Origin of the sequence: Sphingobium sp. B2 (assembly GCF_007693735.1) — a bacterium.
GTDB classification, from domain to species: Bacteria; Pseudomonadota; Alphaproteobacteria; order Sphingomonadales; family Sphingomonadaceae; genus Sphingobium; species Sphingobium xenophagum.
Window position 1 is genome coordinate 1 of sequence record NZ_VDBZ01000002.1, and the last position, 115343, is coordinate 115343.

The window sequence follows — 115343 nt, forward strand, 5'->3', positions numbered from 1 at the left end:
CATCGGAAGGATCGCGCGAAACAAGGCCGATCCGCGACGGTTGTTCCACCATCTTGAAGCCTAGCGCGCTGCCTTCGCGTTCAACGTCTATGCCAAGCGGGAAATCGAAAACGGCAATAGATTGATCGCTCAATCCCAGGTCGTGCTGGATGCGCGGGCCGGGGAGGTCGATCGGTACCTTGCGTGTTATCCGGCCGTCGTCAGATGCGACGCCAACGGTGAGATAGGGTGCACGGGTTCCCCACGCGATAAAGAACAACTCGCCGGTCTTGGGATCGACCTTGCAGTGCGATGTCATCCCGATATCAAGTGTGGCACCATAGTCGTATGTTCCCACGGTATCGAGCGTGGGCAGAAGTAGTTCATAGGGCTCGCCGCCTTCCCACCAGAGCGCGAGCAGCCTGCCGGCATGCCATACCAGATCGGTATTGGCGGTATTCTTGTGCCGCTTGCCAGCTTTCATCTTGGCAAGGCTGCCGACATAAGTGGCCCGGCCCGCTTCGCGGTCTTCCATCAAGCCCTTGGTCTGTACCCAACGATTCCGATAATGGGCCTTGCCGTCGATAATCTCGACGCTCTGCACCATGCCGTCGCCATCGAACCAGCTGTGGCCCGGACCGGGGACATAAGCGGGATTGGGCGTTGCCTGAACAAAGATTCCATTCAAGTCTTTTGGAACGCTGCCCGCACCCGCTGCGACCGGAACGGACAGTTCGCGGTCCACTGGAGCGTAGACATTCTTGCCATAGGCGCTGTCCACATATCCTGATCCTTCACGCTCCAGCAATTCGGCCATCTTTCGAATTCCTTATCGATCATCAGTGTCGATCCTGCCTGCCATGAATTGAAGGATCGTTCAATTAAATTTTGTTTGCCTGTTCAGCGAGCTTTACGGGAAGAGTCGATCGAACAGGCGATGCCGCTCCCGCGGGTGAGGAGCGGCAGAAAGACTGGGCGTGGATCAGTACCCCACCTTGAAGGTCACACCGTAGGTCACGGGCTTGGCAGCAATCCTCGTAAACGTGTCGGTGCCGCGGTTGGTCGTGGTCCAATAATAGGTGTTGGTCACGTTGTTCCCCCAAACGATCAGGCTCCAGCCCTTGTCCGATTCAACGCCTGCCCGCAGGTCGAGGGTCGAATAGGCCTTGATGTCCATGGGAAGATCACGACCGAGGAAGCCTGATGTTCTGCTACGGTAGCCATAGTCGGCACCCAGAACACCGTTCAAAGCGCCCGATAAGGCCCACTTGTATTCGCCACCCGCATTCACGGACCAGGGCGGCGCGAAATTCAGGGTTTGCCCCTTGAAGTCTTCACTCTGCGAAAAGAGATTGATGCCGACGAACTCTTTGACCTCGGTATGGAGATAGGACGCCGCTGCATATAGATTGAGGCCGTCCATTGGCGTCAGGGTCATATCGCCTTCAATGCCCCAGATTTCACTTTTGGGGATGTTGACCAGCTTCGAGAGGCTGCCGGCAACCGGATCGACGATGCGCCCGCGCAGCTGCTTGTCGAAATAGTCGTAATGAAATGCCGCGCCGTTAATGCGAAGCCGACGATCCAGCAGCGCAGTCTTGAAGCCGACTTCAATCGCGTCAAGTCTTTCCTGCTTTGCAGGTCCGTATCCGATCGCAAATGCTGCGCCCAACGTCGGGAAGGAGCCCGCCTTATAGCCGCGCGAGTAAGTGGCGTAGAGCAACGAGCCAGGGCTGGGCTTAAAATTGATACCGGTACGGAAAGCAACATTGTCCTCCGTCTGGCTATCGTTCACAATCCCGGGGATGAAGGTATCGCGAGAAAGCGTCACGCACTGGCCCGGCGCGGGTGGGGCAACCTGCGGAAGCCCGGCCCGCCCACGGAACAGGTTGGTGAGGAAGGTGTAGAGTGCTGATGTGTCGCCCACGCCATTATCGGCCGTACATCCCGCGAAGTCACGCTTGTCTTTCGTATAGCGAATGCCCCCAATGACCGAAAACTGGTCGTTCAGTGAAAATTCGCCATCGCCGAAGATGGCGAAAGTTTCGACCTTCTGCCGGGAAAATACATCGGGTGTATCGAAGTGGAAACCGGCGGAGAAACTGTTCGTTCCTTCAGGCAGTGACGTGAGTTGTTGATCGTAGATCTTGTCACGCCGATAATTGCCGCCGAGGCTCCATGTCAGGGCTGACATGGTGCCTATTAACCGGACTTCCTGATAAAGGCTGGTGATAGAACCGTTGCTGCGAACGTTGAAGTTCCGCGGCACCATGCCATCGCGATCGGTCGAGGCATGGGTCTCATAGTCGGAATAGGCGCTGATCGACGACAGTTGGATATTATCTGTCAGTTCATAGCCGATCTTAGCGCCAAGCTGGTAGAAACTGTCATCTCGCCCATAATCGCCGGGCGTCCAGTCGGCGGCGCGCGCGTCTCGAGGCGCTAGTGGATAGCTGAAGACCTGCGGCAGTCGTACGGCGTTGGAAGGAACCTGCGCCCGGAATCCAACGAGTTGCTGAGCCACCGTGTCGGAACGGTCCAGCCAGCCATTGCCGATCAATTCGACTTTCAGACGTTCCGTAGGCGTCCAAGCCAGTTGCAGCCGGGCCGCAAACTTCTTGGTCTGCCCCAGTTCATCATTGCGCGTGTAGCTACGCTGCCAGTCGCCACCCAGTGTACCAGTCACCGCGATACGGGCTTTGAGGGTGTCGCTGATAGGTCCACTGACATAGCCTTCAGCAATTGCGGTGGCGAAACGCCCGAAAGTGACCTGGCCACCTGCTCTGAAATCATCTGTCGGCTTGTTGGCGATATAATTGATCGCGCCGCCTGTGGCGTTGAGGCCGTAGAGCGTACCCTGCGGCCCTTTCAGCACTTCCAACCGCTGCAGGTCGAGCGTCGCGCCTTGCGTCATCACTGAGTAGGGAAGCGGAATTTCGTCTACGGCGACCGCCACTGTGGAGTTCGAGGCCAGACTGGGATCGTTGAAGCCGACGCCGCGCAGGCTGTATACGGGCGTATTGAAGCCTGTGTCCGCAGCCGTGAAACCGGTCACAATCTTCGCAAGGTCCGACGCATTTGACACGCCGCGTGCAGCAAGGACATCACCATTCAGCGACTGGATCGTCATGCCCACGCTCGATGTGGACTGCGCCCGACGGTTTGCGGTGACGATGATCTCGTTCGAATCGTTGAAAGCTGACTGCTCGGCTTCCGCTGCCTCAGGAGCGACTTGGGCCAATGCCGGTTCGGCGGCAAGCACCAAAGGCGAAACGCCGCACAATAATGCTGCGAGACCGACCGGTGCTGTTACTCGTGAAAACATATGCTCTCCTCCCCATCACTTTTTTGCGACTGATAGCCGCGAATCATAGGGAGCGCTTCCAAAATGATCCCCCACTAAGGTTGGGGGTCGCGAAAATATTAAATCAACAAACAATATTCCAACATTCCGATTGCCTGTTGGTTAAGCCCGCTCCATGCGGAGGGACGGAGAGGATCGAAGACGGTTGGGACTTTCCCTCCCCGGCGCGATAAGCATCGCCTCAGGACTGTTATTCCAAAATGGAGGGATCACCGCGTTCGCGGTCCAACAAACCTGCTGTTCGAACAGCAGGCAACGTCGGCCGTCTTAGCAGATCGGACTCTCGTTGCCCTTCCCCCAGCAATGCGGCCGCCGACGTCTTGAAATAAACGAAGGGTCAATTTCAGCCTCCAGCATAGTTTGGAGACGTGCCATCTAGACGAAAATCGTCTGATTTGAAGGCCGATCCGACTTGGACGGGTGGGTTTGAAAGCGGCAAGTTGCAGCGAATGGCGGTTTTTGAGGGCGTGGATGAGCGAAAGTGGGAACCGAACCCTGCTTCAGGGCATCAAAGTGGTGGATCTTACATCCATCATTTTCGGCCCCTATTGCACGCAAATCCTAGCTGATCTCGGGGCAGAGGTCATCAAGGTCGAGCCGCCGGAGGGCGATCTGATGCGCCGTTCGGGAGCGCATGCGCGTACGTTTGGCATGGGCGCGTCGCACATGACGATTAATCGTGGCAAAAGATCTATCGTGCTGAACCTCAAGTCCGAAGAGGGTGCCGAGGCGATGCGTCGGTTGGTCGCATCTAGCGACATCTTCATCCACAATGTCCGGGACAAGGCGATAAGTCGCCTGGGCTTTGGTTATGAGGCGATGCGCTCCATCAACGAAAAGCTGATCTATGTGCATTGCGTGGGGTACGGCAGCGACGGCCCCTATGCCGATCTCCCGGCCTATGATGACGTCATCCAGGCGGCTTCTGGCCTCGCCAGCCTGCCCTGCAAGGTGGATGGCAATCCTGCGCCACGCTACACGCCCAGCACGGTGGTGGACAAGGTTGCGGGGCTCTATGCTGCCTACGCCGTCATGGCCGCTTACATCCACCGCCTGCGCACCGGTGAGGGGCAGTCGGTCGAGGTTCCCATGTTCGAGGCGTTCACCCAGTTCCTGCTGGAGGAGCATCTGGCAGGGGCGACGTTCGATCCGCCACAGGGGTCGGCAGGCTATCGTCGCCAGATCGAGCCATTTCGCCAGCCCTTCCGCACCAGCGACGGTTATATCAGCATCGTACCCTACGGCGATGCAAACTGGATCAAGGTGCTGGAATTGCTGGACGACGCGGCGTTCCTGTCGGACGAACGCCTGGCCACCCCGGCTCTGCGCGTAGCCAACGCGGACCTGCTTTATGAGCGGTTGGGCCAACTGACGCAGAAATGGACAACGGCGCAACTGGACGAACTTTGCCGTTTGGCCTCCATTCCAGTCATGCCGGTGCGGGACATAGCGGAGATTCAGGACGATCCGCACTTGCGCGCTACAGGCTTCTTCAAGCGTCGGGAACATCCCAGCGAAGGCGGATATTTCGAGGTTCAGCCGCCAGTGCGTTTCAGCGCCGGAGCGCCGGAGATCGGCCATGCGCCCCGGTTGGGTGAACATACAGATGAGATCCTCGCCGAAATTGGCATGAGCCAGACCTTCTCCAGCGGAGGTGGGGCACAATGATTGACGCAGAGCACATCCCCGTCATCATCGCCTGTGGCGAATGTGCTGACCGGACGGATCGGCTCGAATCCGCTCTGGAGCCCCTGGCGCTGATGGAACAGGCGCTGCGCCAGGCGGAGGCAACGGCGGGCGGCAATATCCTCTCGGAGCTGGATTGGCTGGATGTGGTAAACCTCATCAGCTGGCCATACGCCGCGCCCGCCGATGAGCTGTGCCAGCGCATGGGGCTGACTCCGGCTCGCCGCAACTATGGCCCGGTGGGCGGAGAGACTCCGATCCGCTTTGTGCATGAAGCGGCCACCCGAATAGCCCGGGGAGAGTCCACGGTGGCTGCGGTTTGCGGGGGTGAGGCGCATCTCTCGGCGGCGCGGGCGCAAAACCAGGGTATCGATCTGCCATGGACGCCTCGCCCTGCCAAGGCCGCGCCATCGGTGCGCGGGCAGGACAGCGCGCATCCGTTGGCCAAGGCGCTGAGTGTCCACCTGCCGGTAACGGTCTATCCGTTCTACGAAAATGCCGGTGCGCACGCACAAGGGCAGCCACCGGCGCAAGCTCTCCGCGAAAGTGCGGAGCTGTGGTGCGCCATGTCACACGTGGCAGCGGCCAATCCCAATGCCTGGTACGACCAAGCGTTCGGCACGGAAGAGATCATGGCGGTTTCGCCCGCGAACCGGATGATCGCACATCCCTACAGAAAGTTGATGGTTGCCAACATCGGCGTGAATCAGGGTGCGGCGGTCATCCTCACCTCGCTGGCAAAGGCGAGAAGCCTGGGGCTTGATGATGGACGGCTTATCTTCGTCCATGGCGGCTACACGGCGGAGGAGCCGAGCGATTATCTGCAGCGCGAGGGGTTCGATCGCTGTACGGCACGGGACATCGTTCTGGAAAGCGCACTAGCGGCATGTCCGGGCGGATTCGACCATGTCGAACTTTACTCCTGTTTTCCCTGCGTTCCGAAGGCCGCACGGCGCACACTGGGGATGAGGCAGGATGAATCGTGCACGATGGCAGGGGGCCTCACTTTTTTCGGAGCGCCCCTCAACAATTACATGAGCCATGCGGTCGCCGCCATGGCTCGGGGATTGCGGGACAAGCCGGGGATCGGCCTGCTATACGGGCAGGGCGGGTTCATGACCAAGCATCATGCCCTGATCGTCGGCACCGCACCGGCAGAAAAGGCCTGGGTCATGCAGCCTCCCGCGCTGAGCGTCGAACTGCAGCAGCGCTACGGCGATTGCCCGACCCTCGTTACCGATGCCGAGGGCGAAGCGGTGGTCGAGACCCATACCGTTGCATATGACCGTGACGGAGGGCGGCGTGGCGTGGTCATGCTTCGCCTGGACGCGGGCGCAAAGCGCACTTTGGCAGCCGTTGCTGACGAGGAACTCGACGTTCTGGAGAACGATGCTGCCTTTGCCATAGGTCGGCGAGGCCACGTGTCGACTCCGCCGGGCGGTGTCCCAATCTGGAGGTTCGGCGCATGAGCGAGGAAAGCGTCGTCCTTGTCGAGCGCGTCGGCGCGCATGTTGCGGTTGTCACGCTCAACCGGCCGGCGCAGGCGAACGCAGTCTCACCGGAACTGACGGCCGCATTGCAGCAGGCCGTGGCGGATGTCGAAAAAGATCCTCAGGTTCGCTGTGCCATCCTAGCGGCGGCGGGGGAGCGGGCCTTTTGCGCAGGCGCGGATCTCGGTGCCATTGCGGCGGGAAAGCGCGACCAGCTCTATACGGAAGACGGGGGCTTTGCCGGGTTCGCGATGGCCGACCGGCGCAAGTTCTGGATCGCTTGCGTCGAGGCTCCTGCCCTGGCTGGCGGACTGGAACTGGCGCTGGCCTGCGATACGATCGTGGCATCGCGCCGCGCCCGGTTCGGCCTGCCCGAAGTGTCCCGCGCGCTTGTCGCAGCTGCGGGCGGCGTGGTGCGACTGCCGCGCGTCATGCCGCGCAACATCGCTTTGGAGATGATCGCGACCGGCGCACCGATTTCGGCCGATCGCGCGCTGGCGACAGGGCTGGTCAACCATTTGACCGAGCCAAGCGGGGCGCTTTCCAAAGCGGTGGAGTTAGCCGAGTTGGTCGCCGCAAACGCACCGATCGCGGTCCGCGAAAGCCTTGCGGTCGCGCGGGCTGTGTTTGACCGTACCGAGAGCGAGCTGATGCAACTGAGCACCGCCGCAGCCCAACGCAATTATCAAACAGAGGATTTCAGGGAGGGCCCCCGCGCTTTTCTTGAAAAGCGCGCGCCCATCTGGGTCGGCGCCTAAAAGGCGAGGAATGCGGAAATGACGGTCGGACACAATTACAGCATGACGATCAACGGCGAGGCGGTTTCCTCCACTTCGTCAATCGACGTGATCAATCCCGCCACCGAGGAGGTCTTCGCGCAAGCTCCCGAATGCTCGCGCGAGCAGCTGGATGCGGCGGTCCGTGCCGCACACAGAGCCTTTGCGGGATGGTCGGCGACGCCCTATGAACAGCGTCAGGCGCTGGTCCATGCCCTCGGGCAGGCGATCCTCGACGATCTCGACACTCTTTCTACACTGCTGACGCGTGAACAGGGCAAGCCCCTGTTCGAGGCGAAGATCGAAATCACCAGCCTTGGCCGGTTGCTGCAGGCGCAAAGCACTATAACGCTGCCGGTCGACGTCGCCGAGGACGGGCCAGATCGCATCGTGGAAACCCATCATGTGCCGATCGGGGTCGTCGCGGCGATCGTGCCGTGGAACTTTCCGATGCTCCTGTCGGGCTTCAAGATCGGGCCGGCGCTGCTGACCGGCAACACGATGGTGTTGAAGCCTTCTCCCTTCACGCCGCTGACCGCATTGAAACTGGGCGAACTGACCCGCTCTATCCTGCCGCCGGGCGTGCTCAACGTCATTTCCGGCGCGGACGAACTGGGACCGTGGCTCACCAATCATCCCCTGATCGACAAGATCAGCTTTACCGGCTCGACCGGCACTGGCCAGAAAGTGATGGAAAGCGCCGCAGCCTCGCTCAAACGGCTGACGCTGGAGCTTGGCGGCAATGACGCGGCGATCGTCCTGCCGGACGTCGACGTGGAAAAGGTCGCGGACAAGCTGTTCTGGTCAGCATTCGGCAACAATGGCCAGATCTGCATCGCGACCAAGCGTATGTACATCCACAAGGATATCTACGAGCCGTTAAAACAGGCGCTCACGGCCTATGCCGCGCGGATCAAAGTGGGCGATGGCGCGCAAAAGGGCACGCGCATCGGCCCGATCAACAACCGCCCACAATATGACCGGGTGCGCGGCCTGATCGAGGATTCGCGGAAGAATGGCTATGCCTTCCTTACCGGGGGCGAAGAACACCAAGGTCCGGGATATTTCATCCCGGTCACTCTGATAGACAATCCGCCCGAGGATTCGCGGATCGTTGCCGAGGAGCAGTTCGGTCCCGTCCTGCCTCTTCTGCGCTACGATACCGTTGATGAGGTGATCAAGCGTGCAAATGATTGCGAATATGGCCTGGCGGGTTCGGTCTGGTCATCGGACGAGGACAAGGCGCTGGCGGTGGCGCGACGGCTCAAGACAGGCACGGTTTTCATCAATCATGATCAGTATCTCTCGCCCTTCGCAGCTTTTGGCGGGCAGAGAAAGTCCGGTCTTGGCGTCGAAGGCGGCCTGCCGGGCTTGCTGGAATATACCTACACCCAGACACTCGTGCGCCGGAAACGCCGCGCTGGAACGGTCGAATAGCCGAACGGTCCTTTTTCGTCCTTTCAACCTTGGCACCGGTCGACAGGCAGAACTAATTGAATAGGTACTCAATCCAATGCCTCGGTGTTCCGCACCCCGGCATCGGGCTTGGAAGGAGAAGATTTGTGGAGCTCAATTCTTCAGTTGCTGCGGTGGTTACAGGTGGAGCGTCTGGCCTGGGCCGTGCAACCGCGACGGCGCTGGCGCAACGCGGGGTCAAGGTGGCGATCTTCGACCTCAACGAAACCGTCGGTGCTGCGGTGGCGGAGGAATTGGGCGGTATTTACTGTAATGTCGACGTCACATCCCACGAGAGCGTGGACGCAGGGTTTGCTCGCGCACGCGACGCTCATGGCCAGGAGCGGATTATCGTGAATTGCGCCGGGACGGGCAATGCCATCAAGACGGTCAGCCGCGACAGGAAAACGGGAGAGATTAGCCACTTCCCAATCGAACAGTTTAATCGCATCATCCAGATCAATCTGATCGGCACCTTCCGGTGCGCCGCCAAGTCGGCCGCCGGGATGCTCACGCTAGATCCGCTGGGCAGCGAGGGTGAGCGGGGTGTCGTAATCAACACGGCATCGGTCGCGGCCGAGGACGGCCAGATCGGACAGACGGCCTATGCGGCTTCGAAGGCGGGCGTTGTTGGCGTTACGTTGCCGATGGCGCGCGACCTGATGGGAGAGGGGATCCGGGTAAATACCATCCTGCCCGGCATATTCCATACCCCGCTAATGGCCAACGCTCCGCAGACGGTGCTGGATGCATTGAGCGCTTCGGTGCCCTTTCCCAAGCGGCTCGGCAACCCCGCCGAATTTGCCATTCTCGCGCTGACGATGATCGAGTGCAGCTACTTGAACGGCGAGGATGTCCGGTTGGACGGTGCCATTCGCATGGCGCCGCGCTGAAGCCGAAAAAGCAGGTTGAGAGGATTCGTTGATGTCACATCCATTCATCTTCGCGAGGACGACGCCAGACAAACCAGCCGTCATTCTGACGCCATCCATGCGTCAAATAAGCTATCGGGAGCTGGAGGAATCGGCTAATCGCACCGCTCATCTATTCCGGTCGCTCGGTCTGCAGCGGGGCGACAATGTCGCCGTCGTGCTGGAAAACTGCCTGGAAATCTTCAGCATTGCTTCGGCAGCGGACCGGGCAGGGCTGTATATCACAACCATCTCAACGCATCTGACGGCGGAAGAGACGGAATATATCATCCGCGATTCCGAGACGAAATTGGTCTTTACTTCGCCGCAAGCCGGTACCGTGGTGGAGCAGATCGCGGCTCGGCTCCAGGATCTGCCACTCTACATGACGCGGGATGCGAAGGTGCCGTTTCGTGACTGGTCCGCCGAAGCCGCGCAATTCCCCGCCACGCCGATCGCGGATGAAGCGGCCGGCGGTTACATGCTCTATTCCTCCGGCACGACGGGACGGCCAAAAGGGATCAAGCGTCCGCTGCCGGATACGGGGATAATGACGCAGCCGATGATCGCGCCCCTGTTAACACAGGTTTATGGCGCAGATCAGGACACTGTCTATCTCAACCCCGCGCCGCTCTATCACGCCTCGCCGCTCGGCTGGACCATGATGGTGCACCGCGTCGGCGGCACTGTTATCGTCATGGAAAAGTTCGACGCCGCGGAAGCGCTGAAGGCGATCGAACAATTCAAAGTCACCATCGCCCAGTTCGTGCCCACGCACTTCAACCGGCTGTTGCGTTTGCCCGATGATGTCCGGGCCCGCTATGACGTTTCGTCATTGAAATGCGTGTTCCACGCGGCCAGCCCCTGTCCTGTTCCGGTCAAGGAAGCGATGCTTGACTGGTGGGGGCCGATCATCCACGAATTCTACGCCGGGACCGAGGGCAACGGCATCACCGCTATCACGCCGCACGAATGGCGCGAGAAAAAGGGGTCGGTCGGCCGGGCGCTGGGTTGCCAGATATTCGCCTGCGGCGAGGATGGCGAACCGGTCGCCAGCGGCGAGGAAGGACTGATCTACTTCGCAGGCGGCTCAACCTTCGAATATCACAACGATCCCGCCAAGACGATGGAAAGCCGCAACCATCATGGCTGGTCGACACTGGGCGATGTTGGGCGGATCGACGAGGATGGCTTCCTCTTCCTGACCGATCGCAAAAGCTTCATGATCATTTCGGGCGGTGTGAACATCTACCCGCAGGAGATCGAGAGCCTTCTGGTCACTCACCCCAGGGTCAAGGACGTCGCCGTCATTGGCGCCCCGGACCAGGACATGGGCGAAAAAGTCGTCGCGGTCGTGGAACCGGCCGATCCTGACGACGCCGGCGAAGAACTGGCCGAGGAACTGCGTTTGTTCTGCCGCCAGCATTTGAGCGGTGTCAAAGTCCCCCGGAAATTCGACTTCATCGATGTGCTGCCCCGCCTTCCAACCGGTAAGCTCTCCAAGCGCGACCTTCGCGAGCGTTATTGGACAAAGTAGCGCGATTATTTCCTGTCGTCTCTCCCCTCCGCGCGAAATCGATCAGATAACCCATGAGGAAAAATAATGCCCGACGCCTATATATTCGATGCGGTGCGCACGCCACGTGGACGCGGGCGACCCGACGGCGCATTGCATGCGATCACCCCGATTTCTTTGGCGACGCAAGTGCTGGCGGCATTGCGGGACCGCAATCAGTTGCACACGGAATTGGTCGATGACGTCATCCTGGGTTGCGTGGCGCCGGTAGGCGATCAGGGGGCGGACATCGCACGCACCGCCGTACTGATGGCGGACTATGCACAGACGACATCGGGCATGCAGATTAACCGTTTCTGCGCATCCGGACTCGATGCGTGTAACGTCGCCGCCGCGAAAGTCATGTCGGGTGAGGCGCAGTTTGCAATCGGCGGAGGCGTTGAAAGCATGTCGCGCGTGCCCTTGAATGCAGACGGTGGTGCGTGGCCGCTTGATCCAGACGTGGCGATGAAAACCAGCTTTACGCCCCAAGGCATCGGTGCCGATCTGATTGCCACGCTCGACGGCTTCAGTCGGGAAGATGTCGACGGCTATGCGCTGGAAAGCCAACGCCGGGCGGCAACAGCCTGGCGGGAGAGACGGTTTGACAAGTCGATCATCGTGGTGCGCGATCAGATTGGCGACGTCGCTCTGGAGCGGGACGAACATATGCGTCCCGATGCGACGGCGGAGGGTCTGCGTGCGCTGAAGCCCGCATTCGCCGACATGGGCGCTGCCGCCTTCGACGCCGTGGTGATCCAGCGCTACCCGCAGGTTGAAGCAATCAACCATGTGCATCATGCAGGCAATTCTTCGGGCATCGTAGATGGAGCGGCGGGTGTGCTGATCGGCACGCGGGAGGCCGGGGAGGCTGCGGGCCTGAAACCTCGTGCCCGGATATTGGGCTCCGCCTCCATAGGTTCGGAACCCGCAATCATGCTGACCGCACCGGCCGATGTTTCGCGCAAGCTGCTTGACCGGCTGGGAATGACAGCGGGCGACATTGATATTTATGAACTCAACGAAGCCTTCGCCGCCGTGGTACTGCGCATGATGCGCGTGCTGGATATACCCCATGACCGTATGAATGTGAATGGCGGGGCGATCGCCATGGGCCACCCTTTGGGCGCAACCGGCGCGATGATCCTGGGCATGGCGCTGGACGAACTGGAGCGCAGCAACCGGTCGACAGCGCTGATCACGCTGTGTGCCGGCGCGGGTCAGGGCGCCGCGACGATCATTGAGCGGGTTTGAGGGAGGACAGCTGAAAATGGAAAACTTCCAGATTGAAGTCGACGCCGATGGGGTAGCGGTTGTCACGTTTGATGTTCCCAACCGCACGATGAACACGCTGACAAACGGTGTGGTCGCCGAATTCCCGCAGTTGGTCGATCGGCTGAAGCAGGATGAAACGATCAAGGGGGTCGTTCTGCGATCGGGGAAGAAGAGCAGCTTCTGTGCCGGTGCGGATTTGGGTGACCTTCTCGAGAAAGCAGGTACGCGGACGGAGCTCCCGGACATTTCTGCAAAGTTTCGTGAACTTGAGCTGCTGGGTAAGCCGTTGGCCGCGGCGCTGGAAGGGCTGGCGCTGGGGGGCGGGCTAGAGCTGGCGCTTGCTTGCCATTACCGGGTCGCAGTAGATTCGCCCAAAGCGATGTTTGGCCTGCCGGAGGTTACGGTTGGCCTTTTGCCCGGTGCAGGTGGTACGCAGCGTCTGCCTAGACTGATCGGCGTGGCCAGGGCGCTGCCGATGCTGCTGGACGGCAAGCCAGTGCCCGCGCGCAAGGCGTTGGAGCTTGGCTTCCTGAACGAGTTGGCACCGGAAGGCGACGTGCTGGACGCCGCGAAGCGCTGGGTGCTGGAACGTGGCAATCCGGTGGCGCTCTGGGACGTCAAGGGTTATGCCGTGCCCGGAGGATCGCCCTACACATCCAAAAATATGCCAAGCTTCATGATGGCGACCGCGACGCTGCGGAAGAATGGTTACGGCAACTACCCGGCGGCTGAAAACATTCTGAAATGCGTATTCGAAGGCATGCAGTTACCCATGGACAAGGCACTTGCAGTCGAGACGCGCTATTTCGCCAAGACTTTTGCGACGCCGCAGGCACGTGGGATGATCGGCTCTAACTTCGTTTCGCGCCAGGCGCTGGCGAAGGGTGGGGAATGGGCCGGAAAGGCCGCTGCCCCGGCGAAGGTCGCGGTGATTGGAGCCGGCATGATGGGCGCGGGCATCGCCTATGCACAAGCGGCGCGGAAGATCTCGACCGTCCTGATCGACGTCGACCCCGCCGCTGCCGAAAGAGGCAAGGATTATTCGCGAAAGGTCGTGGAAAAGGCGGTCGGCAAAGGACGGATGAGCGAAGCCGCCGCGCAGGAGTTGCTCGATAGAATCGAGACCGCGACCGGCCATGAAGGAATTGGCAACGTCGATCTCGTCGTAGAGGCGGTGTTCGAGGATGTTGCGCTGAAGCACGACGTGATCCGGCTGGTCGAGCGGACGTTGGGCGCGGATACTATATTCGGCTCCAACACTTCGACCCTTCCGATCAGCACGTTGGCCGAGGCATCGCACCGGCCCGAAAATTTCATCGGCATCCACTTCTTCTCTCCCGTCGATCGCATGGAGCTGGTAGAAATCATTCGCGGCAGGCAGACCAGCGATGAGGCCGTTGCTCGTGCCGTTGCCTATGCCGTTGCGCTTGGCAAGACGCCTATTGTGGTGAACGACAGTCGTGGTTTCTACACCACGCGGTGCTTCGGCACCTATATCTACGAAGGCCTGGAGATGCTGGTGGAGGGAATCTCGCCAGCATTGATCGAAAATGCCGGGCGCATGACGGGGATGCCACGCGCGCCGATGGAGATTTCGGACGACGTCGCCATCGATCTTTCGCTGCGGGCCATTCAGCAGACGCGTGCGGCGCTGGGCGATGCCTATGAGGTTCGCCCCTTCGTTCCAGTGATCGAGGCATTGGTAGCGGCTGGTCGGCTTGGCCGGAAGACGGGGGCGGGTTTCTACGACTATGCCGCAGACGGAAGTAAGCAATTGTGGTCGGGTCTGGCGGAACTCGCGCCACCCGCCCCAGGTGCGGCCGCGACGCCCGCTGTTGAAATCTTGAAGCGCCGACTGCTCCATCGTCAGGCACTGGAGGCGGCGCGCTGCTTCAATGAAGGCGTCATTACCGATCCTCGTTCTGCGGATGTCGGTGCAATAATGGGCTGGGGCTTCGCGCCTTGGACGGGCGGTCCGCTCAGCTACATCGACGGGATTGGAGCCGCGCGCTTCGTTACCGAATGCGACGAACTCGCCGCCCAGCTGGGCGATCGATTCGCGGTTCCACCGCAACTCCGCGCGATGGCGCTGCGCGGAGAGGCATATATGTCACTCAGCAAGTAGCGATGGACCATTGTTTCTTCAGCGATGCGTTTTAATATTACAGCCTTCGGTCCGATACGTGACCGCACTGTGCACTCGGGCATCAAATCAGACGATCGGCACAATTCCGCCGTCGATCACATACTCGGTGCCAGTGATTGAGCCGGCGCGGTCAGAGGCGAGGAAGGCGATCAGGGTGGCAATCTCCTCAGGCTTTGGCGGACGGCCGATCGGCACGCCGCCAAGCGATTGCATGATCATCTTCTTGCCCTGCTCGACACTGACACCGTGTTCCGCAGCGAGTCTGCGCGCCAGATCGACGGAGGATTCGGTCTCGATCCGTGCCTAGTCATAGAGGGCACAAGCGCCCGGTTGAGCCGGACGGCGGGCATCAGGTTGAGGTCAAGCTCGCTTCGCCAATGCGCCCACCCAAGCGCCAATTAGCCGCCTGCCGATGCCGATCATACGCAATGATATCAACTCCCCCGAGTTGTTGCAGCACCGCTATATTTTCCTTACCGACGATAGTGGTATCGGCAACGGACATGCCGAGCCGAATATCGACTGCTATGTCGTGACCCGGCTCGACCAACTGATTGTGCGGGTGCTCGCGGGAATCGTGGGAGGCCATCGCGTCGAACCGAAGCAGGGCGAGATTATCCGGACAGTCGGCAGCTATGATCGGGGTCGATGTAAGACAACGCAATTACAGCGCGCTGATGCACAGGGCGAGCATGAGGGCTAATATTCTGTCGCTTGGGCGCTAGCAGACCGTCTGATCCCGATGAAAGGAATTTGCCGCTAAACGCCTCCAGAGGGTCGGGTCCGCCCGCCCGCAGCCGCTGCTGACCCAACGCCGCTTTCACCGATCCGGGCCAGATGCCAGGCAGGGCACATTGTCACCAGTCCAATCGATCTCGGTGGTTGTAGGCACTCTACTGCGTGCCTGAGCATCCGTGTTTTTGCCGCTCGGATTGTAGGTTATCCATGCCATGCTGTTATCAAACGCAGCGATGCGGCCATTGTCACGCTGCGCTTTGGAAGCATCGACTTCCGTTTGTTCGGTTCTCGATCCACGGATCATGCGCAACGAGCCGTCATATATGTCGAATGCACGGTAATATGCGCGGCCAAACATCCGGTTATTAATATCATCCTTGTGCGACCACTGTTCCGCCCTTGTCGTGGATGGCAGGCGGACTGTGGTGACGTGACAGCTAAAATCCGGCTTGTTGTAGAATGGCAGCGCCTGATCCTGCTCTTTCGCGCGTATTCGCTTTTCTGGCGGGTTGAAGCCACCACCCGGCAGCGCCAGCGATTTTACTCCATCGCCGTCATCGTCCCAGTCGACGGCGCCTGTGCCGACGACGGTCAATATGCTGGCCTGCGCCTTCGCATCATAGCGCCACTGAACATCCTCGATGGTCTGCCATGTATTTCCGATCGCATTCTGACGAAACGCGCTGAGCAGTTGCGTGGGCGTCGCTACAGAAAATTGCACCTCCTGCTGCAAGCCTTCGATTCCGCGCTTGATGGTTGTATTGGTAATGCGTGCGGGCTTGTCGAAGCCAGCACGCGCGTCGATTTCGAATAGCGTGATCTCATTCGGTCGCGAAGCAGGTGCCCAGCCAAGCCGCTCAAGACCACCTCCCTGCCTGGTCAAAGGCAGAACCCATTGATAGGAAATGACCGGTTCTTGCGTAGGTGGGACAACGGCAGGCATCGTGCCATCAAGCCAATAGCTCTTTCCATCGATGCGCGCCCGTACCAGCACGTGATCGAACATGCGTGGGCTGGGCAGCCGCTGATCCATGCCATCATCAGTACCACTATTATTGACGAGGACCGGCTCGGCTTCGACGCCTAGCTCACGCAGCAATGCCAACAGCAGAGCGGTCTTGGCCTTGCAATCGCCGTAACGGCGTTGCCATGTCTCATCGGCTCCTGCCGGTGTCAGATTGCCGCCATTCAGCCCGACATAAATATAGCGGACATCCTGCTGCACCATTTTCAGGGCGGCCGCAGCGCGGTCGAGCGGCTTCGCATGGGCCGCGGCGATGCGGGCGGCCTCCTGCTTGAGTGAGGAGTTGGCGTTCAGACTCGACGCATTGGCAAATAGCGGCGCAAAAAGGCGCGATATGCCCTGCCAGTCGCTGAAACTGCTATACTCGACGACCCGCTGCCATTGATAACGAGGGGGCGCATCCTTGGGCGGCGCCAGGACGCCAGGATTGTCGAACCGATAATCGATGGCATTCGGACCCTGTTCAGCCACCGTCATCATATCGTTGGTCATCTTGATGGCGGGCTTGTTTTTTTCCTCCCAACTTAGACGAAGATGGTATCGGCCCGGCGCCGGATCGGCGGCAAGGAGAAGCAGGCCGGCATCGTCCTTCCCCAACGTGGGATCACTCGCAGGGAGCGTTGCGCCGAATTCGATTTCATCCCCGACCCTGAGATCGGGCACACGCAAAACGGCGGTCAGATTGCCATCCAGCCTTGCCGCTTCAAGCTGGTCTTCTCGACGCAGAATCTCGAACGAAGCCGTCTTCAATAAGTCGATGACCTGACCTTCGCGATGGATCTTTATTGCGTGGACGACAGGCGAACCAGCCGCTGGATTCCATGCCAGCGACAGATTGCCGAGCTGAAGCGCGTTGGGATGCAGGATCTTTATGCGATAGCCGTTGTAGAGCAGTTGCCCTTTGTCATCGAGATGAACCTCAGTGTCCTGACGGCGGATGAAAACCGCGCCTGCAGCGTCGGCAGGAACAGGCATAGGCTCCGACTGGACAGCCCATTTGGGCGCAGGCCCAGTTTGAATCTTACTGTTCGCTGCATAAGCGGTGGATCCGGCAAGCAGGCTCGCCAAGCAAACAGAAATCGTGAACCGCACAACATCCCCCTGAGATTTGCGCCATAATGTCTGCGGCTGCGGTTTAAGCAAGTGTTTGATGGCCCTTACAATCGCGGCTGAATATCCAAGGCTCTTCGGCAACGTGGGCATCGACCTCTCGTCCGCCGTTGAGAGCAGGACGTAAGGCGTCAAACGGCGCCAAAGGGGTTGCAAGCCGAACCGGATCGCGACCTCGGACAAGATCAGAAAAGGGTCATAAGTCTCGCATGCCGCAATTTCGCTTGTCCCGTGGGCCTGCTATTCTAAGCTGGCGACCAGCGTAGGGGAGCGACATGGGTATATTGGATTTTCTGTCGAAACAGTTTGTGGATGTCATCGACTGGGTGGAAGAGCCGGGACAGCTCGGCTGGCGCGTTCCGCTCGCCGACCGGGAAATCCAGAATGGCGCGCAACTGACGGTGCGGGAGGGGCAGATCGCCGCCTTCTTCAACGAAGGGCGGATCGCGGATATGTTCGGTCCCGGCCTTTACACGCTCGACACATCTACCCTGCCACTGATGACGGCCATCATGAACTGGGACAAGGGTTTCAAGTCGCCCTTCAAGTCGGACGTCTATTTCTTCTCCGAAAAGGAGCAGATCGGCCTGAAATGGGGCACGGCGCAGCCGGTGACGCTACGCGATCCCGAACTGGGGCCGCTGCGCGTCCGCGCCTTTGGCAGTTACAGCTTCCGTATCAAAGAGGTAGCACCCTTTGCCTCGCGCATCATGGGCACGCTGGGCGAGGTGAAGGTGGCGGATATCGAGCCGCAACTGCGTGCCGCGATCCAGACTGCGCTTGCGACGGGGGTGGCCGGCGGCGGCACTGCTTTCCTGGATCTGGCAGCCAGCCAGACCGCTTTGTCCGAAGCGCTCAAGGCCGCGGTCACGCCGGCCTTCGCCCAATGGGGGCTGTCGGTCGAAAGCTTCTTTGTAGAGAGCCTGTCCCTTCCCGAAGAGGTACAGAAACATCTCGACAAGGCCAGTTCGATGCGCGTGCTGGGCGATCTTGACCGCTACGCCAAATTCCAGGCAGCCGAAGCAATCGAGACGGCCGCCGCTCAGTCTGGTGGCGTGGCCGGGGTCGGTGCCGGCGCTGCGGCCGGGCTGGCCATCGGCCAGGCGATGACCGGCGCCTTGGGCGGCACAGCGAGCGCGCCCTCGGCGCCGGCCGAAGACCCGTTCGCGCTGATCGAAAAGCTGCACAAGCTGCTGGATATGGGCGCGCTGACCCAAGCCGAATTCGATACGAAGAAGGCGGAACTGCTGGGCCGTATTCGATAGCACCCGATGCAGTTGATCACCTGTCCCACTTGCGGCGCGGAGGTTGCCTTCCGCTCGCCGGCGCTGCCCGTTCGGGTGTGCGACTATTGTCGCACGCTCGTGGTGCGTTACAATCAGGGCGCGCAGGGGATGGGGGAGGCTGGCGTCCTGCCGTTCGATATCAGCCCGATCCAGATCGGGACGGAAGGGCGCTGTTTCGATCAGAATTTCCAGATCATCGGTCGGGTGCGCTGGGCCTGGGACGATGGTGCCTGGAACGAATGGCTGATGCTGCTGGCTGACGGCAGTCACGCCTGGCTTGGGGAGGCTATGGGCCAATTCATGGCGCTGCGCGAGGTAGAACTGACGGGATCGTTGGCGCAGGTCATCCGCCGCCTGATGAACGATACCCCTGTCAAACCGGGCGAAAGCGGCAATATCGCCGGACATTCCTATGAGGTCGCCGATATCCGCACCGTACGCTGCATCGGCTGCGAAGGCGAACTGCCCTTCACCGCGCCCATCGGCTGGGAAGCGCTGAGCGTCGATTTTCGCAATCGCGATGGGCGCTGCGCCTCCTTCCAGAAGGATCGGCATGGACCCTCCCTCTATGTCGGCCATCATGTGAACCTGGCCTCGCTGCAACCGCGTAACCTGCGTCCGCTTCCCGGCTGGAGCCTGCCCGCTTATGGCTGAGGAGGACAGCGTCCGCGCCCTGTCATGCCCGGCCTGCGGCGGGAGGATCGCCCTTCGCGCGGCCGGCTATACGGTCACGCTGGCCTGCGAATATTGCGGCTCGCTGATCGACGCGACTGATCCGTCGGCGCGGATCATCACCCGCTACAATGAAATGCAGGCTTCGCTTGCGATCCCGCTCGGCACGCGCGGCACGTTGCGCGGCGTGGAATGGGAAGCGATCGGCTGGCTGCAACGGTCGGACGGCTGGGCGATCTGGGACGAATATCTGCTGTTCAATCCCTACGCTGGCTATCGTTGGCTGATCGCGCAGAATGGCCAGTGGAGCCTGGGCGCGATGCTGACCGCCGCGCCGCAGCGCGACGGGCCGGACCGGGTCGTCGCTGGTCGACGCTTCACCCCCTTTTACAGCGTCACAACTGCGCGCGTGACGCGGGTGGCGGGCGAATTCTACTGGCGGGTGAAGCCGGGCGAGGAAGTGCGCGCAAGCGACTATGTACGCCCCGGCTTCATGCTCAGCCTGGAACAGGATGATCGGGAGAATAGCTGGACGATCAGCGAACTGTTGACCGGGCGGGAGATACGGGCGGCATTCGATGTCGATCCGCCGCCCGTCTGGATACCGGGTATGACGCCGCTGGCGCACCAGCCTTCGCCCTACGCCCGGCGGATCAAGGGCTGGTGGCTGATCGCTGCCCTGTCTTTCGTGGCGCTGCTGGTTTTGCTGACCTTGTTCGGCAGGACCATGCAACCGCAAATGTTCAGCCTGTCGGTGACGCCCGACGGCCCCACAGTGTCGCAGACATTCGGCCCAATCGTGCTGCCGCTCGGCAAACAGGCGATGACGGTCGAGGCGATGACACCCGGTGTGGAGCAAGGCTGGGTCGATATCGACGTCGCCTTCGTCAATCGTAAGGCGCAGGACAGCTATGACGCCTATGCTCTGAACGAGCATTATTCGGGCCGGGATTCGGACGGCTATTGGTCCGAAGGGGCGCGGTCGCAGACCTTGAAGGTTGCGAGTCTGCCTGCTGGAACTTACGATCTCGTCGTCGATGCGCAGGCGCATCATTGGGGCAGTTCGGGCAATTGGACCTTTGACGCGTCGAGCAGTACCTACAAGACCGAAGGCCAGCCCCCGATCGAGGTCAATCTGACGGTGGCGCGCGGCGCTCGCTTCGCGTCCAATTTCTGGCTGGCTGTGCTGATGATCCTGTTACCGCCATTGTTCATGCTGGTCCTTCACATCTTGTTCGAAAATGCCCGGCTGGCGCAGAAGGACGGTTCACCCGCCGATGCCGACGACTGGTTGCGGGGGATGGAAGCGCCATGAGCCGCAGCAGCTTCCTCTACGCCCTTTGGTGCCTGGGCGTATTGGGTCTTTATCTGACTGCCGCGTCGCAGGGCTATTCGCCCTTCGCCGACGGCGGACGCACTGCCGGCGCCGCCCGCGCCTACGGCCCCACCCATAAATAGGAGACGTCGATGATCATCGCTCTGCCGACCTTGCTCAATTCGTTGGTTTATGCCGGGATCGGTATGCTCGTTTTCGTCGCCGGCTTCGTCCTTCTGGACCTGCTGACGCCGGGCAAGCTGTGGGAGGAGATAAGGGACAAGCAGAATGTCGCCGTTGCCCAGTTCGCTGGCGCCATCGCCATTGCCCTGGGTATCATCGTAGCTGCCGCTATTCATGGCTGACGCATCGGCACCGACCGAGCGCAGGCGCACCGCGCTGGTCGGGTTGCTGCTGGCCAGCGTGTTCGCTGTCGCGACCTGCGGCCTCATCTACGAACTGCTTGCCGGGACGATCGCCAGCTATCTGCTGGGCGACAGCGTCACGCAATTTTCGATCATCATAGGCACCTATCTGTTCGCCATGGGAGTGGGCAGTTGGTGCTCACGCTATGTCAAGCGCGACGAGCTGCGCCTGTTCATCCGGGTCGAGATATTGGTGGCGCTGGTGGGTGGCTGGTCGGCAGCGGGGTTGTTCCTGCTTTTCCCGCTGGTGGAGCAGTTTCGCCCGATCCTCTATGGCCTTGTCTTTGTCATCGGCTTTCTGGTGGGTCTGGAGATTCCGCTGCTGATGCGCATCCTGCGCGACCGGTTCGATTTCAGCGAGACGGTGTCGAACGTGCTGACCTTCGACTATGTCGGCGCACTGGCTGCTTCATTGCTGTTTCCGCTCCTGCTGGTGCCACATCTGGGACTGATCCGAACCGGGCTCATGTTCGGCCTGCTCAATGTCGGTGTCGCGCTGCTCCTGTTGCTTCTAGTACCATCACGCGCCAGCCTGATGCGGGAACGCATTCTGGCGTTGGTCGTGATGATGAGCCTGATCGCAGGCTTGCTGACGGCCGAGCGAATCCAGCGCTGGTCGGAAATCGCCGCTTATGGGGAGCGCGTGATTTACGCGACGTCCAGCCCCTATCAGCGGCTGGTGCTGACCCGACACGACGATGACATCCGCCTATACCTCAACGGCAACCTCCAATTTTCCTCACGCGACGAATATCGCTATCATGAAGCGCTGGTTCATCCGGCAATGGGCCGTGTAGCACGCCCGGCCAATGTACTGATCCTGGGCGGGGGCGACGGGCTGGCCGCGCGCGAGGTGTTCCGCCATCCCGGCGTGCGGCATGTCACATTGGTCGACCTTGATCCCGCCATGACCCGCCTGTTCAGCCAAACCGGCCTGCTGCGCGCGCTGAACGGCGATGCGCTGACCGACAAGCGTATGCATGTCGTCAACGCTGATGCTTTCCGGTGGGTACGCGAGACGAAGGCACGCTTCGATGTCATCATCGTCGACTTCCCCGATCCGGTCGATTTCTCGGTGGGCAAGCTCTATACCGAAACCTTCTACCGTATGTTGCGCCCGCATCTGGCGCCCGGCGGCATGGCAGTGGTCCAGAGCACGTCGCCGCTGGTCGCGCCCGCCGCTTTCTGGACGGTGGCGCAGACGCTGGAGGCCGCCAGTTTCCAGACCAGACCCTATCATGTCTATGTGCCCAGCTTCGGCGAATGGGGCTTCATCCTGGCCGGGGTGGTCGATCCTGGCACGACGACGCGCCTGCTGCCTGGCAATCGATTTTTGTCGGATGCGACAGCCCGGCAGGCATTGGTTTTTCCGCCCGACATGACGCGCCGCCCGGTGCCGGTGAACCGTCTGGACAATCAGGCATTGGTGCGCAGCTTTGCCGAGGAATGGGCGCGCTATGAAGGCTGACGCGGGCGGCCCAAGCAGGCGCGCCATCCTCAAGGGCGGGATGGCGGCTGCCACTGTGCTTGCGCTGCCAGCCTGTGAAACGCCGACTTCGGGCAGCAGCGGGGGAGCGGACATGGCGCTTGGCCACCGCCTGCGCGATGGCGCCTTCCCCGAACCGGTGCGCGAAGAGCGCGTGCCGCTCCTGATCGCTGGCGGTGGCGTAGCGGGGCTGTCGGCGGGCTGGCGATTGCGTGAGGCCGGCTTCGACGATTTCCGCCTGATCGAACTCGAAGACCAGCCTGGCGGCAATGCCCGTGGCGGTCGCAATGCCGTGTCAGCTTATCCCTTGGGCGCGCATTACCTACCCATTCCCAACGAGGAAGCGCGCGGGCTGCGCCATATGCTGCGACAAATGGGGGTGATCGTGGGCGAGCGGGATGGCAAGCCGGTCTATGACCCGCTGCAACTCTGCGCCGATTTGCAGGAGCGGCTGCTCTGGCAGGGGAAATGGCAGGAGGGGCTGGTACCCCGAACCGGCCTGTCTTCCAAGGACGAAGCCGACCTTGCCGCCTTCAACCGCACCATGGCCGACTTTTCCCGTCGCCGCGATACGGAAGGGCGGCCTGCCTTCGCCATTCCCATCGCCTATAGCGCAAGGGATGCCGATCTGCTTGCGCTCGATCGGATGAGCTTCGCGCAGTGGCTCGACCAGCAGGGCTGGACCTCCTCTGTGCTGCGCGCGCATGTTCGTTACGCCTGCCGTGACGATTACGGCACTGAACCAGCCGACGTCTCCGCCTGGGCCGGCATTCATTATTTTGCGAGCCGGCGTGGCTTCACTGCGGATGGTTCGGGCGACAATGAACTGACCTGGCCTGAAGGCAATAGCCGCCTGACGAGCTTGATCGCTGATCGATTGGGGGATCGCATCACGACGGGGCAGGTCGCCTTTCGTGCCCGGCGTGACGAGAAGGGAGCGATGGTTGATGTGTTCGATGCGCAGCAGGGCAGCAGCATCCGTTATCGTGCTGACGCCGTGATCCTTGCCATGCCGCATTTCATCGCCACCCGCCTGCTGGGCGAGAAGCCCGATGCAGCCTACAGCTATGCCCCCTGGCTGATTGCCAACGTCACCGTCGATCGCGCGCCGGAGGGGAAGGGCAGCGCGCTTGCCTGGGATAATGTATCGGCCAGCAGCGCTTCGCTCGGCTATGTCGTCGCCACCCACCAGAGCGACTCGCACACGGGGCCTACGGTGCTGACTTGGTATATGGCCCTGTCCGACATGCCGCCCGCGTCCGCCCGCCGCTTGCTGGTCGACCGGTCCGATGTGGATTGGCGGCGGCTGGTGCGTGACGATTTGCTTGGGATGAATCCGGACCTGAACGGCGCGATCCGGTCGATCGACCTCTGGAAGTGGGGTCACGCCATGGTCCGGCCGACGCCAGGTTTCCTGTGGGATGTCGCGCCGCGGCAACGCGCGGCTATCCTGCCGCCCTTCTTCCGTGCCCATTCGGACCTGAGCGGGCTGTCGCTGTTCGAGGAAGCCCATTATCGTGGCATGGCCGCGGCGGAAGCGGCGCTATCCTCGATCGGCCATCCGCATGAGACGCTACTATGATTCCGCCCATGACCTATGATGGCCGACACCTGTTGGCGGACCTTTATGGATGTCCCGTGCTGGACGATGTCGCTCTGATCGACGCCGCCCTGCGCGGCGCGGCGGACAGCGCCGGGGCGACAGTGATCGGCCTTCACCTCCATCATTTCGGTGAAGGACAGGGCGTCACCGGCGTCGCCCTGCTCGCAGAATCCCACATGTCGATCCACACCTGGCCGGAACATGGCTATGCCGCCGTCGACATTTTCCTGTGCGGCGCGCGCCATGATCCGGCAGCGGCACTTCATGTGCTATGTCGATATTTGTCGCCTACCCGCATAAGTCAAAATCTAGTACGCCGGGGTGATATTTCCGAGCTGGCGCGAGAAACGGACGGTCAGAAACTGGAACGCTGAAATTGATTTTTGAGCGGCCACTATATCTGGTTCATGCTTGTTCAGCGCGGTTGCGATTTGGCTGCGATCCAGGGCCAGCGGCGTGAGCCCGGTCGTGCCGCATCACGAAGGCGGCATTGGCGGAGCATAGCACGCACATGGCGTCGAAGACGATGATCGGGCCGTGCTCGCTGGCGGGATTTGTACTCACGCGACCACCGATTCTGGCGCAGGCATATGGAGCGCACTTTCCAGCCCCAGCGGCCCAAGCGGATCGGCGACCAGTCCACTCACCATCGCGGCCTGTATGCTGGTAGCGGGCCAAAATTTGGACAGCGGGCCGACAAAACGATCGCGGATCAAGGGCAGCAAACGACTGTCCGATTGATAGACGGGCGTGAACAAGGCGGTGAGCCACTGGTAGGTCAGGACATGGCGTCGCCGCAGCTTGATGCCGAGACGAACCCCCTCATCCACCCCGTTCGCGTCCGCCAGACCTTTGGCTAGCGCCCAGGCATCGAGCAGGGCCATGTTGGCGCCCTGGCCCAGTTGGGGACTGGCGGAATGCCAGGCGTCGCCGATATGGACCAATGCCCGCTCAGCCGGTGACCGCAGGGTACGGTGCGCGTAGCGGGCGAAGGTCAACTGGTCGGGATCATCAATCTGGTCGAGCAACGGCGCACATGCGGGCCAGAGCGCGGTAACGCGAGCCTTCCACGGTGCCAGTCCGGCCTGCTGCCAGTCGCCCAGCCGATCGGCGCGCAACGACCAGAAGAAGGCGGCCTTTGGCGCCGCCGCGCCCGGCGGGATGCCGATCGGCAAGACGCCCGCCATGATGCTGGCGCGGTCATAGCGCTGTGCAAGGGCATGAGGATCGAAGCGCGCGTCCTGCGGCAGGTCGAGGCTGGCCCAGAGTGCGCCATAGGCCAGTTCCCGGCCGGTCGGCGGCGCCAGTGGCGTGCGCGTGCCCAGCGCATCGACCACAAGATCATAGGGGATGCTGGTTTCGCCATCGGCAAAGCGCAACGCACGTTGCGCACCGACCGGTTCGCTGTCCACGAGCGTGCGCCCGGTATGGACGGTGATCCCCGCTCGCTGGACCGCCTCATGCAATATCGCAAACAGGCTGGCGCGATGGATGCCGATGCCAAACATAGCGCGGTGGCGCAGCGCGGCATAATGGACGTCAAGGACGACCCGGTCCCCCGCCTTGCCGAACAGCCGGTCGATGCGTGATCCGCGCCGCAACACGTCGTCCAGCAACCCCAACTGGTCAAGAACCGCCATGCCTGTGGGCTGGATCATCAGGCCCGACCCGATCGGGCGAGGCGTGTCGAAACGCTCGAAAAGGGTGACCTGATGGCCCGCCCGATGCAGCAGCAGCGCCGCCGCCAGTCCACACGGCCCGCAGCCTGCGATCGCGATGTTCAGACCCCGCATGACCACCGTCTAGACGAGCAGGCAGGCCGTTCCAAGAGGATGGCCGGGAATCTATATTGGGGAACGGGGGAGCGCGCTCAGAATATTCGGCGAAACTGAACCGGCATCCAGTGATACATGCCGAATTTCACCACCTGCCAACGAGCAAGATGACGCGCGTCATGCCGCTGCCAATCCCCCCATCGTTACATAATCCAGCTTGCCTGTGCCGAGCACCGGGAGCGCGTCCACTTCGCGAATGTCACGGGGAATGGCCAGTTCGGTGATACCATTTGAGCGCCCCCATGACTGAAGATCGCTCGCCTTCGCGCCCTTGCGCGTCGTGAACAACACCAGTTGTTCGCCTTTGAATCACGCCCGCTCGTTAGCGCGTTCGACTTTGCTCCAACGCACCATCGCCATTTATGGTAGAATAGCGGGCGGTTTACCGTAAGGAATAGGGGATATGGATGGTCCAACAAGCATGTCTGCGCCGTTTGGCGAACCGCAACGATTGATTGCCGGAGGCGAGAGTGCGCAACTGCTCGACCTTGGAAATGGCCATGTACTCAAATTGTTTCGTGAAGGCGTATCGGATGAGATGATTGCGCGGGAATCCGGTGCATCCTCCTATGCAGAGGGTTGCGGCGTGCCTACTGCGGCAGCGATCGGGCAGTGGGTTTGGGACGGGCGGCGCGGCATCGTTTATCCACGGCTTGAAGGCGGGACATTGATGGACTGGATTCGCCGCAAGCCATTTCGGGCAGGGTGGGCACTGGATCGGATGGGGGCCATGCATGCCGCCATGCATCAGAAGAGTGGAGGGGCGTTGCGCCCACTCAAACAAGTATTGGCTACAGACATCTCGCATGGCCCTGCGCCCGTCGCGCTGCAACGGGCTGCCATTGCCTATCTGAATACTCTACCTGAAGGACACGCGCTAATCCATGGCGACTTTCACCTTAGTAATGTCATGATGACGCCACAGGGCATGAGGGTGATTGACTGGTCGAAGGCAGCGTCGGGCCATCCGGCGGCCGATGCGGTGCGATCCGAGATGCTGATGCGGTTCGGCATCGGGCCTACCGATTGGGTGACTAATCTGTGGCGGGACTGGGCAGCGAGGCGATTGCGCAAAAGTTACATGGCAATGGGGGCTGTTTCACCCCCTGACTTGGCGCTTTGGCGACCCGTCGTGGCGCTGGCGTGGTTGCGGTCCCGCGACGCGGGAAGAACGCCAGCATTTCATCACTATCTGGATGTCGCGCTGCGAAATAATGGAATTGGCCGTCTGCACCAATTGTGACTATGAAATCAAACGCCGTTCTTTGGGCTCAATCCGAACGGGACGGTCAGAAATATCCTGTGCAGCGAGGCATAATGGGCAACAAGGGGAGGCCGGTATGTCACGACGCAAAGTGCCTTGGATACCGAGCGACATTCTCGATCACGAGGCCCTTACCGTCACTGGCGGTCTATCCTACGATATGCCGCTATCGGGAGGCTTGAAGATCGAAGCGCCCGGCGATCCGTCTATGGCAGACAGATCAGCGACGCGCGTAGGCGGCAATCTGAGCCAGCACATTGTTGGCCTGCTTGAGATGGGGGATGTCGAGCATCTTGCCATCCAGGCCGACCGTCCCCGCGCCATCGGCCGCCTCAAAGGCCGCGACGACCCGGCGGGCATGCTCAACCTCCGCATCCGTTGGCATGAAGCTTTCGTTGATCGGCGCGACCTGTGCGGGATGAATGGCGATACGGCCGCTCCATCCTTCTGCCCGTGCTGCGCGGCAGGACGCGCGCAAGCCGTTCTCGTCGCGGAAATCGACGAACAAGGTATCGATCGCCGCCACGCCTGCTGCATGTGCGCCGAGCAATGTCAGCGAACGGACCAGCTTATATGTCAGTGCCCATTCGCCGCTGACGTCCAGATTGGTGCTTGCACCCACCGCGGCGCTCAGATCTTCAGCCCCCCAGGTGAGACCGGCCAGCCGCGCCAGATTGGCTGCAGCATAGTCGCCAAGACGGAACGGTGCGATCGCGGTCTCGGTGGCGACCGGCAAAATCCTGATGCTGGTCGCGTCAACGCCCGCCTGGACTTCCAGCGCATCAAGGAAAAGCGAAACCGTGCGCACATCGTCCGGCCCATTAGCCTTTGGCAGCATGATCCCGTCCGGCGCGCCAGCGACGACTGCCGCCAGATCACCCAGCAGCAGGTCGGTGTCGAGCGGGTTGACCCGGACCCACAATTGCGACGTTCGCTGCTCGCGCGGGCGTGCCATGAGAAAGGCAGTCACCATCTCTCTCGCGCGCGCTTTGTTGGGCGGTGCAACAGAATCCTCCAGATCAAGGATCAGCGCATCGGCGCCTGTGCCATCGGCCTTTCCCAGCTTCTTCTCGCTGTCGCCGGGAATGAACAGAAAGGAACGGATCGGTGCGGTCATCCCTGTGGCCTCTTCAACTGGAGGCCGGAGCGCTTGCAACTCGCGACCAACTCACCATGCTGATTGAAGGCCTGATGCCGGAAGGTGACGATGCCGGCATTGGGCCGCGACTTGCTTTCGCGCAGTTCGATGACTTCGCTGACGACATGGATGGTGTCGCCGTGAAACAGCGGTTTGGGAAAGCGGACCTCGTCCCAGCCCAGATTGGCAACCGCCGTGCCCAGCGTCGTATCGCCGACCGAAATGCCGACCATCAGGCCCAATGTGAAGGCGCTGTTGACGATGCGCTGACCAAAATCGGTGTCGCGCATATATTCCTCGTCCAGATGCAGCTGGCAGGATTGTGTGTCATCGCGGTGAACAGCACATTGTCCGTTTCCGTCACGGTACGGCGGATGGGGTGCTCGAATATTTGCCCAACCGTCATTTCGTCAAACCACACGCCAGCCATCAGCTACACTCTTTGCTATCTCTGTCTGAACTACCAGTCCAACGCCTTGCTGTCATGCCCCGATAACCGGAGCTGGCGACATTTTGCCCCCCCGCCCGGCGTCGATTGGCCCCAAGGGGGCGCATTGGTGACTACAAGAGAGCGGGTCAAGTCGGCTGCGGTCGGCAGCGACCTTTGGCTCGGTGGACATTCGCGATCGTCAGCTTCGGAAATACAAATCGAACCTAGTTGACGCTGAAGCGCACAAATCCGCGTCCCCTCGTTGTCATGTCGCGAGGAATAGACCGGCGCGGCAACATGATCCGCGCTACGCCTGCGGCACATGTTTCTGTCCCTTTCTGTCAGGGCGAAACGGGCTGCAACATTCGCGCATGCTCAATTTCGATGGCGCTTGGTTGACGAAGCACATGAATCCCGTGCCCGGACCGTAAGATCAAACCGGCTGTCTCGAAGGCGTCGAGCCATCCTTCCATCGGCCAAATATTCCAGCGCTTCCAAAAGAGGTTGGCGTTGCGGACAATGTCGTTCAGATGCTGAAGCGGGGGTTCGAAAACGTCGTGATATTGGTGAAAGGCACCAGTACCGCCCATGAACAGCAGCGGTAAGCCTGCCTCCCGCGCGCGGAAGCCGAAGTCGGTATCCTCGCCGCCGTAGCCGGTAAACGCTTCGTCAAACCCGCCCAGATCAAAAAATCTCTGGCGATGCAGGCCGAATGCCAACGACCAGAAAAGACCAGCATTATCCTCCTGACGGAGACCGTTTGCAGGAAAGTGTCGAACAGGATGTCCATGCGCCCGCGGAAGAAGATCCGCTTCCTCCCATTCGCCACGGGCATCGTCAGGGCCAAGATAGCGTATGTCGGCGCAGATCAGCGCGTCATGGTCGTTCAGGCATTGCGTGATGGCCGCTGTTAGTGCGCGCATCGGGATGCAGTCGACGTCCAGAAACAACAGCTTGTCCCCTTTGGCCGCCCGCGCGGCGGCGTTCCGCGCTGCCGCGAGCGGCAGTCCCGGGCCATCAAGACGTAGGACATGAATTGGAAATCGCGCCTGTTCGGCATGGATCGGCGGATTGCTGGCCATGTCGACGATGATGAGTTCGTCGGGGCAATGCGTGCTGCGGCGCAGACCTTCGATCAGTTGCGCCAGATGCGCCGACCGGTTCTTGACGATCGTGAGTACGCTCAAGGTCATGCGCAGACGCGCCATAGATCAAGACGATACTTGGCAGTCCGCTGCGCCGTGATCTCGGTGATGGCTGGGGCAAGCGCAGCCTGAATTTTATGCACCGCATCATCCCCGCTCTGGGGATAGTCGGTGTCTCCAGTCCAGTGGACCAGCAATATGTCGCCGCCGGGCGCCACATGGCCGGTGATCCACCGCGCGGCACGGCCGATGTCGTCATCATCCCAATAATAGGCGACTTCGGACAGGATGATGAGGTCGAAGACCCCGCCCACCGGCGCCTGTCCGGGAAAAGCCATTTGGCCAAAGGAGACGTGATCAAACGCGGCACAGCGCTCGCGCGCGGCCTTGAGCGCGGTTTCACTGATGTCGATCGCTAACAATGCATTGCAATGGGGCGCCAATGACTGCGTCAGTACGCCCTTTGCGCAGCCAATCTCAAAACCCAGTCCATAGGTGCGCCCGCCCAGCGAACGGATGCTGTGGGCATATTTATCCCGCTCATAAGCGCTGCTTTCCAGATCCCAGGGATCGTCGGTCGAACGAAACATCGTCTCGAAATAATCCTGATCCAGGCTGGCCTTGCGCCGTGTCATGAGGCTCTCCGCAGGTAAAGGATGTCCCTGGCGGGCATGGCACGACGCGTAGCAGGCAGCCGAAAGCCGGGACCGTGGGACGCGGTAAGCTGGCTGCGGTGCGCGGCCAGGGCATGGCGGCGCTCTCCGCGCAGCATGGGCGCGGTGCGCAATTCGCGATAGCTGGAGGAGGTCGGCGGCAGAGCCCAGACGACATATTCGGCAATTACCAGCCTGCCCTTGCTCCGCTTTCCCACTGCATGGGCCAGTTGTGCAGCGGCTTCATGGTCGCAATGGGGTTCGTGACGGGCAGTGACGGCCAGAGCATCGACCTGCCAGCGTCGGCACAGTGCGGTCAGCCGTCGCGCGGCGCGGTCGAAAGCAGGATCTCCTGGCGGGACGGGGGAGGCGTCCTGCCAGTCGAGATGCACCGGCGGTTGATTGCGGTTGCCCGTCAGGCGGTGAAAGGCGGTGGCGGCTTCGCGCTTTCGGCTGCTTACCAATTTCCCCGACCTGCCCGGCATTGTCTCATGCGAACCAGACCCGTCGGTGAGATAGACAAGGCCCGCCAGCCGCCCCGACTTCGCCGTCTGAGCAATAAGCGCGCCAGCCCCCAGCGTCTCATCATCGGGATGGGGCGCAAGAACCAGCCAACGCAGCGTTCGCCACGGCTTCGCAGATAGCGAGAGACCTACCACAAGGCGTCCTCCGCGCCCCATGCGTCATGGTCCAGCCAGGCGAGCGCGGCCTGATCGCGGGCATAGTCAGGTCCGCCCTGTCGCAGATAGAGGCTGAGGTCGCGGATGATTTTATCGATCCTTTCGCCGTCCATCGCGCTGCGCGTGCCGATGATGCGCGTCGCCAACTCCATCACGTCCAGACCTGCACGCTCAACAATGCCGCGCGTCATGCGGGCGAAAGCGGGACCATCGGGATCGTCGTGCGCAGCCCGGAGTGCGCATTCGCGGACCCAAAGATAGGCGGTGCGGGCCGCAGCAACAGCGTCGGCGAATTTGGCGCGTTGCAGCGGATCGGCGCGCGCTGCATCAGACATGGCGAGCCGCGTTTGCGTCAGCAGCGCCTCGATCCCACCCAGTTGCACGGCAGTAAAGCGCCAGGCGCCCGTGGTGAAGCGCGGTTCGCGGTCATAGTCGCCGGACCGGCCCAGCAGGTGAGATGGATCGATCGCCATGCCCGTCAGGTCATAGAGGCCGCTGCCAGTAGCCCGCATACCCCTGACCCGCCATTGCGACAGGTCTGTCCGGGCGGGTTCGTCGGCACGAACGACGACCAGTTGCCGCTCGCCCTGTTCGGGCTGCGCGGTGATGATGGCATAGGCAAGACCGCCTGCGCCTGTCGCGAAAGACTTGCCGCCCCGCAGTATGGATTGGCATAGCTGCACGCCCGGCGGCGGCTCGGTGGCCCACACACCGTAAAAGGCGCCCTGATCAAGTTTTCGGCCCAATTCGGCCTTTTGAGCAGCAGAACCAAACCAGTCGAACAATGCGAGTGCGTTGACATGGCCTTCATAGAGCCGTCCGACGCTAAGGTCTGCGCGACCGACGATCCGCAGGATGCGCATCAGACACTGGTTGCGGGCGGCGGCGTCCTCAAAGGCTTCGCCGCCGCTTTCGATGGGAGCGAACGTGCGATGGATATCAGCTGCGACCAGAGCCTTCAGGCTCTCGACCGGAAAGACTGGTGCGGCATCATAGCGGCTGCCAAGCGCGACAAGGGTGGGGGTGATCGCTTCCGCGCGCGCGATCGGGCTGTCGATACTGGAACGGGTATGGTGGGATAGGGTCATGCGACAGGGTCCAGTTCTTGAACAGCAGCCGCGGCCATTCCCGCAAGCCAGCGAGCCGCCATATCTACGCCATCGCGATCATGCAGACGCTTGCGGCATTGCAACGGGAGCATTTTTGCCTGGCGGATTAAGCCGGGCCACTGGTCGGGAGACGGCCATGTTTCCAGTACGACTGCGGCGTTCAGCCGACACAGCCCGAGCGCTGTAGCCAACTGCTCGTTAAATGGGCGGTCCTCGGGGATACAGAGGAAAGGACGGTTGGCAGCAAGAACCGCACTCACCAAACCGTCTCCTGCAGCGCCAATTATCAGCCCCGCGCGGGCGATTTCCTGCGTCGGATCGTTGACCCATCCAGCCAGATCGAGATTTGTGGGTGGATCGGCCGTTGCAGTTACCGGCCCGATCACCCGCCATTGCATATTTGGGCAGGCACGGGCCGCTTGCGCGATCGCTGGGCCATCGCCCGGCGGGCCGCCCCGACCGATCACCACGAGTATCCTGTCATCCTCGGGAAGATGATCCGGTGTGGCTGGCGTAATGCCGGGAAGATAACGGCTCTTGTTCCTGATCCACAGGGGCGTCGATGGCATTTCCAATTCGCGATGAAACGGCGCAAGCAGCGCTGTCGCGCCCCTGAAAGCGTCAAGATGGGCTACGTCACTGCGATCGCCGTTAAGTCGCACATAGATGGTGGTGACCGATGCGAGGCGGGCCAGCATCGCCACTTCAACCGAAACATCGACCACCAGCAATGCAGGGCGCGCGGTTGCGATCCATTGGGCGATCTGGGCCACGCGCGACCGCACGCCTTCATGGTCCAGAGGCGCGTAGTGCAAGGCAGCGGGGCGTGAAGCCGTCTCATCCACACCGTCGAAGCTGCCAGAAAGGGGGCGGTCATCGCACAGGTCAATCCCTGCCGTGCCCAGCCCCGTACCTATTAGGACGACAGGCCAGTCGATGGCGGCGGCGATCGCCTCCGCCCGCGCGCGATGGCCGGCGCCATGATGATGAACATAGTAGCCGATAGGGCGATGGGTCATGGCTGGAGTTCCAGCACCATGTCATGCGGCATCGGGGGCAGCAGGGGTTCTTGCAACGCGATCAAAGCAGCGCCATCGGGCTGCATACGCAATTGCCTGCGCCAGTGCGCGCGTTCGTGCCAATGGGTGAAGGCTGGCGCCATGGGTGAGATGTTTTTTTGGGCGCTCGCGAACAATGTCTGCATCCCGGCCGCCATGCCGCCGTCCGCGCGTCCATCCAGCCGTGGCGAGACCCGTGTGGAGACCGTGACGGGATGGACAAGCCGCCCGCCCTGGGCGAGCGCTGCCATTACGAGCGCGCGGTCCTCTCCGCTCGCGATTGCGGGAACACCGCCGCAGGCGAGATAAAGCGCAGCGCGAATGGCGAGCGAAGCGCCGGTATGATCACCATGGCGGGGCGCGGGGTCCCAGGGCAGAGGATCGATCATATCCTCGATGGTACGGACGTTGGCCCAATACCGGTCCCATGCCATGCGCAAGCGCTGCACTTGAGGTGGCAGGGGTTCTGCGCCATCTATGTCGATCCGGCCGCCCACCATATCGGCGCCACGCGAAAAGGCAGCGGCGATATTGCGCAGCCAGTCGGTCGGAGGGCGGCTGTCAGCGTCCGTACTGACGAGAGCCGTATTGTCCAGTGCAGGCAGAAGGTCGAGGCCTTTGTCCATTGCCAGCCGCCGGGCTGATCCGGCGTGGGCAAGGTCCGGCGCGAAGATATGTTCGGTTATGCATATATTGAGCCGCCCGGCGTGACGCTGGCGGGCGGCCTCGACAACAGCGCGGCTATTGTCGCTACTGTTGTTGATGGCTATCGAAACCGGGATCGGATCGGGCCAGTCCTGCATCGCAAGCGCATCGAGCAATATCGGCAGGCGTGCCGACTCATTCCGCGCAGCGACGCAGACGCACAGCGTCATGGCGCTCTCGTCAGCCAAGGAAGGCCGAACTAGCGCTTGATGCCGAATGGGGCAGGCGCGTCGAGGGCATCAGATGGATGGACGCAGTTTTTTCGCTGCAGACAGTTGGAGCCGCCCTCGCAATTTGACGCAGATATAGCGCCTCATAATTATCGACCATGCGGTCGGCATCGCACATCTGTTCCGCTCTGGTTCGACACGCGCTGCGGTCCAGCGCCAATGCCTCCAGCGCGGCGTTGGCGAGCGAAACCACATCATCCGGGATTGCAAGGACCCCGCATTTGGGATCCAATATTTCAGGGATCGCACCGCGCGCAAAGGCCGCGACCGGCACGCCGCAGGCGAGCGCTTCGGCAACGACCAAGCCATAAGGTTCATCCCACATGGGTGTGCAGAGGAAGGTGCGCGCGCCGCCAACGAGGTGGGCGAGTTGCTCGTGAGTCAGATGTCCGACATGAGCGACATCCTGACTCAGCGCCGGTGCAATCTGTGTCCGGTAATAATCATCGTCGAGGATTGGCCCTGCAATCTTCAGCGGAAGGCCAATGCGCCGGGCAGCTTCGATCGCCAGATGCAATCCCTTCTCCGGGACGATGCGGCCATACCAGACCAGATAGGGATCGGCGGCGGGCTGAGGATGGAAAGCAAATTTTTGCAGGTCGATGCCGTTCCATATCACTGCGTCGCTATGTGTGACGTGGTTCCAGAGAGCGGCAACCGAGCGCGACACGGCGACGAAACTGTGGCTGCGCGCTGTACATAGGCGGATACCACTTTCCAGCCAGCAGAAGGGCGGCGTGTGCAACGTCGTCACCATCGGCATGGGCAGGCTGTCGGCCATAGCTACAGGCAGATAGTGGAGCGAATTATTATGGATGATGTCGAAGTCGCGATGGCGCAAACCGGTCATGAGACTGAGATAGGCATGATGTTCGCGAAAGAAGGGCACGTCGCTGGCTTCGGTCGTACCCACCGTTTGTATGGCGGTTTCGGCGCAGATCGCTTCCAGATTTATCCCCGGCTGCGATCGAGATGAAGCGAACAGAGTCACTGCATGGCCTCGATCCCTCAACGACCTTGCCAGCAGATGCGTGTGCATTTCCAATCCACCGGCAAAGGGCTCGGCTATCGGATGTTTGAGATGGGCGATGATGCCGATCCGCATAGAGTGTCATCCTCTCGCGCGCGTGATTGGGGATGGCGTGAAGCCATCGCCCCGTTGATTTTCGTAGAGATCCGCGATCAGGCGTCGGGCTGGGCGTCCAGATCGACCGTCAGTTCGCGCGACCAGTAGCGCAACGCCCGGCAAGCGGTCAGGAATGACCGGGCATCCTTCGCTGTCGCCAGCGGCAGGCAGGCTTCGTCCAGATCATCGGCTATCCCTGCCTTTTCAAGCAAGGCCTGCGCCTCAGCCGTCAGACCGATATATTTGCAATGCGCAAAGGCATCCGTGACGAAATCCTTGGCGGCCGCGTCCATGGCTAGCAGCGCAGCGCCTTCCTGTGACGCCACCACGGCAATGGCGTCGAACAGAACGGAGGGACCCCCGTCTATCTTCTGTTTGGCCGGAACCGCTGTGCCATCCGACAGGGTCACGCCGCCGATCTTGGGCGCGACAACCTCGTAAACCGCACCCTCCTTGTCGACCGCCTTTACCAGCGCATTAAAGACGACAGCATCAGCGCCGTCGGTCAGGAGGATGCCCAGCTTGCGCCCCTTGAAACTGTCCGGCCCGTTTTTGAGGATGCTCAGTGCATCAGACGTCGGCAGGTCCATCATGGTGGGTCGCGCAGCCTTTGCCGGGTCGGGCAAGGCAAGACCAAGCCCGTCAGCAACAGTTTGCGCCAGAGTAGCGTCGATGTTGATCAGGTGCGAGACGGTTCGTGAGCGAATGTCGGGACGTTCGACCTTGCTCAGTTCAAACACGATAGCGTCGCCGATATGCTTCTGCTCGATCGGCGTCTGGCTGGTAAAGAATTGTCGCGCCTGGCTGTAATGATCGGCGAAGCTTTCTGAACGGACCCGCTGTTTGGAGCCATCGGCCTCCTGCGTGAAACTGTTAAAGCCACGCACCGGGTCTTCGCGCGGACCGCCCTGCGCCGCCCCCCAGCTATTGGGCTCATAATTGGCGCGCCCCTTGGGATTGCGCATCGCCATATGCCCATCCTGCTGGAAATGGGCCATCGGGCATTTGGGTGCGTTGATCGGCAAATGGGTGAAGTTGGTGCTGCCCAGACGCTTGATCTGAGTATCAAGATAGGAAAAATTGCGGCCCTGGAGCAGCGGGTCGTTACTGAAATCGATGCCCGGCGGTACATTCTGGGTCATGAAGGCGACCTGTTCCGTTTCGGCAAAGAAATTGTCGACGACCCGGTCCAGAACCAAACGCCCAACGATGCGGACAGGCACCAATTCTTCCGGAATCAGCTTGGTTGCATCCAGCACGTCGAAGTCGAAGCTGTCGGCAAACGCATCGTCAAACAGTTGAACGCCTAGCTCCCATTCGGGAAAGTCCCCGGCGTTGATCGCGTCCCACAGGTCGCGACGATGGAAGTCAGGATCAGCGCCGTTAATCTTGACCGCCTCGTTCCACATGACCGATTGCAGGCCCTGCTTGGGCTTCCAGTGGAATTTGACGAAGGTCGATTTGCCATCCGCATTGACGAGGCGGAAGGTGTGGACGCCAAAGCCCTCCATTGTGCGCAGCGAACGCGGAATAGCGCGGTCCGACATCGTCCACATCACCATATGGAAGCTTTCGGGCGTCAGGCTGATAAAGTCCCAGAAATTGTCATGTGCAGTCTGCGCCTGCGGAAAGTCTCGGTCCGGCTCCGGCTTGGCGGCGTGGATCAAATCGGGGAATTTGATCGCGTCCTGTATGAAGAAGACAGGGATATTATTGCCGACAATGTCCCAATTGCCTTCCTGCGTGTAGAGCTTCACGGCAACGCCGCGCACGTCGCGGGCCTGATCGGCGGAGCCTTTGGCCCCTGCGACCGTGGAGAAGCGCACGAAAGCGGGCATGCGTTCGCCGATCCGCGGGAGGACATCCGCGCGGGTGACGTCGCTTAAGGATCTGTCTCTTATACACATCTAGATGTGTATAAGAGACAGGAAATAGCCGTGCGCACCGTAGCCGCTGTCTCTTATACACATCTAGATGTGTATAAGAGACAGCCTTTGGACCCTGCGACCGTGGAGAAGCGCACGAAAGCGGGAATGCGTTCGCCGATCCGCTGGAGGACATCCGCGCGGGTGACGTCGCTTAAGGATTCCGTCAGTTCGAAATAGCCGTGCGCACCGTAGCCGCGAGCATGGACAACGCGCTCGGGGATTCTTTCATGGTCAAAATGAAACAGTTTTTCGCGGAAATGCGCGTCCTCCAGCAAGGTTGGGCCACGCGCACCCTGTTTCAGGCTGTTCTGATCATCGGCAACCGGGATGCCATGTGCCGTCGTCAAGACCGCGACGTCGCCTCCAGCAACCTGATGCGTTTCGCCACCTTCTGCCTGCGGTTCTGCAAAGTTCATTGAGAGAGTTTCGGCAGGTGCAGGTCGAGAAGCCTTTTTGGGCGCACCGCCGGGAACTTTACCGGCGGCGGGAGGGGACTTGGGCATGGGGCATCCTTATGCACGAGAGAGGCGCCGGAGGCGTTTCCAGCACGTTTGAGGGCCATCCGAGATAAATACGAATTCCCGCATGATCGGGAACCCGTAGAACTTGCGGAGAGATAACCCGGCGCTCTTCAGCAAGTTGCGCCGACGGATCTAAAACTAATGTACGTTATAGTGATTTATTTCCGGCGGCTGGATACGGCGTCGCCACGGACCGTTGCTATTGTCCAAACCCAGGTTTTTTCACCGTGAAGGACCAATCTTGTTTACCGACAAATTTCTAAGGGATCGTCGCGGCGTCGAACTGGATGTTCATGAACGCGCCATTCTGGAAAAAGCGGTTTTCGAAATACGAACGATCGATGCGCGCAAGACTGTGGTGCAGGCTGGTGACACGCTGTCCGTGAGCATGTTGCTGCTGGAGGGCTTCATGTGCCGTTACTTGGACGATCGCGAAGGAATGCGCCAACTCGTCGCTGTCCAAGTACCAGGGGATTTTCTGGACCTGCACGGCTATCCGCTCAAGATATTGGATCATGATGTCGCAAGCCTGACAGCGGCGACGATTGCAGTCATTCCGCACAAGGCTTTGGACGACATCAACGCGACAATGCCTGAGTTCACACGCAAGCTATGGTTTTCCACCCTGCTCGATGCTGCCATGCACCGGGCGTGGCTCTTCCGTCTGGGACGGCTGGACGCAGTTGGGCGTGTGGCGCATTTTCTGTCTGAAACCAACGCCCGCCTGGTGCCGGTCGGCTTGAGCGACGGAAAGCGCTTTGCCTTGGGGCTAACCCAAGCGGATATTTCGGAAATCTGCGGCATAACAAGTGTTCACACCAATCGCGTGCTGCGACAGCTGCGGGAAGAACGACTGTGTATCTTTCGCTCATCGCTCGTGGAAATTCTCGACGTCGAAGGTCTGGCCCGCAGAGGTCAGTTTAACCCCGCCTATCTCTACATTGAGACTATATCGGATCGCTCAGGCATCGAAAGGCTAACATCATGATACCGCCAGAAAGATACCAGTGTTCAATCGCTGCCCGGCAAAGCGAGCGTGGAAGAAGGCCTTGTCCTGCTCGATGGGCCTAATGGGGTCGCGGTGACCATGACTGCCTATGCTGCATCAGAAACTGGCAAAAGTTTGATTGAAGCCGCCAGAATGATCGGGGAAAAGACAGAAAGCGATAAATTGTAAAACAGATTTTCGTCCAACAATTTGAAGTGCTACTTAATTCAATATAAGTTTTCCTGGCCTATAGCAGCTCTTTTATCCTGTCTTTTCGTCAAATGACTCTCCAGTATTTCGGCCTCTTGATCGACGGCGCACCAGATCGACATCTCTCTGGTGATCTTGACGTACATCTCGTTGAGGTGTCAGCTACATCGGGCATGCATAAAACACTGACACGCATACCCCTCGCGCGATGATCCGCTGACAAACCATCCCCCGATCACTAGGCGAGGGCGTCAATGCGAGCGAATTGCGCGCCAAGGTGATCGATGATCGCCTGGAATCGCGCCGGCAGCATCGGGAAGGGCGCGTGAACCATGAAGATTCCGACGTCCTGAAGCCCTTCATATTGATCGAGCACCCGAACGAGCTTGCCGGACGCGATGGCTTCATCGACGTCCCAAATCGACCGAAGCGCTAAGCCGCAGCCCCCCAGCGCAAGTTCACGTACGACTTCGCTGGAATTTGTGCTGATGAAGCTTCGTCCATGATGCACAACCCTTCCCCCCGGGCCATCGAGAATCCACGGAAACTGGCTTTCTGTGGCCAGGAGCCGGTGATGGGCGAGTTCGCCGATTTTCTGTGGAACGCCGAAAGCCTCCAGATATTTGGGTGAGGCGCAAAGCACGCGGCGACTGGTCCCCATGCGATGGCCGACAAGGCCGGGGCCGGCCCCGGCTCCGATGCGGATCGCCAAATCATAATGGCCAGATAGAAGGTCCACGAATTCGTCCGACAGGTCCACTTGCAACTCGATGGCGGGGTAGCGTGCAATGAAGAGGGGCAAGCAAGGAAGGACGTGCAATCGGGCAAAAGATGTTGGCGCGCTGAGTCGCAAACGGCCCGATATCTGCGTTTGATGGCCAGCCACACGCTCTTTCGCGGCATCCAGAGCGCGGCGGAGTGGAACCAGCGTGTCGTACAGATCACGTCCTGCCGCCGTTGGCGCCAACCGGCGCGTGGTGCGATTCAGCAGACGACCGCCGAGGCGTTCCTCCAGCCGGGCCAAACGTTTTGACACCGCTGGGGCGGATAGGCTCATGCGACGGGCGGTCGCGCTTATCGATCCGCTCTCGACGATCGCAATAAAGAGATCGTAGTCCGGATCGAACATTCGTAACCTCAGGGAATGAGTGTGATAAGTTTTTTTCTTCTACCGCACCTCAAAGATGAATGCTAGCAAAGCTCGCATCACGGGTCATGATGCAAACGGGCCGGCAGACGAGGGAGCAGGAGGGGTTCATGACAATCTTGATGCCCGCGCCGGACGAAGCCACGCTTGCCAAACGAGAGCGGATCATCGCCGCGATGCGTGCGATCGTGCCGGGAGAAGGCGTGATCGACGATGCCGATGCGCTGCGTCCTTGGGAATCCGACGGTCTCACTGCCTATCGCCAGCCACCGATGTTGGTGGTGCTGCCCGAAACGGTCGAGCAGATTTCGGCTATCCTGCGTTGGTGTTACGATGAGCGGGTGAAGGTTGTACCGCGCGGTTCGGGAACTTCGCTTTCCGGCGGGGCATTGCCGCTGGCTGATGCGGTCTTGCTTGGGCTGGGCAAATTCAAGCGCATTCTTGAAATCGACTACGACGATCGCATTGCGGTGGTACAGCCAGGCGTCACCAATCTGGCGATATCGCAGGCCGTTCAGGATCGCGGCTTTTATTACGCACCTGATCCCAGCAGCCAGATCGCCTGCTCGATCGGCGGCAACGTCGCCGAGAATTCGGGCGGCGTGCACTGTCTCAAATACGGTCTCACCACCAATAATGTGCTGGGCATCGAAATGGTGTTGATGGATGGCGAAGTCGTGCGGCTCGGGGGCGGCTATCTCGATCCTTCGGAACTGGATCTGCTGGGCGTAGTAGTGGGATCCGAAGGGCTGCTCGGCGTCGTGACCGAGGTCACGGTGCGTATCCTGCCCCGACCGGAAACGGCGCGTGCAGTGCTGGTCGGCTTCGTCGACGCCGAAAGCGCCGGAGCCTGTGTCGCGCAAGTGATCGCGGAAGGGATAATTCCGGCGGGCATGGAGATGATGGACCGTCCTGCGATCCACGCCGCCGAGGCTTTTGTGCAGGTCGGCTATCCGCTGGACGTCGGGGCGCTGCTGATCGTCGAAGTCGATGGCCCCGCTGCGGAATGCGACCACCTGATCGTCGAAATCGCCCGTATCGCGACCGACAATGGCGCAGTCACTACCCGTGTCTCGCGCGACGAAAGCGAAAGACTGGCGTTTTGGGCCGGCCGTAAGGCGGCCTTTCCTGCGGTGGGCCGTATCTCCCCCGACTATTATTGCATGGATGGGACAATTCCGCGTCGTCGCCTTCCTGACGTTTTGCGCCGGATGGAGGAGCTTTCTGCGCAATATGGCCTGGGCGTCGCCAACGTCTTCCACGCTGGTGACGGCAACCTGCATCCGTTAATCCTCTACGACGCCAACCAGCCTGGCGAACTCGACCGGGCCGAGGCTTTTGGCAACGATATCCTGCGCTTGTGTGTCGAGGTGGGCGGTGTGCTGACCGGCGAACACGGCGTCGGCATTGAAAAGCGTGACCTCATGCCCGAGATGTTCTCGCAAGAGGATCTGCAGCAGCAGCAACGCGTCAAATGCGCCTTCGACCCCCAGTTGCTGCTCAATCCCGGGAAAGTTTTTCCGACACTGCATCGATGCGCCGAGCTTGGCCGCGTGCATGTACATAAGGGCAAGTTGGCTTTTCCCGAATTGCCCCGCTTCTGATGGCCATACTGGAACCCCGCGATGCACAGGATTTGCGCCAGATCGTAGCCGATGCTGTCGCCGGCGGCACAAAGCTTGAGCTTCGCGGAGGTGGTTCGCGCGCCGACTTTGGCGCACCGCGCGAGGTGCAGATCGTATCGCTGGCGGCGCTCTCGGGCATCGTCGATTACGATCCGGCAGAGCTGGTTTTGACGGTCCGGCCCGGTACGCTGCTGTCCAATGTGCTCGCCCTGGTCGAAGGGGAAGGGCAAATGCTGGCGTTCGAGCCGTGGGGTGATGCGGCATCGACGATCGGCGGAACAGTCGCTGCGGGGATTGCCGGGTCACGCCGGGTAACCGCCGGTAGCGTTCGCGATCATCTTTTGGGCGTCACCGTCGTTTCGGGTAGGGGCGAGATTTTCGTCGCCGGCGGCAAGGTAGTGAAAAACGTCACCGGCTATGACCTTCCCAAGCTGATGGCAGGGTCTTGGGGCCGGCTTGGGGCCATTGCCGAACTGACACTCAAAGTTCTTCCCCGTCCCCGCGTGACGGCAACGCTGATTGCCGATGGCTTGCCCGCAGAGGCGGCATATCGAGCCATGGCCCGTGCGCTGGGGAGCCATGCTGACGTGTCCGCTGCTGCGCACTTGCGCCGGGGGGTGACCCTTTTGCGTATCGCCGGTTTCGCGCCGTCGGTCGAGGCGCGGTGCGCGGTTCTGCCCGATATCCTTAAAGACCATTGCACGCTTCGGCGTGATGGCGAGGCGTCTGCCCTGCTATGGCGGGAAGCCATGACAGGCGAGGCGCTAAAGGGGCGAGTAAAATGGCGCGCGCATCTTCTCCCGCGCCATGCGGCTGAGTTGACACGCCGCGTCGAAACGCTCGGTGCGGATTGGGCGATGGACTGGGGTGGCGGTCGTGTATGGATCGGCCTGGACGACGAAAGCGAAGATATCCGGCGGATCGTCTTGGATCTCGGTGGCGAGGCGACTCTCGTTGATGCGCCTGTTGGAATGCGTAGCCGCGTTCCCGCGATGCACGGTTCCGCGCCAGGCGTGTCGGCGCTGGCTGATCGCGTACGCCGGGCTTTTGACCCGGCAGACGTCTTCGCCACTGGCCGATTTGGAGGAGCAGCCTGATGCAGACGGGTTTCACGGCTAAGGCGCTAACCGATCCAGCTATGCGCACTTCGGAGCAGGTGATCCGCAAATGCGTGCATTGCGGCTTCTGCACTGCGACCTGTCCCACCTATGTGCTGCTCGGCGACGAACTCGATTCGCCGCGTGGACGAATTTACTTGATGAAAGACATGCTGGAGAACCAGCGCGCGCCGAGCGCCGAAGTGGTCAAGCATATCGATCGCTGTCTCTCGTGCCTGTCGTGCAAAACGACCTGCCCCTCGGGCGTGAATTATATGCATCTCGTTGATCATGCGCGAAGCTATATCGAGGAGAACCACCGACGCCCCCTGGCGCAGCGGATGATACGCCGATTGCTGGCCTTTATCCTGCCCTATCCGGGGCGTTTCCGGGGTGCGCTTCTGCTCGCCAAGCTGGCTGCACCTTTTCGCCCGATCCTGCGCAGGGTCGAAGCATTGCGTCCGCTTGCCGCCATGCTCGACCTGGCACCCGCAAAGGTGCCCAGGGCGACCGTCAACACCACGAAGCCGTTGGCGCATCGCAAGGGCCGCGTCGCGCTTCTGAGAGGTTGCGCTGAACCCGTGCTGAGGCCGGAGTTCAGGGCAGCCACGATCCGTCTGCTCAATCGTTTCGGACACGAAGTGATGCTCGCCCCCAACGAAGGCTGTTGCGGCGCTCTAGTCCATCATATGGGACGTGAACAGGACGCGCTCGAGGCCGCCCGGCGGAATGTGGATGTTTGGACGGCACAAATCGAGGGCGAGGGACTCGATGCCATCATTGTCACGGCATCCGGCTGCGGTACGACGATCAAGAATTACGGTTTCATGCTCCGCGATGACCCAGCCTATGCTGAAAGGGCGGCCGACCTCAGTCGGCGCACGCTGGACGTGACCGAATATCTCGACCGGATTGGGCTGCCGGAGCTCGAAGAATGTGGCGTTACGGTTGCCTATCACCCGGCCTGTTCGCTACAGCATGGACAGGGCGTCACCGATTTGCCCAAAAGCTTGCTCACGAAAGCGGGCTATGCGGTTTGGACTTGTAACGGTTTTGCGCCGGTCACCTGAGCGAGTAGAGCTCGCAACAGGAGATGTGTATAAGAGACAGGCGCTGACCAGCGGGTTGCCGCGCGATCGGGTTGCCTCGGATTTGGGGATAGGGAAGTCGCCGCTGGGCAAGTGGGTATCGCAGCTGTCTCTTATACACATCTCTTGTGCTTGCGCGTGCGGACTGGCTTGATCCCGTTGATCTGTCTCTTATACACATCTCTTGTGCTTGCGCGTGCGGACTGGCTTGATCCCGTTGATCTGTCTCTTATACACATCTCTTGTGCTTGCGCGTGCGGACTGGCTTGATCCCGTTGATCTGTCTCTTATACACATCTCTTGTGCTTGCGCGTGCGGACTGGCTTGATCCCGTTGATCTGTCTCTTATACACATCTCTTGTGCTTGCGCGTGCGGACTGGCTTGATCCCGTTGATCTGTCTCTTATACACATCTCTTGTGCTTGCGCGTGCGGACTGGCTTGATCCCGTTGATCTGTCTCTTATACACATCTCTTGTGCTTGCGCGTGCGGACTGGCTTGATCCCGTTGATCTGTCTCTTATACACATCTCTTGTGCTTGCGCGTGCGGACTGGCTTGATCCCGTTGATCTGTCTCTTATACACATCTCTTGTGCTTGCGCGTGCGGACTGGCTTGATCCCGTTGATCTGTCTCTTATACACATCTAGATGTGTATAAGAGACAGGCACAAAACCGTTACAAGTCCAGTTCGGTCGCCTTCCGAAGCGCACCTGTGCTGCGGATCGGCGGGCACTTATAACATCCTCCAGCCTGAAATCGCGGAAAAGTTGGGCGATCGGAAGGCGCAGTCAATTGATGCGCTCGGTGCCGACGTTGTCGCGACCGGCAATATCGGTTGCGCGACCCAGATCGCGCGTTTCACCAACATACCTGTTGTCCATACGGTCGAACTGCTTGACTGGGCGACCGGTGGCCCCATGCCCCATGCAATGTCTCTTACGGCAAAGGAAAAAAGATCATGACCCTCTTGGGCATTTCTCTGTCAACAGCGCAGATCGTCATCGATGCGGCTCTCAAGGAAGGGCGCAAGCTTGGACTGAAGCCCGTCAGTGTTGCCGTGCTCGACGCCGGAGGGCACATGATTGCCTTTGCGCGGGAGGACGGTTCCTCCACATTGCGTCCGCAAATTGCTACCGCCAAGGCGGCCGGCGCCCTGGCCTTGGGAGTATCGTCTCGCACGATCGCGGAAATGGCCATCGAGCGGCCAACATTCATTGCGACGGCAGCCGGGTTGTCGGCCGGCGGCATAATCCCTGCCGCCGGTGGCGTGCTGATCCGTAACGAAGCGGGTGCAGTGATTGGCGCAGTCGGCGTCACCGGCGACACGAGTGACAACGACGAAGCCTGCGCGCTTGCCGGAATCGCCGCGGCTGGATTGCGGGCCTGAGCCCCTCCTCTGCCATCGCCGGATCATCGCCAAAAGCGGCAACCCAACGTCTGTTGATCCGCAGTTGCCTGTTGCTTTCATCCAGTCGATGTTGCGCAGTTACAACGGCGAAGCGACGCCGGACGGTGCTTGATCTACTGCGCAGGCTTCAGCGTTCAAGCGCCCTATCAAGAACATCGACGAACAGATCGACATTTTCGCGACTGAAGATCAGCGGTGGGCGGATTTTGAGAATGTTGTGATCGGCGCCGCAGGCACTGATCAGGACGCCGTTTTCACGCATGTCGTTGACGATCTGCGCGGTACGAACACGGTCCCCTGCCTGTGTCTCACGATCCGACACAATATCGGCGGCGACGAACAGGCCCGCTCCCCGGACATGGCCAAGGCACTCGTGACGCGCCCGAAGCGCATCGACCTTCTCCAGCAGATAGGCACCGACGTCCCGCGCATTGTCTTTGATCTGGTCGCGCTGAATGACCTTGAGAACGGCGACCGCTGCTGCGCAGGACACAGTGTTGCCGGCGAAGGTATTGAAATAACGCGCGCTGTTACCGAACTTTTCCACAATATCATGGCGCGCAAGAAGGCCCGCGATTGGCTGGCCATTGCCCATCGGCTTGCCCAGGGTAACGATATCGGGGGTTACGTCATGACGCTGAAAGCCCCACATATGGCTTCCAGTGCGACCAAAACCCGGCTGCACTTCATCGGCGACGAAGATGCCACCTGCTTCGCGGATCGCATCGACGGCACCCTTCAGAAAGCCTGGCTCCTCCGGCAGAATGCCATCGCTCGTAAAGATTGAGTCCACGATCAGCATAGCAGGCCGGATGCCATGCCGCATCAGATCCGCAATTGCCGTTTCGACGTCGCGCTGGAAGCGCTCCGCAACATTTGGTCCGCTTCTGTAGGCGGCTGGCGCTGGAACGGTGCGAACATGCGCGCCCAGATTGACGGCCGGCCCAAGCGTGGGTGAGAATTGCGATACGGTGTCGGTTATGCCGTGATAGGCCGTTTCGGTGATGATGATGCCGGTCCCGCCGGTCCGGACCTTGGCGATGCGGTAGGCAAGGTCGTTCGCTTCGCTGCCGGAGCAGGTCAGCATCATGTGCGACAATTCGCTGCTGACCGTCGACAGCAGGCCGTCCGCGAGTTCAAGAATGGTTTCATGCAGATAGCGGGTGTTGGTGCACAGCGTCGCAACCTGCCTGGTGATCGCTTCCACCACATCGGGATGGCAGTGTCCCAGAGAAACGACATTATTATAGGTATCGAGAAACGGCCGGCCGGAGGCGTCGTAGAGCCACACGCCCTCGCCCCGGACGAAGTGGAGCGGCTTTTGATACATCAGGCGATAGGCTGGTCCGAGCAAACGGTCGCGCATCGCGACCATGTTCGCCTCATGCGCGTCCAGTTGCACCTGGCCGGGAATGAAGGCGTTGACTGATGAATTGTCTTGGATCGTCATCATTTGTCTCCCGACGAACAGAATTGCAGTAATTGCGCGCTGGCCTCATCGCGCGAAAGCCGCTGAAATTGATCAAGGCCCTTCCAGGCAAGACCATTGTTGCGCATGATATATTGGTAATTGTCGGGGTAGCGGGCTGCGCGCCATTCGGTGATCAACACGGTGATCACCAAGCGTGCGGTCACGAGATCAAGCAGAACGGCCTTTTCCGTGTGCTGCAGGGGTAAAACCGCGTCATAAGCGCCAATCATTTCCGCTGCGCCACGCAGCGGATCCGGGTCATCGCCCAGTTGATAGGCGGCGGCGGTCGCGATTTCCCCGACCAATGGCCCATGGACGATGTCGCCAAAGTCAATGACGGCCGCCACGGCTTCGCTATCATCCGGATCGACCAGCACGTTGCCGAGATTGAAGTCGTTGTGGATGAGTTGCGCCCGCAACCCCTTCAATTGCGGCAGGACGCTGGCTTCATAGTCGGCCATGAAATTCTGCAGGAGTTGGCGTCGCGCGGGATCGGCCACGCCTTCGATCATGCCCTTCAGCCTGTGCGCGGCGGCAACGTTCCACAACAGATCATGGTTGGCGGCGGGATGGGTGAAGCCTTCCAGTGCGCGGTCCAGACGGGCCAGACAGTGGCCCAATGCGCGCCGTTGCCGGCTGGTCCGTTCTGATTGATGCAAGGGTGTGCCCGGCAGGAAGGTCAACATCCGCAGGATGGACAATCGACCATCGTCCAGTTCGATAGCCGTTTCGAACGCGCCGTCGTTCGCGGCCACCATATGCGGTATAGGAAGCGTAGGATCCTTCTGACGGATATGATTGAGAACGCAGGTCTGGAGATTGACGATCTCTACCGCTTCGGCGGGATTGGAGAATTTCAGCAGGAACTGGCGTCCATCCTGGCCATCCATTCTGAAGTTACGGTCGCGTTCGCCAGACAGCGGGTGCGCATTCAATTCCAGCCCGTAGAAGCGCCGCGCGCAAGTTTCGGCATCCTGCGGCGTGACCTGTGGCGGCTTGGTGGTGAGCGTCGGATCGAGTAACATCTATCTGCCTATGATTGTCGGCGTCAGATGGTTTGCATCCATCATCCTGACACCCATCCTTTTTCAGCCTTGCTGTTCGAGGCTGTTGTCGCTCGGGCGGCGCCATAATTTGTGCTGAATATTGCTTATCTGCGGATGCTATCGGCTGATGATCTGCGGCAGTTGGCAGTTTTTCTGCCAGAAGCGATCGTCGGCCAACGCATTTCCGATTCCGGCAAAAGTAAAGGGAAACAGGAAATTACACCGATTGCGCTGTGGGTATGACCATGAGTTTGCCGCCTTGGCCTTCATGATGTCATCGCCGGTCAGGCAGGCTGTTCCAATTCGTCCAGATATCCCCTGTCGCCCAGATTGAAGCTGCGCACGACGAAATAGCTGAAATAGCGATCCACCAGCGATCCTTCGTCGACGATCTTCATGATCGTTTCGCAATAATGGGCGACAGATCGCGTCACGAATTTGAGGATATAATCGCAATCGCCGGTGACGCGCGCGCATTCGCACAATTCATCGATTGTCTTGAGCTTCTGTTCGAAGCGCGACACGGTCGCCATGCGTCGATCCTGGAGGGTGATCTCCGTGAAAACCGTGACCAGTTCACCGATCGCCGAAAGATTGAGCTTCGCCCGATAGCCGGTAATATATCCCGCCTTTTCAAGGCGCGTCACACGGGTCAGGCAGGGACTTGGCGTCAGGCCGACCTTTTCCGCCAGCAGCGAATTGGTCATGCGGCCCTGTTTTTCCAACTCCGCCATGATCCGAAGATCGATCGCATCAAATTTCATCATGGCCTCTGCGATCGCACGATCTCCGTTTTGAAAATTGCAGGCAGTCTGATTGGCGATCGGTACATCATGTACCGATCGCCTGACATATCTTAAAGCCCGACCAGAGCGGGAAGTTCGCTAAAGTCCTTGATCCGCACGACGCCATAATGGTCTGTCGGCGCTTCATGGCCGCGATCGACGAAAACCTTGGCGCCAAAGCCCAGGTCATGCGCGCTCATCAGATCATAGCGCGGGCTGGATGAGACATGCATCATGTCTTCCGGCGCGCAGCCCAGTTGATCGACCATATATTCAAAGGGCCGCAACAGCGGCTTGTAGGCGCCGGCCTCCTCCGCTGTGTAAATTGCGTGGAACGGTACGCCGATGTTGCGCGCGCTGTGGGGGATAAGGTCGGTCATGCTGTTGGAGAGGATGACGAGCGGATAATGTTCCGCTACCCGGCCCAATGGTCCCGGCACATCCGCATGGGGCTGCCAGGTCGGAATAGCATCGTATAGCGCCTGGACGTCGCTGGCGTCACAGACCACGCCATATCGCTCGCACGCGCGCGCGATCGCATTGTCAATGACGTCGTAGAACGGCTTCCATGCGCCCAGCACTTCATCCAGCCGATAGATGCGAAAGGCATCGAGGAATCCGGGCATCTTCGCGGGATCGACCCGATCGGCGAAAATCTGACCCGCCGTCGGCCCCATAATGAAATTGATCATCGTGCCATAGCAGTCGAAACTAATATATTTGGGCCTGAACATGGTCGCTCGCACTTTGATTGTGATGTCTGACGCGCTTGATGCTAGGCAAAGCGTTGCGGGAAATGCTGCTGTGCTTCCAGCCTTTCGAAGAATCTTGCCCTGTGAACCTGCATATTGGCCAGCATCAATATGCAGTGCCGCTATCGTCGGACAGGCTTGGCCTAGACGCCAATAGGCAGCGGCCGGTTGCGGATGGGCATTCCGGAAACGATGAAGACGGAATAGCTCTGAATTCCCAGATCCGCCTGCCAAATATCCTCCATGACGCGCGCGGGGCCATCATATCCCGGCGCGACGATTTTCATGAGATAATCATATTTGCCGTTGACCATGTGGAATTCCACCACTTCCCGGATGCGGATGATCGCCTTTTCAAATCTCTGCGCTTCCGCACGCCGGTGGTTTTTCAGAATGACCTGAACATAGGCGGTTATGAAGTTTCCCAACTTCTCCAGATCAAATTGCGCTTCATACCCGACGATGATCCCTGCTTTCTGGAGGCGCTTGATCCGCGCCAGGCAGGGACTGGGGGACAGGCCGACGGCATCTGCCAAATCGACGTTGCTGATGCGACCGTCGGTCTGAAGCTGCCGAAGGATTTTAAGGTCGATCCGATCAAGTTTCATGGCAATTCCCAATCCCGCACGGATGGTGACTAGCGATCGCTGACAACATGTGAGCCAACCTATGTCGAGACCCTGCTTCCTCCAATCCGAATTCAGTCGGTCGGGACATAGTGGGAGATCGCTGCCGGTTCGAACGGTCTGGCAAACCTGGAGCCTACGGCGATTGCCCCGATGCATGACCCAGTCGTCCTGACGCTTGAGCGGCTGAAATCGGGATGGCTCGCCATATCAGGTCATGTATCTCTCTGTTGTCGTATCATTGTGTCCACCCCTTCATTGAAAGCCCTTTCCACGCGAAAATCTGCGCTTTGAAGGGTGCTGGTCATGCATTGTTGACGTTTTTATCGGCTTCCGCGGTAGAATTTGCGGCGGCATATGCCCTAGGCAGCGTGGACAAATTAGCGATGCTTGGCGAACAGGACTCGCTGCGCTTGGTTGATCGAACCGCTATCCCAATCGACTTCACGCTTTGACGGCGGGATGTGGGCTCGCCGATCCTCATTGTCGTAAAACAGGGTGCCGTGAATGCCGAGCGCATCGCGCTTGAGCATCGGGCGGTCCCAGAGCGGCGCCAACACCGCCCCTGCAGCGTCGTCCCCAAGCCGGTCGATCAGGTCTTCGACCAGTTCCATGTCGCGCCCATCCGGAAAGATCGCTTCGAACTCTTCCGCAGTCGCCTGGAACACGCTGAAGGTAGCATTCACCGCACCGTCAATGATCTGGACGTTCTTCATAAGGGTGTTTTGGCAGCGGATAGGAGCATCGGCAACCGAACCTTATTGACGCGGCGCCCGAGGATTGATTCAAGGCTGCCTTTTGGAGGCAGTCTTGAGCCGGGGTGATCTCACCGAAGCAGAATGGCGTATTCTGAAAGGTTTGTTGCCCATCGAGCCTGAGAACCGTGGTCGAGGCAGGCCGCCCGAACAGAACCGCTCGATCATCAATGGTATCCTCTGGCGACTTCGTTGCGGTGCTCCGTGGCGCGACGTGCCACCCAAATATGGCAGTTGGAACACCATCTATCGACGGTTCCGGCGATGGAGCGAGGCCGGGGTCTGGGAAACCGTAGCAGTGACGCTGGCCGAGGTCATGGCAGACAGCGGTCATTACAGCATCGACAGCACCACAGTCCGCGCCCACGTATCGGCAGCGGGCGGAAAAGGGGGGCTGATCGACGCGCTCTTGGCCGCTCGCGGGGCGGGTTCACCAGTAAACTTCACTGCCTGGCTGATGCCCTCGGGCGACCGCTCGCCTTCCATCTGACGGTCGGCGAGGCGGCAGATTGCAAGGCCTATGACGCCCTGATCGACCTACCCGAGCGCGCACCTGACGCCTTGCTCGCCGACAAGGGCTACGACGCCGACGCAATCCGTGCTGACCTCGCCAAACGGAATATCGATGCCGTGATTCCGGGTCGGTCAAACCGGCGCGTGAAAATCGAGCATGACCGGGCGCTCTACAAGCAGCGCAACTGCATCGAACGTATGTTCGGACAGCTCAAGATCAACCGCGCCGTCGCCACCCGCTACGACCAGCTTGCCAATAGCTTCCTTGGCATGGTCCATATCGCCACAGTCAGATACTGGCTCAAATTTGTCCACGCCGCCTAGGCGTCTGGTCGGATTAATCAATATGCCTGCAAGGTCGCGTTCGCATCTCGCACTAATATTTGACCACAGCTGTATTGGCTCGATTGAGACGCTGGTTGCGAACGCAACGGGTATAAGCTGCGGGCGAACGCAACGGGACGACAAGTTCCAAATACGAAAAAAGGGAGAGAGAAATGAGGAAAGGTTTCAGGGCGTCTGTGCTGCTGACCAGCGGCTGGATGGTGGCTACGGCACTGTCATCACCGGCCTTCGCTCAGGGTGCCCAGCCTGCGCAGCCGATGCAGAATGCAGATAGTGCAGAGTCAAATGTCGGACTTGCCGATATCGTGGTGACTGCGCAAAAGCGCTCCCAGAATGTTCAGGACACGCCGCTCACGATTACGGCCGTAAGTGGCGATGCGCTGGTCAAGGCTGGCATCCAGCAGGTGGGCGAACTCAACCGAATCGATCCGGCGCTTCAGATCAGCGCTGGCGCGGGGGTGTTAACGACGTTCATTCGAGGCGTAGGCAATCCGGTCACCACTGCCGGCAACGAAGCCAGTGTCCCGGTCTACATTGACGATGTATATTTTATTCGCGCTGCTGCGCCGTTCTTCAATCTGTCGAGCGTCGAGCGGGTTGAGGTGCTGAAAGGCCCGCAGGGCACGCTTTTCGGCCGCAATGCCAGCGGCGGCGTCATCTCAGTTTATACGCGCGATCCAAGCACTGGCGAATTCTCAGGTGAGATGAGCGCGGGATACGCGAATTACGATACGGTCGACCTGAAGGGGTATATCAACATCCCGCTGACCGACCGTTTGGCAGCTAATTACTCTGTTAGCTATCACAACCAAGGAAAAGGTTGGGGTCGCAACAAGCAATTGGTCGATCCCTTCGATACTTCAAAAGGCTTCCTCCCTGGCGGGGATGATTATTGGAAGGACAAATCTTTGTCCATGCGGGGTAAGATTCTCGCAGAACTGACGGACACTACTACTGTGAAGCTGATTGGCTATTATCAGAACAGTACAAGTGAGATCGGCTTTAACGTTCGCCCGCTTCCAGGGTCGATCGGTGGCACTCCTGACGGAGCACATAATGGCTTCGCTAATGTGTGCGGCCTGCACCCATGTCCTTCACAAGTCCTGCCTACGCTCGGCTTTTATGACGTCAGCCTGCCACTAACCCGCCCGGCAGGCAGCAAGGCTAATCGTGGCCCGCAATATGATAAATCTGAGGGCTACGGCTTTTCCGGCCGCATCGATCAGGAACTTGGATTTGCCGATCTCGTCAGCATTACCGCCTATCGCAAGAACGACGAAGTATTTTTTGCCAATGGTAATACTTCGCCATACGCTTGGGCATTCTATGATCTGAACATTGTCGACAAGCAGTTCAGCCAGGAGTTGCAGCTGAAGTCCAAGCCAAGTTCTGCGATCCAATGGATTGTCGGCGCCTTTTATCTCAACGCCGATGGCGGGTTCGGCCCGACGCTGATTACCGGACCGGCCGTAAACGGCTTTGGTCTTGCATCGATCGGGTTGTTCGGTCAGCAGAAGGTGAAATCATATGCAGGGTTTGGCCAGACCACGATTCCGATCGGTGATCGCACCCATGTCACCGCTGGCCTCCGCTATACCAAGGACAAGGTGATCGGACAGGGATGTACGCAGATTACCCTTCTGCCCGATACGGCGCTGCCTTGTACAGACGACACTGTGACGGTTCCAGATACCAGCCCGACTTTCAAGAAGCTCACATGGAAGGGAGCGATCGACCACGAGGTTGCCCAGGACGTAATGATTTACGGTAGCTTGAGCCGGGGTTTCAAGGCAGGTACTTTCAACACCTTGCCGCTCGATTCGCCTGCGCTGCGCCCCGAAGTGGTGGATGCGTATGAAATAGGGCTCAAGTCCGAGATGTTCGACCGACGCGTGCGGTTTAACCTCGCGCTGTTCTGGAACGATATTGATAGCCCGCAGGTGACTGGCCAGCGCAATGGCCTTGTGGCGCTAAAGAATGCCGGTTCGGCGCGGACCAAGGGTGTCGAGTTTGACGCTGCGTTTGCCCCGACCCAGGGTTTGACGCTGCGCCTTGCCGGTAGCTATCTCGACGCGAAATTCCGGGACTTCCCGGACGCGCCGTCCTATTGTCCAAGCCCGAAAATTGATGCGGCAACCTGCGCGACACTCAGTCCGACCCCACCAATCGCGCCTGGCAACATCAATGCCATCTTCGTCAACGGAAATGGCAACACCTTGCCGATGGCGTCGAAGTGGAAATTCTCGGGTAGTGTAAGCTACGAAGCAGAAGTCGCGAGCATGGGTAAGGCGACATTCGATCTGACCGCTAACTATTCGAGCAAATTCCCCTGGGATGCCGACAATCTTTGGTATGAACGCGCCCATTTTTTGCTCAACAGTTCCGTCTCTCTTTCTCCTGAATCGCTGGAAAACGTCAGTTTGCGTTTCTGGATGAAAAATATCACGAATCGCAAAGTCAACCTTGGCTACTATGCTCAGGCTTCGGGCTCTGCGTTCGGCTCTGCCCCGGCGGCGCCACGCACCTATGGATTGGAGGCTTCCTTTCGGTGGTAAGCTGATGGGATATGGCGGACCGGTCGGTGATGCAGGCCATCATCGCCCGGTCCAAAGTCTGGTCGTGCGTATAGCCGGTTGTGGATGCGCGATGGCGCGGGACGACGCATGCGATGGTACAACATGGTTGATGTGACGAGCGGGAGTTGCCTCACCTACGGTGAGTGGGCGTGAGGAGCGGTAGCCGGGAAGGACTGTCGCGGGGTTACTTGAAGCAGATTGGTGCCGCCATTGACGCGCACCAAGCGCTCGGCAGCTTTGCTCGATGCCGTGATCGTGGCAGTTTGAATTACCAATATTATTCATGAATTCAAAGTCTTAAGAACATTGATTTGAGGAGTGCCCATCAGCATGAATGACGTCAACAAAGCAGTGGAAGCGGCGTATTTGCACGATCAGGCGCACAACGCGCATCCGGTAACGCGGCGTGACGAGCTTCCGATCGCATTTGAGTGGATCACGAAAGAGTGGCTGACGGACTGTCTCTGCAATGATGTTCCGGGCGCGGAAGTGATCGATTTCGATCTTGGCGTGGTCGATAACGGATCCTCCAACCGGCGACGGATTGCGCTGAGTTATAACGCGGCTGGCGAGGCTTCAGGGAAGCTGCCTTCGAGCATATTCTGCAAGGCAGCCTTCGACCTGCCTAATCGAGTCATCCTGGGGATTGCGCAAGGAGCGGAATGCGAAAGCAACTACTATGACAAGGTGCGCCCGCTACTGGATATCGAATCCCCGCACGCCTATTATGTGAAGCTCGACATAGAAACCTGGAAATCGATGATCGTGCTGAACGACATCACTGAAAGTGTCACTGAGTTCTGCGATCACAAGACGATAATGACGCGCGCGCGGGCCGAGAGCCAGCTTCGCCTGCTCGCTCGCATGCATGGCAAATGTTACAGCGATCCGGCTCTGATCAAGATCACTACGGACAATTTTCTGACTTGGCCCGAATATTTCGACCGCACGCTCATTTTCGGGATGCGTGAAGGCTCGGAAGTGGGTTTCCAGAAGTCGCGGGATGTCTTTCCATCAACTCTCTCGGCCAGAGCCGCGGAAATCTGGCCCGCCACGATGCAGTCGATCGCCTTTCATGATCAGGCACCCAAGACATTCGTGCACCATGATGTCCATCTCAAGAACTGGTATGTGGCCGGCAATGGCGAGATGGGCTTGAGCGATTGGCAGTGCGCGGTTAGAGGGCACTGGAGCCGGGATGTCTGCTATACGATCGCCACTGCACTCACGATCGAGGATCGTCGCATGTGGGAGCGCGATCTTCTCCGTTACTATTTGGATCATTTGCACATGGAAGGCGGGCCAAAGGTCGACTTTGATGAGGCATGGCTGCACTATAGGCAGCAATTGGTGACCGCACTCACATGGTGGACAATCACCATCAATCCGGCTGAGGGTATGCCAGACATGCAACCAATGGATGTCACACTCGAGTTCTTGCGTCGGATTGGTACGGCCATGGACGATCTTGGAACCTTGGACGCATTTCGCGAAGGGGGCAGCTAGATCCGGCTCTGATCACTCTAGTGGATTGATTTTGACATTTGCATCCCCTGGCGGCTGGGATGGGGCTGCAAATGTCAAAATCGTAAAATCCACTAGAATCAAAAGATTGCTAGTGGTCCGAAAAGATTCTGACATTTGAACACGCCTTATCCCATAAGGTAGCAAATGTCAGAATCGGACCACTAGTTCATACCCGACAGCAGCGAAGTGGTCTGCGCACTGAAGTGCGGCAAGGCATCGCGTGTCGCATTTCAAAGTTCCGTGACGGTTGGCAAACTGTTTTTCGCAGGATGACCTCAAGGTAACCGTCCGGCCTGACCCGCTTGCCGAAGCGCAGAGGAGTGCGCAGGACGTCCTTAAGGTCGCACATAAGGACGCGCTTAAGGACAGCCATGACGCAGGTGACGGTGTTGACGGGGGCTGCTCGCCGCCGGGATTGGTCGGATGAGGAACGGCTCGAGATTCTTCGTGAGGCGTTTTCGCCTGGTGCCAAGGTCCAGCACGTTGCGCGGCGGTACGACGTCTCTCGTAGCCTGATCTATCAGTGGCGTCGTGCGGCTCTGCGCCGGGTGCAAGAGGCGTTCGTCCCGGCGGTGATCGACAATACGCCGGAGCCGGCCGTGGTCCCCACCGCACCGACCGAGCCGGAAGCGGCGATCGTGCTGGAGCTGACCGATGGTCGGCGGATGCGCATTTCGGCATCGACGCCGCCGGCGTTGGCAGCGGCTGCGCTGAGGGCGGTGCGATGATCCCGTCGGGTGCGCGGGTGTGGATCGCGATGGGCCATACCGATATGCGGCGCGGGATGCAGAGCCTGGCGGCGATGGTCCAGCAGCACTTCACCAGGGACCCGTTCGCCGGCGATCTCTGGGTCTTCCGGGGCCGCTCCGGATCGCTGATAAAGATTATCTGGCATGATGGGATTGCCATGTCGCTGTACACACGGCGGCTCGAGAAGGGTAAGTTCATCTGGCCCTCCGCGAAGGACGGCGTGGTGTCGCTGACGAGTTCGCAATTGGCCTGCCTGCTCGACGGGATCGACTGGCGCAACCCGCAGTATAGCTGGCGTCCGCAGAGTGCCGGATAACTTCACAAGACCGCGCATTTTCGGCTTGCCCTCGGGGCCTGGGGATGATTCACTTCGTTCATGGAAGCCGCCGTTTCGCCCTTTCCGGACGACGCCGATGCGCTCAAGGCGCTCCTCGCAACGGCGCTTCTGAGGGCTGACGAGGCTGAGCAACGCGCCGCAAGCGTCGAGGCCGAGCTGGCCAACGCCCGCGCCCTCGCGAGCGCCACCGAAGCGCTGATCGCACACCTCAAGCTGCAGAACGCCAAGCTGAGGCGTGAGCAGTTCGGCCCCAGTGCCGAACGCACGGAGCGGCTGCTCGCGCAGTTTGAGCTCCGGCTCGAAGACCTCGAAGCCGACGCGGCCGAGGACGAACTCGCCGCCGAAGCCGCCGCGGCAATGACGGCAACCGTTTCCGCTTTCCAGCGCAGGAAGCCGGTCAGGAAGCCATTTCCCGACCACCTGCCGCGCGAGCGCGTCGTCGTGCCCGCGCCGTGCTCGTGCCCGGCTTGTGGGGGCGGGCGCCTGTCGAAGCTCGGCGAAGATATAACCGAGACGCTCGAGGTGATCCCGCGTTCGTGGAAGGTCATCCAGACGGTGCGTGAGAAGTTCGCCTGCCGGGATTGCGAGAAGATCACGCAGCCGCCCGCACCCTTCCACGTCACCCCGCGCGGATGGGCTGGCCCCAGCTTCCTCGCCATGCTGCTGTTCGACAAGTACGGCCAGCATCAGCCGCTCCACCGCCAGGCCGAGCGCTTCGCCAGCGAAGGCGTGCCGCTCAGCGTGTCAACACTGGCTGACCAGATCGGTGCGGCCTGTCAGGCGCTCATGCCAGTCTTCCACCTGATGGAGGGCCACACCTTCGCCGCCGAGCGCCTGCACGGCGACGATACCACCGTGCCGGTCATGGCCAAGGGCAAGACCGTCACCGGTCGATTATGGAACTATGTGCATGACGATCGACCCTTCGGGGGCAATGATCCGCCCTCGGTCGTCTTCTACTATTCCCGCGACCGATGCGGCGACCATCCACGGCGCCACCTCACGGCCTGGTCAGGGATTCTGCAAGCCGACGCCTATAGCGGCTACAATGAGCTCTATGCGCCCAACCGGCAGCCCGGGCCGATCCTCGAGGCGGGATGCTTCGCGCACGCGCGGAGGAAGTTTTTCGAGCTCGCCGACGTCGAGGGCGCGGCACGCAAGAAGAGCCGCGGCAAGAAGGCGCCGATCGTCTATCCGATCGCGCTCGAGGCCGTGCAGAAGCTCGACGCCCTGTTCGCGATCGAGCGCGACATCAATGGCAAGAGCCCGGCCGAGCGCCTCGCCGTCCGTCAGGAACTCAGCGCGCCGTTGATGGCCGAGCTCCACAAATGGCTGAACGCGCAGCTGGCCCGGATCTCGCGCAACCACGACCTCGCCAAGGCCATCAACTATATGCTGCGCCGCTGGGACGCGTTCACCCGCTTCCTCAGCGATGGCAAGGTCTGTCTCTCAAACAACGCCGCCGAGCGTTCACTGCGCTGCGTGCCTCTCGGGCGCAAGTCGTGGCTGTTTTGCGGCTCGGATCGCGGTGGCCAGCGGGCGGCGGTCGCCTATTCGCTGATCCTGACCTGTCGACTCAACAACGTCGATCCGCAGGCATGGCTCGCCTACGTCCTCGCCCGCATCGCCGACCATCCCGTCAGCCGCCTCGACGAACTGCTCCCGTGGAATTGGAAGGCCGCCCAAGTCGCGCTCGCCGCCTGATCCAAACTGCGCCGCGGTACTCGGCGTATGCTTACACCTCAAGCTTTGAGACCGCGTTTCCGATGGGGTTGAAGCCCGCCTGTATAGCGGCAGGAGCGAGATATGCGCGCCTGCCGCTTCATGCCTTCACGGTCGGCCATTGTTTTGTGCGTAGGCGGATTGTCGAGAGTTACGAGTTCGCCGGGACGCAGCGTTGGCGCCAGAATCTGGCGGTAATGGTCAACGTCTTCATCGAACGCCTGGCGATCGATGAAGTTTGCGTGCGCTTATATCCATTCCTGTGAAGCCGGATCGGATCTTGAGCTGGCCTTGCCGGTAGATCACTCATCTACGACACGCAAAGGCTGCGACCGGGCTTGGCCAGGAGAGTGCCGGTGGAGGCATACCGGCGTATCGGGCAATCAGCCCTCTATCCGTTTGATTTTGTTTTGATAGCGTCTTGGACATCAATCCCACCTGACAAGGTCGATGCAATCAGTCGAGGGCATGCATTATTTGCCAACAAGCCGCCGGCGCTTGTCGCCTATCTCTTTCTTTGCTTTTTCGATCAATTCGAGTTCGGTGACAACGAGCAAATCTTCAGACACACGGCGAAGGTGATCGCGCATCGCGCTGCGTGATGCAGCAGGGTCGCGAGTTGACAGTGCGTCCAAAATCCTCCTGTGTTCTGAAGGCCGAGGATTAATGCCACTGCTTCGTGCCTGGTGAAACATATGCTTGCAAAGGGGCGAAGTTTCTCGAACATCCCATAATGTTTCGATTGTCTGTTCGATAAGACTGTTCTTGGTTCCTCTTGCAATCGACAAATGGAACTTGCGGTCGAAGGATAGTTCTTCTGCCGACGCAGGGTCAACGTCCTCCATCTTTACCAGAATATCGCCCAATTCGCGCAATTCGTCGTCCGTCATGGCCAGCGCGGCTAGTGCCGCGGCCTCCCCCTCGAACATCATACGGGCTTCGATCAGCTCAAACGCGCCGACGTCCAGCTCGGCAAGATTTTCCTCCATCGCCGGCAGGTGGACAACATATACGCCAGACCCATGTTTGACCTCCACGAGATTGCGGATCTCGAGGGCAATGATTGCTTCCCTCACCGTCGGTCGGCTGACACCAAATTTGTCAGCCAGATCTCGTTCAGGTGGGAGGCGTGCGCCCAGGGGATAGGCACCATCCTTGATGCCCTGCTCAATCTTCCGGGCGACATTTTGATACAGCTTCAGCTTGGGTTGCATGGGTTTGACCATGTCACAGCTTTTTTGCTGCCGCAAGTTGCCTTACCAATCTCAAGCGTCATCAGCGGTCGAATCGCCCGCCATCCTATTGCCCAAGGCCTGGACAAGGTGCTCCATGGTAAGGGCATTCGCGACGCAATGAGGAGCGAAGATGCCGTCTGGGCCGAGAATGGCATGGGCGAAGCCTTCGTCGTCGCGGCGCGCGAAAGCGCTCAATATATCGGCCATCGGATCTTCGATCTGCCCCCACCGGTCGACATTGTCACCGCGTAAGTGGCGGCGCCAAGCAGCGATGGCGGCCAGGATCGCTGGGCTTTGCTGTCCCGCGCATTGGCGCTCGGCCAAGGTCTCAAGCCAGCGTTGCGGGACTTTCTGGCTGCCGTCCATCGCAATCTGGATCAGTTTGTGGTCGACAGTCGGATTGGCAAACCGATCAAGCAATTGGTCGGCATAAGCGGAAAGATCCTGCTCTGGCGCCGGCTTTATGGTGGGCAGTGCTTCGTCCCGCATAAGCGCGGTCACGATGGGGCGAACGATTGGATCCATCACCGCTTCGCGCACGAAGCTGTGGTCACGCAACAGTCCAAGATATGCAAGCGCGGAATGTGCGCCGTTCAACATGCGCAGCTTCGCGGTTTCATAGGGGGCAACGTCGGTGACGATACTGGCGCCGACGAGATCCCAGGCTGGCCGGGAGCCGGCAAAATCATCCTCGATGACCCATTGACTGAAAGGCTCGGTGACGATTGCGCCGCGATCGTCGGCGCCTATGGCGGTGCTTGCGAAGTCGCGATCGTCACTGGATGGCGCAGGCACGATGCGGTCCACCATGGAGCAAGGGAAGCGACATTCTGCCTCAATCCAGGCACCGACGTCCGTATCCAGATCTTTTGCATAGGCAAGGAGCAATGTCTTGAGCTGTCGGCCATTGTTGGCCAGATTGTCGCAAGACAGAAGAGTGACGCCCGGCAAGCCTTCGACCATGCGCTTTCGCAGCCCTTTAAGCAGCAGAGGGTAGATGCTGCCGTCATCGGCCGCTTCCCTGTCGATGCCGCCGTCCGGTGCGCGGCAATAGCCTTTTTCCGTGACAGTGAAGCTGATCACATGCACGTCCGCGCTGGCAATTGTCGCCATGATAGCCGGTGCATCTTGCGATGCGACCAGAACCTGGCGCACCGATGCGATGACTTCCGTTGCGCGACCCTGGGCGGAGGAGGTGGTCAGGGTATAGAGACCATCCTGCGGATTAAGCTGATCGCGGATAGTAGGCGAGCGCATGGAAACGCCAATGATCATCCAGTCCCGGTCGCCGGCCATCATCGCCCTATGGGTGTACCATGCCTGATGTGCCCGATGGAAAGCGCCAATGCCGAAATGCACGATGCCTGTCTTCTGCGCATCTCGGTCATAGGAGAATGGTGCCTGTCCATCAGCAATGGCGCGCAGCCTTTCGGCATTCAGGCGCGTTCCCGACATTTCGTCACCCATCACAGCCGATACGCCGTCTTAACAAGATTATAGGTCAGATCGCGCGCGAGTTCCGCCGCCTCCCAGTCGGCCAGACGATGCTCAACAACCAGCTGGGCCAGAAAACCGCAGTCGATCCGGCGCGCGACATCATGGCGTGCTGGAATGGACAGAAAGGCACGCGTGTCGTCGTTGAAACCGACCGTGTTGTAAAAGCCCGCTGTCTCAGTCGTCATATGCCGGAAGCGTCGCATGCCTTCGGGGCTGTCATGAAACCACCAGGCCGGCCCGAGCTTCAGGCAGGGGTAATGGCCGGCCAATGGCGCAAGCTCGCGCGCATAGACGCTCTCGTCCAAGGTGAACAAGATGATCGACAGGCGCGGGTCGTTACCAAACCGGTCGAGCAGGGGCTTCAAGTTGGCGACGAATTCCGTACGCATTGGTATGTCGGCACCCTTGTCGCGCCCGAAGCGCGCGAACAGGCTGGCATTATGATTGCGGAAGGAGCCGGGATGGATTTGCATGACCAGGCCGTCATCCACGCTCATCCCAGCCATTTCGGTCAACATCTGCGCGCGGAACAGTTCGGCGTCGTGCATATCAAACATTCCGCTGACAATCTTGGCGAACAGGGAGGCAGCCTCATCGGGCCGCAGGTTCGCCGTCCGGGGGGTCGCATGCCCATGATCGCTTGATGTCGCCCCCATCTCGGCGAAGACGGCGCGGCGCTGCCGATGCGCGGCGAGATAGCCGCTCCAGGTGAAGCAATCTTCCCCTGTTAAATCCGATAGCCTGCCGAGATTTGCAGTAAAGCCTTCAAACTCAGGGTCGATGACGGCGTCGGGACGATATGCCGTGATCACTTTGCCCTGCCAGCCGCCCGCTTTCCGATTCTCCGCGCGGATGGCGGCATGATGATCCAGAGTATCGAGCGGACCTTCGGTCGTCGCGATGACTTCGATCCCGAAACGATCGAATAAGGCCCGTGGGCGAAAGGCTTCGGACGCAAGACTTTCTGTGATGCTGTCATAATAAAGGTCGCTGGTGGCTGCCCCGAACTGGACCTTCATGCCGAACACTGCCGCGAAGACCCAGTCCAACCACATGCGCGACGGTGTGCCTCTAAAAAGGTGATAATGGCTGGCAAATAGCCGCCAAGCTTCGCGCGGATCGGCGAGAGAGTCGCCGATCCCCAATGCTTCCAGCGGAATACCCTGTGAATAAAGCATCCGGAAAATATAGTGATCGGGCTTCAGCAGCAGATCGGTCGCGTCCCCGAACGCCTCATTCTTCGCGAACCAGGCCGGATCGGTATGGCCATGCGGGCTGACAATCGGCAGCGACGCGACACTGTCGTAAAGCTGCCGAGCGATCAGACGGGTGGCCGGTTCCGCCGGAAGAAGGCGGTCGGGATGTAGATCGAGAATGTTTGCCATCTGAGTCCGGTCCCATACTGATGAACTATCCCAATCTCATAATGGATCATGAGCTGCCTGCAAGACATATGATCTCTTGTGAAAAAAAGGTAAAACCAATATCAGGCTGGGGTGAGCGGCGTTTACGCCGATTTTAAGGAGGGCTCGCATGAAGATCGTATCGGCCAAGGTCATCGTGACCTGCCCAGGGCGCAATTTTGTCACGCTGAAAATCATGACCGACCAAGGCGTCTATGGCATTGGCGACGCGACAATGAACGGTCGGGAAAAGGCAGTTGTCGCGTATTTGGAGGACCATGTCGTGCCGTGCCTGATCGGTATGGACCCACGGCGTATCGAAGATATCTGGCAATATCTGTATCGTGGTGCCTATTGGCGGCGCGGGCCTGTTACAATGCGGGCTATCGCAGCCGTTGATGTCGCCCTGTGGGATATCAAGGCGAAGATGGCAAACATGCCGCTCTACCAGATCCTTGGTGGTCGCAGCCGGGATGGTGTGATGGTGTATGGTCATGCCAATGGCAGCGACATCGCTGAAACCGTGGATGCAGTTGGTCAATATATCGATCTGGGATATAAGGCGATCCGCGCGCAGACAGGTGTTCCGGGCATTAAGGACGCCTATGGCGTAGGTCGTGGAAAACTCTATTACGAACCAGCCGATGCGTCCTTGCCGTCGGTCACGGGATGGGACACGCGCAAGGCGCTCAACTATGTGCCCAAGCTGTTCGAGACGCTGCGCGCGACCTATGGCTTCGATCACCATCTCCTGCACGATGGACATCATCGCTATACGCCACAGGAAGCAGCCAATCTGGGCAAGATGCTAGAACCCTATCAACTGTTCTGGCTGGAGGATGTGACACCCGCCGAAAACCAGGAGGCGTTCAAGCTTGTCCGCCAGCATACAGTCACGCCACTTGCAGTCGGAGAAATCTTCAACACCATTTGGGACGCCAAGGATCTGATCCAGAATCAGTTGATCGACTATATCCGCTGTACGATCGTCAGTGCGGGGGGCGTCACGCATCTGCGCCGGATCGCCGATCTGGCAAGCCTTTATCAGGTGCGCACCGGCAGCCATGGCGCGACGGATCTGTCGCCGGTCACTATGGGGACCGCGCTGCATTTCGATACCTGGGTACCCAATTTCGGCATTCAGGAATATATGCGGCATACCGAGGAAACCGACGCCGTGTTCCCTCATGACTATCATTTTGCCGATGGCGCGTTGTTCTGTGGTGAAACGCCCGGTCATGGCGTCGACATCGACGAGGAACTGGCGGCCAAATATCCTTACAAGCCCGCTTATCTGCCGATAGCCCGGTTGGAAGATGGCACAATGTGGAGCTGGTGAGTTGCCTGGCGCAATCTTCCTGGGTGAAGCGATGCTGGAGCTTTCGCAGAATGGGGAAAGCTGGACGCTTGGATATGGAGGCGACACGCTGAACACGGCTGTCCACTTGGCACGTGCGGGGATAGATATAGGCTATTTCACGGCGATGGGGGGTGACGAGTTCAGCAAGCAAGCAACCCGGAAATGGCAGGCGGAAGGGCTGGACACTAGTCTGGTCCTGACGCACCCTGCGCGAATAGGCGGCCTTTATGCCATTTCTTGCGATGCACGTGGTGAGCGTAGCTTCACCTATTGGCGGGGAGAGAGCGCGGCGCGGGAGATGTTTGACTGTCCCGGAACTGCCGCCGCTTGCGAGACGGTTGCCAAGTCGCGCTTGTTTGGGTTCTCCCTGATTAGCCTTGCCATCCTGGATGATCGGGGCCGCAATATGGTGTTGGAGATGGCGCGGGGCGTCCGCGACGCGGGTGGCATGGTGGCCTTCGATGGCAATTATCGTCCACAACTATGGCCAGACCGGGGAACGGCGCAGTTTTGGCGGAACAGGGCGATAGAGGTGGCGTCGGTCGGGTTGCCAACGCAGGAGGATGAGGAGGCCTTGTCTGGTCTAGCCAGCGCATCTGCCATCGCCGAACATTGGCGAGGGCTGGGATGTGTGGAAGTGATCGTCAAGATGGGCGTTCAGGGCGCGTCCCTCGGCGGGGGACCTGTCATCGCTCCACCTCAACGATTGGAGGCGGTTGATACTTCTGGCGCTGGTGATGCGTTCAACGCGGGCTACCTCGCCGCCCGACTAAGCGGTGCGTCCGTGGAAGTGGCCACGCTGCGGGGACATCAGCTTGCAGGTTGGTGCGTGATGCAACGCGGCGCGATCCCACCTCGACCCCGATCCCCGTTGGCCAATCCCTATGCAGCTTTACGTCACTGAGGTGGCCTTGTCACATTGACCCGATTTCGAATATTCAGGACATTGAGCCAGCGCTGGTTGGTGGGTCATGAATATCGCATCACCCTTATTTGCAGCTACGCACGCCTGCGTGGTCAATATTGACCTGACAGCGGCGAAACTATCTTTGTGCTCGCGCAGCATGCTCTTGCATGCCGCCGCCCTGCCAAGCCCAAGCGCTCCCAATTTCAAGGCGTGACGGCAGGAATGGCCAGGACATTGCCCTTTGTGGGTCAGGAGATCGGGGCGCCATCTATTATTGAGAGAGTGGGGCGACGCGTTGATCGATTTCACCGAATAATGCACCGCCATGCCCTGCCGTCATTCTGACGCGGTCGCCGAAGTGAAGGAAAGATGTTTTCGGCTGGCCGTCCTGTATCATTTCGATTGCACGGCGTTCCGAAATGCAGGTCGATCCTACCGATTCATAGTCGGTGTTGGAAACAGTGCCCGATCCGATGATAGTGCCTGCGCACAAGGAGCGGGTTCTCGCGGCATGCGCGATAAGGTCGTGGAAGCCGTAAGCCATTGCTTCGCCCGACGGATGGCCAAACCATTGCCCATTCACCTCCACCCGAAGCGGCAAGCAGACGCGCCCGTTAATCCATCTATCTCCAAGTGCGTCTGGGGTTATGGCAAACGGCGCGACGCTGCATGCCGGCTTTGCTTGAATCCAGCCAAATCCGGTCTTCATTTCGGCCGGAGCGACGGCACGCAGTGACCAGTCGTTGAGGAGCAGGATGAGCCGTATATGCTGCATGGCTTCATTCGCTGGGCAACCCATCGGAACATCATCCGTGACAACCGCAAATTCGCCCTCGAAATCAATGAAATCGTCTTCGCTGGGCAAGATCACATCTTCCAGCCCCGACAGGAATTGATGACTAAGCCCCTGGTACATGAGTGGCTTGTCAGTTTCGATCGGTGGGTGTTTGAACGCCGTTTCCATTAACGTGCCGTGGTTGGGAAAGGCGGACCCATCAAGCCACTGCCAAGTGCGGGGCAAGGGGGCGATAAGGGATGTTGGATCTATCGCGAAACCGTCGCCACGCGCTATGCTCGCCGCGACAGTCGATGCGTGTTGCTTTAGAGCATCCCAATTGGCTATCGAATGCAGCAGGTTAGGGAAGCTGCTGCCCATCGGCAGACCATATAGTCCATCGTCAGCGACGAGCAGCAGTTCGCCATCCGCGGTTCCATTGTCGCGCGTCGCAAAACGCATGGTCAATCCTTTCGACTTGTCGTTTATAGCTGATGCTGGACGCTATCGGGGGTAACCATCATCCTAGGCGTGACGAATTTCGACCTGAGTGATGGCGCTGTTTAACTTTTCAGCGCTTCAGATCAGGTTCGAATGCCCCATCGATCAGAATGAAAGCGATGCGACAGTTGCGATCGGAGCGGTTTGACCAGCCGTGGTTCGTGCCGCGTTGTATGACGATGTCGCCGGCACGAACCGTGGTTTCGCCTTCATCCATGATGAGCACCAGTTCGCCGTCCAGCACGATGCCATAGTCGATCGTTTCGGTACGGTGCATCAGGGCATGGCGTGAGTTCTGCCCCCCATGTGCTGAAGCGCTGCCTGCACCGACTTCGGCAAAATGAGCCTTGGCTTCTTCTGCTGTCATCTCGCGGATGCCGTCGCCTTCTGGCGGAATGTCGAGGATCCGGATGCGCGTACCACCTTTTGGCGGTGCTAGCGTGATGCCACTTTCATCAGGCTCACCCGATGCTGCATCGATGAGGGCAGGGGTCTGTGTCGTGTTCCAAACTTCGTGGAAGATCGGACCGATCTCACCACCAACGCGCTGGACGCGAGAGACCGGGCCATCCTCCTGAATGATCGCGCGGCCATCTGCATCATGGCCGGTGACCACGCGGCGAACGGGTGAATATTCCATGGCTTCAATCCTTTGTGACAATCGGGTGGAACAGGCGATGCTGCATCCATAGGGTGACGTTTCCCGTCCATGCGCGGATTGCGCACCAGCGCCTTTTTATGCGCGAACGCAGGGGGCGCTCGTCGGGCCTGGCCGTCAGCTTATCCGCTATTGCCCCCTAGCGTCTGGGCGAACCAGTCGGCGAGAAGATCGCGGCCATAGGACATATTATCCGCACCGACATGTTCGACCCCACCCTCACGCGCGGTGAAGATCATTTTCTCTCGCCGGGGAGAATTTACGAGCTGATCGTACAGATCGTCGGCGTAGGCAACGCTGATCTGACGATCGTTGGCGCCGTGGGTGACGAGGAAAGGTACCTTGACCCGGTCCATGTGGCCGTTCAGGTTCATCGTTTCGGACTTGGCAAGGAAGTCGTCCTGATCCTTCGCGCCGAAGGCCCAGTGAACATGCGCCCAATAATGCGGAACCGGATTCTCGCCTTCGCGCGCCATCCGCTTGTCCTGCACCTCCCGCCAGTTGTGGTTCGCGCCCCAGACGGCGCCACTGGCGAAGCGTGGTTCATAAGCGACCGCTCTGGGCGCAAAATGCCCCCCCAGCGATATGCCGGTCATCCCGATGGCCTTAGGATCGACGTCGCTTTGTTGTTCCAGCCAGTCCACTGCCTTGCTTGCCCAGCTTTCGCTGTGGGGATCGACGGGCAAGCCCTGTAGCCGCAACGTTTCGCCCGATCCTGGCTGATCGACGCAGAGGGTAGATATGCCCCGTCGCGCCAGTTCGACTGGCAAATTGGTCCAGTACAGCAATTCCTTGCAGCTATCGAGCCCGTTGCAGAATACGACTACCGGCTTCTTGCCTGCGCCGGGCGCGCGGGTGAAGAGTGCGGGCATGGTGCCGGTTTCAAGTGGGATTTCGACCCGTTCACGGTTGAGTTTGCCAAGCGCTGTGGATCGGTCAAAAGCCTCTCGTGCCTTTGCGTAGGTCTCCTTACGACCCGGCGCTCCATGACCCTGCATCCGTTCGGCAACGAACAGATAAAGCGACGCGCGCTCCAGCTTGTTCGAGGCGGAAAAAGCGCGCCCCTTCGCCTCGTCTTCGGCCGCGAGTTCCAGCAGGCTGTCGCCCATGCGCGACCATGCCTGCATGAACTGCGGCGTACCTGCGTCTCCGCCATTGGCGGCAGCATCCCGTATCGGTTGGCACATGTCGACGATCTCGCCAATGCGCCCACCGCTTTCGAGGGCGATGGCAACGGAGAGGTTCCAGATATAGTTTGGGAAATATTCGAACAGCGCCATGGATCAGACCTCCACCGCCACGAACAGGCCCTTGTCCGCCTCCGGATGCGGCATGGTCTGAGGGCCGCCAACGCCTATGCCCCATTGGTCCATAACCTTCGGCCCCGGAATATGGACCTTCGCCTCATGGGCTTCAAAGTCGACATCTTCCAGTTCAGACGTATATTCGACGGCAAAGCCCGCAGGCGTCGTGAAATAGCTGAAAGTGTTGTTGCCCGCAGTATGACGTCCAGGCCCCCAACGGATGTCCGTGCCTTTCTGGCGCAGGCGATTAATGCCCACCATCATGTCATCGACCGAAAGCATGTCGTAGGCGACATGGTTGAGGCAGGGCGGTCCGGGAAGGATGGCAATGCGATGATGGGCTGAATTACAGCGCAAAAAGGCCATGAAATCACCCAGCCAGTCCGACAGCTTGAAGCCCAGAACGTCGCAGAACCATTCAACCAGCTTTTTGTGATCGGGCGAATGGAGTACGATGTGGCTGATTTTCTGGGGGATGCCTTCCCACCGGTCAAGCGTGCGGGGAGTGCGGACATGGACGTCGCTCGAAACCTCGAAAGGGAGGCCGTCGGGCGAGAAGAAACGGAAGCCGTAACCGCCGCCCAACGTGTCGAGATCCTTTGGCGCAAAGATGATCCGACAACCGGACGCCACAACATTGGCATGCAGCGCATCGACATCGGCGCGCGTGTCTGCCGCCAACGCGATCACGTCGATCCGCTGATCTTCTGCCTGTCGCAGGCGAACGACATAGCCTTCCGCGCCGCCATCGGCCGTAAAATAGATCATTCCGTCCTGCTCGCCGACTTCCACCAGCTTCCACTGGTCGGCGTAAAAGGACCGTTCATTTTCAAGATCGGGCAGCGCGTAGCCCACATAGCGAATTTCCGTAACACGACTCATAGCTATCGCTTCCTTCAGATCGGTTGGGACACCATCGCGAACATGTCCGCGGTAGCTTTGTGATTGTCGACGGCCGGCCCTTTACCAAGCTGGCCCATGCAGATGGCGAGCGATTGCTCGACGATATAACGGCAGCGGTCGTAACGGCGCTCACGGTAGGCAAGAAAGGCGGCTTCGGGCGTGTCGGCCCTTGCCAGTTCCTCGGCCAGCACGATGCTGTCCTCGATCGCCATGCCCGCACCCTGTCCCAGGTGCGGCGTGGTCGCGTGGATCGCGTCACCCAACAGAACCACCCTGCCATTGTGCCAGGGTCCATGCATCATGAGGGTTTCGAGCGGACGGTAAACCACGCCAGCATCATCGGTGATGTGTTCGGCAAGGGCGCGAATGGCCGGCGAACAATCCGCCATTTTCCCCCGCATCCGCGCGGCCATTCCTTCTTTCGGGTACCAAGGATTGTCCGGCTCTGGCGTGGTCACGAAAATATACATGAGATCCCCGGAAATCGGGACCAGGCCGACGCCCGTTGCGCCATTATATGCCTGAAGGGAATCGAGCCCGTCTGGACGCGGCAGGTTGTAGCGCCACACTGCTTGCCCGGTGAATTCAGGCTTTGGCGCGTCGCGGAAAAACTCTGTCCGTATTTGTGAATAAACACCGTCCGCGCCGATCACGATGTCATAATCCCCGCTCGAACCATCAGAAAATGCGACGTGCACGCAATCGTCCCGATCTTCGATCGATACAGCGGTGATCCCAAGGCGCACCTGTGCGCCCGATGTGATGGTGCGATCGCCCAGCATCTTGTGCAATGCGGGGCGCCCGACGCCCATATTGGCAGGATAGCCGTCCACCAGCTTGGGAGAGGGAATGCGGGCTACCTTGACACCCTCCGGCGTGAACACCTCGACCGTATCGAAGCCGGCGCCCGCCGCAACATATTCATCCAACAGTTGAAGATGATGCATGGCGCGCAGGACATTCGACTGTTGGATGATCCCGACGCCATAGACCGACCAGCTTGGGTCGCGTTCAATGACGGTCACGTCAAACTCATGGCGACGTAGGGCAATGGCGGAGGTTAGACCGCCAATACCACCGCCGATGATCAGGATATTTGCTTTTTTCATGCGTTCTTCGGCTTTCCTGAATGTGGACGGAAACAGTCTTGACCCTGGTTGACTGCAATCATTGCGGGGCTGTCGAAAGCGGAGCCGATGTCTGGCTCGCACATCTGCATTTTTGCGTCCTTGGCACGCGGGACATTGGCCGGGCGGAATCGAAACATCGCGTCCAAGCCCGTTTGCGAGGTCGAACAATGTGCCATCTGCGCGATGACCAATCGGGTCGTTGGTTGCCTAGAGACAATCGCATCGGCAGAGAGCCGGCTTTCCACCATAGCCCGATTTGGACGGCGAGACCTGGCGAGCACATTTGCGAACGGCACCTTGAAAGGCATGGGCGTGGCCCCCGGCATCGTCGCACAGCAGAGGAATTGGTTCATGATGGGCCCCTCCCAAAGCCGATCTGCGTCGGACGAAAGGGGAGTGACACATCAATGAGATAACGTAAAATGGATGATATATCTCATTATTGATCAATGAAAGTGATGGTACATGCGGCTCGACCGGTTCGACCTCAATTTGCTCGTGGCTTTCGACATTCTGGTGGAAGAGCGAAATGTCACTCGCGCTGCGAAGCGCCTCAATCTCACGCAATCAGCCATGAGCGCGGCATTAAGGCGACTGCGAGAGGCTTTTGCAGACGACATATTGGTGCAGCATGGAAAGAAGATGATCCCAACTGCGGCAGCCTTGTCGCTCGCACCGGAAATTTCCGCGCTCGTCGCGGATTTGCGGGGTCTTATATCGCGCGGACTGGCGTTCAACCCGGCTGACAGCCAACGCCTGTTCCGTATCGTCGCATCGGATTATGTCACGACCGTACTGATAGGTCCGCTCGTCGAGCGACTACAGCTTATCGCCCCGCAAGTGCGGCTGGAAATCACTCTGCCCCGCAACAATATCAGCGAGAGGCTGGAGGATGGTGACATAGACCTCATCATATCGCCCGAACGCTTTCTGGAAGGCCAGCATCCCAAGGAGCTGCTCTTTGAAGAAAATCATGTTGTCGTTGGGTGGGCGGGCAATCCGCATATCCAGCAGGAGTTGACGGAAGAGATTTATTATCAGGCAGGGCATGTGACAGTAAGCGTGTCGCGGGATGGCACATTTATAGACAATCATCTGCGAGACCGCGGCGATCGTCGGCGAATTGAAATCTGGTGCGCCGCGTTTAGTCAGGTGGCCTGGATGCTGCCGGGGACAACTCGACTTGCGTTGATGCACGAAAGGCTGGCCAAGGTTATGGCCAATGCGCTGCCGCTTCGCATCATGCAGCCACCGACGCCTTTACCCGTCATGCAGGAGATGATGCAATATCATCAGGCGCGCGCAGCCGACCCCGGCCTTAACTGGCTACGGGCGCAGCTTGGCCAGGCGGCAAATGCGTTCAACACCGAATTGGATTGTCAATAAGGTCTATGATGGTATTACCACTTTAGGAATTTTTTGCAGTTCTCATGTAGCCAATTCGCAACACGCCTAACTGTAGCGCGCGCGTGGGGATGCGAAACCTCTGGTGCGTCGCGCCAGAAGCCACTTTCCTGCCCGCGATCATTCATCAATCCTGTTGATGGATAACGAGAAATAAAAATCACTGGTTTAATCATGCGCCGATCCGTAAAAATTGGACAAACCAAATGTCTAGCCGATCACGGGCGTAAAAGAGGGGATAGAAAATGAAAATCAGCCGGTTCAAGCCATCGACGACGGATTTCAACCGTTCGATCAAGCTGTGCCTTCTTGCCGGTGCTGGCCTGTGCCTGCCCGCCGGCGTAGCATTCGCGCAGGACGCGGCAACCGGCTCTGCGCCGCAGGATGAGGCATCTTCGTCCGGCCAAGACATCGTCGTGACAGCGTCCCGCCTGTCGCGGAGCGGTTATACAGCGCCTACTCCGACAACTGTGATTGGGCAGGAATTTCTGGAGGCGCGAGCCATCACCAATGTTGGCGACGCGATAAATCGTGTTCCTGCGTTTCGCGCGGCTGTTTCGCCAAATGCCGGCGGGTTGGGCAATTCAGGCGCGTTTCTTGCGGACCTTCGCGGTCTGGGGCCAACGCGGACCCTCGTGCTGCTGGATCGCGCCCGCCTTCCCCAGACAATCACGCCCGGCCTGACCACGTCCGCAGGTTCCACAGATCTCAACGTCATTCCGACCGTATTGATCAAGAACTCCGACGTCGTCACCGGCGGCGCATCGGCGGCCTATGGGTCAGATGCTGTAGCGGGTGTCATCAACTTTCAGCTTGATGATCGTTTCGTGGGGATAAAGGGTTCTGCCCAGTATAGCGAAACGCGCTACGACGACGCGAAAAGCAAGTTTGCAACATTGGCCGCCGGGGCGAACTTCGCGGATGGCCGCGGTCATTTCGTGGCCGGCTTTGAATATAATGATGATGGCGGTACGGGGACTTACAACACCCGGCGCGGTTGGGGCCGGGAAGCTTGGAACTCGGCGGTCATTGCCAATCGGCCTGCGGGCACGGCGGCAAATGTGCTGGGCCCGAACGGCAACTATTATGGAACGGGTAGCAGTGGCGGCGTGATCCTCTCCGCCGGTGCGCTGCAGGGGTTGGCGTTCGTGCGCAATTCCGCCGGTGCCGTCACGACGACAACGTTCAATCGAGGGCTGAGCAACCTTACGTCCAGCCTTGACTTCTTCTCGCCCACCGCACTTGCCGCCAACATCGCAGCAGGAATCAACAATCTCAATCCGCAGCAGCTTCGACCCAAGCAGTCGCGCTTCAACGCGATTTCCAAACTGTCTTTTGATTTTAACGACAGTCTCAGCCTGTTTGTCACGCCGATGTATTCCAGCGTGCGGACCGAAGGCATCGTTATCGTTCGCCGTGACGGAGCAGGCGCGGGCCCAGCGCTCAATATCGCACGAGACAATGCCTATCTGGCACAGGCTCTGACACCAGCGCAGCTGGCGCTGGTGCCGGCAACCGGGTTGTCTGTGGGATATTCGGGCCAGGATTTCGGTCCATCCAGGCGCATCATCGAGAATGAACTATTCCGCGTCCACACCGGCTTGAAAGGTAGCTTTGGCGGGTCGTGGAAATGGGACGCTTCCTATCTTTACGGTCAGAATATATCGAGCGTCTCGATCGCCAATACCTTCAACAACGCCAACTTCCGCAATGCGATTGACGCTGTAACTGTCGACGGGCAGATTGTCTGCCGCAATGCGGCTGCGCGCGCAGCGGGCTGCGTGCCAATCAATATTCTGGGTTCGGCTGTGGCTTCGGACGCAGCGCGCTCCTATGCGATGGGTACGGCCATCGGCCGCGGCAAGACGCAGCTCAATGATTTTGCCGCCAATGTGCAGGGCGAGCCGTTTTCGACCTGGGCGGGTCCGGTCTCGGTCGGTGTCGGCGCGGAATATCGCAAAGAGTCCGTTGAACTCACCACGGACGCGGTTTCGCGGGCTAACGGTTGGTTGTCGGGGGCTGGATTGACGCTGCCCAAGGTCAGCCAAAATGTGAAGGAAGCCTATGTCGAAGCCATCGTTCCGCTGGCGCAGGACATGGCCTTTGCGCGCAAGATCGAATTGAACGGTGCTGCGCGCATCACTGACTATAGTACGTCGGGCAGCGTAACGACCTGGAAAGCTGGCCTTACCTGGGAAGTGATCGATGGGCTGATGTTCCGCACGACGCGGTCGCGCGACATTCGTGCGCCCAACCTGATCGAATTGTTTACGCCACAGACGCAATCTTTGCCATTGCCGACCGATCCGCGTCCCAATATCGCACGACCCACGAACAATGCAGGGTTCGTGGTTGGCGGTAACCAGGACCTGACACCGGAAAAGTCGATCACCCAAACCGTAGGCGTGACGTATCAACCCGAATTCCTGCGCGCGCTTCGTCTTTCGGTCGATTATTATAACATCCGTATCAAGGATGCGATCACTTCGACCAGCACGCAAAATGTCGTCAACAACTGCTTTGTTGGCGGAACCTATACTGGCAACAGCTGGTGTTCTTTGATCAGCTTCGCCAATAATGATCCTGTCGCAGGTCAGTTGACCGGCGTGCGCGGTGTCACGGCTAACGTGGCAGAGTTCAAGACAAAGGGACTCGATTTTCAGGCTACCTACAATCAGTCTGTTGCCGGCGGCAACCTAACGGCCAACCTGCTGGCAACCCATGTTATGTCGTTTGAATCTTCGGTTGACGTCTCGGCGCTCTTTCCGAACGGTATCGACCGTGCGGGGCAGACTGGCGCACAGTTTGGCGGGGCTGCGGGCCTTCCCAAATGGCTGTTCAACGTCACCCTGGATTACGAGAATTCCGGTTTTGGCGTGAATGCGAATGCACGCTGGATATCGAAGTCGAAGCAGAATAACGGCCTGTTCGGTCCGGATGATCCACAATATAACCCGGCGGCGTCAACCAGCATCAACAATAATGACATTCCGGCCGTTGCTTATCTCGACCTGGGTGTTCGTTATGCCTTTGGCGCTGAAAAGCAGTTCACAGTCTATTTCAACGTGGACAATGTGTTCGACAAGGATCCCCCATTGCCCGCGAATGGCAGCGCTTATTATGATCTGATGGGCCGTACCTATAAGGGCGGTGTCCGTTTCAATTTCTGAGCAAATGGCGGGGCAGGATGGCGGACGGCGGTCTGTCAGAATGCCTCGCCCTTCATCCCAGTCGGGCCGTAATGGTGGAAGGATCGACATGCGCCGTCTGAAAACTGTTGTGGTCATGGGATTGCTGATCGCGGGCCTGCCTGTCGTCGCCGCGCCTGCACCTTCGTCGATACCGCACGTCAGGGTTGAAGGTGGGGAACTCCAGGGGACGCTGCTTCCAACCGGCGAGGAGGCGTTTCTCGGCATACCCTACGCCGCGCCGCCGGTGCGAGAGCAGCGCTGGCGTGATCCGCAACCCGCCAGCCATTGGCGCGGCACTTTTCATGCGGATCGCTACGGCCCTCAATGTCCCCAGCCGCAACGTGGCATGCTGACCAATTCCTATTCGGGTGCCGAAGTTACCAGCGAGGATTGCCTCTATCTCAACATCTGGGCGAAGCCGGGCCTGAAAAAGGCGCCCGTAATCGTCTATATTCATGGTGGCGCCTTCTTCATCGGCTCGGCGTCCATGCCGATGTACGGCGGCGCAGCTGTTGCCCGGGAAGGGGCAGTTTTCGTCAATTTCAATTATCGTCTTGGTGTGCTTGGTATGATGGCGCACCCTGACCTGTCGAAGGAATCCCCGCACGGTACGTCGGGCAACTACGCATTCCTGGATCAGATTGCTGCGCTGAAATGGATAAAGCGCAACATCGCCCAATTTGGCGGCGATCCTGACAATGTCACCATCGCCGGGCAATCTGCTGGCTCCATGTCCGTCAATATGTTGCAGGCATCCCCTTTGGCGCGCGGACTTTTCCAGCGCGCGGTGGGAATGAGCGGATCGCTGCTTGAAGGCCCCAGCGCGCTGCTGACGATGACGGACGCGGAAAAGCAGGGCATCAATCTACAAACCTTTCTAAAGGCCGGATCGCTGGCGGACCTGCGGGCAATGCCGGCTGATCGATTGATGCTTCCCCGGTCGGCGAACGTGCCGAAGATCGGGCCGGTAGTGGATGGCTATGTTGTTACGCAACCGGTCGAACAGGTGTTCGCGGAAGGCAAACAGGCCGATGTACCACTCATCCTTGGTTTCACGCGCGATGAATCCTTTGGCGGCATCGGCCCGGTAGCTGATCTGTCCGATTACAAGACTAAGGTGCAGAAGAAATTTGGATCGCGCGCGGCCAAATTCCTTGCTTTATATCCAGCCGACGATGATGCGCAGGCACGGGCGCAAGCCCGACTGGCTGATCGCGATGGTACAATGGCGGTAGGCATGGACGCATGGGCCAATGCCCAGCTGCGGCATGGGAAAATGCCGGTGTTTGCATATGAGTTCGCGCGCGTTCCACCATTCACGCCAGGCGCAGTGATCGAGGGGACCGATGTCGCCACTGCTGGAGCCTATCATACATCGGAGGTGGCGTTCTGGTTAGGGACGCTCGATAGCTTTAACCTGTTTCGCCAGACGCGCGACTGGACGGCCGCCGACAGGGCGATGAGTCTGGCGATGACCAAGGCCCTCGTGTCGTTCGCGCGAACTGGCCGACCGCAGGCCGGCAATGTCGATTGGGATGCTTATACGCCGGATCGTCGTAACCTGATCAGATTTGGCGAGACCATGACGGTCGGCATGTGGCCATCTGCTGAAAAGCTGGATTTCTTTCGTTCGGTAACCGCGGAAAGGGCGGAAGGCCGGGTCGGGGAGTGAAAAGATTGATATTGCGCGGGGCTGCACCCCCGCGCTCGCTGGCTTGGCGAAGGGGATAGTTTATGGCGCCAGCCAGCACCTTGTTTGTTGAAATGCGACGCGGCCGCGGGACTGGTCTGATCTTGGCCTAGCCCGTTATTCAGTTTGGCCATGATAGGAGAGAGTAATGTCCATGAAGCGTTCCCTGCTGATCATATCGACGCTTCTGGGATCGGTGACGACGCAAGAGGCAGCGCTTGGCCAATCCGCTTCAGCGGTCGCCGCGAATGAAGTGCGCGTCATTCGAACGATGGCTGACGGGTGGGAATTTCATCTGGGCGACCCGATCGCCGCGCCTGCGCCCGACGCAAATTGGCAGCAGGTCAAGGTACCGCATAGCTGGAACCGCATCGGCCTTTACAATGAAGGAACCGCTGCCGCAAAGACAATCACGCGTAAAGTCGATCAGACGCAAGGCGTAGGCTGGTATCGATTGACGCTGCCCGCCAATATATTGCCCCGGAACAAGCGGCTTTGGCTTCAGTTCGACGCAGCGAGCCGGACTGCCGAGGTCTGGCTCAACGGCCAGAAGCTTGGAGACCATGCCGGCGGTTTTTCCCGCTTCCGGTTCGATGCGACATCAGCCTATCGATCTGGCCAAGACAATCTGCTTTTGGTCAAGGTTGATAATCGAGAGCCTGAAACCACGGGGGTGAAACCTACCTTGCCTCTGGCGGGCGATTTTTTCGTCCATGGCGGCCTGTATCGTCCTGTCAGTGCCGTCATCACCAATGACGCGCATTTCGCTATGCTCGATCATGGCGGCAGCGGGGTTTACGCACGAACGCTGACGATCCAGGATGGCAAGGCGAAAATAGCCGTCAATGTCCGCATGAACAATGACGGTGCGCGATCGATGCGCGGACGTATGACCATTCGTTTGGTGGATCGCGACGGGCGGGACGTGGCGCGTCAGGAAAATGCCGTTCGGATCAAGGCCCGGTCCGGACAGGAAGCTACAGCGCAAATCGATGTGGAGAACCCGCATCTGTGGCAGGGTGTGGACGATCCATATCTCTACACCATGATAGCAGAATTGCGGGATGCAAAGGGCGCGCTGCTGGATAGCGTGGAGCAGGCTTTCGGCATTCGAACCATGCGACTGGACGACAATCAAGGCTTTTTTCTGAATGAAAAGCCATATCGGTTGCATGGCGTCGGGCTGCATCAGGATAGCGGAAATGCAGGTTGGGCTTTAAGCGACGCCGAGATCGAGAAGATGGTATCGACCATCCGTGAAATGGGCGCGAACAGCATCCGTCTCACACATTATCAGCATGGCCAGACAGTGCATGACCTTGCCGATCGGATGGGCCTGATATTGTGGGATGAAATCCCGCTTGTCACTACATGGACGATCAAGCCGGAAGAGAAGGAAGCGCCCAAGGCTGTCCTGGACAATGCCCGGCAGCAACTGGTCGAATTGATCCGGCAAAATTACAATCACCCGTCGGTCGCTGTATGGGGCATCGCCAACGAGGTCGATTTCGGACCCAATCGCCCCGGTTTCATTGGCAAGCCCGTTTCGGAAGTTCCTGATCCACGAGGATTGCTGGCGGAATTGAACGGTCTTGCCAAGATGGAAGATGCCGGGCGGCCGACCGCACTGGCCAATTGCTGCGAGGACAATGGCATGGAGGGCGTGCCGGACGTGTCGGGAATAACCGACGCGTTGGGGATCAATCGTTACATGGGTTGGTATTATGGCAAGGTCGGCGATTTCTCTGCCGTTCTTGATGCCCAGCATCGCAAGCATGCAAGCCAGCCGCTCGCCCTTACAGAATATGGTGCAGGGGGCGCGACATCGCAGCACAGCGATGACCCGGAAGGCGGGCCGATTGACCCGTCCGGCCGCGCCCAGCCTGAGGAATATCAGGCCTGGCTGCATGAACGGGTCTGGCCGCAGATTGCCAGCAAGCCTTATCTGTGGGCGAGTTGGCTCTGGAACAGCTTCGATTTTGCGACCAAGGTTCGCAAGGAAGGGGATTCGGTCGATATCAACACCAAGGGGTTGGCTACCTATGATGGGGCGATCCGTAAGGACGCTTGGTGGTATTATCGCGTCAATTGGTCGGCCAAGCCCGCCGTCCAGATAGCAGGCAAGCGGTATGTCCAACGCGCTTATGGCGTGACGGACATCAAAATATACAGCAATGCGGCTGAAACCGAATTGCTGTTGAACGGGCGATCGCTGGGGATGCGGCGTGATTGCGCCTTTGCAACATGCGTATGGCCTGCGGTGCGACTGGACGCGGGCGACAATAGGCTGGAAGCGCGGGCGCGTTTTGCCGAAGGCATGTTGTCTGACACCGCGCGTTGGCAGCTGGATGATGATGTTGCCAACGCATTTCGGATCGACAGCGGCGCGATCCTAGCCGCAAAGGCAAAGGCGCATTTCGGTTCGGACGCCTTTTTCATGGGTGGTCGCGCCGATACCGCCGATACGCGCAAGAACCGCTGGGCGCCGATTCAGCCCTCGGTGATTGAGGGAACGGACGCTCGCGATATCATGGCGACGTTCCGCACAGGTGATTTCCGATATGTCGTTCCGGCAAAGCCTGGACAATATATGGTCGTCCTGCATTTTGTCGAACCTTCGCTGGCGGCAGGCAAGCGGACATTCGATGTCGAGATTAACGGCAAGACGGTGCTGTCCGGCTTTGACGTCGCTTCTGCGGCCGGGGGCGCACTGAAGGCTGTGGATCGAGCGTTTCCGGCCGTCGCGGGCAAGGACGGCATCGCTATCGCGTTCAAACCGCGTATGGGCGATGCGATCGTGTCTGCCATCGAGATACTGCCAGCAGCAGGAAAGCGCTGATCATGGCAGGAAGGGGCCGCAAACCCATCCGTCACCTTCGGTGGTGGATTATCAGCCTGGTGACTATCGGTACCGTCCTGAACTACCTTGCCCGCTCGACGCTGTCTGTCGCGGCGCCTACGCTCAAGGACGAGCTGGGAATGACGACGGAAAGCTACAGCTATGTCGTTCTGTCCTTTCAACTGGCCTATACCGTCATGCAGACGGTCGCAGGTGCGGTTCTGGATCTGCTCGGAACCCGGCTGGGCTTTTTTCTGTTTGCGGTAGGCTGGGCGTTTGCCAACATGGCGCATGGTTTTGCGACCAGTTGGCAGGGGTTGGCATTTTTCCGCGGCCTGCTAGGCGCGACAGAGGCTGCCGCCATACCAGCAGGCGCCAAGTCGGTTTCGGAATGGTTTCCGGCGCGTGAAAGGCCACTTGCAACCAGCGCTTTTCAGATGGGAACGAGCGTAGGCGCCATCGCTGCCCCGCCGATCGTCGTCTTCTGCATTCTCACATGGGGATGGGAGTCCGCATTCCTCGTCACTGGCGCGCTAAGCCTGATCTGGGCGACGATATGGTGGTTCAGCTATGATACCCCGGATCAGCATCGGGCACTGGGGGCCGACGAACGGGCATTGATCGCGGCAGGGCAGGGCCAAGGGGATGAAGCTGGCCGTCCCTCAACGCGGGGCGAGGTTCTGAAATCGCGCGGCTTCTGGGCAATCGCCATTCCGCGCTTCTTTGCCGAGCCGGCCTGGCAGACATTCAATTTCTTCATCCCGCTCTATCTTGTCACCGTCTGGAAGCTCGATCTTCAGAGCATTGCTTTATGGGCGTGGATGCCTTTCGTCGCGGCCGATCTAGGCTCCCTGGCGGCAGGGTTGCTACCGCCTTGGCTGATGAAGCGCGGCGCAAATGTGCTGGAATCGCGTAAAATCACTATGTCGATCGGTGCGATATGCATGATCGGGCCTGCCTGCATCGGTCTTGCCGGTTCGCCTGGGTTGGCCATCGCTCTTTTCTGCATTGGCGGCTTTGCCCATCAGATGTTGAACGGCGCGCTGATTACCTTGTGTTCCGACGTGTTCGACAGCCGCATGGTTGGCACCGCAAGCGGCATGGTCGGGACTGCGGCGTGGATTGGCGGCATGCTCTTCACCCTGGCCATAGGGCAGAGCGCTGATACTTTCGGTTATAGCCCGCTCTTTGCCATGCTGGGCGCGCTTGACCTGATCGGGATGGCCATTTTGTGGTTCTTACTCCGAAAGCGGTCATTGGCCAACTAAAGGGCAGACTATTACATATTTGCGGGAATGGTGATGCCTTTCCGGCGACGCTTCGTCGAGGCTTATCCGGCGTAGCAGGCGAGGTCCAATGTCCAAGCCTGGTAGCCAGGAAGAATGGTCAATCATAAGCACCAAGCCAGCCCCCCGCAAATTTGGATGCGCGGCACCCTTCATTCAGCCGAAATGTCCGATATTTGATAGTGGATCGGCTTGAAGGTGCCGCCGTTTGAGGCCGGAGCCGAGCAGGCCGTCAACCCGACGATGAGGTCCATTTCGGCCCGAAAACGGATATGGTCACCCGCCTTGCTGACTGGCGGGAGAACCTCCAGCTTTCCTGACGGTCCAACTGGTACGTTCATGAAGCAATTGAAGGCGACCGGAATCGCATCCGGTTCGATCCCATAAGGTGCTAGCGCTTCAACAAGATTGCCAAAGCAGCCCCGATGCGGTTCGAGATCGGGATAGAAGTGGTGGAACGTGTCGATTGAACAGGGAGTCAGCAGGAAATCATGTTGCCCTACACTGTCATCGACAATGGTCAGCATGACCTGCGACCGGTTGGAATAGAGATGATGCCCGGTCGTCAGGCTGATGGTCTCGGCATAATCGAGCGTTCGGCCGGACGATATCACTTCGCGCACATCCACCGCATTATAGGCGAGCAGATCGGCAACCTGCCCGCCCTTGGGGTCGATGACGGTGAGGAGCGCGCCCTTGGGAAGCCGGAATGCCGTCCCGCTCCGTTCAGGGATGGCGTGTGTCTTGCCCCTCATGGCCTGTCTCCCTGATATTCAAATGGCGCCTCCCAATCTTCCTCCACCTGCCTACCTGAATATTGCCGCGCCTCGCTATTCTCTCCGAAACGTTGGAGCATTGGATTACGCGATCCGGCCAGCGCCTCATCGCGGAGGAGAATTTTCTCGCGCATGCCTTCATATTTCCCTTCGGCACGAAGCTGTTCGAACTGGTCATGCAGATTGAAGACCAGCGTCGGATGAGCAAAGCGCCGGGCCGGGCGGCTTGCCTGAGGGTGAAGACCGACGATGAAAAAGGCCTCGCCACCAAAACTTAACGAAAAATGGGGATTGGAGGGATCGGCGCTGACCCGATCGTCATAGCCCTGACCGCGCCAGGCATCCTTGTCGCTCAACGATTGGACACGATCCCAGAGAGCATGTTCGAACGCCTCTTCGGAAAGGTCGTCAGGCCCCACAAACACCGCCGCGAAACTGCGAAAAAGTCCGGGATGGGCATGATAGTCCTGCGTGAAGCCAAGAAGACCGTCATGAATGCGCAGATCGTCCCAGGCGCTGTCGATGCGATCGCAGGCGAGGACCGTCAAATTGCCTTTTGCAAGAGCAGCTTTTGCGCCGACACAAGGAAAGGCGGGCGCTGCGATATGCGCCTGCAATTCCTCTTCAAGCTGCTGTTGCGACTTATGGGTCCAGGGAAACATAACGCTCCTCAAACAATTGAACTTGAGACGGCATTCCCAACGCATCGCTCAAGGAGTTCGCTTCATGGCTTCGACCCAAAATCTGGCTGATCGAGATTAGTCCATTGTCCGCTATGTCGCTCTCACCGTCGCCACTTGGCGCATCGCCTCATCAGGGTTCGGCTTCCAGACGGTCTTGTGCGCCTTGGACGACATGCCCTGTCTCCTTCATGGTCCGGGATTTTGGATCGCGCATATGGGGACGGATCAATGTCGGCCTCATCGTGGGTCGACATGGTGGATATGGGGTACCCAACGTCTCGATCGGAAAGTCAGGAGTCTCTTCATGCTCAATCGTCGCGATCTTTTGGCCACCGCTACTATGGCGCCCATGCTGACATTTGCGTCTGTGGCTGAAGGCGCCGAAACGCCGCTGCCGGTCCTGCCTGACGATCTGGGTTTCGATGCCCTCCAGCGGCAACTGGCGAGCCTGTATGATGTCGACCGCGCCATCGTGAATTTCGACGCAGCCTATTATGGGGCGATGACCCGACCGGTCCATGCCGTCTATATGGAAAAGACAGGCTGGATGAACCGCTACAATTCCACCTTTCTGCGCAGCGCCGTGCCAGGCGCGCCCCGCGACGCTGAGCTGGAAAAGTCGCGCGACGCGGTTGCGCACATGATCGGTGCCGCGCCTGACGAAATCGCGCTGGCAGGCGGCGGGACCGAGGCGCTCTACGCGCTGATCGCCAATTATGCGCTGCTCAAGGCGGGCGACGCAGTCATCTATTGCGATGTCGATTATGACGAGATGCAATATGCGATGGATTATCTGGAGCAGAGCCGGGGCGCCAGGGTCGTCCGCTTTTCCCTTCCGGAACCCCACAGCCGCGCCAACATCCTGGCTGCTTACAAAAAGATACTGAAGGACACGCCACGCGCGAAACTGCTGCTGCTGACCCATGTATCGAACCGCAATGGCCTCATCCCCCCTGTCCGGCAAATCGTCGTTATGGCCAAGGCGCATGGGGTGGATGTCATTCTCGACAGCGCGCAGGCAGTCGGCCAGATGCCGTTCAATGTGGATGAGATCGGCGCGGATTTCATCGGCTTCTCTCTGCACAAATGGCTGGCCGCGCCGCTTGGAACCGGCGCCATCTACATCCGCAAGGCGCGTCAGAAGGATATTCTCCCCTGGCTTGGCAACCGGATCCATCCGGCCGATGATATCCGCGCGCGCATCCCGACCGGCACGGTCGATTTTGCCGCGCGCCTCACCATTCCGAGCGCCGTGGCGATGCAGGCGCGGATCGGGATCAACCGCAAGTTTGCGCATTTGCGCGCCCTGCGCGACTATTGGGTTGCGCGCGCCTCCGACATTCGGGGCGTGGAGATGATGTTGCCGCCGGAAAAGGACAATTATGGCGCGATCAGCGCCTTTCGCTTACCCGGCATGAAGACTGGCGACCAGGCGAGGCAGGCGCAGGCGCGCTTTATTGAAAAGCATAAGCTGCTGGTCGTCGCAAAGGCCGGTTTGGCATCCGGCCCGGTCCTGCGTGTCACGCCGGCGCTGTTCAACACTAGCGAAGAACTGGACCGGCTGGTGCGTGCCATACAGGCGGAACGCGGCCTGTTCCTGTAAGGCTTTTTCCGCCAGCGATCCGGCCACGATCAGCCGCCCACGACTTTGGCTTAATTGATCTCTCCCGCGCTACGCGATAGGGGCGGCGCAGCGATGGGACATCATGCCCTATCGACTTGCGGCGAAGCGAGCATTAGGCAAGTGCGATGAACAGGTGGATCAGGCAGCCAGGGAGATGTCGCGGGCTTTTCGCCCTGCTGATGCTTTGCGCCCTGGCGATCCGGATCGCGATCCCCACCGGTTTCATGCCGACCCAGGGCGCCGATGGCATCGTCATCTCCCTTTGCACCGGGCAGGGCGCGGTCAAGGCGGTGCTGCCGCTGGATAAAGGCAGCCAACCGTCCGGTCATCACCAATCCCAGGGCGGTGAATGCAGCTTCGCGGCCGGATTGGGCGGTGGCCTGCTGACGCCGGTCCTTTCGCCTCTGCCGTTATTGCCTGTTCCGGTTGCGTCGCAGGTCGCAGACCGCGCGATCGCCGACCTGACGGTTCACCGCCTCGCTGCCCCGCCGCCGCCGTCCCAAGGCCCTCCCGCGCGCGCCTGACCGGCCCGCGCGGCGAACCGATTCACCCTCGTTCGCCGTCTCCACCGCATGCCCTGTGCATGCAGTATGCCGCTTTCCCTTTGAAAGCGGCCAAAGGCGAATGAGAATTTCATGCATATTCCATGGAAGGCGCACGACGCCTTCATCGACTGGCTACGGCAGATTCGACGATCCGCCTGGACGCTGATTGCGCTTGGTACGGCGCTGCGGATCATCATCGCGCTTTTCCCAGGCGCAGCCGTGCTTGCGCCATGATGTCGCGGTCTCGTGCCTTGGCGCGCCATATCCATCTCTGGCTTGGCCTGTCCGTGGGTCTGCTCTTCGTGCTGCTTGGACTGACGGGATCGGCACTGGTCTTCTATCAGGAGATCGACGCCGCGCTACATCCGGCGATCCAAGTGAACATGAAAGCGCCCGCGCCCGGCTGGGACAGTCCCGTTTGGGACAGGACGCTTGCGACCCTGCATCGGCAATGGCCGGACGCCAGCGGACAGTGGCGGTTCGAAGCAACGGGCGAACCGGGTCCGATCGCCGCGCGCTATTATCCCTCCATCGCGCCAACCAGTCATATGACGAAGCATATGATGGTCTGGCTTTCGCCGGACGGCGCCCATGTCCTGCGCCACGACGGCTGGGGCGATTATGCCATGAGCTGGATCTACGAACTGCACATGAACCTGCTGTCCGGCGAGACAGGGCACCAGATCATAGGCTGGTCCGGCCTTGTCATCCTTGTCCTGCTGGGCGCTGGCGTCATTGCCTGGTGGCCAAGGGGCAGTTGGCGCAAGGCGCTTGCTTTCAAGCCCCGCGCCGCACCCGTTCGTCGCCTGTATGACATTCACAAGCTGGCAGGGTTGTGGAGCCTTGTCCTGCTGATCCTGTTCGCCATCACTGGCTTCATGCTGGCGCTGCCGAAGGAAAGCAACTGGCTGCTGGAACGGACGATAGCGCCTGTCGATGACACGCCGTCACCCAAGACCGTGCCGCGCGCCGGGCCGACGATCACCATAAGCAAGGCGCTTGCTGCCGGGCATCGCGCGCTTCCCAACGCGCGTCTCGCCTGGATCGAGACGCCATCCTCCAGGACAGGCATGTTCAGGCTGCGGGTTCAGGTACCCGGCGATCCCAGCAGGCGCTTCCCTCACAGCTATATTTACATCGACCCCTATTCGGGCGGGGTCCATACCGTTCTGGACGCGCGCAAGGCCAGCGCGTCGACCACCATCAACAACTGGCTGCACCCGCTGCACGATGCATCAGTCGGCGGTCTGCCCACACGCCTGCTGGCCTTCATCGCCGGCCTCGTTCCGGCTGTCCTCTTCATCACTGGCCTGCTGCGCTGGCGCACCCGCCGTGCTGCGCCGAAGTCGCGCCCGCAAATCACTTCCGATCTCACCGCAAAGGAGCATTCATCATGCGTTTTCGCCACGCCGCTTTCCTCGCCGTGCCTCTCCTCGCCATCCCGGCCCTCGCCCACGAATATCGAAAGGGTTCTGTCACCATCGACCACCCCTGGACACGACAAACCGCGAAGGGACAGAGCGTCGGCGGCGGGTTCATGAGCATCGCGAACGCAGGCGCAACCCCCGACACTCTGGTCAGCGCGACATCCCCCGTTGCCCAGAAGGTCGAGATCCACAGCATGAAGATGGACGGCGGCATCATGCGGATGCGGCCCCTGCCTGACGGGCTGGCCATTCCGGCGGGTGGCCGCATGGAACTGAAACCGGGCGGCTTCCACATCATGCTTATCGGCCTGAAAGCGCCACTGGCGCTGGGCAAGAACGTGCCGCTGACCCTGCGCTTCGCCAAAGCGGGTGCAGTCACGGTTCAGTTGAAGGTGGAGCCGGTCACCCACGGCATGGAGGGTGGCCATGACGGACATTGATCCTCAGGAAGGTGATCGCGCCACGCCGTCACGGCGAGCGGGCCTTCTGGTATTCGGTCTGGTCGCACTGCTGCTGGGCGTGGTCGCTGCGCTGATCCTCACGCCCGGTTGGGTGGACGATGCACCCGTGTCGGCGTCAGCTAACGGTCCTGGCGGTCCGTTCACCCTCACCGATACGCAGGGGCGAACCGTCACTAACCGTGCACTGCTTGGCAAGCCCTATGCCATCTTCTTCGGCTTCACCCGCTGCCCTGATGTCTGCCCGACGACGCTCACCCGCATGACGCAGCTGCGCAAGCAGCTCGGAACGAATGGCGACAAGTTCAACATCGTCTTTGTCTCGGTCGATCCAGGGCACGACAAGCCGGCGGACATCGGCAATTATCTGACCCTGTTCGGCACGCCGATCATCGGCCTCACCGGAACCGACGCCCAGATCAAACAGATCACCAACGGCTATGGCGTCTATTTCGCGAAGGTGCCGGTCGCTGGCGGCGACTACATTATCGATCATAGCGCAGGCATATTACTGTTCGACAGCCGGGGCCGTTATGTCGATGTCATGGACCCGACCGAGCCGATGGCGACCAGCATAGGCCGCCTGCGCGAGTTGATCCGTGCGTAATTGGCGCCTTGCTCTCCCGCTTTCGCTGCTGGCGAGCGCGTGCATCCCCAACAGCGCGTTGGATCGGGATCAGGTGCGCGCGACCATCGAACAGAATGCGGGCGTCGGCGGATCACCCGTGACCGTCGAACGCATCTATCTCAGCGGCGACTATGCCTTGGGCCTTTGGTCACAGGGGGCGCGCCGGGGCGACATGGTCCTCGCTCGCCGATCGGGCCAATGGGCGCAGCTGCTGTGTGGCAATGGCCCCATCCGTGACCAGGCGAGACTGAAACGCGCCGGTGTCCCCGATTTCGCGGCAGAAATGCTGGTCAGCCAGATCGCGGAAGGCGGCTGATGCCGAGCGACCGATATTCAATCCATTGTGAACAATGCCGGCTTCATCCGGCCATGGGGGTATTATGAAAGTGACATGTTCGACGCGGCTTCGCCTTTCCAGCGCCATGCTGGTGGCGCTTTGCCTGACGCAGGCTGCCCGCGCGCAGGCGCCGGAGACTCATGGCGAAACCAGCTGGACCGCCAGCACCATCATCGTCACCGGCGAGCGCGGGCACTATGCTACGCCGACCTCCTCCTCGGCGACGCGCACCGACACGCCGCTGATCCAGGTGCCGCAATCGGTGCAGGTCATCACTAGCGCCTTGTTGCAGGAGCAGGATCGCCGCACGCTGGGCGACGCGCTGGTGAATGTTTCGGGCGTGACCCCCACGCGGTCGGAGGAAAATCTGTTCATTCCGCCAATTCTGAGGGGGTTCCCGGCCGAGGTCTATGTCGACGGCCTGCCGATCTTTGCGGGCAATCAGCAAGCCTATGACCCGACCAGTCTCGTCGGCGTCGATCGGATCGACGTCCTCAAAGGCCCCAGCGCCACGCTTTATGGCGGGGGGCTGGGTACGCCGCTTGGCGGCATCATCAATGTCGTGACCGAGCGACCCAGTGACAAGGCGCAAGCCTATGTCGCGCTGCGCGCTGGCAGCTTTTCGACATGGAACCCCTATGGCGATGTCAGCGTCCCGCTGGCGTCGGGGATCGCCGCGAGGCTGGCCGGCGAATATCAGAGCAATGCAAGCTGGATCGACAGGATCAAGGGCAGGCGCTGGTCGATCCAGCCCAGCCTGTCCTTCCAGATCGACGCCGATACCGACCTGCTGCTCCAGGCCCAGTTCAACCATCGCAGCAACCTTGAATATTCAGGTCTGCCAGCCGACGCGGCGCTGGCCGACATGCTCGACCGCAACGCCTTCCCCGGATCGCCGATCGGCCAGCCTCGGACGAAGAACGACAACAGCATGGCTACGGCGACGCTTCGCCACGCCGTCTCCGATACTGTCAAACTCACTGTCACTGGCCGCTATTATGACAGCAAGGTCGACGAAAGCGGCAGCTTCGTCTTTCCGGGCCTGGCTCCGACCGGCACGACGTCCCCAATCTATGACGTTTTCCCGATCACCATGATCAACCGGACGAAGGAGGCGACGTTCGACGCCAATCTGGGCGCGAAGATTGATCTGCTGGGCGGGACGCATGAACTGCTCGTCGGTGTCAATTATGACTGGACCAGCTTTTATAGCGGCATGGGCCTGTTCGTGAGCGACAGCCCATCGGGCACGATCGACCTGTCCGATCCCGAATATGACCTGTCCTATACGCCCCAGACGCCAGTCAACAGCTATACGGACGACCGCTTCGAAACATTTGCCTTCTATGTGCAGGATCAGGCCAGCTACGGTCGGCTTCACCTTACCGGCGGTTTGCGCGTCACGGCGCTGAAGTTCATCGAGAACAGCAATTTTGGCGTCGCCAATGACAAACGCTACACCCATGTTTCGCCACGAGCCGGCGCGACATTCGACGTGGCGCCGGGGATCGCCCTGTTCGCTGGCTATGCGACGGCCTTCCGAGCGCCCTTCGGCTTCATCGGCATGGACACGCCCCGGCCCGAAACGTCCAGCAATGTCGAAGGCGGACTGAAGCTGGCGCTGCCCAAGGCGGGCCTCTCCGGCACCGTAGCGGCGTTCCGGCAGACCCACGATAATGTCGTCACGGCCGACCCGGCCAATGTGGGCTTTTACATCCAGAGCGGGCGGCAGCGGGCACGCGGCGTCGAGGTCGATCTGGTGTGGGAACCATCGCCGGCCTTCTCGTTGCTCGCCAACTACGCCTATAGCGACACCCGTGATGATGGCGTAGCGCCGGGCGACCGGCTCGCGCGCGTACCCAGGAATAGCGGACGGGTCGCGGCGCGCTATCGGTTGCTTGATGGCCCGGCGAAGGGACTTTCGTTCGGCGCGGGCATCTCCGCCTTTACCGCACGCGAACTGACGCTCCCCAACAGCATTGCCGTGCCCGGCTATGCTGTGATCGATGCGCAGGCCGCCTACGACGTCGGCCGCATCTCCCTTGGGCTTTCCGTGGTCAATCTTGGCGGACGACGGGCCTGGGACCCGCACAGCTATATGGGCTATCCGGTCGTGTCGCCCAACCAGCCGCGCTCGGCCTTCGTCACGCTCAAGGCGCGCATGTGATGGTGCAAAGGATCATGACGTGTCTGGCAAAGGCGACAAAGCTCGCCGTTGCGATCACGCTGCTGTCGGCAGCGGTGACTGTGCAGGCTGGCACGGCCGCAGGCGAGATCATTCCGCTATATCCCAAGGGCGTCGTCGCCGCGCTCGGCGTCCCGGAAACGCGGGACGTCTTGCGCGAGACGGGCGAGACGATGATTTTCAACGTCAGCGATCCTACGTTGGAGCTGTTTCGTCCCGAACCGGCGCGCGCAACCGGCACGGCCGTCATCATCGCGCCGGGAGGCGGCTTCGTCGGCCTTGGTTATGAGGCTGGTGGCACCGCCGTCGCGCGTCAGCTGGCGCAGCGGGGCGTCACTGCGTTCGTACTCAAATATCGCACGATACGTAGCCCTGCCGACGCCATGCACATGCCCGAACTCCATATGAAGGAGATGGAAGTCATCATAGCGCGGGCAAAGAGCGGAGTGCCCGAAGAAGTGCCAGTCTTCGCCGGCGAGAAGCATGCCGTAGAGGCTGTCTCTTATACACATCTCGAGGAAAGCGCCTGAGGCTGTCTCTTATACACATCTCGAGGAAAGCGCCTGAGGCTGTCTCTTATACACATCTCGAGGAAAGCGCCTGAGGCTGTCTCTTATACACATCTAGATGTGTATAAGAGACAGCCCGAAATCCATATGAAGGAGATGGAAGTCATCATGGCGCGGGCAAAGAGCGGATTGCCCGAAGAAGTGCCAGTCTTCGCAGGCGAGAAGCATGCCGTAGAGGATGGCGCACGGGCCATGGCGATCGTGCGGGAGCGTGCCGCCAATTGGCGAATCGATCCAAAGCGCATCGGCTTCCTTGGCTTCTCCTCAGGCGCTTTCCTCGCGGCTGACCTTGCCATCGGCAACAGGGTTTCGCGGCCCGATTTCGTTGGACTGATCTATGGCGGGCTGCGTACGCCGGTTCCGTACGATGCCTCGCCGGCCTTCATCGCGGGCGCGGCGGACGACGCCTTCACGCCAGACGATCCTGTCCAGCTCTATACGGCGTGGCGGAAGGCGGGAGTTCCAGCCGAACTGCACCTGTACGAGCGCGGTGGGCACGGGTTCGACCTCAAGCCAAAAGGCACGACCAGTGACCACTGGTTCGAAGCCTTCTTGTGGTGGATGCAGTCTCGCGGCCTGATCGCAACGGTCAAGGATTAGGGACGGGTTTCCACCGCAAACGGATCCTTGGCAGGATCATCGTTCCAGACATATTCGCTGCCACGCGCCGTGCGATCCGCCATCTCGCGGCCGTAGAGCTTTTCGACAAGCCCCAGCGCCATGTCGGTACCCGCCGATACGCCCGATGAAGTGATATATTTGCCGTCGATTACCCAACGGGCGTGCCCCTGCCATGCGACCTTGCTCGACTGACTCGATGCCCAGGTGAAAGCGATTTTGTTGGACGTTGCCTTGCGGCCATCGAGAATGCCTGCCTTGGCCAGCAGGGCTGATCCCGTACAGACCGAGGTCGTCCATTGGGTGCCCTTGTCCTGCTTGCGCAGAAAGGCCAGCATGACCGGGTTGTTGACCTCGGTCCGCGTCCCCATGCCGCCTGGGATCATCACTATGTCGAACTGTGGCGCGGTATCGAACGAATAGGTCGTGACCGTGTCGATCCCCTGAGCCGATTTGATCGGACCTCCGTGCTGCGAGACCATGACGATCTGGTAGTCAGGAAGGCGTGCCCACATCTCCACCGGACCAAAGACGTCGAGCGTCTCGAATCCGGGGAACAGGACGATGCCGATCGTCTTGGGCTTGCTGACGGAATCAGCCGGCGCAGTCGACGCCGTCTGGCCGGTCGCGGTCGCTACGCTAGTCAGCGCCAGCATGCCGACGATAAGCAACATCGCAACGCCCAGACGGCGGAGGCAGGGCCATCTCAGGACATCGCAAGCAACGGGCGGAACTCCGCTCCCGCCGCGCGAATTTGGAAATCCCTGATAAAGCGTGTCTGTCATCGTTGGCTATAGATCCATGGTCAGGACTGCGGCCAGTCTTCGTCCTGGCAACACAGTATATCCTCCGCCGCCCGACACTTTCCAACCAAAAACATCAGTCACATTCTTTGCCTGAAGCCGCAGCAGCGTCGGAACGCCCGCTATCCGGGTACGATACCGCGCGCCCAGATCGATCACGGCCTGAGCAGGCAATGTCGCGCTGTTAGCAGCATTGGCGACCTTCTCGCCTTCATAGAGCATATGCACGTCAAACGACAGGGCCGGCATATTGGGCAAGCGATAGTCGAGGTTGGCATCAATGGTTAGGTTCGTGCGGCCGATTGGCTTCCTGCCCAGACGTCCCTCATCGACGGCCTGTCCCGTCACGCGAGGACGCAGATAGACTGCACCGATCACCATGTTCATGCCCGCGAAGGGCTGACCGGCGAGAGAGGCTTCCAGACCGCTATGCCGCACATCGCCCAGCGCGCGGTAATAGCCGTCGCGGCTGTCTATATCGAAATAAGGCTTGCGCAGGTCGAAGAGCGCCGCGACCAGCTTGATGCCGCCGGGCAGTTGCTGACGAAGGCCGATTTCCTTTTGCCGCGTATGCAGCGCAGGCAGGGCGAGGTTGCGGTTGACGGCGTTGGCGGGCGCTACGCCGCTTTCCTCCAGCCCGCGCGTTATCGCGCCATAGAATGTGGTCGTTCCGGTCGGCGTGATGGCGATCGCGGCGTTCCATAGCCAGGGGCGATCATGCACCAGGTCGACGGGCAAACCAGGCTGCGCGACCGTCTTGCGATAATCGGCCCGGGTGACGCCCAGATTGAATTCGCCAACCCCGCGCCAGCGCACTTCATAGCCCGCCGAATAATTTATTTGCCGCACCCGGTCACGGGTCCGTTCCCCAAATGCGAAGTCTGGCTGTTCCTGCGGGTCGGGCGCGCCGATCATGGCATCGCCAAGGTCGATCGTGTCGAAACCGCCATAGCGCGCCTCGGCCCTGCGTCCCCTTGCCGAGAACAGCAGGCGGTGCACCAGCGCGCCACTACCCAGGGTACGGCTTAACCTGGCTTCGCCAGATGTCGACACATTGCTCTGGTCCCGCCCGACCAGCAGCGTTGAACGGCCCATCCCTTGCGCGTTGACACCCGAATAATAGGCTGACGCATAATCCTCCCTGGTGAAACGGCTGTCGAACAGGCCCATGGCGATCTGCCACCGGCCAAGATTAGCCTTGATCGTGCCGCCGATATTGCGATTGTTGCCCGCCCAGTCGGCCCAGTCCTGCCCGAAATAGCGACGGCGCTTGATACGCGGCGGCGGCGCGCCGTCTGCGGTATAGATAACCGGCGCCTGTTCTTCATCGCCATATTGATAGCCCGCGACAAAGGCAGTCGCCTCGACGCCCTGCATCGGTCGGTAGCGCAGCACGCCGCCATAGCTGACAAACCACGCGCTCGCACCGCTGACATATTCGTCATCGTACAAGCCAAGGTCGAGATTGACGTCGAACTTCTCCGTCACTGGCAGGGCGGCGTCGACCACCAGATCGGTGCCCAGATAATCGCCGCTGTTGACCTGGACGCTGACCACAGGCTTGTCGCCGACCCGGCGCAGATCGGCATCAACGATGCCGGTCGGCGCGGGGAAGGGGTAGCCAAAGGCAGTGAGGCCGACCCTGACCGTGGAGCCACGCACGATCACATTGCTGATCTGGCCCGCCTTGTCGAAATAGAGTCCCTCGACACGGTTATTGCCGGCATCGCTGGCGGAAAAGCCCCGGACATTGCCGCTGGCATAGATGCCAACGGAATCACTGCCGACGCTTTTCCCGAAGCCGTCCTCCGCCTCGCGCACCGCATTTTCATCGGTGCGCTGCGCCAGCGCGGGCTGCGTCAACAGCCATGCGGAAAGAAGAAGCGGGCCAGCATATTTCCCGATCACAACGATAACACAAGCCTGCCCCGGACGGTACGCGGCGTGCCCGGAGTGATCCAGACATTGCTGTAGCTGCTTTCCAGATAATAGGCGTCGAACAGATTTTCCGCGTCCAGATGCACGGCAACATGGTCGTTGACCTGATAGGACAGGTTGAGGCGCGCGGTGACATAGTCTGGCAAGCGGAAGCCGCTGTTGACGTCATCGCCGGGCCGTTCGCCGACATAGGTGAGGCCCGCGCCCAGCCCGATTGATCCGGGATTGGTCGCGTTCGACTGCCAGTGGCCATAAATGGCTCCCGAATGACGTGGTACGTTGCTCAGGCCCGATCCCAGCAGCGCTGGCCGCGTGTCCTTCGTCACTTCCGCGTCGGTATAGGCGTAAACGGCGGTCAGGTTGAACCGCTCATCCAACGCATAATTCAGGTCGAATTCGAAGCCCCTGCTTCGGGCTTCTCCGGCCGCGATCGAAAAACCGCTGCTGGTGCCGTCGCTAACCAGGATATTCTTCTTGGTGATGCGAAATACGGACAGGGCGCCGGTCAACTGCTTGTCCAGCAACGCATATTTGACGCCGCCTTCCAGCGCTTGCCCGCGTTCCGGGGCATAGGGGTCCGAATTGGCGTCAACGCCCTGATTGAAGCGGAACGACCGGCCCCAACTGACATAGGCAGAGAGCGACTCGCTGGGCGCGAAGGTGAAGGCCGCGCGCGGCGAGGTAACGGACGGGCTTTGCCGGTCGACCGCGCCGCTGCGGTAGTTGTTGACGCGCTGGCGAATCCAGTCGTGCCGGACGCCAAGCAGCAGGCTGAAGCGGTCGTCGAGCGTCAGGAGATCCTGCGCGTAGACGCTCTCGCCGCGCTGCTGCTCCAGCAGGTTCTGATTGAGCGGTGCAACCGGCTTGGGTTGGCCATAGACCGGATTGAAGATGTCGATGTCATAGGGATTGGCCGCTGTCGGGCTGAAGCGGTAAAAGACGCGGCGCTGGTCATAGCGATAGGCATCAGCGCCGATCCGGATCTGGTGATTGACGCCGCCCGTCGTGCCGTTGGCGCTCAGTTCAACACGGCCGGACAGGTCCTGCCAGTCATAGTCGTGAATGCGCAGCTGCCGCCGAAGGCGCGTCCCGACCAGCGCGCTGTTATGCGTCGACTGGCCCTGCATCACGCCGTCGCGATACTGGACGCCCGCCTCCAGCGCTACACCCTCGGCAAGGTCGATCGTCACGCTACCCTGATGCTGCCCCGTGCGCTGAAGCATCTGACCGTCATTGGGTTCGCCCAGAAAGCGGCTGCGCGGCAGTACCTTGCCATCGCCATTTACCGCGACAAGCCCGCGATCATGGGTGAAATGCACCAGATTATATTCAAGCTGGTAGAGGAAGCGCACGCTGTCGCTTGGCTGCCAGGCGATCGAAGGCGCCAACAGCAGACGGTCGCTCTTGTTAAAGTCCCGGAAACTGTCGCCCTGCTGATAGACGGCGATCATCCGGGTGGCGACGGTTCCGGACACAGGGCCGCCAAAATCGGCGCTGCCACGGATTGTGTCGAAACTGGCATAGGACAGTTCGGTCGATGCGTGGAAATGGTCAAGCGGTGCCTTGGTGACGATGTTGATCGATCCGCCCGGTTCCCCCTTGCCCGACAAGGCGGAAGCCGGTCCCTTGAGCACCTGGAAGCTTTCGACCGTGGCCACGTCGCGACGCGCGTTGAACCCGCGATTGGCGTTGAAACGATTGAGCAACAGGTCCGGCCCCTGATTGATGTCACCGGAAAAGCCGCGAATGGCATAGGCGTCCCACGCGCCGCCAAAGCTGTTCTGTCGGGCCATGCCGCCAGCCAGATCGAACATTTGCGACAGATCGGTAAAGCCTGCTTCTTCGATCAGGTTGCTGCCAAGAATGCGCACATTCTGCGGAAGCAGCAGAGGGTCGACGACCAGACCGTTGATGCTGGCGTTTGCTTCCCGCGATCCGGTGACCAGAATATTGGTCTCGCTATCGTCAGGCGCGGGCTGCTGGGCCAGCGCGGACGGCGCAATGACGGAGACAGCGGACGCGAGCAACGCAAACCGCAGAGAAAAAATGTTCATGGAAGGCCCCCCCCTGTTCGATCAAATGATATAGAGTATCATTGACGATTGGCCCCCTAATGCGCTGACACCGCGAGCGCAAATGGAAAATGTTATAACGTCCCATTGACAGATTGCTGCATAGGCTAAATGGTCCGGGCCAACAGCCAAGGAGCATCATTCATGTCCCTGACCGCAATCGGCCAGCGCATCCTCTTGTCCGACGTCAACCTGTCCTATGGCAGCCATCATGTGCTGCGCGGCCTCAGCCTGCATGTCGATGCAGGAGAAATTTACGCGCTGCTGGGCGGCAACGGCGCAGGCAAATCGACGACCATGTCCACATTGCTTGGCTTTGCCAGACCCGACAGCGGAACCGTGTTGGTCGCAGGGCATGACCCGGCAGGGGCACCGGACAAGGCGCGGGAACAGATCGCCTATGTGCCGGAGAATGTCGCCCTCTACGAGCATCTGACAGCACGGGAAAATGCCGCATACCTGCTGGCGCTGGCGGGTCGTCACCCATCGCGGGACGCCATTGACGGCGCGTTCGAGGCGACCGGATTGCAGAATGCGGCCTGGGACAAGCGGCTTGGCGGCTTTTCCAAGGGCATGCGGCAGAAGGTGGCGATCGCCATCGCGTTGCTGCGCGAAGTGCCGGTGCTGTTGCTGGACGAGCCTTCTTCCGGCCTTGACCCCCGCGCCACCGCCGGGTTCAACAAGCTGGTCCATGATGTCGCCCGGAAAGGTGCGGCAGTACTGATGGTGACGCATGACTTGTTGTCGGCGGCCGACATTGCCGATCGCATTGGTTTTCTCGAGTCCGGTCGCATCGTCGATGAAGCAGCGGCGCAGGGCGAAGAGCGGTTCGACGTGCGCGAACTGCACAGGAAATTCGCGCGGGAGGTCGTCGCCGCATGAGCGCCATCAGCCTGATCGCGCGCGATGAACTACGCCTGATGCGGCGCAACCGGGTTGCTGTCATCGCCTTTGCGCTGCTCGTTCTGCTGACGCTGGCAGCAGCGCTCATCAGCTGGTCTCACCAGCGATCCATTGCCGAAACCCGCGCCCGCTTTCAGGCGCAGGCCAGCGAAGCGTTTGAGGCGCAGCCCGATCGCCACCCGCACCGGATGGTCCATTATGGCAATTTCATCTTTCGTCCGTTGGGACCGCTCGCCGCCTTCGATCCGGGCGTGGACGCCTTCGCCGGGAACAGCATGTTCCTGGAAGGTCATCGCCAGAACAGCGCCAATTTCGGCGATGTCCGCCAATCCTCCTTGCTGGTCCGCTTCGGCCAGTTGACGCCTGCGTTCGTCTTGCAGGTCATTGCGCCGCTGCTGCTGATCTTCCTGGGCTATGGGGCGGTCGCACGCGAGCGGGAACGCGGTACCCTGCGCCAGATGCTGGCGCAGGGCGTATCCGCACGCGCATTGATCCTGGGCAAGCTGCTTGCGCTGGCCATGGTCGCGGCCCTGGTGGGGCTTCCCGCCATGATCGCTTTCCTGCTGATCGCCGGGCAGCCGGGGGCGCTCGCCGGCCCCATGCTGGTGATCGCCATCGGTTATGCCGCCTATCTGGCGCTATGGGCGATCATCACCATCCTCATTTCCGGACTGGTGAAGCGCGGCCGCGACGCGCTGCTGGCGCTGCTCGCGCTATGGGCGGTCCTGGTGATCCTCGTTCCGCGAATTGCGCCGGACGTGGCATCGCAGACGCATATGCTGCCCACGCGCCTGGAAACCGACATTGCCATCGCGCATGATCTGCACAAGCTGGGCGACAGTCATAATCCCGACGATCCCTTTTTCACAGCGTTCAAGCAAAGGACGTTGCAGCAATATGGGGTGACGCGGGTCGAGGATCTGCCGGTCAACTATAAGGGGCTGCTGGCCGTGGAGGGCGAAAAGCTCACGTCGCGCCTGTTTGACGATTATGCCGATCGCAGTTTTGGCGTCCAGCGGGCGCAGAGCCGACTGACGGACGGCTTTGGCATCGTCAGCCCCGCCATTTCGCTGCGGCAATTGTCCATGGCGGCGGCTGGCACCGATCTGGAAGGGCATCGCCGTTTCCTCACGCAGGCGGAGGCCTATCGCTACGATATGGTGCAGCGGCTGAACCGGCTTCAGGCCGATGCCGTCAGCTACGCCAATGACACCGCGAGCGACGCAGGGGCCGATCAGCGCAAGCGCATCTCCGCCGGGCATTGGCACGAAATTCCGCCCTTCCGCTTCAAGGCGGCCAGCGCTGCCGAACTGGTGAAAGCCAGCCTGCCGGGGCTTGGCTTGCTTCTTAGCTGGCTCATACTCGCCGCGCTGGCGCTGGTGCCCGTCGCACGTCATCTTCAGAAAGCCCGTTCATGACCCTGATCGCCCACGAACTGCGCCTGTTGCTGCGCTCGCGCATGGCTGCGCTGGCGTTGCTGCTCGTCGCTCTTCTGTCCTGTGCCGCCGTGGCGGCAGGGATGGCGGAGATAAGTCGTCAGCGTGAAGTCATCGCGCGTATCCAGCCAAAGCAGGCGCAGGATATCGCCAGCATCGCCCAATGGGTCGACAGGGACAAGGATGCTGGAAGCGCCGCCTATTACAGCTTCCATGCGACCTGGGACACGCCAGCGCCGCTGGCCTTCGCAGCGCTCGGCCTGCGGGATGTCGCACCCTATATCCTGCGGGTCCGGGCGCTGGGACTGGAAGCGCAGCTCTATGACGGCGAAGCCTTCAATCCGGAACTGGCTCTGCCCGGCCGTTTCGATTTCTCCTTCGTCCTTGTCTATCTGACGCCGCTCTTCGTGATTGCTCTGTTCCACGACCTGGTGTCGGGCGAGCGGGAGGCGGGCCGACTGCGTATGCTCGACGCGCTGGTAGGAACGGGGCGTCATCTGTGGGCGCGGCGCGTAGGCTTGCGCGGCGGACTGCTGTTCCTGGCGCTCGGCGTGCCGCTTTCGGCCGGTGCGATCCTGTCGCATGTGCCCGTCGCTCAGTTGCTCGCCGTGCTGGGTCTCGTTGCCCTCTACCTCATCTTCTGGATCGGCGTCACGCTGCTGATCGGACGACTGCGCTGGAGTTCGGTCGCCAATGCTGCGACGCTGGCGGGCTTGTGGCTGGTGCTGACGCTGATCCTGCCGACTATTGCGCATGTCGCGATCAACCGGGCGATTCCGGTCGGTCAGGGTGTCGAAATAAGCCTGGCCCAGCGAGAGGCGGTGAACCGCGCCTGGGATATTCCGCGCGAAGATACGATGCGGGCCTTTTACGCCAATCATCCCGAATGGAAGGACAGCCCGCCTCTGCCCGCCGCCTTCCACTATAAATGGTATCTCGCCTTCCATCAGGTGGGTGACGAGAGCGTTGCGAAAAAAGTCGCGGACTATCGCAACGCCATAGAGGCGCGTGACGCGACCGCTCATGCTATTGGCTGGCTGCTGCCTTCGGTCGGGGTTCAGTCCGTGCTCGCGCGACTTGCCCAAACGGATATGCAGGCGCAGCTTGCCTATCAGGACCGGATCCGCGCCTTTCACAAGCGGCTCCGCAATTTCTACTATGGCTATCTGTTCACCGACACACCGTTCGGAAAGGCCGACTTTGACAAGGCGCCGAAATTCGAAGGCTGATGGCGTAGGCGTGGTGCGGTTTGAACAGGGTCACATGCGTGACGCAGTTAAAGTCTAACAGGCTGCGGAAAAAGGCGCTTGCCTTGATGTGGCATTGCTGATTCCAGGATCCCGTAGAGGGATGTTGAAGGGATCGGGATGCGCGGCGGTGATGAACGGAGCGAGGGGCTGTTCTCGTACGTGAGTTGCGAGGCTCGGGTGCCGGCGAACCATGCTCTTCGCGCGATCCGGGCGATTGTCGATGAAGCGCTCGAAGTGCTGTCCGCGGACTTCGACGGCCTGTATTCTCGTATCGGGAGGCCGTCGATCCCACCCGAGAAACTTCTTCGGGCCTTGCTCCTGCAGGCCTTCTATTCGATCCGCTCGGAACGCCAGTTGATGGAGCAGATGGACTACAACCTGCTCTTTCGCTGGTTCGTCGGCCTGGCGATGGATGCGCCGATCTGGGATGTCACGGTCTTCACCAAGAACCGCGAGAGGCTGCTGTCCGGGGACGTTGCCGCCAAGCTCCTGTCGGCCATCATCAACCAGCCACGCGTGCAAGCTCTTCTTTCGGACGATCATTTCTCGGTGGACGGCACGTTGATCGAAGCGTGGGCAAGCGCGAAAAGCTTCAGACCCAAGGATGAAGGCGGCCCCGGAGATGACGATGACGCCGGGTTGGCTTCCAGCCGCAGCGAGCAGGCAGCAGCGCCGACCGACCGTAATGCCGAACGCGATTTTCGCGGCGAGAAGCGCAGCAATGCAACCCATGCATCGACCACAGATCCTGATGCCCGACTATTCAAGAAGGCGCGCGGCCAGGCAGCGAAGCTGTGCCACATGGGCCATGTCCTGATGGAGAACCGCAACGGCCTCGTCGTCGATGCGATCCTCACCCACGCCACCGGCACCGCCGAACGCGAGGCCGCGCTGACCATGTTGGGCCGCATGGAAGGACGCCACCGGATTACACTGGGCGCGGACAAGAACTACGACACCGCCGCCTTCGTCGCGGCGCTGCGCGAGATGGAGGTCACCCCGCACGTAGCCCAGAACAACACCAACCGGCGCTCCGCCATCGACAGGCGCACGACACGCCATCCCGGCTACGGCCTCTCCCAGAAAATCCGCAAGCGGATCGAGGAGGTGTTCGGATGGACGAAGACCTGCGGCACCATGCGAAAGACCCGCCATCGAGGCCAGGACCGCGTCGGATGGTCCTTTACGCTCACCGCTGCCGCCTACAACCTCATCAGACTGCCAAAACTTCTGGCCGCGGCCTAATCGTGTCGCTCACGTCACCACGACCGCGCCAACGTGGCCGGTATCTCCGAATTTCACCCTGAAACGAGCGACAGACCAGTCCCCCTCCTTCGAACGCAGATCGACGGTGACCACTGCGGCGCCTTTTTCCGCAGCCTGCTAAACCGTCATCAGGGTCGGACGACGACCGCGGATATTGTTTCACGAATTTGAGGCATGACGTGAGCAGAGATGTAATGGAACGACCGCTGACCGAAGCCGCGCAGGTTGATCGCCGCCGTTTCGCCGCCGGGTTGGCGGCGGCGATCGGGGGCTTGGCAGTGGCCGGTTGCGCTCAGCGGTCCGCCATGCTGGTCAGCCCCGCGCGCCCGGCGCTGGGCTACGGCCCGACCATTGCCGACCCGGCGGGACTGATCGACCTGCCGGCGGGCTTTTCCTACCGGGTCATATCCCAGTTCGGTGACAGGATGAGCGATGGCCGTTTCGTGCCCGACCGGGCTGACGGCATGGGCTGCTTCGCGCTTCCCGGCGGTCGGCACGCACTCGTGCGCAATCACGAATTGCCGATCAACAGGATTGATGACGGTGCGATGCGGGGGCGGAATGCCGATTTCCCCACCTTTGCCCGCTTGTCCGATGGTCGCGCGCTGCCTGGCGGAACGACGACAATCGTCCTAGGTGATGCAAATGGGGACAGCGTCTCCCAGCATCTCAGCCTGGCAGGAACCTGTCTCTTATACACATCTAGATGTGTATAAGAGACAGGTCCTGGGTGATGCAAATGGGGACATCGTCTCCCAGCATCTCAGCCTGGCAGGAACGATCCGCAACTGCGCGGGCGGAACGACACCATGGGGCAGTTGGCTGAGCTGCGAGGAAGATATGACGCGCGCGGGCAATGGCGTCGGGCAGGATCATGGCTGGGTTTTTGAAGTACCCGCCGCCGCGCGCGGATTGGTGGACCCGCAGCCGATCCGCGCCATGGGCCGGTTCAATCACGAAGCCGCTGCCGTCGATCCGCGCACCGGCATCGTTTATCTCACAGAGGATCGGGACGATGGGCTGCTCTATCGCTTCCTTCCCAACGAACGCGGACAATTGCTCAAGGGCGGCCGCCTTCAGGCGCTGGCATTGCTCGATCCCGCGCGCACCGACAGCCGCAACTGGACCGGGGAAGACATGGCGCAGGGGCAATGGCTGCCGGTTCGCTGGATCGACCTGGATGGCACGGACGCACCTGACGATGATTTGCGTCTTCGCGGCAATCGGGCAGGGGCGCTGCGTTTTGCGCGGGGCGAGGGCATTCATTGGGGCGATGGCGAACTATTTTTCTGCTGCACATCCGGGGGATCAGCCAAGCTGGGCCAGATCATGCGCCTGCGACCCGGCGCGCCGAGGGCGGGAAGCGCCGCAGACCGGCTCCAGCTCTTCGTCGAATCCCGTGCCAAGACGATGCTGGACTTTGGCGACAATCTGACGGTCGCGCCAACGGGCCATCTGGTCGTTTGCGAGGATCAATATACGGATGTCGTCGCCAATCGCCTGATTGGCGTGACGCCGGCCGGTGCCACTTACGTCCTTGGCGCGCTCAAGATGCAGACCGAACTTGCCGGCGCCTGCTTCTCGCCGGATGGTCGCACCCTTTATGTCAACGCCTATAGTCCCGCCAAGACTTTGGCGATAACCGGCCCTTGGCAGACGGTCGTTCAGTGACACCGTCCGCCCCGAACCTCCAGGCATCGCCACAGGTCATTCGATGATCTAGTCCGGAACGACAGGCAGCCAGACGGCGCTGGCTGCCTCGCCGCCCCGGTGGATCGTCTCGGTTGCCTTCACATAGTCTTCGGGCTTGGCTTCCATGATCGAGTTCACCCAGCTTTGGGGGTTGCGATCATATAGCGGGAACAGGCTCGACTGCACCTGCACCATGATCCTGTGGCCCGGCAGGAACACATGGTCGACATTGGGGAGCGACCACTGGAAGGCATATGTCTTTCCCGGCTCCAGCGGCGCGGGGGTGGCAAAACCGTTTACGTAGCGGCCCCGGAATATCTCGATGCCGATGCCGAGCTGGTAGCCGGCCATGGCGGGATTGGGGGAATATTCATCGGGATAGACGTCGATCAGCTTGACCACGAAATCGCTGTCGCGTCCCGTGGTCGCCGCGCGCAGGTCCACCTTGGGCGCCCCCATGATGTGTACCGGCTTGTCGAGTATGCCGGTTGTGTAGCTCAACACATCGGGACGCCCATCGACGAAACGCTGATCATGGACCAGCCAGGTGCGCCACTCCTCGCCCTGCATATGGATCGGACGGGGCAGCATCGGCACGGGCTTGGCGGGATCGGAGACATAGCTGTCGCTGCCCGCCTCGGGCTTCGTCCAAGAAAGGCCGAAATTTGCGCCCAGATAGAGGGGGGTCGGTGTGCCTGCCGGCCAATGCTGCGACACGTCCCAGCGGTTTGCGCCGGTCGCATAGGTCAGAACCGGCGGCGTGTTGCAGGGGGACGGGTTGGTCTTGAGATGACAATCCAGAAATGGCTTCATGTAGCGCGTGCGGAACTGGAGCCCCGTGTCGCCTTCCCAGGTTAGCGGGCCGAGCGCGCGTGCTTCGTAATTGACCTGGGAATGGCGCCACGGGCCGATGACGAGGCTGACCATGTCATTGGCCGTGTCCTGCTTTTCCAGCGCATGATAGACTGCCGGGGCGCCGTAGCTGTCCTCCTGATCCCATTGGCCAACGACCAACATGGTCGGAACCGTCAGCTTCCGCTTCTCCAGCAATTTGTCGACCGCCTGCCCCTGCCACCATGCATCGTAGCTGGGATGCTCCAATACCTTGCGCACCACCGGAAGGTCCAATAGGCCGTAGGCCCTGGCATAGTCAGCCGCCGATCCCGCTTCCAGATAGGCGGTATATTCATCCCCCGTGCCCTTGGGCACCGGGCCGCCGCCCTTCTTCACAGTCTGGCCAAGATCGTAGTCGAAGCCGAAGGTGCGGAACGCGCCGTTGTGGAACCAGTCGTCGCCCATCCATCCGTCGACCATCGGACTTTGCGGCACCGCCGCCTTCAGCGCCGGATGCGGATCGACCAGCGCCATCAGCGAGGTGAAGCCCAGATAGGAGGAGCCGGTGATGCCGACGTTCCCGTTGCTCTCCTTCACATTCTTCACCAGCCAGTCGATCGTGTCATAGGCATCGGTGGCGTGATCGACCTTGGTAGGATTAAGGGGGCCGCGCAGCGGGCGGTTCATGACATAGTCGCCCTCCGACCCGTCAAGGCCACGCACGTCCTGATAAACGCGAATATAGCCGTCATTGACGAACTCCGCGTCCATGACGGGCAGTATCTCTTCAATCTTCTGGCTGCGGTTGCGGCTCGTCGACTTGTCGGCATTATAGGGTGTGCGGCTCAGCAGGATCGGCGCATCGGTCACGCCCTTGCGATAGACAATGACCGTATAGAGCTTCTTGCCGTCGCGCATGGGGATCATCACCACCTTGCGCACATAGTCGGCCTGCGGACGGACCCAGTCATAGGCCTTGACCTGCTCGTTCATCATCGTGTCGGTCAGCGGTGCCTGCTGCGTCGGCGCTGCGGCAGCCGACAGCGTCCATCCGCAGAAGGACAGGCATATTGCGCTGGCCAATTGGCGGCGGAAGGAAGTCTTGAATTTCTCGTTGTTGATCATGTCCTATTGTCCTCCCGATGCGACACATCATCCTATGCGGCGTCGAACCCTGTGTTGGTCGGCTTGGTCGCGACCGCCAGATGCGCAGTCCCCGGCATGCGGATGATATCGTCCTCGCGCCATCGATCCAGCATCGTTTCCGCCTGTGCGATGACGGCGCGGCGATCGTCCTCGCTCAGTCCGGCGATCAACGGGTTCGAACCGATCATCGCGCTGTCGCTGCCCAATATATCGGCGGGCAGGAGAATGTCATGGGTTCGACTGTGCAGCACAACCTGCACCAGCCCCGCGGCTTCGAGCGCGGCGATGAGGCGATCGCCGTCATCCAGCGCCATCATGCCGGGAATACCCATGTCGATCGCGACGTCGGGCCATAGTGTCAGCCGCGCCTGCGCCAATAGCTGGTTGGGGCCGAAGCCATAGGGGTTTGCCGCCACACCAAGCACGGCAAGGCCGCCGGGGCGCAGTACGCGCGCCATTTCCGCAAGGCCTGCGCGCCAATCAGGGAATAGCGGTACCCCAAAGACCGAGCAGACGCGATCGAAATGGTCTGACGGCAAATCGAGCGCCTGACCATCCATCTGCCGGGCCTCGATAGCAAGGCCGGCAGACCGGACGGTGAGGCGATCGATCATTCCCGTGGAAAAATCGACGGCGGTGACATTTGCGCCAGCCGCCGCCGCGGCTAGCGCCAGCGCGCCGGGACCGGTTGCGATGTCGAGCAGGGACATCCCCGGCTCGATATCGGCCAGCACCACGGCATCGCGGCAGAATTGGCCCGTGAACGGCTCCGCGCCCATGACATAGGCATCCGCCGTTTCGTCCCAATAGGCTGCCGTCTGAATGGGTTGCGCCACGTCAGCGCGCCTTGAGTTCGGTCACCAGCCAAGGCGCGGGGTAAAGTTTCTCCAGCGCTTCCTGCACCGCATCGGTCGAAACGACCACGGTGCGGTTGAGCGACGGATCATAACCGTAATTGCCGCCCAGCGAATGGATGTTGCCATCAAAGGCCGCGCCGATCACCGCGCCGCTGCGATCGATGACGGGACTGCCGGAATTGCCCCCGATAATGTCGTTGGTGGTCACGAAATCATAGGTTGTAGCGGGATCGATTGCGCCACGATGCGCGGCAAAAGCCGTTGGCAGGTCGAACGGTGCGCTGCCGGTCGCGCGATCGAACGTGCCACCCATGGTCGTGGAATAGGGGACCGGCTTGCCGCGTTCGGTCCAGCCTTTCACCTGGCCATAGCTGATGCGCAGGGTGAAGGTCGCGTCGGGATAGAGCGCGTCGCCATAGGCCGCGAAGCGCGCCTCGGCGAGCTTGCCGCCGGCTGCGGTCAATGGTCCCTGGTAATTTTCGTCGACCAGACGTTTGAGGGCGCGCTGACGCGGTTCGAGTTTCAGGGCATATTGGATCAGCGGATCCTTGGACGCCTCTATCGCCTGCAACCCGCCTTCCCATAGCTGGCGACGATATTCAGGGTCGGAAAGACGGGTCTGCGACACCAGCCGTTCGGCCAGTTGTTCGGGACTCTCCTTGCCCAGCAGCAATTGCGTATCCGGATCGTCCACGCCCAGATATTCGCGCGCCTTGGACAGGCTCCAGGACAGTTGCAGCTTTTCCAGCCATGGATAGAGCGGCCGCTTGTCCAATATCTGCTTTTCCAGCAGCGGCAGCGCGCTGTCAGTGTAGCCCGGCAAGCGTTCGCTATTGGGTTTGGCCTTTTCCTTCGCCGCCATCACCAGGGCTTCGGCATAGCCATAAAGATCGCTCGATGGCGTGATGAAACGGTAGGGGAGGTAGAGCGTGCGATAGGCCTGTACGGCCGCGCTCACATCCTTCCATGGGTCGCCTATGGCCGCATTGCCGCCGCTGCGCCCGCGCAGATCCGTTTCTGCCTTAGCCAGCCCGCCGGTAAAATCGGGGTCGTTCAGCGCCTTGGTCCGGCCGATATAGACTTTGAGCGAGTTTTCGATGCCGTTTAGCATATCGAGCCCTTCGCGCTGCCTTTCCGGGCTGGTTTCCATCGCGGCGATCAGTCGTCCGCGCAGTTCGGACAGGACAGCGACCGTGATTGGCAGGCGTACTTCGCGCTCGAACGCGAACTGGCTCTGCGTCCATAGCCGCGCCGTTGAGCCCGGATTACCAACGACGAAGGTCAGTTCATCCTGCTTGGGCGCACGCGGGCTCCAGGTGAGATGATCGGAAGGCTTGACCGGCTTCCCGTTTTCATAGGCACGCAGGAAACTGGCATCGAGCGAGTAGCGGGGAAAGTTGAAATTGTCTGGATCACCGCCGAAGGTCGCTGCCCGGTCCTCCGGCGCCCATACCAGCCGCACGTCGGAATATTTGCGATAGGTATACAGCTTATACTGTCCCCCACCGAACAGGGTTACGACCTGGCACCGCGTCGTCTTGCGATCGGGGCAGCCATCCGCCTCCACCTTCGCAATGGCGGCGTCGCGCGCGCGGGTCAGCGCTTCGCCTGACATGCCCTTATAGGCGTTCTGCACAGATCCGGTGACATCGGCGATGGCGGTCACGATTTCAGCCTGCTGGCCGGGGCACAGCTTTTCATCTTCGCGGCGGGCAGCGATGAAACCCTTGTCGAGCAAATCGGCTTGTGCGGTGCTGTTGTCGAACAGGCAACTCGCAACGCAGTGGTGATTGGTGAGAATCAGGCCTGCGCTCGATACGAAGCTTGCCGAACAGCCGCCGGTCAGCCGGACCGCTGATTTGCGGACATGGTCCAGCCAAGCCTGATCGGGGGCCCAGCCATAGCGATCGCGCACGGATTTTGCCGGAAATGAATCGAAGGTCCACATGCCTTCCTCAGCTGCGGCTGGACCGGCTGCGATGATCGCGAGCGAGAGGATGGCGGGATACCGCGCCAATGTGTGAAGGAACGTCATGCACCTGCCTCCGGGTCGAAATTTATTCATGCAATGTTGGGCATCTGTCGTCGAAGATCGAGGAAAAAATCGCCTTCAGGCGCCTTCGTTCCGTTCGACGGGATTGAGCGCGAAGAGCAGGCGGGTTGCGCCTGTTGCCGCGACGGGAGGCGAGCGATGGAGAATGCGCGGATTCTCGGTCCATCTCCAGCCCTTGAACAATCCGACTTCGCCCGGTTGCAGCGCGTAAATGCTCTCATCGCCCCCGGCATGTATCCATTGCGTGCCGGGTCCGACCAACGGCATCAGCAAGCGTGCGGAAACATTGTCGGCATGAAATTTCCGGCACGCGTCCGTCTCGATCACTTCCAGACGTAATCTCATCTGGACGCAATCCATGATGTCGGCAAAGCGCTGGCATAGCGGCACGATCTCATTTGTTAGCGCATCGACCATTGCGTCATAGCCTGCTGCCTGGACAAGGGCAGGAATGTCGGTCGCCAGCGTGTCGCGTGAGATCGGTTCGTCGATATCGTCGATCTCTTCCCAATTGAGCGATGATAAAGGCGAAAGGCTGCCGGGTAGCGGCCTGCGCCACAGCGCCAGATGTACGTCCGGTTCCCGGATTCGCGCCAGAATATTGGCGTCAAGGTCCGTCACGACCGCCGTGCTGCACATTGCCTGCACGGTCATTCCGCGGCCTCCAGCTGCGGCTCCCAGCTGGGGAAGGGGTCGCGCAGGCCGGTCCACATCTCTGGCGTGAAGCGCTTGACCGGGAGCAGGCAAGCATCGAGCCGGGCGCGGATGCGCGCTTCGTCCATGCCGATGCCGATGAACACCAGTTCCTGCCGCCGGTCGCCCCAGACATCGTTCCAATGCTGTGCGACGAAGCGTTCGAAGCGATCATCGTCAGGCCAGTGGTTCTTCGGGAAGGATGCCCACCAGCGTCCCATCCGCGCCGTCATCGTCTGCGCGCCGGCGACGGCCAGTTCGCCGACCCAGTCGGGTCGCGTCGCCAGCCAGAAATGGCCTTTGGCGCGCACGACATTGTCGAGTCCGCCATCGGTCAGGAAGGCGTGAAGCTTCGCCGGGTCAAAGGGCTGGCTCGCGCGATAGACGAAGCTTTCTATGCCATATTCTTCGGTTTCGGGCTGATGGTTGGCATAACCGTACAGCTCCTTGGCCCAGAGCGGGTGCTCCGCGGCCTTTTCCTCGTCGAACAGGCCGGTGTCGAGCATGGCATCGAGCGGCGCCTTGCCATGATCGCAGGTGATGATGCGCGCATCGGCATTGAGCGAGGCGACGAGCTTCTTGACGATCGCAAGCTGTTCAGGAGGCACAGCGCTTGCCTTGTTGATCACGACCACATCGGCAAATTCGATCTGCTCAACCAGCAGACCGACCAGACTGCGTGTGTCATCTTCGCCCAGACTTTCGCCGCGATCAGCCAGGAAGTCCTGGCTGGAATAGTCGTTAAGCAGGTTGAGCGCATCGACCACCGTGACCATCGTGTCGAGTCGGGCGACGTCGCCGAGGCTGTTCCCTTCCTCGTCGCGGAAAGAGAAGGTGGTAGCGACCGGCAGAGGCTCGGAGATGCCGGTACTCTCGATCACCAGGCTGTCGAAACGGCCTGCCTCGGCAAGGGCGCGCACTTCCTTGAGAAGGTCATCGCGCAGGGTGCAGCAGATGCAGCCATTGGTCATCTCGACCAGGCTCTCCTCGCTGCGCGCGAGCGCCGCGTCGCCGCCGCGCACGAGATCGGCGTCGATATTGACTTCCGACATGTCATTGACGATCACCGCGACGCGCCGTCCCTCGCGATTGGCGAGGATGTGATTGAGGGTGGTGGTCTTGCCCGCGCCAAGGAAGCCCGAAAGCACGGTGACCGGAAGCCGATTGTCAGTGGAAGCCATATTCTGCCCTTGACCTTTATGTGACGGTATATCATCTCTGATACGGATATGCGCGACGTCTGTCCAGCGTCGGTCGGAGAATGTCATGAAACTATTGTCCTCCAGGCAGCCGCTCTTCGACGGGCTGGCGATCGGAGCATCCTTTGCCTGCCTCATTCATTGTCTGGCCCTGCCGCTGCTGATCATGCTGCTGCCCGCGCTGGGGGCATTTCTGGTCGTGCCGGAAGCCTTTCATGTCTGGGCGCTTGTCTTTGCGGCGCCGGTCAGTCTGGTGGCGCTGTCTGCTGGCTATCGACATCACAGGGCTGCCACCCCTCTGTTCATGGCCCTGCCGGGCCTTGCCTTGATGGCAATCGGCGCACTTGCGACATCATCGGAATGGATGGAAACAGCGTTTACCGTCCCTGGCGTGCTTTTGCTGGCGATCGGTCATGCGCTGAACTGGCAAGGGCTGCGGCTAGCAAGCCAAAGCCGGAAAGCCGGCGCATGAGCGGCGTCTAACAGGCTGCGGAAAAAGGCGCTTGCCTTGATGTGGCATTGCTGATTCCGGGATCCCGTAGAGGGATGTCGAAGGGATCGGGATGCGCGGCGGTGATGAACGGCTGTCTCTTATACACATCTCTGGGAGAGGCCGTAGCCGGGATGGCGTGTCGCGCGCCTGTCGATGGCGGAGCGCCGGTTGGTGTTGTTCTGGGCCTGTCTCTTATACACATCTCTGGGAGAGGCCGTAGCCGGGATGGCGTGTCGCGCGCCTGTCGATGGCGGAGCGCCGGTTGGTGTTGTTCTGGGCCTGTCTCTTATACACATCTCTGGGAGAGGCCGTAGCCGGGATGGCGTGTCGCGCGCCTGTCGATGGCGGAGCGCCGGTTGGTGTTGTTCTGGGCCTGTCTCTTATACACATCTCTGGGAGAGGCCGTAGCCGGGATGGCGTGTCGCGCGCCTGTCGATGGCGGAGCGCCGGTTGGTGTTGTTCTGGGCCTGTCTCTTATACACATCTCTGGGAGAGGCCGTAGCCGGGATGGCGTGTCGCGCGCCTGTCGATGGCGGAGCGCCGGTTGGTGTTGTTCTGGGCCTGTCTCTTATACACATCTCTGGGAGAGGCCGTAGCCGGGATGGCGTGTCGCGCGCCTGTCGATGGCGGAGCGCCGGTTGGTGTTGTTCTGGGCCTGTCTCTTATACACATCTCTGGGAGAGGCCGTAGCCGGGATGGCGTGTCGCGCGCCTGTCGATGGCGGAGCGCCGGTTGGTGTTGTTCTGGGCCTGTCTCTTATACACATCTCTGGGAGAGGCCGTAGCCGGGATGGCGTGTCGCGCGCCTGTCGATGGCGGAGCGCCGGTTGGTGTTGTTCTGGGCCTGTCTCTTATACACATCTCTGGGAGAGGCCGTAGCCGGGATGGCGTGTCGCGCGCCTGTCGATGGCGGAGCGCCGGTTGGTGTTGTTCTGGGCCTGTCTCTTATACACATCTAGATGTGTATAAGAGACAGGCTAAAAGGGGAGCAATCCGCATTTCCCGGTAACGCCCCCGTGCTGCGGACCGCTCAGCCTGCCTCCGCCGCGATCACATAGTCAAAGCCATGCCGCAGCCCGCCTTCGCGCGCGATGATGGCCAAGGCGTCCTGTCGCAAGGCTTCGCCCCGCGCGTGCAGCGCCGCCGCCAGCGACCGATCCCCAAGCCTTGAAAGCCGCGGCGCACACATGTCGATCTGACTGTTCACGAACCGGCGCTGGTAGCGGATGGGGAAGCGATGCGCGTTCACGATGCGAAAACCCGATGCCGTCATCTGTTCCAGCACCCATTCCATCGGGAACTCGCGATAGGGCCGCTCGCCCGCATGGAGCAGGACCGCGTCGCGCCATCGCCCGATGTCGCCCAGGATTTGGCCATCGCGCGTCCCGGCACGCTCAGTGATATAGGGTTCCAGCCCGATCAGATAGAGCCGCCCGCGCGCCAATGCCCGCAGGCGGGCGAACATGCGTTCCTGAAAATAGGGCGCGAAGCCTTCAATCGCCCCGATCAGATAATCGGCGAGAATGGTATCGCAACGCTCACCTGCCAGCAGTGTCGGATCAGCCCAGTTGCCGATGATGATCCTGTCCTGCGGCTGTCTCTTATACACATCTCCATCCGCTACCAGCGCCCTGTCTCTTATACACATCTCCATCCGCTACCAGCGCCCTGTCTCTTATACACATCTCCATCCGCTACCAGCGCCCTGTCTCTTATACACATCTAGATGTGTATAAGAGACAGGATCAGCCCAGTTGCCGACGATGATCCTGTCCTGCGGTCGGCGAACGCGATCCGAGGCGTCACGCACCTGAACGGCATGGCCCGCCGCGCCGGTGACGGCGACCCAGCGATCGGTCGCAAGTCCCGACATCCAGCCGATCGAATTGGTGCCTGTTCCCGCGTCCAGAAAGGTGCCCCAGGGCCGATCGCCCTGAAGCGCCTCGATATGGCGGAACAGCGCGGACGGTCGCCGCGCTATTTCTTCCGTCTTGCTCAGAATGCCCCCCGCAGGCCGAACACGAAGTTGCGGCCGCGCAACGGAGAGAAGGTCTTGATGAACGAGCTATGGTTATACGCCAACGCGTTGGTCAGGTTGGTGCCGCGCACGAACAGTTCCGCGCTGCGCTTGTCCCCCAGTTCGAGGCGATAGGCGAGCGTCGCATTGACCATGTCATAGCCCGGCGTGCGCGTTTCAAAGGCTGCGATCCGGTCCTGTTCGAACACATGATAATATTCCGCATCCGCCGTGAACGGCCCGACATGCGCATCGCCGCGTGCGCCAAGGCGCCCGGCCGGAATACGCGGCAGGTCACCGCCGCCATTTTTCAGCTTGGCGCGAACATAGTCGCCGAACACCGACAGGGCGAACTGATCGTTGAAGGCATGACGCACTTCCCCATCGATGCCGGTGAAGGTCGCCTCTGCCCCGGCATAGCGGATCAGACGGAAATCTTCGAACTGGTCGAGCGTCTGGGCGTAGATATAATTGTCGAAGTCCTGATGATAGGCGCCGATGGTGAAGGTCGTCGGCCCTGTCGTCTTGCGCAGCGTCAGGTTGACCGAATTCGCCTTTTCAACGCCTTGCGATACTTTTTCGGCAAGGCGGCTGTTGCCGCTGACGATCCCGATCTCATAGGTGTTGGTGGCAAGGTGCAGGCCATAGGCATAAAGTTCCTGCACCGAAGGCGCGCGTTCGGTATGCGCCAGCGACAGCGCGAGCGAGTAATCGCTGCCTACATTCCAGATCGCGGCGGCCGATGCCGAAAAGGGCTTGTGCCTGATCGATGGATAGCGCGTGATCAGCGACTTTACCGTCTGCCATTCCTGCCGGGCCGCTGCCTCCAGCCGGACAGGGCCGAGCGAATAGGTCTCCATCAGGAAAATCGCGGTATTGCTGCTGTCCGTATTCAGCGTGTGAGTCTCGCCGCCGCTGATCGCCTGGAACCGGCTGCCGCTCTGTTGGATGCCGAACGTGCCGCGCAAGCCCCCCAGCGGCGCATGGGTCAGTTCCACACGCAGGTCGTGGGCTTTGTTGAGGAAGGTGTTTTCCGCTTCCCCATCCTCGATCTCATCATGGGCATAGTCGGTGAAGGACAGGCGGAAGCGTACCTTCTCCAGCGCGGGCACCGGATTGTTATAATCGCTGCGAATGTCGAAGCGATTGCTCCGCAGCTTTACGAACGGCACTTCCTCCTCATGGTCGTGTTCATGATCATGATCGTGATCATGCTCCTCTTCTTCTCCATGACTGCCGCAATGCAGGCCGATGCCATGGGGATGGCAGCTTTCATAATCATGATTGTGGCCCGGCACGCCATATTCATTGCGCTGGCGGGTATAGGCAACGCCCAGATAGCCGTCCGGGCCGATCCAGCTTCCCCCGACACTGAAGGTCGATGTGTCATTGTAGGAGCCATGCACTCTGTCCTCCCCAAAGGCGCGAGGCACCCGATAGTCGTCGGAGCGGCGGTGGACGCCTTCAACACGCAGCGCCAGCGGCCCGACGCCCACGGTCGCACCGCCTACGAGACTGCGCTCGTCATCGCCCGTGCCCAAGCGGCCTTCGGCTGCGCCGGTGATGCCCCCTTCCGGAACGTAGGTTGGCACCTTTTCATCCAGCAGGTTGACCGCACCGCCGATCGCACCGCTACCGTAGAGCAGGGTCGCCGGACCGCGCAGCACCTCGATCCCGCGCAGCAATAGCGGTTCGCCCGTGACATTGTGGTCCGGCGAGATCGCCGAGGCGTCCTGCACATTGGCGCTGTCGCTCAGCACCTGCACGCGGGGCGAGGATTGGCCGCGAATGATCGGACGGCTGGCGCCGCCGCCGAAATTCTCGAAATTGATGCCAGGCTGGCCGGCCAGCGTTTCACCCAGAGTCGCCGCGCGACGGTGGATCAGTTCTTCCCCTGTGAGCGTGACGACCGGCGTAACGGTTTCATCGGCCGTCTGGCCCAATGGCGCCGCCGTCACCACAATGTCGTTCTTGCCATGACCGCCCGCCTGGGCAACTGCCGTACCGGGTGCGATCGCGATGAGCGATACGGCACATAGATAATGAAGGTGATTTCTCACAAAAATGCCCCTGCAATGATTTGAGTAGGGCGCAGTTACGTAATATCATATCATGAAACAACCCCGGATCGGCAAAAATTTTGCAGAATAAATCATTGTTTCCAGTTGGTTACATAATGTTTCTCGCTTTTGCGGCGTGACAGGAGTGGAAGCTTGCACAGTTGATCGTTATGATACACCGTGACATTCAGCCAAGGTTTCACGGCCATCTTCTTGGGAGACAATATGCAATCCCCCGCTACGCCGGTTCTGGATATCGCCGGATTGACCCATGGTTACGGCCCGACGCCGGTCCTGAATGACCTGGCGATCCGGCTGGACCGTGGTGTGCATCATTTGCTCCTGGGACCGTCAGGATCGGGCAAGACGACATTGGTTCACGCCATTTCCGGGCTGCTGGCACCTGACAAGGGCCAGATCATGGTTGATGGCGAGGCCATGACAGGGCGCAGCCAAACGGCGCGCGATGCCCTTCGGCGGAACAAGATCGGCCTGATCTTCCAGTCGCTGCGCCTTGTTTCGGCTTTGACCGTGCGGCAGAATCTGCATCTGGCCGGACGGCTGAGCGGTCATCCCACGACGAACGATGCGATTGACGGGCTGCTTGCCCAGTTGGGGATCGCCCACCGCGCCGCCGCCAAGCCCCGTCGCCTGAGCCAGGGCGAGGCCCAGCGAGCGGCCATCGCGCGCGCGCTCATAGGCAGGCCCAGCCTGCTGATCGCGGACGAACCTACATCGGCACTGGACGATGACAATGCTGCGCGGGTGGCTTCGCTGCTGATCGAAGCGGCGGATCGCAACGGTTCGACCCTGCTGATCGCAACCCACGATCAGCGCCTTAGAAAGCTGATCCCGCATACCATCACTCTGGGCGCCCAAGGGGGCACGATCCAATGATCCGCGTTGCCCTGGCCTATCTGCGCGATCGTCCGCTGATGAGCGCGCTCAACATCCTGCTGCTGTCATTGGCCGTTGCCATGCTCGTCATGCTGTTGTCGGTATCCACCCAATTGGGCGATCGCTTCGAGCGCGACGCACGCGGCGTCGATCTGGTCGTGGGGGCCAAGGGGTCGCCGCTGCAACTGATCCTGTCCAGCATCTACCAGATGGATACGCCCACGGGAAACATTCCCCTGGACAGCATTGCCTTGCTCCGTCGCGATCCATCCGTGCGGCAGGTTATCCCGCTTGCCCTGGGGGACAATTTCCGGGGTTTCCGGATCGTCGGGACCGAGCCGGCCTATCTTGGCCTTCAGGATGCGAAGCTGGCGCAGGGGCGGATGTTCGCCAAGGCGCAGGAAGTCGTCATCGGCGCGCGGGTGGCCGAAGAACTCGGCATGACGCTTGGACAGCGCTTCGTCGGGTCGCATGGGCTGACCGAAGACGAAAATGCCGGCCATCATGACCATACTCCTTTTACCACCGTCGGCATCCTCGCGCCTACCGGATCTGTGATGGATCGCCTCATCCTTTCCAATGTGGAAAGCGCCTGGGAGGTCCATGGCATCGAGCATGATCATCATGACGAGGAGGAATTGCACGAGGGCCAGCACGCACATGAGCATGGAGCGATGGGTGCAGATCAGCATGAAGCGGCCGAGCATCACGATGCGGATCATGACGCGCATGATCGGCCTGCCAATCTGACCGAGCGGGAACAGTTGAAGCCGGAAATTACGGCGCTTCTGGTATCCTACAGGTCCGCGTTCGGCGCTGTACGCATACCATCGATGATCAACCGCCAAACCAACATGCAGGCTGCGGTGCCCGCCGTTGAGACGGCCCGGCTCCTGTCGCTTCTGGGTGTAGGC

The 115343-nt window shown here is 60.3% G+C and carries 113 protein-coding genes and 2 pseudogenes (1 of these 115 running past the window's edge); 60 read left to right on the plus strand and 55 right to left on the minus strand.

Going from position 1 to position 115343, the window contains the following annotated elements; all coding sequences use genetic code 11:
- On the minus strand, positions 1–796 hold a 796-nt coding region (locus FE851_RS15840), incomplete at its 3' end, for a carotenoid oxygenase family protein (RefSeq protein ID WP_145204526.1).
- 165 nt (positions 797–961) lie between these two features.
- Entirely contained in the window at positions 962–3304 is a 2343-nt protein-coding gene (locus FE851_RS15845) for a TonB-dependent receptor (RefSeq protein ID WP_145204529.1), read from the minus strand.
- A gap of 510 nt (positions 3305–3814) precedes the next feature.
- Between FE851_RS15845 and FE851_RS15850 the strand changes: the two genes are divergently transcribed.
- The 8 genes from FE851_RS15850 to FE851_RS15885 all read left to right on the plus strand — a co-directional run bounded on the left by FE851_RS15850 (position 3815) and on the right by FE851_RS15885 (position 14616).
- A complete protein-coding gene (locus FE851_RS15850) occupies positions 3815–5011 on the plus strand; it encodes a CaiB/BaiF CoA transferase family protein (protein WP_145204532.1) in 1197 nt (398 codons plus the stop codon).
- Positions 5012–5103: 92 nt separating this feature from the next.
- The gene (locus FE851_RS15855) at positions 5104–6498 is read left to right on the plus strand and encodes an acetyl-CoA acetyltransferase (RefSeq protein ID WP_145204535.1); all 1395 of its coding nucleotides are present in this window, start codon (positions 5104–5106) and stop codon (positions 6496–6498) included.
- Entirely contained in the window at positions 6495–7277 is a 783-nt protein-coding gene (locus FE851_RS15860; RefSeq protein WP_145204537.1) for an enoyl-CoA hydratase-related protein, read from the plus strand. Before FE851_RS15855 ends, FE851_RS15860 begins: the two co-directional genes overlap by 4 nt.
- An 18-nt stretch (positions 7278–7295) precedes the next feature.
- Complete coding sequence (locus FE851_RS15865) at positions 7296–8732, plus strand: aldehyde dehydrogenase family protein (RefSeq protein WP_145204540.1); 1437 nt, start codon at positions 7296–7298, stop codon at positions 8730–8732.
- A gap of 125 nt (positions 8733–8857) precedes the next feature.
- The gene (locus FE851_RS15870) at positions 8858–9643 is read left to right on the plus strand and encodes an SDR family NAD(P)-dependent oxidoreductase (protein ID WP_145204543.1); all 786 of its coding nucleotides are present in this window, start codon (positions 8858–8860) and stop codon (positions 9641–9643) included.
- A 31-nt stretch (positions 9644–9674) separates the two neighbouring features.
- Positions 9675–11198 (plus strand): acyl-CoA synthetase, encoded by a 1524-nt coding sequence (locus FE851_RS15875; RefSeq protein WP_145204546.1) that lies wholly within the window; start codon positions 9675–9677, stop codon positions 11196–11198.
- A 66-nt stretch (positions 11199–11264) separates the two neighbouring features.
- On the plus strand, positions 11265–12470 hold the full coding sequence (locus tag FE851_RS15880) for an acetyl-CoA C-acetyltransferase (protein ID WP_145204549.1): 1206 nt from the start codon (positions 11265–11267) through the stop codon (positions 12468–12470).
- Between the two features lie 16 nt (positions 12471–12486).
- Entirely contained in the window at positions 12487–14616 is a 2130-nt protein-coding gene (locus tag FE851_RS15885) for a 3-hydroxyacyl-CoA dehydrogenase NAD-binding domain-containing protein (RefSeq protein ID WP_145204552.1), read from the plus strand.
- Positions 14617–14703: 87 nt separating this feature from the next.
- Here the strand turns inward: FE851_RS15885 and FE851_RS27325 are convergent, their stop codons facing one another.
- Positions 14704–14934, minus strand: a complete 231-nt coding sequence (locus FE851_RS27325) for an SDR family oxidoreductase (RefSeq protein ID WP_222422968.1) — start codon at positions 14932–14934, stop codon at positions 14704–14706.
- 115 nt (positions 14935–15049) lie between these two features.
- On the opposite strand from FE851_RS27325, the gene FE851_RS26520 reads away from it, so the two are divergent.
- Positions 15050–15340 (plus strand): hypothetical protein, encoded by a 291-nt coding sequence (locus FE851_RS26520; RefSeq protein WP_261371002.1) that lies wholly within the window; start codon positions 15050–15052, stop codon positions 15338–15340.
- 117 nt (positions 15341–15457) lie between these two features.
- Here the strand turns inward: FE851_RS26520 and FE851_RS15895 are convergent, their stop codons facing one another.
- Entirely contained in the window at positions 15458–17602 is a 2145-nt protein-coding gene (locus tag FE851_RS15895) for a DUF3857 domain-containing protein (RefSeq protein WP_261371003.1), read from the minus strand.
- A 182-nt stretch (positions 17603–17784) separates the two neighbouring features.
- On the opposite strand from FE851_RS15895, the gene FE851_RS15900 reads away from it, so the two are divergent.
- Genes FE851_RS15900 through speD form a run of 8 tightly spaced genes read left to right on the plus strand, consistent with a single transcriptional unit; the run spans position 17785 to position 24670 of the window.
- Positions 17785–18774 carry an SPFH domain-containing protein gene (locus FE851_RS15900; protein ID WP_145204555.1) on the plus strand — a complete coding sequence of 330 codons (990 nt, stop codon included), beginning with the start codon at positions 17785–17787 and terminating at the stop codon, positions 18772–18774.
- 6 nt (positions 18775–18780) lie between these two features.
- Positions 18781–19449, plus strand: coding sequence for a DUF4178 domain-containing protein (locus tag FE851_RS15905; RefSeq protein WP_145204558.1), 669 nt, complete (start codon positions 18781–18783; stop codon positions 19447–19449).
- On the plus strand, positions 19442–20782 hold the full coding sequence (locus tag FE851_RS15910; protein WP_145204561.1) for a DUF4178 domain-containing protein: 1341 nt from the start codon (positions 19442–19444) through the stop codon (positions 20780–20782). Before FE851_RS15905 ends, FE851_RS15910 begins: the two co-directional genes overlap by 8 nt.
- Complete coding sequence (locus FE851_RS26210; RefSeq protein WP_165418786.1) at positions 20779–20925, plus strand: hypothetical protein; 147 nt, start codon at positions 20779–20781, stop codon at positions 20923–20925. Before FE851_RS15910 ends, FE851_RS26210 begins: the two co-directional genes overlap by 4 nt.
- A gap of 9 nt (positions 20926–20934) precedes the next feature.
- On the plus strand, positions 20935–21147 hold the full coding sequence (locus tag FE851_RS15915) for a DUF350 domain-containing protein (RefSeq protein ID WP_017180981.1): 213 nt from the start codon (positions 20935–20937) through the stop codon (positions 21145–21147).
- Positions 21140–22675: a polyamine aminopropyltransferase gene (locus FE851_RS15920; RefSeq protein ID WP_145204564.1), complete on the plus strand. Its 1536-nt coding sequence runs from the start codon at positions 21140–21142 to the stop codon at positions 22673–22675. The genes FE851_RS15915 and FE851_RS15920 overlap by 8 nt, the downstream gene beginning before the upstream one ends.
- Complete coding sequence (locus FE851_RS15925) at positions 22665–24275, plus strand: NAD(P)-binding protein (protein WP_145204567.1); 1611 nt, start codon at positions 22665–22667, stop codon at positions 24273–24275. The genes FE851_RS15920 and FE851_RS15925 overlap by 11 nt, the downstream gene beginning before the upstream one ends.
- Positions 24272–24670 (plus strand): adenosylmethionine decarboxylase, encoded by a 399-nt coding sequence (gene speD, locus FE851_RS15930; RefSeq protein ID WP_145204570.1) that lies wholly within the window; start codon positions 24272–24274, stop codon positions 24668–24670. Before FE851_RS15925 ends, speD begins: the two co-directional genes overlap by 4 nt.
- Positions 24671–24856: 186 nt before the next feature.
- Here speD and FE851_RS15935 read toward each other — a convergent pair whose 3' ends face one another.
- Positions 24857–26089: an FAD-dependent oxidoreductase gene (locus FE851_RS15935; protein ID WP_145204573.1), complete on the minus strand. Its 1233-nt coding sequence runs from the start codon at positions 26087–26089 to the stop codon at positions 24857–24859.
- A 159-nt stretch (positions 26090–26248) separates the two neighbouring features.
- On the minus strand, positions 26249–26422 hold the full coding sequence (locus FE851_RS26215) for a hypothetical protein (protein WP_017183445.1): 174 nt from the start codon (positions 26420–26422) through the stop codon (positions 26249–26251).
- 130 nt (positions 26423–26552) lie between these two features.
- Here FE851_RS26215 and FE851_RS15940 point away from each other — a divergent pair, with 130 nt between their 5' ends.
- Positions 26553–27374, plus strand: coding sequence for a phosphotransferase family protein (locus FE851_RS15940; RefSeq protein WP_017183444.1), 822 nt, complete (start codon positions 26553–26555; stop codon positions 27372–27374).
- A gap of 241 nt (positions 27375–27615) precedes the next feature.
- Here FE851_RS15940 and FE851_RS15945 read toward each other — a convergent pair whose 3' ends face one another.
- The 11 genes and pseudogenes from FE851_RS15945 to FE851_RS15995 form a co-directional block, all read right to left on the minus strand.
- Entirely contained in the window at positions 27616–28512 is an 897-nt protein-coding gene (locus tag FE851_RS15945; protein ID WP_145204576.1) for an HpcH/HpaI aldolase/citrate lyase family protein, read from the minus strand.
- Positions 28509–28963: pseudogene (locus tag FE851_RS15950) on the minus strand (MaoC family dehydratase). Before FE851_RS15950 ends, FE851_RS15945 begins: the two are co-directional and overlap by 4 nt.
- 341 nt (positions 28964–29304) lie before the next feature.
- A complete protein-coding gene (locus tag FE851_RS15955) occupies positions 29305–30156 on the minus strand; it encodes a glycosyltransferase family 2 protein (protein ID WP_261371004.1) in 852 nt (283 codons plus the stop codon).
- Positions 30153–30743: an SAM-dependent methyltransferase gene (locus tag FE851_RS15960; protein WP_145204582.1), complete on the minus strand. Its 591-nt coding sequence runs from the start codon at positions 30741–30743 to the stop codon at positions 30153–30155. Before FE851_RS15960 ends, FE851_RS15955 begins: the two co-directional genes overlap by 4 nt.
- Positions 30740–31441 carry a PIG-L deacetylase family protein gene (locus FE851_RS15965; protein WP_261371005.1) on the minus strand — a complete coding sequence of 234 codons (702 nt, stop codon included), beginning with the start codon at positions 31439–31441 and terminating at the stop codon, positions 30740–30742. The genes FE851_RS15960 and FE851_RS15965 overlap by 4 nt, the downstream gene beginning before the upstream one ends.
- Positions 31414–32529 carry an acyl-CoA dehydrogenase family protein gene (locus FE851_RS15970; protein WP_145204585.1) on the minus strand — a complete coding sequence of 372 codons (1116 nt, stop codon included), beginning with the start codon at positions 32527–32529 and terminating at the stop codon, positions 31414–31416. Before FE851_RS15970 ends, FE851_RS15965 begins: the two co-directional genes overlap by 28 nt.
- On the minus strand, positions 32526–33569 hold the full coding sequence (locus FE851_RS15975; protein WP_145204587.1) for a glycosyltransferase: 1044 nt from the start codon (positions 33567–33569) through the stop codon (positions 32526–32528). Before FE851_RS15975 ends, FE851_RS15970 begins: the two co-directional genes overlap by 4 nt.
- A complete protein-coding gene (locus tag FE851_RS15980) occupies positions 33566–34483 on the minus strand; it encodes a glycosyltransferase (RefSeq protein WP_186378864.1) in 918 nt (305 codons plus the stop codon). Before FE851_RS15980 ends, FE851_RS15975 begins: the two co-directional genes overlap by 4 nt.
- A 10-nt stretch (positions 34484–34493) precedes the next feature.
- Positions 34494–35648 carry a glycosyltransferase family 4 protein gene (locus tag FE851_RS15985; RefSeq protein ID WP_145204591.1) on the minus strand — a complete coding sequence of 385 codons (1155 nt, stop codon included), beginning with the start codon at positions 35646–35648 and terminating at the stop codon, positions 34494–34496.
- A gap of 77 nt (positions 35649–35725) precedes the next feature.
- A complete protein-coding gene (locus FE851_RS15990; protein ID WP_409994506.1) occupies positions 35726–37576 on the minus strand; it encodes a catalase in 1851 nt (616 codons plus the stop codon).
- Positions 37577–37665: 89 nt separating this feature from the next.
- A pseudogene (locus FE851_RS15995) lies at positions 37666–38013 on the minus strand (catalase); the annotation flags it as partial.
- A 346-nt stretch (positions 38014–38359) separates the two neighbouring features.
- Here FE851_RS15995 and FE851_RS16000 point away from each other — a divergent pair.
- Together FE851_RS16000 and FE851_RS26220 are read left to right on the plus strand one after the other, a co-directional pair.
- Positions 38360–39106, plus strand: a complete 747-nt coding sequence (locus FE851_RS16000; protein ID WP_186378865.1) for a Crp/Fnr family transcriptional regulator — start codon at positions 38360–38362, stop codon at positions 39104–39106.
- A gap of 48 nt (positions 39107–39154) precedes the next feature.
- Positions 39155–39295, plus strand: coding sequence for a hypothetical protein (locus FE851_RS26220; protein ID WP_186378866.1), 141 nt, complete (start codon positions 39155–39157; stop codon positions 39293–39295).
- Between the two features lie 38 nt (positions 39296–39333).
- On the opposite strand, the gene FE851_RS27330 is transcribed toward FE851_RS26220, so the two are convergent.
- Both FE851_RS27330 and FE851_RS16005 read right to left on the minus strand, forming a co-directional pair.
- Positions 39334–39462: a hypothetical protein gene (locus FE851_RS27330; RefSeq protein WP_409994507.1), complete on the minus strand. Its 129-nt coding sequence runs from the start codon at positions 39460–39462 to the stop codon at positions 39334–39336.
- 92 nt (positions 39463–39554) lie between these two features.
- Positions 39555–40445 (minus strand): LysR family transcriptional regulator, encoded by an 891-nt coding sequence (locus FE851_RS16005; protein ID WP_145204594.1) that lies wholly within the window; start codon positions 40443–40445, stop codon positions 39555–39557.
- A gap of 128 nt (positions 40446–40573) precedes the next feature.
- On the opposite strand from FE851_RS16005, the gene FE851_RS16010 reads away from it, so the two are divergent.
- The 3 genes from FE851_RS16010 to glcF are packed head-to-tail and all read left to right on the plus strand — an operon-like array spanning position 40574 to position 44255.
- Positions 40574–42067 (plus strand): FAD-linked oxidase C-terminal domain-containing protein, encoded by a 1494-nt coding sequence (locus tag FE851_RS16010; RefSeq protein ID WP_145204597.1) that lies wholly within the window; start codon positions 40574–40576, stop codon positions 42065–42067.
- Complete coding sequence (locus tag FE851_RS16015) at positions 42067–43185, plus strand: FAD-binding protein (protein ID WP_145204601.1); 1119 nt, start codon at positions 42067–42069, stop codon at positions 43183–43185. Before FE851_RS16010 ends, FE851_RS16015 begins: the two co-directional genes overlap by 1 nt.
- Positions 43185–44255: a glycolate oxidase subunit GlcF gene (glcF, locus tag FE851_RS16020; RefSeq protein WP_145204604.1), complete on the plus strand. Its 1071-nt coding sequence runs from the start codon at positions 43185–43187 to the stop codon at positions 44253–44255. Before FE851_RS16015 ends, glcF begins: the two co-directional genes overlap by 1 nt.
- Here glcF and FE851_RS26225 read toward each other — a convergent pair.
- The 6 genes from FE851_RS26225 to FE851_RS26870 are packed head-to-tail and all read right to left on the minus strand — an operon-like array spanning position 44248 to position 44985.
- Positions 44248–44394 (minus strand): hypothetical protein, encoded by a 147-nt coding sequence (locus FE851_RS26225; RefSeq protein WP_186378896.1) that lies wholly within the window; start codon positions 44392–44394, stop codon positions 44248–44250. The genes glcF and FE851_RS26225 overlap by 8 nt on opposite strands.
- A complete protein-coding gene (locus FE851_RS26850) occupies positions 44387–44512 on the minus strand; it encodes a hypothetical protein (RefSeq protein WP_261371069.1) in 126 nt (41 codons plus the stop codon). Before FE851_RS26850 ends, FE851_RS26225 begins: the two co-directional genes overlap by 8 nt.
- Positions 44503–44628: a hypothetical protein gene (locus FE851_RS26855; protein WP_261371069.1), complete on the minus strand. Its 126-nt coding sequence runs from the start codon at positions 44626–44628 to the stop codon at positions 44503–44505. The genes FE851_RS26850 and FE851_RS26855 overlap by 10 nt, the downstream gene beginning before the upstream one ends.
- Positions 44619–44744, minus strand: coding sequence for a hypothetical protein (locus tag FE851_RS26860; RefSeq protein WP_261371069.1), 126 nt, complete (start codon positions 44742–44744; stop codon positions 44619–44621). The genes FE851_RS26855 and FE851_RS26860 overlap by 10 nt, the downstream gene beginning before the upstream one ends.
- A complete protein-coding gene (locus FE851_RS26865) occupies positions 44735–44860 on the minus strand; it encodes a hypothetical protein (protein ID WP_261371069.1) in 126 nt (41 codons plus the stop codon). The genes FE851_RS26860 and FE851_RS26865 overlap by 10 nt, the downstream gene beginning before the upstream one ends.
- Positions 44851–44985 carry a hypothetical protein gene (locus FE851_RS26870; RefSeq protein WP_261371070.1) on the minus strand — a complete coding sequence of 45 codons (135 nt, stop codon included), beginning with the start codon at positions 44983–44985 and terminating at the stop codon, positions 44851–44853. Before FE851_RS26870 ends, FE851_RS26865 begins: the two co-directional genes overlap by 10 nt.
- Between FE851_RS26870 and FE851_RS16030 the strand changes: the two genes are divergently transcribed.
- Together FE851_RS16030 and FE851_RS16035 are read left to right on the plus strand one after the other, a co-directional pair.
- Positions 44923–45237: a heterodisulfide reductase-related iron-sulfur binding cluster gene (locus FE851_RS16030; protein WP_145204610.1), complete on the plus strand. Its 315-nt coding sequence runs from the start codon at positions 44923–44925 to the stop codon at positions 45235–45237. The two genes, FE851_RS26870 and FE851_RS16030, sit on opposite strands and share 63 nt — an antisense overlap.
- Complete coding sequence (locus FE851_RS16035; RefSeq protein WP_145204613.1) at positions 45234–45662, plus strand: GlcG/HbpS family heme-binding protein; 429 nt, start codon at positions 45234–45236, stop codon at positions 45660–45662. The genes FE851_RS16030 and FE851_RS16035 overlap by 4 nt, the downstream gene beginning before the upstream one ends.
- Before the next feature lie 148 nt (positions 45663–45810).
- On the opposite strand, the gene FE851_RS16040 is transcribed toward FE851_RS16035, so the two are convergent.
- Positions 45811–47133 carry an aspartate aminotransferase family protein gene (locus FE851_RS16040; protein ID WP_222422957.1) on the minus strand — a complete coding sequence of 441 codons (1323 nt, stop codon included), beginning with the start codon at positions 47131–47133 and terminating at the stop codon, positions 45811–45813.
- Positions 47133–48179, minus strand: coding sequence for a phosphotransferase (locus FE851_RS16045; RefSeq protein WP_145204619.1), 1047 nt, complete (start codon positions 48177–48179; stop codon positions 47133–47135). Before FE851_RS16045 ends, FE851_RS16040 begins: the two co-directional genes overlap by 1 nt.
- A 111-nt stretch (positions 48180–48290) precedes the next feature.
- On the opposite strand from FE851_RS16045, the gene FE851_RS26230 reads away from it, so the two are divergent.
- Positions 48291–48443, plus strand: a complete 153-nt coding sequence (locus tag FE851_RS26230) for a hypothetical protein (RefSeq protein WP_186378867.1) — start codon at positions 48291–48293, stop codon at positions 48441–48443.
- A 41-nt stretch (positions 48444–48484) separates the two neighbouring features.
- Here FE851_RS26230 and FE851_RS16050 read toward each other — a convergent pair whose 3' ends face one another.
- From FE851_RS16050 to FE851_RS16065, 4 genes are all read right to left on the minus strand, one after another.
- Entirely contained in the window at positions 48485–48967 is a 483-nt protein-coding gene (locus tag FE851_RS16050; protein ID WP_145204622.1) for an Lrp/AsnC family transcriptional regulator, read from the minus strand.
- Between the two features lie 89 nt (positions 48968–49056).
- On the minus strand, positions 49057–49719 hold the full coding sequence (locus tag FE851_RS16055) for a haloacid dehalogenase type II (RefSeq protein ID WP_145204624.1): 663 nt from the start codon (positions 49717–49719) through the stop codon (positions 49057–49059).
- A gap of 161 nt (positions 49720–49880) precedes the next feature.
- Complete coding sequence (locus FE851_RS16060; protein WP_229380713.1) at positions 49881–50345, minus strand: Lrp/AsnC family transcriptional regulator; 465 nt, start codon at positions 50343–50345, stop codon at positions 49881–49883.
- Positions 50346–50743: 398 nt separating this feature from the next.
- On the minus strand, positions 50744–51079 hold the full coding sequence (locus FE851_RS16065; RefSeq protein WP_130754991.1) for a hypothetical protein: 336 nt from the start codon (positions 51077–51079) through the stop codon (positions 50744–50746).
- A 94-nt stretch (positions 51080–51173) separates the two neighbouring features.
- Between FE851_RS16065 and FE851_RS16070 the strand changes: the two genes are divergently transcribed.
- From FE851_RS16070 to FE851_RS16100, 7 genes are all read left to right on the plus strand, one after another.
- Positions 51174–51955, plus strand: a protein-coding gene (locus FE851_RS16070) for an IS5 family transposase (RefSeq protein WP_370569498.1) whose coding sequence is annotated in 2 segments (ribosomal slippage) — positions 51174–51498 and positions 51498–51955 — 783 coding nt in all. Because the reading frame shifts where the segments join, the coding sequence is not laid out codon by codon here.
- A 173-nt stretch (positions 51956–52128) separates the two neighbouring features.
- Positions 52129–54531, plus strand: coding sequence for a TonB-dependent receptor (locus FE851_RS16075; protein WP_145204627.1), 2403 nt, complete (start codon positions 52129–52131; stop codon positions 54529–54531).
- 351 nt (positions 54532–54882) lie between these two features.
- The gene (locus FE851_RS16080; protein ID WP_145204629.1) at positions 54883–56058 is read left to right on the plus strand and encodes a phosphotransferase; all 1176 of its coding nucleotides are present in this window, start codon (positions 54883–54885) and stop codon (positions 56056–56058) included.
- Between the two features lie 392 nt (positions 56059–56450).
- On the plus strand, positions 56451–56807 hold the full coding sequence (gene tnpA, locus FE851_RS16085) for an IS66-like element accessory protein TnpA (RefSeq protein ID WP_145204632.1): 357 nt from the start codon (positions 56451–56453) through the stop codon (positions 56805–56807).
- On the plus strand, positions 56804–57145 hold the full coding sequence (tnpB, locus tag FE851_RS16090; protein ID WP_145204634.1) for an IS66 family insertion sequence element accessory protein TnpB: 342 nt from the start codon (positions 56804–56806) through the stop codon (positions 57143–57145). Before tnpA ends, tnpB begins: the two co-directional genes overlap by 4 nt.
- Positions 57146–57205: 60 nt before the next feature.
- Positions 57206–58870 (plus strand): IS66 family transposase, encoded by a 1665-nt coding sequence (tnpC, locus tag FE851_RS16095; protein WP_145204637.1) that lies wholly within the window; start codon positions 57206–57208, stop codon positions 58868–58870.
- A 62-nt stretch (positions 58871–58932) separates the two neighbouring features.
- Positions 58933–59154 (plus strand): hypothetical protein, encoded by a 222-nt coding sequence (locus FE851_RS16100; protein ID WP_145204639.1) that lies wholly within the window; start codon positions 58933–58935, stop codon positions 59152–59154.
- Positions 59155–59361: 207 nt separating this feature from the next.
- On the opposite strand, the gene FE851_RS16105 is transcribed toward FE851_RS16100, so the two are convergent.
- Genes FE851_RS16105 through uxaC form a run of 3 tightly spaced genes read right to left on the minus strand, consistent with a single transcriptional unit; the run spans position 59362 to position 63005 of the window.
- Positions 59362–60102 (minus strand): FadR/GntR family transcriptional regulator, encoded by a 741-nt coding sequence (locus FE851_RS16105; protein WP_145204642.1) that lies wholly within the window; start codon positions 60100–60102, stop codon positions 59362–59364.
- Positions 60103–60153: 51 nt separating this feature from the next.
- A complete protein-coding gene (locus FE851_RS16110) occupies positions 60154–61578 on the minus strand; it encodes a mannitol dehydrogenase family protein (protein ID WP_145204645.1) in 1425 nt (474 codons plus the stop codon).
- A gap of 11 nt (positions 61579–61589) precedes the next feature.
- Positions 61590–63005 carry a glucuronate isomerase gene (uxaC, locus tag FE851_RS16115; RefSeq protein ID WP_145204648.1) on the minus strand — a complete coding sequence of 472 codons (1416 nt, stop codon included), beginning with the start codon at positions 63003–63005 and terminating at the stop codon, positions 61590–61592.
- A 148-nt stretch (positions 63006–63153) separates the two neighbouring features.
- Between uxaC and manD the strand changes: the two genes are divergently transcribed.
- On the plus strand, positions 63154–64362 hold the full coding sequence (gene manD / locus FE851_RS16120) for a D-mannonate dehydratase ManD (protein ID WP_107125709.1): 1209 nt from the start codon (positions 63154–63156) through the stop codon (positions 64360–64362).
- 31 nt (positions 64363–64393) lie between these two features.
- Positions 64394–65287, plus strand: coding sequence for a sugar kinase (locus FE851_RS16125; RefSeq protein ID WP_145204651.1), 894 nt, complete (start codon positions 64394–64396; stop codon positions 65285–65287).
- Positions 65288–65561: 274 nt separating this feature from the next.
- Here FE851_RS16125 and FE851_RS16130 read toward each other — a convergent pair whose 3' ends face one another.
- From FE851_RS16130 to FE851_RS16150, 5 genes are all read right to left on the minus strand, one after another.
- On the minus strand, positions 65562–66527 hold the full coding sequence (locus FE851_RS16130) for a fumarylacetoacetate hydrolase family protein (RefSeq protein WP_145204654.1): 966 nt from the start codon (positions 66525–66527) through the stop codon (positions 65562–65564).
- A gap of 109 nt (positions 66528–66636) precedes the next feature.
- Positions 66637–67206, minus strand: a complete 570-nt coding sequence (locus tag FE851_RS16135) for a cupin domain-containing protein (protein ID WP_145204657.1) — start codon at positions 67204–67206, stop codon at positions 66637–66639.
- Between the two features lie 140 nt (positions 67207–67346).
- On the minus strand, positions 67347–68504 hold the full coding sequence (locus FE851_RS16140; RefSeq protein WP_145204659.1) for an alpha/beta hydrolase family protein: 1158 nt from the start codon (positions 68502–68504) through the stop codon (positions 67347–67349).
- A gap of 3 nt (positions 68505–68507) precedes the next feature.
- Positions 68508–69410, minus strand: coding sequence for a VOC family protein (locus FE851_RS16145; RefSeq protein ID WP_145204662.1), 903 nt, complete (start codon positions 69408–69410; stop codon positions 68508–68510).
- A 14-nt stretch (positions 69411–69424) separates the two neighbouring features.
- Positions 69425–70540: an FAD-dependent oxidoreductase gene (locus FE851_RS16150; RefSeq protein ID WP_145205587.1), complete on the minus strand. Its 1116-nt coding sequence runs from the start codon at positions 70538–70540 to the stop codon at positions 69425–69427.
- Positions 70541–71026: 486 nt separating this feature from the next.
- Here FE851_RS16150 and FE851_RS16155 point away from each other — a divergent pair, with 486 nt between their 5' ends.
- The 5 genes from FE851_RS16155 to FE851_RS16175 all read left to right on the plus strand — a co-directional run bounded on the left by FE851_RS16155 (position 71027) and on the right by FE851_RS16175 (position 80953).
- The gene (locus FE851_RS16155) at positions 71027–71947 is read left to right on the plus strand and encodes a LysR family transcriptional regulator (protein WP_145204665.1); all 921 of its coding nucleotides are present in this window, start codon (positions 71027–71029) and stop codon (positions 71945–71947) included.
- 263 nt (positions 71948–72210) lie between these two features.
- Positions 72211–75135 (plus strand): TonB-dependent receptor domain-containing protein, encoded by a 2925-nt coding sequence (locus FE851_RS16160; RefSeq protein WP_145204668.1) that lies wholly within the window; start codon positions 72211–72213, stop codon positions 75133–75135.
- A gap of 88 nt (positions 75136–75223) precedes the next feature.
- Positions 75224–76828 carry a carboxylesterase/lipase family protein gene (locus tag FE851_RS16165; RefSeq protein WP_186378868.1) on the plus strand — a complete coding sequence of 535 codons (1605 nt, stop codon included), beginning with the start codon at positions 75224–75226 and terminating at the stop codon, positions 76826–76828.
- A gap of 172 nt (positions 76829–77000) precedes the next feature.
- Positions 77001–79685, plus strand: coding sequence for a glycoside hydrolase family 2 TIM barrel-domain containing protein (locus tag FE851_RS16170; RefSeq protein ID WP_145204674.1), 2685 nt, complete (start codon positions 77001–77003; stop codon positions 79683–79685).
- 2 nt (positions 79686–79687) lie between these two features.
- Positions 79688–80953 carry an MFS transporter gene (locus tag FE851_RS16175; RefSeq protein WP_145204677.1) on the plus strand — a complete coding sequence of 422 codons (1266 nt, stop codon included), beginning with the start codon at positions 79688–79690 and terminating at the stop codon, positions 80951–80953.
- Positions 80954–81123: 170 nt separating this feature from the next.
- On the opposite strand, the gene FE851_RS16180 is transcribed toward FE851_RS16175, so the two are convergent.
- Positions 81124–81726, minus strand: a complete 603-nt coding sequence (locus FE851_RS16180; protein WP_145204680.1) for a DUF1989 domain-containing protein — start codon at positions 81724–81726, stop codon at positions 81124–81126.
- Entirely contained in the window at positions 81723–82409 is a 687-nt protein-coding gene (gntA, locus tag FE851_RS16185) for a guanitoxin biosynthesis heme-dependent pre-guanitoxin N-hydroxylase GntA (RefSeq protein ID WP_145204683.1), read from the minus strand. Before gntA ends, FE851_RS16180 begins: the two co-directional genes overlap by 4 nt.
- A gap of 325 nt (positions 82410–82734) precedes the next feature.
- Here gntA and FE851_RS16190 point away from each other — a divergent pair, with 325 nt between their 5' ends.
- From FE851_RS16190 to FE851_RS16230, 10 genes are all read left to right on the plus strand, one after another.
- Positions 82735–84033: an aminotransferase class V-fold PLP-dependent enzyme gene (locus FE851_RS16190; protein WP_145204686.1), complete on the plus strand. Its 1299-nt coding sequence runs from the start codon at positions 82735–82737 to the stop codon at positions 84031–84033.
- Between the two features lie 146 nt (positions 84034–84179).
- The gene (locus FE851_RS16195; protein ID WP_145204690.1) at positions 84180–84578 is read left to right on the plus strand and encodes a DUF2946 family protein; all 399 of its coding nucleotides are present in this window, start codon (positions 84180–84182) and stop codon (positions 84576–84578) included.
- Between the two features lie 111 nt (positions 84579–84689).
- Positions 84690–84833 (plus strand): hypothetical protein, encoded by a 144-nt coding sequence (locus tag FE851_RS26235; protein ID WP_186378869.1) that lies wholly within the window; start codon positions 84690–84692, stop codon positions 84831–84833.
- Positions 84830–86140, plus strand: a complete 1311-nt coding sequence (locus FE851_RS26875; RefSeq protein WP_145204693.1) for a PepSY-associated TM helix domain-containing protein — start codon at positions 84830–84832, stop codon at positions 86138–86140. The genes FE851_RS26235 and FE851_RS26875 overlap by 4 nt, the downstream gene beginning before the upstream one ends.
- The gene (locus FE851_RS16205; protein WP_174827310.1) at positions 86137–86466 is read left to right on the plus strand and encodes a copper chaperone PCu(A)C; all 330 of its coding nucleotides are present in this window, start codon (positions 86137–86139) and stop codon (positions 86464–86466) included. The genes FE851_RS26875 and FE851_RS16205 overlap by 4 nt, the downstream gene beginning before the upstream one ends.
- A complete protein-coding gene (locus tag FE851_RS16210; RefSeq protein WP_145204696.1) occupies positions 86453–87091 on the plus strand; it encodes an SCO family protein in 639 nt (212 codons plus the stop codon). The genes FE851_RS16205 and FE851_RS16210 overlap by 14 nt, the downstream gene beginning before the upstream one ends.
- Positions 87084–87428 carry a copper uptake system-associated protein gene (locus tag FE851_RS16215; RefSeq protein WP_145204699.1) on the plus strand — a complete coding sequence of 115 codons (345 nt, stop codon included), beginning with the start codon at positions 87084–87086 and terminating at the stop codon, positions 87426–87428. The genes FE851_RS16210 and FE851_RS16215 overlap by 8 nt, the downstream gene beginning before the upstream one ends.
- A gap of 64 nt (positions 87429–87492) precedes the next feature.
- A complete protein-coding gene (locus tag FE851_RS16220) occupies positions 87493–89616 on the plus strand; it encodes a TonB-dependent siderophore receptor (protein WP_145204702.1) in 2124 nt (707 codons plus the stop codon).
- A 14-nt stretch (positions 89617–89630) separates the two neighbouring features.
- Positions 89631–90164: an alpha/beta hydrolase gene (locus FE851_RS16225; protein ID WP_145204705.1), complete on the plus strand. Its 534-nt coding sequence runs from the start codon at positions 89631–89633 to the stop codon at positions 90162–90164.
- Between the two features lie 99 nt (positions 90165–90263).
- Positions 90264–90803, plus strand: coding sequence for an alpha/beta hydrolase (locus FE851_RS16230; protein ID WP_222422959.1), 540 nt, complete (start codon positions 90264–90266; stop codon positions 90801–90803).
- On the opposite strand, the gene FE851_RS16235 is transcribed toward FE851_RS16230, so the two are convergent.
- From FE851_RS16235 to FE851_RS16245, 3 genes are all read right to left on the minus strand, one after another.
- On the minus strand, positions 90800–91495 hold the full coding sequence (locus tag FE851_RS16235) for a DJ-1/PfpI family protein (RefSeq protein WP_222422960.1): 696 nt from the start codon (positions 91493–91495) through the stop codon (positions 90800–90802). The genes FE851_RS16230 and FE851_RS16235 overlap by 4 nt on opposite strands.
- 117 nt (positions 91496–91612) lie before the next feature.
- Positions 91613–93532 (minus strand): TonB-dependent receptor, encoded by a 1920-nt coding sequence (locus FE851_RS16240; RefSeq protein WP_145204708.1) that lies wholly within the window; start codon positions 93530–93532, stop codon positions 91613–91615.
- The gene (locus FE851_RS16245; RefSeq protein ID WP_145204711.1) at positions 93529–95616 is read right to left on the minus strand and encodes a TonB-dependent siderophore receptor; all 2088 of its coding nucleotides are present in this window, start codon (positions 95614–95616) and stop codon (positions 93529–93531) included. The genes FE851_RS16240 and FE851_RS16245 overlap by 4 nt, the downstream gene beginning before the upstream one ends.
- 162 nt (positions 95617–95778) lie before the next feature.
- Here FE851_RS16245 and FE851_RS16250 point away from each other — a divergent pair, with 162 nt between their 5' ends.
- From FE851_RS16250 to FE851_RS16270, 6 genes are all read left to right on the plus strand, one after another.
- Complete coding sequence (locus tag FE851_RS16250; RefSeq protein WP_145204714.1) at positions 95779–96516, plus strand: ABC transporter ATP-binding protein; 738 nt, start codon at positions 95779–95781, stop codon at positions 96514–96516.
- Complete coding sequence (locus FE851_RS16255; RefSeq protein ID WP_145204717.1) at positions 96513–97955, plus strand: ABC transporter permease; 1443 nt, start codon at positions 96513–96515, stop codon at positions 97953–97955. The genes FE851_RS16250 and FE851_RS16255 overlap by 4 nt, the downstream gene beginning before the upstream one ends.
- Positions 97952–99202: a DUF3526 domain-containing protein gene (locus FE851_RS16260; protein WP_145204720.1), complete on the plus strand. Its 1251-nt coding sequence runs from the start codon at positions 97952–97954 to the stop codon at positions 99200–99202. The genes FE851_RS16255 and FE851_RS16260 overlap by 4 nt, the downstream gene beginning before the upstream one ends.
- A gap of 138 nt (positions 99203–99340) precedes the next feature.
- On the plus strand, positions 99341–100468 hold the full coding sequence (locus tag FE851_RS16265; RefSeq protein ID WP_103098074.1) for an IS5 family transposase: 1128 nt from the start codon (positions 99341–99343) through the stop codon (positions 100466–100468).
- A 215-nt stretch (positions 100469–100683) separates the two neighbouring features.
- Positions 100684–101205 (plus strand): PhoX family protein, encoded by a 522-nt coding sequence (locus FE851_RS26880; RefSeq protein WP_261371007.1) that lies wholly within the window; start codon positions 100684–100686, stop codon positions 101203–101205.
- A complete protein-coding gene (locus FE851_RS16270; protein WP_261371008.1) occupies positions 101135–102160 on the plus strand; it encodes a PhoX family protein in 1026 nt (341 codons plus the stop codon). Before FE851_RS26880 ends, FE851_RS16270 begins: the two co-directional genes overlap by 71 nt.
- Positions 102161–102208: 48 nt before the next feature.
- Here the strand turns inward: FE851_RS16270 and FE851_RS16275 are convergent, their stop codons facing one another.
- From FE851_RS16275 to FE851_RS16295, 5 genes are all read right to left on the minus strand, one after another.
- A complete protein-coding gene (locus tag FE851_RS16275) occupies positions 102209–104011 on the minus strand; it encodes a CocE/NonD family hydrolase (protein ID WP_261371060.1) in 1803 nt (600 codons plus the stop codon).
- A 161-nt stretch (positions 104012–104172) separates the two neighbouring features.
- A complete protein-coding gene (locus tag FE851_RS16280; protein WP_222422961.1) occupies positions 104173–104997 on the minus strand; it encodes a class I SAM-dependent methyltransferase in 825 nt (274 codons plus the stop codon).
- Between the two features lies 1 nt (position 104998).
- Entirely contained in the window at positions 104999–107053 is a 2055-nt protein-coding gene (locus tag FE851_RS16285) for a S46 family peptidase (protein WP_145204722.1), read from the minus strand.
- Between the two features lie 75 nt (positions 107054–107128).
- The gene (locus FE851_RS16290; RefSeq protein WP_145204725.1) at positions 107129–107725 is read right to left on the minus strand and encodes a DUF1826 domain-containing protein; all 597 of its coding nucleotides are present in this window, start codon (positions 107723–107725) and stop codon (positions 107129–107131) included.
- Positions 107722–108945, minus strand: coding sequence for a GTP-binding protein (locus tag FE851_RS16295; protein ID WP_145204728.1), 1224 nt, complete (start codon positions 108943–108945; stop codon positions 107722–107724). The genes FE851_RS16290 and FE851_RS16295 overlap by 4 nt, the downstream gene beginning before the upstream one ends.
- 85 nt (positions 108946–109030) lie before the next feature.
- Here FE851_RS16295 and FE851_RS16300 point away from each other — a divergent pair, with 85 nt between their 5' ends.
- Positions 109031–109435 (plus strand): MerC domain-containing protein, encoded by a 405-nt coding sequence (locus FE851_RS16300; protein WP_145204731.1) that lies wholly within the window; start codon positions 109031–109033, stop codon positions 109433–109435.
- A 119-nt stretch (positions 109436–109554) separates the two neighbouring features.
- Here FE851_RS16300 and FE851_RS16305 read toward each other — a convergent pair whose 3' ends face one another.
- From FE851_RS16305 to FE851_RS16315, 3 genes are read right to left on the minus strand one after another with little or no spacing between them, the layout of a single operon-like run.
- Complete coding sequence (locus FE851_RS16305; protein ID WP_145204733.1) at positions 109555–109752, minus strand: hypothetical protein; 198 nt, start codon at positions 109750–109752, stop codon at positions 109555–109557.
- On the minus strand, positions 109743–109940 hold the full coding sequence (locus tag FE851_RS16310) for a hypothetical protein (RefSeq protein WP_145204733.1): 198 nt from the start codon (positions 109938–109940) through the stop codon (positions 109743–109745). The genes FE851_RS16305 and FE851_RS16310 overlap by 10 nt, the downstream gene beginning before the upstream one ends.
- The gene (locus FE851_RS16315; protein WP_145204733.1) at positions 109931–110128 is read right to left on the minus strand and encodes a hypothetical protein; all 198 of its coding nucleotides are present in this window, start codon (positions 110126–110128) and stop codon (positions 109931–109933) included. The genes FE851_RS16310 and FE851_RS16315 overlap by 10 nt, the downstream gene beginning before the upstream one ends.
- 60 nt (positions 110129–110188) lie before the next feature.
- Here FE851_RS16315 and FE851_RS26240 point away from each other — a divergent pair, with 60 nt between their 5' ends.
- A complete protein-coding gene (locus FE851_RS26240; RefSeq protein WP_186378897.1) occupies positions 110189–110464 on the plus strand; it encodes a hypothetical protein in 276 nt (91 codons plus the stop codon).
- Positions 110465–110485: 21 nt separating this feature from the next.
- On the opposite strand, the gene FE851_RS16325 is transcribed toward FE851_RS26240, so the two are convergent.
- The 3 genes from FE851_RS16325 to FE851_RS16335 all read right to left on the minus strand — a co-directional run bounded on the left by FE851_RS16325 (position 110486) and on the right by FE851_RS16335 (position 113532).
- Positions 110486–111103 (minus strand): class I SAM-dependent methyltransferase, encoded by a 618-nt coding sequence (locus tag FE851_RS16325; protein ID WP_186378870.1) that lies wholly within the window; start codon positions 111101–111103, stop codon positions 110486–110488.
- 27 nt (positions 111104–111130) lie between these two features.
- Complete coding sequence (locus tag FE851_RS16330; RefSeq protein WP_145204738.1) at positions 111131–111328, minus strand: hypothetical protein; 198 nt, start codon at positions 111326–111328, stop codon at positions 111131–111133.
- 122 nt (positions 111329–111450) lie between these two features.
- Positions 111451–113532 (minus strand): TonB-dependent receptor domain-containing protein, encoded by a 2082-nt coding sequence (locus FE851_RS16335; protein WP_145204741.1) that lies wholly within the window; start codon positions 113530–113532, stop codon positions 111451–111453.
- 225 nt (positions 113533–113757) lie between these two features.
- Here FE851_RS16335 and FE851_RS16340 point away from each other — a divergent pair, with 225 nt between their 5' ends.
- Positions 113758–114429 (plus strand): ABC transporter ATP-binding protein, encoded by a 672-nt coding sequence (locus FE851_RS16340; RefSeq protein ID WP_017181309.1) that lies wholly within the window; start codon positions 113758–113760, stop codon positions 114427–114429.
- Positions 114426–115343: the 5' portion of an ABC transporter permease gene (locus FE851_RS16345; protein ID WP_145204744.1), read on the plus strand. It continues 402 nt past the right edge of the window; 918 of the gene's 1320 nt are visible here — the first part of the coding sequence; the start codon lies at positions 114426–114428; its stop codon lies beyond the right edge, outside the window. The genes FE851_RS16340 and FE851_RS16345 overlap by 4 nt, the downstream gene beginning before the upstream one ends.

Coding starts and splice junctions, on each gene's coding strand:
- FE851_RS16195 (WP_145204690.1), top strand. CDS start 84,180: ATGAACAGGTGGATCAGGCAGCCAGGGAGATGTCGCGGGCTTTTCGCC.
- FE851_RS15875 (WP_145204546.1), top strand. CDS start 9,675: ATGTCACATCCATTCATCTTCGCGAGGACGACGCCAGACAAACCAGCC.
- FE851_RS15920 (WP_145204564.1), top strand. CDS start 21,140: ATGGCTGACGCATCGGCACCGACCGAGCGCAGGCGCACCGCGCTGGTC.
- FE851_RS16030 (WP_145204610.1), top strand. CDS start 44,923: ATGTGTATAAGAGACAGGCACAAAACCGTTACAAGTCCAGTTCGGTCG.
- FE851_RS16040 (WP_222422957.1), bottom strand. CDS start 47,133: ATGACGATCCAAGACAATTCATCAGTCAACGCCTTCATTCCCGGCCAG.
- FE851_RS16075 (WP_145204627.1), top strand. CDS start 52,129: ATGAGGAAAGGTTTCAGGGCGTCTGTGCTGCTGACCAGCGGCTGGATG.
- FE851_RS16035 (WP_145204613.1), top strand. CDS start 45,234: ATGACCCTCTTGGGCATTTCTCTGTCAACAGCGCAGATCGTCATCGAT.
- FE851_RS15865 (WP_145204540.1), top strand. CDS start 7,296: ATGACGGTCGGACACAATTACAGCATGACGATCAACGGCGAGGCGGTT.
- FE851_RS16340 (WP_017181309.1), top strand. CDS start 113,758: ATGCAATCCCCCGCTACGCCGGTTCTGGATATCGCCGGATTGACCCAT.
- glcF (WP_145204604.1), top strand. CDS start 43,185: ATGCAGACGGGTTTCACGGCTAAGGCGCTAACCGATCCAGCTATGCGC.
- FE851_RS16150 (WP_145205587.1), bottom strand. CDS start 70,540: ATGAAAAAAGCAAATATCCTGATCATCGGCGGTGGTATTGGCGGTCTA.
- FE851_RS15850 (WP_145204532.1), top strand. CDS start 3,815: ATGAGCGAAAGTGGGAACCGAACCCTGCTTCAGGGCATCAAAGTGGTG.
- tnpA (WP_145204632.1), top strand. CDS start 56,451: ATGACGCAGGTGACGGTGTTGACGGGGGCTGCTCGCCGCCGGGATTGG.
- FE851_RS16105 (WP_145204642.1), bottom strand. CDS start 60,102: ATGCAACCCAAGCTGAAGCTGTATCAAAATGTCGCCCGGAAGATTGAG.
- FE851_RS16310 (WP_145204733.1), bottom strand. CDS start 109,940: ATGTGTATAAGAGACAGGCCCAGAACAACACCAACCGGCGCTCCGCCA.
- FE851_RS16165 (WP_186378868.1), top strand. CDS start 75,224: ATGCGCCGTCTGAAAACTGTTGTGGTCATGGGATTGCTGATCGCGGGC.
- FE851_RS15885 (WP_145204552.1), top strand. CDS start 12,487: ATGGAAAACTTCCAGATTGAAGTCGACGCCGATGGGGTAGCGGTTGTC.
- FE851_RS15915 (WP_017180981.1), top strand. CDS start 20,935: ATGATCATCGCTCTGCCGACCTTGCTCAATTCGTTGGTTTATGCCGGG.
- FE851_RS16295 (WP_145204728.1), bottom strand. CDS start 108,945: ATGGCTTCCACTGACAATCGGCTTCCGGTCACCGTGCTTTCGGGCTTC.
- FE851_RS16225 (WP_145204705.1), top strand. CDS start 89,631: ATGACGTGTCTGGCAAAGGCGACAAAGCTCGCCGTTGCGATCACGCTG.
- FE851_RS16330 (WP_145204738.1), bottom strand. CDS start 111,328: ATGTCGGGACTTGCGACCGATCGCTGGGTCGCCGTCACCGGCGCGGCG.
- speD (WP_145204570.1), top strand. CDS start 24,272: ATGATTCCGCCCATGACCTATGATGGCCGACACCTGTTGGCGGACCTT.
- FE851_RS15910 (WP_145204561.1), top strand. CDS start 19,442: ATGGCTGAGGAGGACAGCGTCCGCGCCCTGTCATGCCCGGCCTGCGGC.
- FE851_RS15855 (WP_145204535.1), top strand. CDS start 5,104: ATGGAACAGGCGCTGCGCCAGGCGGAGGCAACGGCGGGCGGCAATATC.
- FE851_RS15905 (WP_145204558.1), top strand. CDS start 18,781: ATGCAGTTGATCACCTGTCCCACTTGCGGCGCGGAGGTTGCCTTCCGC.
- FE851_RS15880 (WP_145204549.1), top strand. CDS start 11,265: ATGCCCGACGCCTATATATTCGATGCGGTGCGCACGCCACGTGGACGC.
- FE851_RS16205 (WP_174827310.1), top strand. CDS start 86,137: ATGAGCATCGCGAACGCAGGCGCAACCCCCGACACTCTGGTCAGCGCG.
- FE851_RS16265 (WP_103098074.1), top strand. CDS start 99,341: ATGCGCGGCGGTGATGAACGGAGCGAGGGGCTGTTCTCGTACGTGAGT.
- FE851_RS16055 (WP_145204624.1), bottom strand. CDS start 49,719: ATGTTCAGGCCCAAATATATTAGTTTCGACTGCTATGGCACGATGATC.
- FE851_RS16015 (WP_145204601.1), top strand. CDS start 42,067: ATGGCCATACTGGAACCCCGCGATGCACAGGATTTGCGCCAGATCGTA.
- FE851_RS16255 (WP_145204717.1), top strand. CDS start 96,513: ATGAGCGCCATCAGCCTGATCGCGCGCGATGAACTACGCCTGATGCGG.
- FE851_RS15960 (WP_145204582.1), bottom strand. CDS start 30,743: ATGACACGGCGCAAGGCCAGCCTGGATCAGGATTATTTCGAGACGATG.
- FE851_RS16270 (WP_261371008.1), top strand. CDS start 101,135: ATGGGGACAGCGTCTCCCAGCATCTCAGCCTGGCAGGAACCTGTCTCT.
- FE851_RS16210 (WP_145204696.1), top strand. CDS start 86,453: ATGACGGACATTGATCCTCAGGAAGGTGATCGCGCCACGCCGTCACGG.
- FE851_RS15940 (WP_017183444.1), top strand. CDS start 26,553: ATGTCTGCGCCGTTTGGCGAACCGCAACGATTGATTGCCGGAGGCGAG.
- FE851_RS15980 (WP_186378864.1), bottom strand. CDS start 34,483: ATGACGCTGTGCGTCTGCGTCGCTGCGCGGAATGAGTCGGCACGCCTG.
- FE851_RS16155 (WP_145204665.1), top strand. CDS start 71,027: ATGCGGCTCGACCGGTTCGACCTCAATTTGCTCGTGGCTTTCGACATT.
- FE851_RS16080 (WP_145204629.1), top strand. CDS start 54,883: ATGAATGACGTCAACAAAGCAGTGGAAGCGGCGTATTTGCACGATCAG.
- FE851_RS16305 (WP_145204733.1), bottom strand. CDS start 109,752: ATGTGTATAAGAGACAGGCCCAGAACAACACCAACCGGCGCTCCGCCA.
- FE851_RS16260 (WP_145204720.1), top strand. CDS start 97,952: ATGACCCTGATCGCCCACGAACTGCGCCTGTTGCTGCGCTCGCGCATG.
- FE851_RS16060 (WP_229380713.1), bottom strand. CDS start 50,345: ATGAAACTTGATCGGATCGACCTTAAAATCCTTCGGCAGCTTCAGACC.
- FE851_RS15900 (WP_145204555.1), top strand. CDS start 17,785: ATGGGTATATTGGATTTTCTGTCGAAACAGTTTGTGGATGTCATCGAC.
- FE851_RS16140 (WP_145204659.1), bottom strand. CDS start 68,504: ATGGCGCTGTTCGAATATTTCCCAAACTATATCTGGAACCTCTCCGTT.
- manD (WP_107125709.1), top strand. CDS start 63,154: ATGAAGATCGTATCGGCCAAGGTCATCGTGACCTGCCCAGGGCGCAAT.
- FE851_RS16130 (WP_145204654.1), bottom strand. CDS start 66,527: ATGCGTTTTGCGACGCGCGACAATGGAACCGCGGATGGCGAACTGCTG.
- FE851_RS16245 (WP_145204711.1), bottom strand. CDS start 95,616: ATGAACATTTTTTCTCTGCGGTTTGCGTTGCTCGCGTCCGCTGTCTCC.
- FE851_RS16315 (WP_145204733.1), bottom strand. CDS start 110,128: ATGTGTATAAGAGACAGGCCCAGAACAACACCAACCGGCGCTCCGCCA.
- FE851_RS16050 (WP_145204622.1), bottom strand. CDS start 48,967: ATGATGAAATTTGATGCGATCGATCTTCGGATCATGGCGGAGTTGGAA.
- FE851_RS16145 (WP_145204662.1), bottom strand. CDS start 69,410: ATGAGTCGTGTTACGGAAATTCGCTATGTGGGCTACGCGCTGCCCGAT.
- FE851_RS16135 (WP_145204657.1), bottom strand. CDS start 67,206: ATGGAATATTCACCCGTTCGCCGCGTGGTCACCGGCCATGATGCAGAT.
- FE851_RS16005 (WP_145204594.1), bottom strand. CDS start 40,445: ATGTTCGATCCGGACTACGATCTCTTTATTGCGATCGTCGAGAGCGGA.
- FE851_RS15955 (WP_261371004.1), bottom strand. CDS start 30,156: ATGACCTTGAGCGTACTCACGATCGTCAAGAACCGGTCGGCGCATCTG.
- FE851_RS26520 (WP_261371002.1), top strand. CDS start 15,050: ATGCCGATCATACGCAATGATATCAACTCCCCCGAGTTGTTGCAGCAC.
- FE851_RS26865 (WP_261371069.1), bottom strand. CDS start 44,860: ATGTGTATAAGAGACAGATCAACGGGATCAAGCCAGTCCGCACGCGCA.
- FE851_RS15895 (WP_261371003.1), bottom strand. CDS start 17,602: ATGCCCACGTTGCCGAAGAGCCTTGGATATTCAGCCGCGATTGTAAGG.
- FE851_RS16275 (WP_261371060.1), bottom strand. CDS start 104,011: ATGATGAACGAGCAGGTCAAGGCCTATGACTGGGTCCGTCCGCAGGCC.
- FE851_RS16220 (WP_145204702.1), top strand. CDS start 87,493: ATGAAAGTGACATGTTCGACGCGGCTTCGCCTTTCCAGCGCCATGCTG.
- gntA (WP_145204683.1), bottom strand. CDS start 82,409: ATGTTTCCCTGGACCCATAAGTCGCAACAGCAGCTTGAAGAGGAATTG.
- FE851_RS16170 (WP_145204674.1), top strand. CDS start 77,001: ATGAAGCGTTCCCTGCTGATCATATCGACGCTTCTGGGATCGGTGACG.
- FE851_RS26880 (WP_261371007.1), top strand. CDS start 100,684: ATGGAACGACCGCTGACCGAAGCCGCGCAGGTTGATCGCCGCCGTTTC.
- FE851_RS16325 (WP_186378870.1), bottom strand. CDS start 111,103: ATGTGTATAAGAGACAGGGCGCTGGTAGCGGATGGAGATGTGTATAAG.
- FE851_RS16190 (WP_145204686.1), top strand. CDS start 82,735: ATGCTCAATCGTCGCGATCTTTTGGCCACCGCTACTATGGCGCCCATG.
- FE851_RS16180 (WP_145204680.1), bottom strand. CDS start 81,726: ATGAGGGGCAAGACACACGCCATCCCTGAACGGAGCGGGACGGCATTC.
- FE851_RS15945 (WP_145204576.1), bottom strand. CDS start 28,512: ATGACCGCACCGATCCGTTCCTTTCTGTTCATTCCCGGCGACAGCGAG.
- FE851_RS16235 (WP_222422960.1), bottom strand. CDS start 91,495: ATGTTGCTTATCGTCGGCATGCTGGCGCTGACTAGCGTAGCGACCGCG.
- FE851_RS27330 (WP_409994507.1), bottom strand. CDS start 39,462: ATGTACGTCAAGATCACCAGAGAGATGTCGATCTGGTGCGCCGTCGAT.
- FE851_RS26850 (WP_261371069.1), bottom strand. CDS start 44,512: ATGTGTATAAGAGACAGATCAACGGGATCAAGCCAGTCCGCACGCGCA.
- FE851_RS15975 (WP_145204587.1), bottom strand. CDS start 33,569: ATGACCCATCGCCCTATCGGCTACTATGTTCATCATCATGGCGCCGGC.
- tnpB (WP_145204634.1), top strand. CDS start 56,804: ATGATCCCGTCGGGTGCGCGGGTGTGGATCGCGATGGGCCATACCGAT.
- uxaC (WP_145204648.1), bottom strand. CDS start 63,005: ATGGCAAACATTCTCGATCTACATCCCGACCGCCTTCTTCCGGCGGAA.
- FE851_RS26210 (WP_165418786.1), top strand. CDS start 20,779: ATGAGCCGCAGCAGCTTCCTCTACGCCCTTTGGTGCCTGGGCGTATTG.
- FE851_RS26855 (WP_261371069.1), bottom strand. CDS start 44,628: ATGTGTATAAGAGACAGATCAACGGGATCAAGCCAGTCCGCACGCGCA.
- FE851_RS15965 (WP_261371005.1), bottom strand. CDS start 31,441: ATGGGGCGCGGAGGACGCCTTGTGGTAGGTCTCTCGCTATCTGCGAAG.
- FE851_RS16045 (WP_145204619.1), bottom strand. CDS start 48,179: ATGTTACTCGATCCGACGCTCACCACCAAGCCGCCACAGGTCACGCCG.
- FE851_RS16285 (WP_145204722.1), bottom strand. CDS start 107,053: ATGACGTTCCTTCACACATTGGCGCGGTATCCCGCCATCCTCTCGCTC.
- FE851_RS15990 (WP_409994506.1), bottom strand. CDS start 37,576: ATGTGTATAAGAGACAGATCCTTAAGCGACGTCACCCGCGCGGATGTC.
- FE851_RS26235 (WP_186378869.1), top strand. CDS start 84,690: ATGCATATTCCATGGAAGGCGCACGACGCCTTCATCGACTGGCTACGG.
- FE851_RS16100 (WP_145204639.1), top strand. CDS start 58,933: ATGGGGTTGAAGCCCGCCTGTATAGCGGCAGGAGCGAGATATGCGCGC.
- FE851_RS15925 (WP_145204567.1), top strand. CDS start 22,665: ATGAAGGCTGACGCGGGCGGCCCAAGCAGGCGCGCCATCCTCAAGGGC.
- FE851_RS26860 (WP_261371069.1), bottom strand. CDS start 44,744: ATGTGTATAAGAGACAGATCAACGGGATCAAGCCAGTCCGCACGCGCA.
- FE851_RS16110 (WP_145204645.1), bottom strand. CDS start 61,578: ATGTCGGGAACGCGCCTGAATGCCGAAAGGCTGCGCGCCATTGCTGAT.
- FE851_RS16160 (WP_145204668.1), top strand. CDS start 72,211: ATGAAAATCAGCCGGTTCAAGCCATCGACGACGGATTTCAACCGTTCG.
- tnpC (WP_145204637.1), top strand. CDS start 57,206: ATGGAAGCCGCCGTTTCGCCCTTTCCGGACGACGCCGATGCGCTCAAG.
- FE851_RS16175 (WP_145204677.1), top strand. CDS start 79,688: ATGGCAGGAAGGGGCCGCAAACCCATCCGTCACCTTCGGTGGTGGATT.
- FE851_RS16250 (WP_145204714.1), top strand. CDS start 95,779: ATGTCCCTGACCGCAATCGGCCAGCGCATCCTCTTGTCCGACGTCAAC.
- FE851_RS15970 (WP_145204585.1), bottom strand. CDS start 32,529: ATGACCCTATCCCACCATACCCGTTCCAGTATCGACAGCCCGATCGCG.
- FE851_RS16300 (WP_145204731.1), top strand. CDS start 109,031: ATGAAACTATTGTCCTCCAGGCAGCCGCTCTTCGACGGGCTGGCGATC.
- FE851_RS16125 (WP_145204651.1), top strand. CDS start 64,394: ATGCTGGAGCTTTCGCAGAATGGGGAAAGCTGGACGCTTGGATATGGA.
- FE851_RS26875 (WP_145204693.1), top strand. CDS start 84,830: ATGATGTCGCGGTCTCGTGCCTTGGCGCGCCATATCCATCTCTGGCTT.
- FE851_RS15985 (WP_145204591.1), bottom strand. CDS start 35,648: ATGCGGATCGGCATCATCGCCCATCTCAAACATCCGATAGCCGAGCCC.
- FE851_RS15845 (WP_145204529.1), bottom strand. CDS start 3,304: ATGTTTTCACGAGTAACAGCACCGGTCGGTCTCGCAGCATTATTGTGC.
- FE851_RS16065 (WP_130754991.1), bottom strand. CDS start 51,079: ATGAAGAACGTCCAGATCATTGACGGTGCGGTGAATGCTACCTTCAGC.
- FE851_RS16290 (WP_145204725.1), bottom strand. CDS start 107,725: ATGACCGTGCAGGCAATGTGCAGCACGGCGGTCGTGACGGACCTTGAC.
- FE851_RS16010 (WP_145204597.1), top strand. CDS start 40,574: ATGACAATCTTGATGCCCGCGCCGGACGAAGCCACGCTTGCCAAACGA.
- FE851_RS15935 (WP_145204573.1), bottom strand. CDS start 26,089: ATGCGGGGTCTGAACATCGCGATCGCAGGCTGCGGGCCGTGTGGACTG.
- FE851_RS15860 (WP_145204537.1), top strand. CDS start 6,495: ATGAGCGAGGAAAGCGTCGTCCTTGTCGAGCGCGTCGGCGCGCATGTT.